102 protein-coding genes, 4 tRNA genes, 2 pseudogenes and 1 riboswitch (2 of these 109 running past the window's edge) are annotated in these 115,343 nt (G+C 59.6%); of the genes and pseudogenes, 72 read left to right on the forward strand and 36 right to left on the reverse strand.

Going from position 1 to position 115,343, the window contains the following annotated elements:
* The 4 genes in view from yihA to rpmH are tightly spaced (at most 36 nt apart) and all read right to left on the reverse strand, a layout consistent with a single transcriptional unit that may run on beyond the window.
* On the reverse strand, positions 1-359 hold the 5' portion of the coding sequence (gene yihA / locus PL599_RS06285; RefSeq protein WP_035263945.1) for a ribosome biogenesis GTP-binding protein YihA/YsxC. It extends 295 nt beyond the left edge of the window; 359 of the gene's 654 nt are visible here — the first part of the coding sequence; the start codon lies at positions 357-359; its stop codon lies beyond the left edge, outside the window.
* Positions 356-2,158, reverse strand: a complete 1,803-nt coding sequence (gene yidC / locus PL599_RS06290) for a membrane protein insertase YidC (protein ID WP_137409703.1) — start codon at positions 2,156-2,158, stop codon at positions 356-358. Before yidC ends, yihA begins: the two co-directional genes overlap by 4 nt.
* Complete coding sequence (gene rnpA / locus PL599_RS06295) at positions 2,158-2,541, reverse strand: ribonuclease P protein component (RefSeq protein ID WP_077984445.1); 384 nt, start codon at positions 2,539-2,541, stop codon at positions 2,158-2,160. The genes yidC and rnpA overlap by 1 nt, the downstream gene beginning before the upstream one ends.
* Positions 2,542-2,577: 36 nt before the next feature.
* Complete coding sequence (gene rpmH / locus PL599_RS06300; RefSeq protein WP_003493611.1) at positions 2,578-2,715, reverse strand: 50S ribosomal protein L34; 138 nt, start codon at positions 2,713-2,715, stop codon at positions 2,578-2,580.
* A 351-nt stretch (positions 2,716-3,066) separates the two neighbouring features.
* On the opposite strand from rpmH, the gene PL599_RS06305 reads away from it, so the two are divergent.
* From PL599_RS06305 to PL599_RS06380, 16 genes are all read left to right on the forward strand, one after another.
* Entirely contained in the window at positions 3,067-5,115 is a 2,049-nt protein-coding gene (locus PL599_RS06305) for a methyl-accepting chemotaxis protein (RefSeq protein ID WP_142912649.1), read from the forward strand.
* 250 nt (positions 5,116-5,365) lie between these two features.
* On the forward strand, positions 5,366-6,784 hold the full coding sequence (locus PL599_RS06310) for an ATP-binding protein (RefSeq protein ID WP_269823415.1): 1,419 nt from the start codon (positions 5,366-5,368) through the stop codon (positions 6,782-6,784).
* Between the two features lie 217 nt (positions 6,785-7,001).
* Positions 7,002-7,078 (forward strand) — tRNA-Arg (locus PL599_RS06315).
* Between the two features lie 466 nt (positions 7,079-7,544).
* Positions 7,545-8,690 (forward strand): ABC transporter ATP-binding protein, encoded by a 1,146-nt coding sequence (locus PL599_RS06320; RefSeq protein ID WP_165691291.1) that lies wholly within the window; start codon positions 7,545-7,547, stop codon positions 8,688-8,690.
* Complete coding sequence (locus PL599_RS06325) at positions 8,687-9,613, forward strand: carbohydrate ABC transporter permease (RefSeq protein ID WP_191217381.1); 927 nt, start codon at positions 8,687-8,689, stop codon at positions 9,611-9,613. The genes PL599_RS06320 and PL599_RS06325 overlap by 4 nt, the downstream gene beginning before the upstream one ends.
* Positions 9,613-10,434, forward strand: coding sequence for a carbohydrate ABC transporter permease (locus PL599_RS06330; RefSeq protein WP_077984448.1), 822 nt, complete (start codon positions 9,613-9,615; stop codon positions 10,432-10,434). The genes PL599_RS06325 and PL599_RS06330 overlap by 1 nt, the downstream gene beginning before the upstream one ends.
* Positions 10,435-10,476: 42 nt before the next feature.
* Complete coding sequence (locus PL599_RS06335; RefSeq protein ID WP_077984449.1) at positions 10,477-11,769, forward strand: ABC transporter substrate-binding protein; 1,293 nt, start codon at positions 10,477-10,479, stop codon at positions 11,767-11,769.
* Between the two features lie 66 nt (positions 11,770-11,835).
* A complete protein-coding gene (locus PL599_RS06340; RefSeq protein ID WP_269823414.1) occupies positions 11,836-12,636 on the forward strand; it encodes a phosphodiesterase in 801 nt (266 codons plus the stop codon).
* 290 nt (positions 12,637-12,926) lie between these two features.
* The gene (locus PL599_RS06345; RefSeq protein WP_269823413.1) at positions 12,927-14,423 is read left to right on the forward strand and encodes an acetyl-CoA hydrolase/transferase family protein; all 1,497 of its coding nucleotides are present in this window, start codon (positions 12,927-12,929) and stop codon (positions 14,421-14,423) included.
* Positions 14,424-14,606: 183 nt separating this feature from the next.
* Positions 14,607-15,929, forward strand: coding sequence for an alpha/beta hydrolase (locus PL599_RS06350; protein ID WP_137409708.1), 1,323 nt, complete (start codon positions 14,607-14,609; stop codon positions 15,927-15,929).
* A 127-nt stretch (positions 15,930-16,056) separates the two neighbouring features.
* Positions 16,057-17,094 (forward strand): 4-hydroxyproline epimerase, encoded by a 1,038-nt coding sequence (locus PL599_RS06355; protein WP_080855880.1) that lies wholly within the window; start codon positions 16,057-16,059, stop codon positions 17,092-17,094.
* A 113-nt stretch (positions 17,095-17,207) separates the two neighbouring features.
* The gene (gene pyrC, locus PL599_RS06360; protein ID WP_269823412.1) at positions 17,208-18,245 is read left to right on the forward strand and encodes a dihydroorotase; all 1,038 of its coding nucleotides are present in this window, start codon (positions 17,208-17,210) and stop codon (positions 18,243-18,245) included.
* A 146-nt stretch (positions 18,246-18,391) separates the two neighbouring features.
* Positions 18,392-19,090, forward strand: a complete 699-nt coding sequence (locus PL599_RS06365) for an orotate phosphoribosyltransferase (RefSeq protein ID WP_077984455.1) — start codon at positions 18,392-18,394, stop codon at positions 19,088-19,090.
* 99 nt (positions 19,091-19,189) lie between these two features.
* Complete coding sequence (locus PL599_RS06370) at positions 19,190-20,116, forward strand: carbohydrate kinase family protein (RefSeq protein WP_137409710.1); 927 nt, start codon at positions 19,190-19,192, stop codon at positions 20,114-20,116.
* 124 nt (positions 20,117-20,240) lie between these two features.
* Complete coding sequence (locus PL599_RS06375; RefSeq protein ID WP_077984479.1) at positions 20,241-21,206, forward strand: acetylxylan esterase; 966 nt, start codon at positions 20,241-20,243, stop codon at positions 21,204-21,206.
* Positions 21,203-21,931, forward strand: coding sequence for an esterase family protein (locus PL599_RS06380; RefSeq protein WP_077984457.1), 729 nt, complete (start codon positions 21,203-21,205; stop codon positions 21,929-21,931). Before PL599_RS06375 ends, PL599_RS06380 begins: the two co-directional genes overlap by 4 nt.
* A 62-nt stretch (positions 21,932-21,993) precedes the next feature.
* On the opposite strand, the gene pgi is transcribed toward PL599_RS06380, so the two are convergent.
* Positions 21,994-23,619 (reverse strand): glucose-6-phosphate isomerase, encoded by a 1,626-nt coding sequence (gene pgi / locus PL599_RS06385; RefSeq protein ID WP_269823411.1) that lies wholly within the window; start codon positions 23,617-23,619, stop codon positions 21,994-21,996.
* 139 nt (positions 23,620-23,758) lie between these two features.
* Entirely contained in the window at positions 23,759-25,471 is a 1,713-nt protein-coding gene (locus tag PL599_RS06390; RefSeq protein WP_191217385.1) for a long-chain fatty acid--CoA ligase, read from the reverse strand.
* A gap of 358 nt (positions 25,472-25,829) precedes the next feature.
* On the opposite strand from PL599_RS06390, the gene PL599_RS06395 reads away from it, so the two are divergent.
* The 6 genes from PL599_RS06395 (at position 25,830) to PL599_RS06420 (ending at position 33,679) form a co-directional block, all read left to right on the forward strand.
* Complete coding sequence (locus PL599_RS06395) at positions 25,830-26,885, forward strand: ABC transporter ATP-binding protein (RefSeq protein WP_269823410.1); 1,056 nt, start codon at positions 25,830-25,832, stop codon at positions 26,883-26,885.
* 148 nt (positions 26,886-27,033) lie between these two features.
* On the forward strand, positions 27,034-28,050 hold the full coding sequence (locus tag PL599_RS06400) for an extracellular solute-binding protein (RefSeq protein ID WP_269823409.1): 1,017 nt from the start codon (positions 27,034-27,036) through the stop codon (positions 28,048-28,050).
* A gap of 72 nt (positions 28,051-28,122) precedes the next feature.
* Positions 28,123-29,799 (forward strand): ABC transporter permease, encoded by a 1,677-nt coding sequence (locus tag PL599_RS06405; protein ID WP_269823422.1) that lies wholly within the window; start codon positions 28,123-28,125, stop codon positions 29,797-29,799.
* A gap of 178 nt (positions 29,800-29,977) precedes the next feature.
* On the forward strand, positions 29,978-32,167 hold the full coding sequence (locus PL599_RS06410; RefSeq protein ID WP_269823408.1) for a TonB-dependent siderophore receptor: 2,190 nt from the start codon (positions 29,978-29,980) through the stop codon (positions 32,165-32,167).
* A gap of 109 nt (positions 32,168-32,276) precedes the next feature.
* Positions 32,277-33,158: a helix-turn-helix transcriptional regulator gene (locus PL599_RS06415; protein ID WP_269823407.1), complete on the forward strand. Its 882-nt coding sequence runs from the start codon at positions 32,277-32,279 to the stop codon at positions 33,156-33,158.
* Between the two features lie 128 nt (positions 33,159-33,286).
* Positions 33,287-33,679, forward strand: coding sequence for a PRC-barrel domain-containing protein (locus PL599_RS06420; protein WP_162520449.1), 393 nt, complete (start codon positions 33,287-33,289; stop codon positions 33,677-33,679).
* 95 nt (positions 33,680-33,774) lie between these two features.
* Here PL599_RS06420 and PL599_RS06425 read toward each other — a convergent pair whose 3' ends face one another.
* From PL599_RS06425 to PL599_RS06440, 4 genes are all read right to left on the reverse strand, one after another.
* A complete protein-coding gene (locus tag PL599_RS06425) occupies positions 33,775-34,017 on the reverse strand; it encodes a DUF982 domain-containing protein (RefSeq protein ID WP_137409720.1) in 243 nt (80 codons plus the stop codon).
* A 317-nt stretch (positions 34,018-34,334) separates the two neighbouring features.
* Positions 34,335-34,493: a YqaE/Pmp3 family membrane protein gene (locus PL599_RS06430; RefSeq protein WP_271358943.1), complete on the reverse strand. Its 159-nt coding sequence runs from the start codon at positions 34,491-34,493 to the stop codon at positions 34,335-34,337.
* Between the two features lie 156 nt (positions 34,494-34,649).
* Positions 34,650-34,725, reverse strand: a tRNA-Thr gene (locus PL599_RS06435).
* A gap of 136 nt (positions 34,726-34,861) precedes the next feature.
* Positions 34,862-35,824, reverse strand: a complete 963-nt coding sequence (locus PL599_RS06440) for an NAD(P)H-dependent flavin oxidoreductase (RefSeq protein WP_269823406.1) — start codon at positions 35,822-35,824, stop codon at positions 34,862-34,864.
* Between the two features lie 254 nt (positions 35,825-36,078).
* Between PL599_RS06440 and PL599_RS06445 the strand changes: the two genes are divergently transcribed.
* Positions 36,079-37,224 (forward strand): hypothetical protein, encoded by a 1,146-nt coding sequence (locus PL599_RS06445; RefSeq protein WP_162520450.1) that lies wholly within the window; start codon positions 36,079-36,081, stop codon positions 37,222-37,224.
* 48 nt (positions 37,225-37,272) lie between these two features.
* Here PL599_RS06445 and ppk2 read toward each other — a convergent pair whose 3' ends face one another.
* Entirely contained in the window at positions 37,273-38,154 is an 882-nt protein-coding gene (gene ppk2, locus PL599_RS06450; RefSeq protein ID WP_269823405.1) for a polyphosphate kinase 2, read from the reverse strand.
* A 233-nt stretch (positions 38,155-38,387) separates the two neighbouring features.
* On the opposite strand from ppk2, the gene phoR reads away from it, so the two are divergent.
* The 7 genes from phoR to phoB all read left to right on the forward strand — a co-directional run bounded on the left by phoR (position 38,388) and on the right by phoB (position 46,322).
* The gene (gene phoR, locus PL599_RS06455) at positions 38,388-39,659 is read left to right on the forward strand and encodes a phosphate regulon sensor histidine kinase PhoR (RefSeq protein ID WP_142912663.1); all 1,272 of its coding nucleotides are present in this window, start codon (positions 38,388-38,390) and stop codon (positions 39,657-39,659) included.
* A 195-nt stretch (positions 39,660-39,854) separates the two neighbouring features.
* Positions 39,855-40,889: a substrate-binding domain-containing protein gene (locus PL599_RS06460; RefSeq protein ID WP_142912664.1), complete on the forward strand. Its 1,035-nt coding sequence runs from the start codon at positions 39,855-39,857 to the stop codon at positions 40,887-40,889.
* 263 nt (positions 40,890-41,152) lie between these two features.
* Positions 41,153-42,637: a phosphate ABC transporter permease subunit PstC gene (pstC, locus tag PL599_RS06465; protein WP_142912665.1), complete on the forward strand. Its 1,485-nt coding sequence runs from the start codon at positions 41,153-41,155 to the stop codon at positions 42,635-42,637.
* On the forward strand, positions 42,634-43,956 hold the full coding sequence (pstA, locus tag PL599_RS06470) for a phosphate ABC transporter permease PstA (protein ID WP_077985366.1): 1,323 nt from the start codon (positions 42,634-42,636) through the stop codon (positions 43,954-43,956). The genes pstC and pstA overlap by 4 nt, the downstream gene beginning before the upstream one ends.
* A gap of 14 nt (positions 43,957-43,970) precedes the next feature.
* Positions 43,971-44,786 (forward strand): phosphate ABC transporter ATP-binding protein PstB, encoded by an 816-nt coding sequence (pstB, locus tag PL599_RS06475; RefSeq protein ID WP_077985367.1) that lies wholly within the window; start codon positions 43,971-43,973, stop codon positions 44,784-44,786.
* Positions 44,787-44,882: 96 nt separating this feature from the next.
* Complete coding sequence (gene phoU, locus PL599_RS06480; protein ID WP_077985368.1) at positions 44,883-45,608, forward strand: phosphate signaling complex protein PhoU; 726 nt, start codon at positions 44,883-44,885, stop codon at positions 45,606-45,608.
* A 30-nt stretch (positions 45,609-45,638) separates the two neighbouring features.
* Positions 45,639-46,322: a phosphate regulon transcriptional regulator PhoB gene (phoB, locus tag PL599_RS06485; protein ID WP_003493692.1), complete on the forward strand. Its 684-nt coding sequence runs from the start codon at positions 45,639-45,641 to the stop codon at positions 46,320-46,322.
* Between the two features lie 379 nt (positions 46,323-46,701).
* On the opposite strand, the gene PL599_RS06490 is transcribed toward phoB, so the two are convergent.
* The gene (locus tag PL599_RS06490) at positions 46,702-47,235 is read right to left on the reverse strand and encodes a GcrA family cell cycle regulator (protein WP_077985369.1); all 534 of its coding nucleotides are present in this window, start codon (positions 47,233-47,235) and stop codon (positions 46,702-46,704) included.
* A 431-nt stretch (positions 47,236-47,666) separates the two neighbouring features.
* On the opposite strand from PL599_RS06490, the gene PL599_RS06495 reads away from it, so the two are divergent.
* From PL599_RS06495 to PL599_RS06505, 3 genes are all read left to right on the forward strand, one after another.
* The gene (locus tag PL599_RS06495; RefSeq protein WP_269823404.1) at positions 47,667-48,866 is read left to right on the forward strand and encodes an aspartate aminotransferase family protein; all 1,200 of its coding nucleotides are present in this window, start codon (positions 47,667-47,669) and stop codon (positions 48,864-48,866) included.
* Positions 48,867-48,923: 57 nt separating this feature from the next.
* Complete coding sequence (gene argF, locus PL599_RS06500) at positions 48,924-49,841, forward strand: ornithine carbamoyltransferase (protein WP_003519982.1); 918 nt, start codon at positions 48,924-48,926, stop codon at positions 49,839-49,841.
* 242 nt (positions 49,842-50,083) lie between these two features.
* Positions 50,084-51,073 carry an Hsp33 family molecular chaperone gene (locus PL599_RS06505; RefSeq protein ID WP_077985372.1) on the forward strand — a complete coding sequence of 330 codons (990 nt, stop codon included), beginning with the start codon at positions 50,084-50,086 and terminating at the stop codon, positions 51,071-51,073.
* A 54-nt stretch (positions 51,074-51,127) separates the two neighbouring features.
* On the opposite strand, the gene apaG is transcribed toward PL599_RS06505, so the two are convergent.
* Entirely contained in the window at positions 51,128-51,520 is a 393-nt protein-coding gene (gene apaG, locus PL599_RS06510) for a Co2+/Mg2+ efflux protein ApaG (RefSeq protein WP_003503545.1), read from the reverse strand.
* Between the two features lie 232 nt (positions 51,521-51,752).
* Complete coding sequence (locus PL599_RS06515) at positions 51,753-52,937, reverse strand: O-succinylhomoserine sulfhydrylase (protein WP_077985373.1); 1,185 nt, start codon at positions 52,935-52,937, stop codon at positions 51,753-51,755.
* A 43-nt stretch (positions 52,938-52,980) separates the two neighbouring features.
* A riboswitch (SAM riboswitch) is annotated at positions 52,981-53,059 on the reverse strand.
* 73 nt (positions 53,060-53,132) lie between these two features.
* Here PL599_RS06515 and PL599_RS06520 point away from each other — a divergent pair.
* The 4 genes from PL599_RS06520 (at position 53,133) to PL599_RS06535 (ending at position 55,561) form a co-directional block, all read left to right on the forward strand.
* Positions 53,133-54,230, forward strand: a complete 1,098-nt coding sequence (locus tag PL599_RS06520) for a 2'-deoxycytidine 5'-triphosphate deaminase (protein WP_077985424.1) — start codon at positions 53,133-53,135, stop codon at positions 54,228-54,230.
* 56 nt (positions 54,231-54,286) lie between these two features.
* A tRNA-Gly gene (locus PL599_RS06525) sits at positions 54,287-54,360 on the forward strand.
* 129 nt (positions 54,361-54,489) lie between these two features.
* Positions 54,490-55,215, forward strand: coding sequence for an aquaporin Z (gene aqpZ, locus PL599_RS06530; RefSeq protein ID WP_269823402.1), 726 nt, complete (start codon positions 54,490-54,492; stop codon positions 55,213-55,215).
* 52 nt (positions 55,216-55,267) lie between these two features.
* Positions 55,268-55,561, forward strand: coding sequence for a hypothetical protein (locus PL599_RS06535; protein ID WP_162520452.1), 294 nt, complete (start codon positions 55,268-55,270; stop codon positions 55,559-55,561).
* 206 nt (positions 55,562-55,767) lie between these two features.
* Here the strand turns inward: PL599_RS06535 and PL599_RS06540 are convergent, their stop codons facing one another.
* Positions 55,768-57,699, reverse strand: a complete 1,932-nt coding sequence (locus PL599_RS06540) for a glycosyltransferase family 2 protein (protein WP_269823401.1) — start codon at positions 57,697-57,699, stop codon at positions 55,768-55,770.
* Positions 57,700-57,869: 170 nt separating this feature from the next.
* Between PL599_RS06540 and PL599_RS06545 the strand changes: the two genes are divergently transcribed.
* Entirely contained in the window at positions 57,870-58,631 is a 762-nt protein-coding gene (locus tag PL599_RS06545; RefSeq protein WP_077985426.1) for a transporter substrate-binding domain-containing protein, read from the forward strand.
* A gap of 37 nt (positions 58,632-58,668) precedes the next feature.
* On the opposite strand, the gene uppX is transcribed toward PL599_RS06545, so the two are convergent.
* A complete protein-coding gene (gene uppX / locus PL599_RS06550; protein WP_165691358.1) occupies positions 58,669-59,961 on the reverse strand; it encodes a Wzx-type polysaccharide biosynthesis protein UppX in 1,293 nt (430 codons plus the stop codon).
* Positions 59,962-60,249: 288 nt separating this feature from the next.
* Between uppX and uppY the strand changes: the two genes are divergently transcribed.
* Together uppY and PL599_RS06560 are read left to right on the forward strand one after the other, a co-directional pair.
* Positions 60,250-61,545, forward strand: coding sequence for a Wzy-type polysaccharide biosynthesis protein UppY (uppY, locus tag PL599_RS06555; RefSeq protein WP_142912692.1), 1,296 nt, complete (start codon positions 60,250-60,252; stop codon positions 61,543-61,545).
* Between the two features lie 26 nt (positions 61,546-61,571).
* Positions 61,572-62,324 (forward strand): polysaccharide deacetylase family protein, encoded by a 753-nt coding sequence (locus PL599_RS06560; protein ID WP_269823400.1) that lies wholly within the window; start codon positions 61,572-61,574, stop codon positions 62,322-62,324.
* 25 nt (positions 62,325-62,349) lie between these two features.
* Here PL599_RS06560 and PL599_RS06565 read toward each other — a convergent pair whose 3' ends face one another.
* Both PL599_RS06565 and PL599_RS06570 read right to left on the reverse strand, forming a co-directional pair.
* Positions 62,350-63,000 (reverse strand): S24 family peptidase, encoded by a 651-nt coding sequence (locus PL599_RS06565; RefSeq protein ID WP_059759480.1) that lies wholly within the window; start codon positions 62,998-63,000, stop codon positions 62,350-62,352.
* A gap of 111 nt (positions 63,001-63,111) precedes the next feature.
* Positions 63,112-63,762 carry a response regulator gene (locus tag PL599_RS06570; protein WP_137409734.1) on the reverse strand — a complete coding sequence of 217 codons (651 nt, stop codon included), beginning with the start codon at positions 63,760-63,762 and terminating at the stop codon, positions 63,112-63,114.
* 242 nt (positions 63,763-64,004) lie between these two features.
* On the opposite strand from PL599_RS06570, the gene PL599_RS06575 reads away from it, so the two are divergent.
* Positions 64,005-64,358: a DUF952 domain-containing protein gene (locus PL599_RS06575; protein WP_269823399.1), complete on the forward strand. Its 354-nt coding sequence runs from the start codon at positions 64,005-64,007 to the stop codon at positions 64,356-64,358.
* On the forward strand, positions 64,358-65,449 hold the full coding sequence (locus PL599_RS06580) for a quinone-dependent dihydroorotate dehydrogenase (RefSeq protein ID WP_269823398.1): 1,092 nt from the start codon (positions 64,358-64,360) through the stop codon (positions 65,447-65,449). The genes PL599_RS06575 and PL599_RS06580 overlap by 1 nt, the downstream gene beginning before the upstream one ends.
* 124 nt (positions 65,450-65,573) lie before the next feature.
* Here PL599_RS06580 and PL599_RS06585 read toward each other — a convergent pair whose 3' ends face one another.
* Positions 65,574-66,071, reverse strand: coding sequence for a CAP domain-containing protein (locus PL599_RS06585; protein WP_077985380.1), 498 nt, complete (start codon positions 66,069-66,071; stop codon positions 65,574-65,576).
* A gap of 1 nt (position 66,072) precedes the next feature.
* Entirely contained in the window at positions 66,073-66,339 is a 267-nt protein-coding gene (locus tag PL599_RS06590) for a DUF6460 domain-containing protein (protein ID WP_003493739.1), read from the reverse strand.
* Between the two features lie 166 nt (positions 66,340-66,505).
* Here PL599_RS06590 and PL599_RS06595 point away from each other — a divergent pair, with 166 nt between their 5' ends.
* From PL599_RS06595 to PL599_RS06605, 3 genes are all read left to right on the forward strand, one after another.
* Positions 66,506-67,447: a class I SAM-dependent DNA methyltransferase gene (locus PL599_RS06595; protein ID WP_162520455.1), complete on the forward strand. Its 942-nt coding sequence runs from the start codon at positions 66,506-66,508 to the stop codon at positions 67,445-67,447.
* 134 nt (positions 67,448-67,581) lie between these two features.
* Positions 67,582-68,193 (forward strand): YitT family protein, encoded by a 612-nt coding sequence (locus PL599_RS06600; protein ID WP_035236585.1) that lies wholly within the window; start codon positions 67,582-67,584, stop codon positions 68,191-68,193.
* A 71-nt stretch (positions 68,194-68,264) separates the two neighbouring features.
* Positions 68,265-68,906 (forward strand): YitT family protein, encoded by a 642-nt coding sequence (locus PL599_RS06605; protein WP_077985381.1) that lies wholly within the window; start codon positions 68,265-68,267, stop codon positions 68,904-68,906.
* A gap of 26 nt (positions 68,907-68,932) precedes the next feature.
* Here the strand turns inward: PL599_RS06605 and PL599_RS06610 are convergent, their stop codons facing one another.
* Together PL599_RS06610 and PL599_RS06615 are read right to left on the reverse strand one after the other, a co-directional pair.
* A complete protein-coding gene (locus PL599_RS06610; RefSeq protein ID WP_077985382.1) occupies positions 68,933-69,394 on the reverse strand; it encodes a carboxymuconolactone decarboxylase family protein in 462 nt (153 codons plus the stop codon).
* 108 nt (positions 69,395-69,502) lie between these two features.
* Positions 69,503-70,006, reverse strand: a complete 504-nt coding sequence (locus tag PL599_RS06615) for an RrF2 family transcriptional regulator (RefSeq protein WP_077985383.1) — start codon at positions 70,004-70,006, stop codon at positions 69,503-69,505.
* Between the two features lie 44 nt (positions 70,007-70,050).
* On the opposite strand from PL599_RS06615, the gene PL599_RS06620 reads away from it, so the two are divergent.
* Both PL599_RS06620 and pdeM read left to right on the forward strand, forming a co-directional pair.
* The gene (locus PL599_RS06620; protein ID WP_269823397.1) at positions 70,051-72,642 is read left to right on the forward strand and encodes a ligase-associated DNA damage response DEXH box helicase; all 2,592 of its coding nucleotides are present in this window, start codon (positions 70,051-70,053) and stop codon (positions 72,640-72,642) included.
* A gap of 28 nt (positions 72,643-72,670) precedes the next feature.
* A complete protein-coding gene (gene pdeM, locus PL599_RS06625) occupies positions 72,671-73,399 on the forward strand; it encodes a ligase-associated DNA damage response endonuclease PdeM (protein WP_269823396.1) in 729 nt (242 codons plus the stop codon).
* Between the two features lie 46 nt (positions 73,400-73,445).
* On the opposite strand, the gene PL599_RS06630 is transcribed toward pdeM, so the two are convergent.
* The 4 genes from PL599_RS06630 to podJ all read right to left on the reverse strand — a co-directional run bounded on the left by PL599_RS06630 (position 73,446) and on the right by podJ (position 79,804).
* Entirely contained in the window at positions 73,446-73,883 is a 438-nt protein-coding gene (locus PL599_RS06630) for a universal stress protein (protein ID WP_077985385.1), read from the reverse strand.
* A 157-nt stretch (positions 73,884-74,040) separates the two neighbouring features.
* Positions 74,041-74,868 carry a TIGR02186 family protein gene (locus tag PL599_RS06635; protein WP_077985386.1) on the reverse strand — a complete coding sequence of 276 codons (828 nt, stop codon included), beginning with the start codon at positions 74,866-74,868 and terminating at the stop codon, positions 74,041-74,043.
* Positions 74,865-75,791, reverse strand: a complete 927-nt coding sequence (locus PL599_RS06640; protein WP_077985387.1) for a sulfite exporter TauE/SafE family protein — start codon at positions 75,789-75,791, stop codon at positions 74,865-74,867. Before PL599_RS06640 ends, PL599_RS06635 begins: the two co-directional genes overlap by 4 nt.
* Before the next feature lie 263 nt (positions 75,792-76,054).
* Positions 76,055-79,804, reverse strand: coding sequence for a cell division protein PodJ (podJ, locus tag PL599_RS06645; RefSeq protein WP_269823395.1), 3,750 nt, complete (start codon positions 79,802-79,804; stop codon positions 76,055-76,057).
* Between podJ and PL599_RS06650 the strand changes: the two genes are divergently transcribed.
* The 8 genes from PL599_RS06650 (at position 79,771) to PL599_RS06685 (ending at position 87,348) form a co-directional block, all read left to right on the forward strand.
* Positions 79,771-80,100, forward strand: coding sequence for a hypothetical protein (locus PL599_RS06650; protein WP_269823424.1), 330 nt, complete (start codon positions 79,771-79,773; stop codon positions 80,098-80,100). The two genes, podJ and PL599_RS06650, sit on opposite strands and share 34 nt — an antisense overlap.
* 80 nt (positions 80,101-80,180) lie before the next feature.
* The gene (locus tag PL599_RS06655) at positions 80,181-81,977 is read left to right on the forward strand and encodes an acyl-CoA dehydrogenase C-terminal domain-containing protein (RefSeq protein WP_269823394.1); all 1,797 of its coding nucleotides are present in this window, start codon (positions 80,181-80,183) and stop codon (positions 81,975-81,977) included.
* A 37-nt stretch (positions 81,978-82,014) separates the two neighbouring features.
* A complete protein-coding gene (locus PL599_RS06660; RefSeq protein WP_077985390.1) occupies positions 82,015-83,223 on the forward strand; it encodes an acetyl-CoA C-acetyltransferase in 1,209 nt (402 codons plus the stop codon).
* An 8-nt stretch (positions 83,224-83,231) separates the two neighbouring features.
* Positions 83,232-83,444: a hypothetical protein gene (locus tag PL599_RS06665; protein WP_269823393.1), complete on the forward strand. Its 213-nt coding sequence runs from the start codon at positions 83,232-83,234 to the stop codon at positions 83,442-83,444.
* Positions 83,445-83,477: 33 nt separating this feature from the next.
* Positions 83,478-85,694 (forward strand): 3-hydroxyacyl-CoA dehydrogenase NAD-binding domain-containing protein, encoded by a 2,217-nt coding sequence (locus tag PL599_RS06670; protein ID WP_269823392.1) that lies wholly within the window; start codon positions 83,478-83,480, stop codon positions 85,692-85,694.
* A gap of 155 nt (positions 85,695-85,849) precedes the next feature.
* A complete protein-coding gene (locus tag PL599_RS06675; protein WP_269823391.1) occupies positions 85,850-86,281 on the forward strand; it encodes a hypothetical protein in 432 nt (143 codons plus the stop codon).
* A gap of 239 nt (positions 86,282-86,520) precedes the next feature.
* Positions 86,521-86,596: transfer RNA gene (locus PL599_RS06680), tRNA-Phe, on the forward strand.
* A gap of 161 nt (positions 86,597-86,757) precedes the next feature.
* A complete protein-coding gene (locus PL599_RS06685) occupies positions 86,758-87,348 on the forward strand; it encodes an alpha-ketoglutarate-dependent dioxygenase AlkB (protein ID WP_269823358.1) in 591 nt (196 codons plus the stop codon).
* Here PL599_RS06685 and PL599_RS06690 read toward each other — a convergent pair whose 3' ends face one another.
* Positions 87,349-87,609 (reverse strand): helix-turn-helix domain-containing protein, encoded by a 261-nt coding sequence (locus PL599_RS06690; protein ID WP_142912707.1) that lies wholly within the window; start codon positions 87,607-87,609, stop codon positions 87,349-87,351.
* A gap of 102 nt (positions 87,610-87,711) precedes the next feature.
* Here PL599_RS06690 and PL599_RS06695 point away from each other — a divergent pair, with 102 nt between their 5' ends.
* A complete protein-coding gene (locus PL599_RS06695; protein ID WP_142912708.1) occupies positions 87,712-87,990 on the forward strand; it encodes a hypothetical protein in 279 nt (92 codons plus the stop codon).
* Between the two features lies 1 nt (position 87,991).
* Here PL599_RS06695 and mnhG read toward each other — a convergent pair whose 3' ends face one another.
* The 7 genes from mnhG to PL599_RS06730 form a co-directional block, all read right to left on the reverse strand.
* Entirely contained in the window at positions 87,992-88,336 is a 345-nt protein-coding gene (gene mnhG, locus PL599_RS06700; RefSeq protein WP_137409748.1) for a monovalent cation/H(+) antiporter subunit G, read from the reverse strand.
* The gene (locus tag PL599_RS06705) at positions 88,333-88,614 is read right to left on the reverse strand and encodes a K+/H+ antiporter subunit F (RefSeq protein WP_077985397.1); all 282 of its coding nucleotides are present in this window, start codon (positions 88,612-88,614) and stop codon (positions 88,333-88,335) included. Before PL599_RS06705 ends, mnhG begins: the two co-directional genes overlap by 4 nt.
* Entirely contained in the window at positions 88,611-89,099 is a 489-nt protein-coding gene (locus PL599_RS06710; protein WP_162520457.1) for a Na+/H+ antiporter subunit E, read from the reverse strand. The genes PL599_RS06705 and PL599_RS06710 overlap by 4 nt, the downstream gene beginning before the upstream one ends.
* On the reverse strand, positions 89,096-90,742 hold the full coding sequence (locus tag PL599_RS06715) for a monovalent cation/H+ antiporter subunit D (RefSeq protein WP_269823357.1): 1,647 nt from the start codon (positions 90,740-90,742) through the stop codon (positions 89,096-89,098). The genes PL599_RS06710 and PL599_RS06715 overlap by 4 nt, the downstream gene beginning before the upstream one ends.
* Positions 90,739-91,074, reverse strand: coding sequence for a Na+/H+ antiporter subunit C (locus PL599_RS06720; protein WP_020810384.1), 336 nt, complete (start codon positions 91,072-91,074; stop codon positions 90,739-90,741). Before PL599_RS06720 ends, PL599_RS06715 begins: the two co-directional genes overlap by 4 nt.
* The gene (locus PL599_RS06725) at positions 91,074-93,992 is read right to left on the reverse strand and encodes a monovalent cation/H+ antiporter subunit A (protein ID WP_077985400.1); all 2,919 of its coding nucleotides are present in this window, start codon (positions 93,990-93,992) and stop codon (positions 91,074-91,076) included. Before PL599_RS06725 ends, PL599_RS06720 begins: the two co-directional genes overlap by 1 nt.
* 106 nt (positions 93,993-94,098) lie before the next feature.
* Positions 94,099-94,476, reverse strand: coding sequence for a hypothetical protein (locus PL599_RS06730; protein WP_269823356.1), 378 nt, complete (start codon positions 94,474-94,476; stop codon positions 94,099-94,101).
* A gap of 516 nt (positions 94,477-94,992) precedes the next feature.
* On the opposite strand from PL599_RS06730, the gene PL599_RS06735 reads away from it, so the two are divergent.
* The 13 genes from PL599_RS06735 (at position 94,993) to PL599_RS06795 (ending at position 108,496) form a co-directional block, all read left to right on the forward strand.
* Entirely contained in the window at positions 94,993-96,588 is a 1,596-nt protein-coding gene (locus tag PL599_RS06735) for a globin-coupled sensor protein (RefSeq protein WP_244614243.1), read from the forward strand.
* Positions 96,588-96,887, forward strand: a complete 300-nt coding sequence (locus PL599_RS06740) for an STAS domain-containing protein (protein WP_077985403.1) — start codon at positions 96,588-96,590, stop codon at positions 96,885-96,887. The genes PL599_RS06735 and PL599_RS06740 overlap by 1 nt, the downstream gene beginning before the upstream one ends.
* The gene (gene cheY1 / locus PL599_RS06745; RefSeq protein ID WP_003493773.1) at positions 96,884-97,249 is read left to right on the forward strand and encodes a chemotaxis response regulator CheY1; all 366 of its coding nucleotides are present in this window, start codon (positions 96,884-96,886) and stop codon (positions 97,247-97,249) included. Before PL599_RS06740 ends, cheY1 begins: the two co-directional genes overlap by 4 nt.
* 16 nt (positions 97,250-97,265) lie before the next feature.
* Positions 97,266-99,533 (forward strand): chemotaxis protein CheA, encoded by a 2,268-nt coding sequence (locus tag PL599_RS06750; RefSeq protein WP_269823355.1) that lies wholly within the window; start codon positions 97,266-97,268, stop codon positions 99,531-99,533.
* A gap of 13 nt (positions 99,534-99,546) precedes the next feature.
* Complete coding sequence (gene cheR, locus PL599_RS06755) at positions 99,547-100,455, forward strand: protein-glutamate O-methyltransferase CheR (RefSeq protein ID WP_137409749.1); 909 nt, start codon at positions 99,547-99,549, stop codon at positions 100,453-100,455.
* Positions 100,452-101,507: a protein-glutamate O-methylesterase CheB gene (gene cheB, locus PL599_RS06760; RefSeq protein ID WP_269823354.1), complete on the forward strand. Its 1,056-nt coding sequence runs from the start codon at positions 100,452-100,454 to the stop codon at positions 101,505-101,507. The genes cheR and cheB overlap by 4 nt, the downstream gene beginning before the upstream one ends.
* The gene (gene cheY2 / locus PL599_RS06765) at positions 101,507-101,896 is read left to right on the forward strand and encodes a chemotaxis response regulator CheY2 (RefSeq protein WP_003503467.1); all 390 of its coding nucleotides are present in this window, start codon (positions 101,507-101,509) and stop codon (positions 101,894-101,896) included. Before cheB ends, cheY2 begins: the two co-directional genes overlap by 1 nt.
* On the forward strand, positions 101,893-102,438 hold the full coding sequence (gene cheD, locus PL599_RS06770; protein ID WP_077985407.1) for a chemoreceptor glutamine deamidase CheD: 546 nt from the start codon (positions 101,893-101,895) through the stop codon (positions 102,436-102,438). The genes cheY2 and cheD overlap by 4 nt, the downstream gene beginning before the upstream one ends.
* 14 nt (positions 102,439-102,452) lie before the next feature.
* A complete protein-coding gene (gene cheT / locus PL599_RS06775) occupies positions 102,453-102,836 on the forward strand; it encodes a chemotaxis protein CheT (RefSeq protein ID WP_077985408.1) in 384 nt (127 codons plus the stop codon).
* A gap of 128 nt (positions 102,837-102,964) precedes the next feature.
* Positions 102,965-104,644: a flagellar basal-body MS-ring/collar protein FliF gene (fliF, locus tag PL599_RS06780; protein WP_165691365.1), complete on the forward strand. Its 1,680-nt coding sequence runs from the start codon at positions 102,965-102,967 to the stop codon at positions 104,642-104,644.
* 368 nt (positions 104,645-105,012) lie between these two features.
* Positions 105,013-105,744, forward strand: coding sequence for a transcriptional regulator VisN (gene visN, locus PL599_RS06785; protein ID WP_162520460.1), 732 nt, complete (start codon positions 105,013-105,015; stop codon positions 105,742-105,744).
* 53 nt (positions 105,745-105,797) lie between these two features.
* Positions 105,798-106,499 carry a transcriptional regulator VisR gene (gene visR / locus PL599_RS06790; RefSeq protein WP_162520484.1) on the forward strand — a complete coding sequence of 234 codons (702 nt, stop codon included), beginning with the start codon at positions 105,798-105,800 and terminating at the stop codon, positions 106,497-106,499.
* 149 nt (positions 106,500-106,648) lie between these two features.
* Positions 106,649-108,496 carry a methyl-accepting chemotaxis protein gene (locus PL599_RS06795; protein ID WP_269823353.1) on the forward strand — a complete coding sequence of 616 codons (1,848 nt, stop codon included), beginning with the start codon at positions 106,649-106,651 and terminating at the stop codon, positions 108,494-108,496.
* 56 nt (positions 108,497-108,552) lie between these two features.
* Here the strand turns inward: PL599_RS06795 and PL599_RS22835 are convergent.
* Positions 108,553-108,936 (reverse strand): annotated as a pseudogene (locus PL599_RS22835) (response regulator); the annotation flags it as partial.
* A gap of 74 nt (positions 108,937-109,010) precedes the next feature.
* Positions 109,011-112,062: pseudogene (locus PL599_RS06800) on the reverse strand (sensor histidine kinase); the annotation flags it as partial.
* Positions 112,063-112,280: 218 nt separating this feature from the next.
* Here PL599_RS06800 and mscL point away from each other — a divergent pair.
* The 3 genes from mscL to galE all read left to right on the forward strand — a co-directional run.
* On the forward strand, positions 112,281-112,709 hold the full coding sequence (gene mscL, locus PL599_RS06805) for a large conductance mechanosensitive channel protein MscL (RefSeq protein WP_077985413.1): 429 nt from the start codon (positions 112,281-112,283) through the stop codon (positions 112,707-112,709).
* A 151-nt stretch (positions 112,710-112,860) separates the two neighbouring features.
* Positions 112,861-114,027 (forward strand): pyridoxal phosphate-dependent aminotransferase, encoded by a 1,167-nt coding sequence (locus PL599_RS06810; RefSeq protein WP_269823352.1) that lies wholly within the window; start codon positions 112,861-112,863, stop codon positions 114,025-114,027.
* 327 nt (positions 114,028-114,354) lie between these two features.
* Positions 114,355-115,343, forward strand: the 5' portion of a protein-coding gene (gene galE, locus PL599_RS06815; protein WP_142912717.1) for a UDP-glucose 4-epimerase GalE. It continues 43 nt past the right edge of the window; the window shows 989 of its 1,032 coding nt (coding positions 1-989); its start codon is at positions 114,355-114,357; the stop codon falls past the right edge of the window.

Consider the following 115,343-nt stretch of genomic DNA (forward strand, 5'->3'; position numbering starts at 1 on the left):
AGATAATCGAAGACGAGCTTCGTCCAGGCGTCGACTTGATCCTTGGGGGCCTGCGCATAACCGTAACCGGGCATGTCGACCAACGCCATCGGCGGCAGATCGCCCGCTTCGCCGGAATAACCATCCGGAACGAAATAGTTCAGTTCCTGCGTGCGTCCGGGCGTATTGGACGTGCGGGCAAGCCCCTTGTGGCCCACCAGCGCATTGATGAGCGAGGACTTGCCGACATTCGAACGACCGGCGAAGGCAATCTCCGGCGGCCCTTCGGGCGGCAGGAATTTCATTGCTGGAACGCCGCGAATGAAAATCCAGGGTCGCCCGAACAGGGGCTTTTCGGTTGCCGTGCCGGTCTCACTCATTTCGATTGCACCGGCTTTCGCTTGAACAGCCCCTTAATGTTATCGAACAGCTCGATCTTGGCGCCCTGGCGCTTCATGATGACGGCCTGCTGGGTGATAGAGAGCGTATTGTTCCATGCCCAGTAGATGACCAGACCGGCCGGGAAGGAGGCCAGCATGAAGGTGAAGATCAGCGGCATCCAGTTGAAGATCATCGCCTGCGTCGGATCGGGGGGCGTCGGGTTCATGCGCATCTGCAGGAACATGGTGATGCCCATGACAAGCGGCCAGACACCGATCATCAGGAAGTGCGGCACGTCGTAGGGCAGAAGGCCGAACAGGTTGAACAACGACGTCGGATCCGGCGCGGAAAGGTCGTGGATCCAGCCGAAGAACGGCGCATGCCGCATTTCGATGGTGACGTAGATGACCTTGTAGAGCGCGAAGAAGACCGGGATCTGCAAAAGCATCGGCCAGCAGCCGGCGACCGGATTGATCTTCTCTTCCTTGTAGAGCTGCATCATCGCCTGCTGCATGGCCATGCGGTCATCGCCATGCTTGGCTTTCAGCTCTTCCATCTTCGGCTGCACGCGCTTCATGTTCGCCATGGAGGCATATTGCTTGCTGGCGAGCGGGAAGAAGAGAGCCTTGACGACGATGGTGGTGAGCAGGATCGCCACGCCGAAATTGCCAAAATAACGGAAGAAGAAATCCATCAGTTTGAACATCGGCTTGGTGATGAAGTAGAACCAGCCCCAGTCGATCAGAAGGTCGAACTTCGGAATGGCGTAGGTCGTTTCGTAACGGTCGACCAGCGGCACTTCCTTGGCGCCGGCAAAGACGAGGCTCTTCAGCTCGATCGACTGGCCGGGCTCGACTGTCAGGGCATCGCTCTTGAAGTCTGCCTGGTAGCTCGGCTGATTGCCGGTGATGTGCGAGTAGCGCGTCTCGAACGGTGTCGTCTGCGGCGGAACGATGGCCGCGGCCCAATATTTGTCGGTGATGCCGAGCCAACCGCCGGTCGCCTTTGCAACTGTTACCGGCGCTTCTTCGACGTCCTTGTATTTTTCTTCCGTCAGGCTGCCATCCTTGCCGGAGACGCCGAGGAAACCTTCATGGATGACGAAGACCGGGGGAACCGCGGGCTTGTTGTTGCGCGTCACACGGCCATAGGTGGCGAAGGAGATCGCAGCCTGTCCCGGGTTTTCTACCTTGTCGGCCACCGAGATCATATAATGCTCGTCGATCGAAACCGTACGCGAGAAGATGACGCCCTTGGAATTGGTGTAGGTCAGCGTGACCGGAGTGGTTTCCGTCAGCTTGTCGCCGTTGGCAAGCGTCCAAACGGTGGTCGGGCCGGGCACGCCGCCGACGTCCTGTGCCGCAACGTAACCGAGTTCGGTGAAATAGCCCTCCTTGGTGTCGGAGGGCGAGAACAGCGTGATGATCGGGCTCGAGTCATCGACGGTCTCATGGTAGTCCTTGAGCCGAATGTCGTCGAAGCGGGCGCCGGTAAGGTTGATCGAGCCGGCGATGGCGCTGGTCTCGATGGCGACACGCTGGGTCTTTGCGATTGCCTCTTCGCGGGTCGCGGTGGCGGCGGCCTGCGGGGAGGATGCGGGCGGTGCGCCTTCAACGGCGGCCCCCGGTGCGGCGCCCGGCGCAGGCTGCTGTTGCTGCGTCGTTTGCTGCTGCGCCTGGCGGGCCTCTTCGGCGCGGCGCTGCTGCTCGATACGCGGATTCATATAAAGGAATTGCCAGGCGAGGACGATGACAACCGAAAGGGCTATCGCGATGAAGTAATTGCGGTTCTTTTCCATCATTCTTTCCTGGAGCGGGTCTCCTGGGACCGTTTCGGTTTCGCCGTTCCTTCAATTCGCTCGTTAAGGAGAGACTGAAGTTTCGGGAAGGCTGTATCAAGCACGTCCCTGCGGGCGACAATCACATAGTCATGACCGGGCTTCATTGCGACCCCGGCAGAAAGCCTGACGGCTTCCTTGAGACGGCGGCGCATGCGATTTCGCTCGACCGCGTTGCCTTGTCTTTTCGTTACGGTAAAACCGACGCGAGGCTCGGTTTCCGGGGCTTTCCGGTCAAGCACTTCCAGAAGAAAGCTGCCTCCCCGCCGTTTTTCTCCTGCCTGAACGGCAAGGAAATCCGACCGGTTTTTAAGCCGGCCGGGCAGTTTTCCTGTCTTACTCATGTGCCCGCGACTTTCACCGGGTCACAGAGACGGCAATTAAGCCGAAAGACGAGCGCGGCCGCGCGCACGGCGGGCTGCGAGAACCTTGCGGCCGCCGGCGGTAGCCATACGGGCGCGGAAGCCATGACGACGCTTGCGGACGAGCTTGGACGGTTGGTAAGTACGCTTCGACATTTATTTAATACCGCGGTGTGCGGCCCTTCTTGAATTTGCAATAATTTGCAAGAGCGTTTCGTTTTTTGCACGGCTAACCCCGCCTGGGCGAGCTTTCAATGGCCGAGCGTGCGCGGCTTATAAGGGCATAGGCCGAGCAAAGTCAATTGCCGAAGGGGTTTTCGCGCTTCACCTTTTGCGGAAAACGCATCGCCATCTTCTTCGCCGACAGCCGATAAAGGCCAATTCCAGCGCGTCATCGGTAAAATCCGAAATTCTTTCTTAACGCGGCATTGATAAATCTTGTGACGCGAAAAGTTATGCCAGCTTCCCATTTTCATCGCGCAGCTGGTTTTTGTTGGGGGAACGAAGTTGAGAATTCGCGGTCGTATCAATCTACTTGTCGGGCTGATGAGCCTTGTTGCCTGTACCATTGGCGGGCTGTCCATCTATGCGATCAACGAATTCTGGGTTCGTTCGCATCATTTCGAGAAAGCCGCCGAAAGGGCTTATAAGGGAGAGGCGCTCAACCGACTGGTGACGGCAGTCGTCATGGACGCGCGCGGTATCTATGCGGCCGCCGATGTGGCTGCGGCCACCCCCTTTGCTAACGGCATGGTGAAAAATCTCGACGCCATGGAAAAGCTGATCGCTACTTGGGCCCCGCTGGTGCCGGCCGAGCAAAAAGCGAGTTTCGACAAGCTTGTCAGCCGATCCAAGGAGTTTCGGTCCTTCCGCTTGGAGACGGTCCGTCTCGGTAAGGAAGTCGGGCCCCAGGCGGCCAACCAGCAGGGTAATAACGAGGCTAACCGCACCAACCGCAAGGCTTATCAGGCGGAGATCGACAGTGTCGTGAAAAACGACCTTGCCGAACTCGAAGTCGTGAAGGCGGGGGTCGATTCTTTCAGCACCGCCATATTCTGGGTGATTGTCGCGGTGACGGTTGCAGGTGTCGGCGCGGGAGCGGCCTTCGGCCTGTATATGGGAACGCGGCAACTCAGCGCACCCATCCGCAGGGTTTCGCAGGTGATGAATGCTGTGGCCGACGGAAATCTCGACGCCGCCGTCCCCTATCTCGGCCGCAACGATGAAATCGGCGAAATGGCCGCGGCCGTCGAGGTCTTCAAGAAAAACGGCAGCGAAGTGCGCCGCATGAATGCGCAGGAAGCCGCCATGCGCGCGAAAAGCGACGATCTGCAGGCCGGCATGGCCATCGTCGTCGACGCTGCGGCCCAGGGCGATTTCAGCCGCCGCATCAACAAGGATTATGGCGACGACAACCTCAATCGTTTTGCCGCGACGATCAATTCGCTCCTCATCGGGGTCCATAATGGCGTGTCCGAGACCAGCCGCGTCATTGAAGGCCTTGCGCGGGGCGATCTGACGGAGAGAATGGATGGCGAGTTCCGCGGCGTTTTCGCCGAACTTCAGGTGAACGTCAACCAGACGCTAACCAAGCTGCGCGAGACGATGCGCGAAGTGCGCGGCAGCACGGAAGGCATCAGCGGCAACGCGAACGAATTGCGCTCGGCGGCCGATGACCTGTCGAAGCGGACGGAACAGCAGGCGGCGGCGCTGGAGGAAACCTCAGCCGCTCTGGATGAGATTACCGCCGTTGTTCGCAATTCGACCGATCGTGCGCAGGAAGCCAGCGCCATGGTTGCCGAAACGAAGCAGAAGACGGAGGAGTCCGCCAATGTCGTGCGCGACGCCGTGTCCGCCATGGATCGTATCGAGCATGCCTCGCGCGAAATCAGCCAGATCATCAACGTCATCGACGAAATCGCCTTCCAGACGAACCTGCTGGCGCTGAATGCCGGTGTGGAAGCCGCCCGTGCAGGCGAGGCGGGCAAGGGCTTTGCCGTCGTCGCTCAGGAGGTGCGAGAACTTGCGCAACGATCCGCAACCGCTGCGAAGGACATCAAGGCGCTGATCACCAAATCGGGCCAGGAGGTCGGGCGCGGCGTATCGCTGGTGCAAAGAACTGGCGGCGCACTGAGCGAGATCGAGACCCGCGTTCTGGCAATCAACGAGCACATCCACTCGATCGCCACGGCCGCCAGGGAACAGTCCACCGGACTGCACGAGGTGAATACCGCCATCAACCAGATGGATCAGGTAACGCAGCGCAACGCCGCCATGGTGGAGGAGACCTCGGCCGCAACCCACAAGCTGAGCAGCGAGGCGGACCATCTCGTGACGCTCGTGGCGCGCTTTAACGTTGGCGTGGAGAATGTGCAGCGCAGCCCCCGCATTGAGCAGCCCGCGAGACCGACGGCGGTCTCCGCCGGTCCGGTGGCGGTCTCCGGCAGGACACCGGCAGTGGCGTCTCCGGCCCGTAAATTGATGAACAGCGTCAGCCGCGCGCTCAATGCCCAGCCTGCGGCGGCACCCGCGCATGGCGACTGGCAGGAGTTTTAGACGACAAGCGGTCCGCTTCAGACCGGCTCATTTTCGAACGCCGCCCCTGCCGGGCGGCGTTTGTTTTTCCGGCAATGAAAACCTTTATTTTGCAGTGCATTGGAAAAATATCCATTAGGTCCTATTATCATCACTGCATATAAACCGAGCCGTTCCACGCAAGCAGCGGCGCGCATACAGGATCATGGGCCCGGTGTTTTCTAAAGGCGTAGACAGCTTGGACCGCACGCAAGACGATCGGGTGCATTGCATGCCGGGATTGACCGCCGGTCTTTCGGGGCGGTTGCTGTTGCTCACAGTCATCTTCGTGATGATCGCCGAAGTGCTGATCTTCGTACCTTCCGTCGCCAATATGCGTCTTTCATGGTTGCGCGACCGTCTGAATACGGCTGCGGCCGCCGGGGCTGTCATCGACGGCCTGCAGGCTGAACTGCCGAGAAGCGTGCAGAACGACACGCTGATGGCAACCGGAGCGAAGCTTATCGCCCTGCGCAAGGACGGCACGTCGCGCTTGCTCGCCGTGGCGGAAACGCCGCCGGGCGTCGATGAGCAATATGATCTTTCCGACGTTTCGCAGGTGGCGGCGGTGCGGGACGCCTTTTCCACCCTGCTGTTCGGCGGCAACCGCATCATCCGCGTTTTCGACGTCGTCGGCGACAGCGACACGATCATCGAACTGGTGCTTGGCGAAAACAAGCTTAGGGCGGCAATGCTTGCTTATGCCCGCAACGTTTTCCTGATTTCCATCGTCCTGTCGCTGATCACCGCAGGCCTGATCTTCATCTCCATCAACCGCATCATGATCCGGCCCATACGCCGGCTGACGCTCGGCATGCAGAACTTCTCCGAGGACCCGGGCAATCCCGAGCGGATTTTCGTACCTGATGAGGGAACGGATGAACTATCGGTTGCCGGCCGCCACCTCGCCGATATGCAGACCGAACTGCAGAAGACCCTGCGGCAGCAGAAGAACCTCGTGGATCTCGGCCTCGCGGTCTCGAAGATCAACCACGACATGCGCAATATTCTCTCCTCCGCCCAGCTCATGTCAGACCGTCTGGTGGATGCCAAGGACCCGATGGTCAGGAGCTTCGCGCCGAAACTCTTGCGCACCATCGACCGCGCCGTGGCCTATACCGGCGAGGTTCTGGCCTATGGCCAGGCGACCGAAGGCGCGCCGAAACGCAAGATGGTGCAGTTGAGCCTTCTGGTGCGGGATGTGCGCGATATTCTGGCGGTCGATCCGGATAGTGGCATCGAGTTTCAGGACAGCGTTCCCTCCGATCTCACGGTGGATGCGGATTCCGAGCAGCTCTTCCGGGTCATCCACAATCTCTGTCGCAATGCCGTTCAGGCCTTGCAATCCGATACCGCGAATGCCGGGCTTCGACACCTCTCCATCTCGGCCCAGAGGGCTGGCAGCGTTGTCAGCATCGTCATCGATGACAATGGACCCGGAATGCCGCGCAAGGCGAAGGAGAACCTGTTTTCCGCTTTCAGGGGTTCGGCCCGCTCCGGCGGCACGGGCCTCGGGCTGGTCATTGCCCGCGAACTCGTGCTTGCCCATGGCGGCACGATCGCGCTCGTCGAAAAGCCCGGTCCCGGCACGCAGTTCCGCATCGAGATCGCCGACCGCGCCGCTTCCGTACAGGCGGCTAGAACCGCCTGAAAAACCTGCTCCGCAGCGGGTTCGCACAATCGTTCTCCACACCCAAACGGACATGGTATCTGGCCCGTGGAAAATGATCCTCATGGAATTTCAAATAAAATCAATTAGATACATGAATTGCTGCGGAAAAATGACAATTTCGAAGCGAAATCGCTTGCATTCGGAATGAGGACGTTTTAGAGGATCGCCACGCCACCGGAAACGACCGGAACGGCACGCACCCGTAGCTCAGCTGGATAGAGCACCAGACTACGAATCTGGGGGTCAGGAGTTCGAATCTCTTCGGGTGCGCCATTTCTCTTCCGATAAAATGAAGTCCTGAAACAATCGCTCTCACGCGCGATATCGCTGGTATTGGCAACTCCTTCAGACGGATGCTTCGAGGCTCCGTACGGCCGCGCGAATTCCGAACGTTCCGAATATGTACTAAAATCACCCCTTCATCAGCTGCCCCCGGGGTGAAAGCCGCGTTGGAAACGGACAAGGTGTTTGCGGATTCGATTCCGGAAAATTACGACCGCATGTGATTCTCGCCGCCGTTTAAAACGGCACTGCCGACCCGGTTCTCAGTCTATAAATGCTAGTGGGGAATATTTGAGCAATACCCCCTAAATATTAGTGGTTTTGGTTGAGGGCCTGTACCAAAGGGTTTTCCGATAGTCCGAGATTGTCGGGCTTTCGAGTGTCATCGAACCTTCCTCAAACCTTCGTCATATTGTCATACAATAAAAGCATATGCGCTCCAGAAAAGGAGCGCAGAATGACGCCACAATCACTTGAACTTTCAGGGATCGGCAAGGGCTTCGGGGCCGACGATGTTCTGAAAGAGATCGATCTTTCCATCCGCCCTGGAGAGTTTTTGTCTCTCGTCGGCATGTCGGGCTGCGGCAAGTCCACGCTTCTGCGTATCATTGCGGGGCTGGAAACGCCGGATCGCGGTTCGGTGTCCATCGGCGAACAGGATGTGACGGAGGTTGATCCGAGCGATCGCAATCTGGCGATGGTTTTCCAGTCCTACGCCCTTTATCCACATATGAGCGTGCGCCAGAACATTGCCACACCGCTCAGGATGCGGCGCCTGCCTTTTGCCGCGCGCCTGCCGCTGATCGGACGTTTTGCGGCCCCTGCGGAAACATTGAAGCAGATCGATGCCGCCGTCGAGCAGGCGGCCGAGACGCTGCAGATCGCGCATCTGCTGGATCGAAAGCCGGCGCAGCTTTCCGGCGGCCAGCGTCAGCGTGTGGCGCTCGCCCGGGCTCTCGTGCGTTCGCCCGCCGCCTTCCTGATGGATGAGCCGCTTTCCAACCTCGATGCGAAGCTTCGCGCCCATATGCGTGAGGAACTGGCGGGCCTGCACCGCCGGCTCGGCGCAACATTCATCTATGTCACCCATGACCAGATCGAAGCCATGACCATGTCCGACCGCATCGCGCTGATGTCGGAAGGCCGTATCGAGCAGCTTGGTACGCCGGACGAGCTTTACCGCAAGCCCGCGACGCTGACGGTCGCGCGTTTTATCGGCACGCCCTCGATCAACCTGCTGCCGGTCGAAATCGATGCGCAAGGCAAGATCGCCGCTTTTGGACGCGATCTCGGCATTGAAGGTGCTGGCCGTGATGCCGGCCCGGCGACGCTCGGCCTTCGCGCCGAGGATTTGCGTCCGGGCGAAGAAGGTTTTGCCGTGCGCGTGGTGCGCAGCGAAACCCATGGCGCCGACCGCTTTGTGAGCTGCCGCCTGCTGAGCGACGAGACGGTCGCCATCACCCTGCGTCAGGGCGCCGGCGATGCTGTGGGCGCGGATATGAATGGCGTGATGAATCTCGGCTTTGCGCCGGAACGCGCGCATCTTTTTGCGGCCGACGGTCTGCGCCGCAAGGTGACGGTGCGCGAGCGGGTGCCGGCATGACGGCGGTCGATTTTTCCACGGCCGCGCGCGCGAAGGCTCGCCCGCGGCTGTCAAAGGCGGACCGGCGGATGATCTGGCGCGGCCTGATGTTCGCTGCTCCCGCAAGCCTGCTGCTGCTGGCGATCTATATCGTTCCGATGTTCGTTCTGGCCGGTTTTGCCGTCACCGATTATCAGCTCGGTTCGCTTTCCACCCGCTTTGTCGGCCTTGGAAACTTCGTCAAGGCGTTTCAGGACCCGGTTTTCCTGCGCTCTCTGGCCAATACCGCCATCTATGCGCTCATCGTCATTCCCTTCGGTGTGTTTCTGGCGCTCGGCGTCGCTTTGCTCGTGTATAATCGCAAGCGCAGCCGCGCTTTCTGGGAGGTGGCCTATTTCCTTCCCGTCACCGCAACCCTCGTCGCCATGGCGACCGTGTGGCAGTTCCTGCTGCACCCTTCGCTTGGGCCAGTGAACGCGGCGATCAAATGGCTGGGTTTCGAGCCCGTCGCTTTTCTCTCCAATCCCGTGCTCCTCATTCCCACCATGGCGCTGATGGGCGTCTGGCAGATTCTGGGTTTCAACATGGTGCTGTTCCTTGCCGGCCTCACCGCCATTTCTAAGGATCTGCACGAGGCAGCGCGGCTGGATGGCGCCAAGAACCCGGTTGACCGGTTCCTGACAGTGACCTGGCCGATGCTCGGACCCACGACCATGTTCGTGGTGGTCACCACCTCCATTTCAGCCTTCAAGGTGTTCGAGACGGTGGCTGTGCTGACCAAGGGCCGCTTCGGCTCGGAAACCCTGCTGTTCGACCTCTATCTCGAAGGTTTCGAATATTCCAACACCGGTTACGCCGCCGCGCTGACGATTATCTTCCTTGTGATCGTGCTGGTCCTGTCTATCGGCCAGACGCTGCATATGGACCGGAAGGTGCATTACTGATGGCCGCACTCCGCAAATATTTCCCGCATCTCGTACTGGCTCTCGGCGCTTTCGTGATGCTCCTGCCATTCTACTGGATGGTGCTGACCTCTATCCGCTCGCCGGCAGAGATTTTCGATGTGTCGCTCTGGCCCATCCCGCAGAAATTTGACGCGGCCGACAATTATGCACGGGCGGCGGGTCAGGTGCCGATGGCGCGTTTCATGCTGAACGGCGTCATCGTCTGCGTCGGTATTCTCGTCGTACAGGTCCTGACATCGGTTCCGGCCGCCTATGCGTTGGCGAAGCTCAGGTTTCCGGGCCGCAAGCTGCTGCTGGGCCTTGTTATTGCCGCGCTCTGCGTTCCCATTCAGGCCCTGGCACTGCCGCTCTTTGTCGGTCTGGCCAAGACAGAGTTGCTGAATACCTATTTCGCGATGATGATGCCGTTCTTCCTGTCGGTCTTCGCCATCTTCCTGTTCAACCAGTCCTTCCGCAGCTATCCGAATGAAATCATCGAGGCCGCCCGCATGGACGGGTTCTCGGAAATGGAGATTTGCTGGGGGCTGGTCCTTCGCGGTTCTCTGCCTTCGCTTGCCGCTTTTTCGATCTTTTCGCTCGTTGCCCACTGGAACGACCTTTATTGGCCGATGATCGTGGTCTCCGACACCAATCTCGCCCCGCCGCCGCTTGGCATGATGCTTTTCGCGGATGTCGAATCCGGCGCCAATTACGGTGCGCTGATGGCGGGCGCAACACTGATTACCGCGCCGATGGTGCTGTGCTTCCTCCTCGCACGGCGGCATTTCATCGCCGGTATTACGATGACCGGCGTCAAGTGACGCCGTTCAGATTTCCTCCTCACAACCTTTCTGGAGACTGATATGAAACTCAACCGACGCGCTGTGATGGGCGGTCTGGCTCTTGGCATGGCTTTTGCTGGCCTCGCACAGCCGGTTCTGGCCAACGAAATCACGCTCAATGTTCTTTACAATCTGCCGGGATTCACCAAATTCCATCAGCCGCTGGCCGATGAATTCATGAAGAAGAACCCTGATGTGAAGATCAACTTCCTCGCTCCGGCCGCCGGTTACAATGAAGGCCAGCAGCAGGTTCTGCGCTCCGCCGTCACAGGCAATCTGCCGGATGTTTATTTCTCGGGTTACAACCTGACGGCTGAACTCGTTCACACGCTCGCACCGCGCAACCAGATCACCGATCTCGGCCCGTTCATTGAGGCTGAAGGCGGTCAGGCTTTCCTCGACAAGAACTACAGCCCCAAGATGGCCGCCCTCGGCCAGATCGACGGCAAGCAGTACGGCCTACCGGTCAATGCGTCCTCGCCGATCATCTACATCAACTCCGACCTTGTGACCAAGGCTGGCGGCGACCCGGACAAGATGCCGACGACCTTTGCTGAGCTCATTGCTCTCGCCAAGAAGATCAAGGCGCTCGACCCGAAGTTCGCCGGCATGAGCTACGACATCAACGGCTGGCCGGACGACTGGTTGTGGCAGGCGCTCATCGTCGAACAGGGCGGAAAGCTCGTTGACGAGAAGGCCAAGACCGTTGGCTTCGACAACGAGATCGGCCTCAACGCCCTGAAGATGACCCGTCAGTTCGTCACCGAAGGTGGTCAGAACCTGCTCGACTGGGACCAGTCCCGCCAGCAGTTCGGTGCAGGCCTCACCGGCTTTATCTTCTCGACGCCCGCCCACGTTCAGACCATCCAGGGTCTGGTTGGCGACCGCTTCAAGCTGAAGACGGCGACCTTCCCGCTCGACAACAAGGAAAAGGGCGGTGTTCCGACCGGCGGTAACTCGGCTGTTATTCTGACCCAGGAAAAGGCCAAGCAGGATGCTGCCTGGAAATACCTGAAGTGGATCACCGGTCCAGAAGCACAGAACACCATCGTTCGCATCACCGGTTACCTGCCGACCAACAAGCTGGCCACCGGCCCGGACTTCCTTGCTCCTTATTATGTCGAGAACCCGAATGTGAAGACCGCTTCGCTTCAGGCTGATCGTTCTCTGCCTTGGGCCGGTTATCCGGGTGGCGATTCCGTCCGCATCTGGCGCACCCAGCGCGACATCATCGGCACCGTCATGCGCGGTGAGGTGACGCCGGAAGACGGTCTCAAGCAGATCGTCGAGCAGACCAACGCCCTGCTGAAATAAGCAAAACCATTGAAAAGGCTGCGGGGAAATCCGTTCCCGCAGCTATTTTGCGCAGAAAGCCCTGTTATGAAGATCATCCAGATCACCGACACTCATCTCGTACCCCCCGGCATTGCTGTAAACGGCGTCGATCCGGAAAAGCAGCTGCGCGCGGCGGTGGCCGATATTGTCGAAAAACACGCCGACGCCGATCTTCTTGTGATGACGGGTGATCTCTGCAATTACGGCGAGCCGGAAGCCTATGAACTGCTGCGAGACATCCTCGCGCCGGTCTCCGTGCCTGTGCGGCTGATGCTCGGCAATCACGACCGTCGCCCGGAATTCGTGGCTGCCTTTCCCGAGCAGCCGCGTGACGACAACGGCTATATCCAGTCCTTCATCGACACGGAATTCGGTCGGCTGCTGTTTCTCGACAGCCACGAGGCCGATGTCATCGGCGGCATGTATGGCGCGGATCGTCTGGCATGGCTGGAGAATGCGCTGGAAAGCGCGGACGACCTGCCGGTGACGGTGTTCATTCATCACCCGCCGATGGATTGCGGCATCCGCCATTTCGAACATATCGGTATGCATGATGACGGTGCTGTCATGCGCCGGCTCGCCGCTCATCCGGCCGGAATACGTCACATCATTTTCGGCCATATACATGTGCCGATAGCAGGGACGACCGCCGAAGGCATCGCCTACAGTTCCGGTCAGGCCTGCGCGCATCGTTTCATCACCGATATCGATGTTGTCGATCCGCTGTGGACGGGCGGCAATCCCTGTTACCGGATCATAAGCCTTGGTGCATTCGGCCTGCGTGCCTATGACGCGGAAGTTGGGCAGCTCGTGCTCGGTCAGGCGCCTGTCTGCGAAGGTCCCTGACACCGGCCGTTTCCGTGGTATACGGGGATGACCTTCGCCTCGTGCCTGTTCCCGGTGTAGGGTGCGAGGTTCTTTGCCGATTACAGGGTTGCGGTGGTGAGAAGACCCCCGTTGCTTGTCGCGGGGATGCGCCACTTCTGGTTTGTTGAACGGGATGTGATACATCGGAACCATGGTTCCGTGCGCACCCTTGATCTATGTCAGTTTCATCGATGAAACGGCACGCCATAGTCGCCGAAAGGTGGCCGACCAATGCCGTGCCATCGTGATGACAGATCATGGAGAATTGCATGCTTGAAAAGCGTATCCGCAACGCGTCCCTCTTGAACAGGATCGTCAGCGCCGAAGAGGCCGCCAGTCTCATTCAGGATGGCATGACGGTGGGCATGAGCGGCTTTACGCGCGCCGGTGAAGCCAAGGCAGTGCCGCTGGCGCTGGCCGAGCGCGCCAAGACGAACCCCATGAAAATCACCCTGATGACCGGCGCCTCCCTCGGCAACGATCTCGACAAGACAATGGTCGAGGCCGGCATGCTGGCGCGCCGCATGCCGTTCCAGTCCGATCCGGCTTTGCGAAAAGCGATCAATGACGGCAAGGTGATGTTCATCGACCAGCATCTGTCCGAAACGGTGGAGCAATTGCGCGGCGGCCAGATCCACGGCGTCGATATCGCCATCGTAGAGGCGGTGGCGATTACGGCGGACGGCGGCATCGTGCCTACAACATCGGTCGGCAATTCCGCAAGCTTCGCCATTCTGGCCGATAAGGTCATCGTCGAGATCAACCTGTCGCAGCCCGAGGTGCTGGAGGGTTTGCATGATATCTTCATTCCCGCCAAACGCCCGACCCGTATGCCCATTCCCGTTGTCGCGACGGATAGCCGCGTCGGCCTGCCTTTCATTCCGGTGCCGCCGGAAAAGATCGCCGCCATCGTGCTGAGCGACAAAAGCGACAGTTTCTCCACGGTGCTGCCGCCGGATGACGAGACCAAGGCGATTGCCGGCCATCTCACCGACTTTCTGTTGAACGAGGTGCGTCATGGCCGCATGACCCACGAACTCCAGCCGCTTCAGGCCGGTATCGGCACCATTGCCAATGCTGTCATGCATGGTTTCATCGATACGCCGTTTCATGATCTGAAAATGTATTCGGAAGTCCTGCAGGATTCGACCTTCGAACTGTTCGACGCTGGCAAGCTGACCTTTGCTTCCGGTTCGTCGATCACGCTGTCTTCTGCCATGAACGAGCAGGTCATGCCGCGACTGGCCGATTACAAAAGCAGGCTGATCCTGCGTCCGCAGGAGGTGAGCAACCATCCGGAAGTCATCCGCCGCCTCGGTATCATCGGCATCAACACCGCGTTGGAATTCGATATCTACGGAAACGTCAATTCCACCCATGTCGGCGGGACGCATATGATGAACGGCATCGGCGGCTCGGGCGATTTCGCCCGCAACGCCTATATGTCGATCTTCGTTACCAAGTCGATCGCCAAGGGTGGCGCGATCTCAAGCGTCGTGCCGATGGTCAGCCATGTCGACCATACCGAACACGATGTCGATATCCTCGTCACCGAAATCGGGCTTGCCGATCTGCGCGGGCTGGCACCTCGCGAGCGTGCGGCTGTCATCATCGCCAATTGCGTCCATCCCGATTATCGCGATGCGCTGGCTGACTATTATCACCGGGCGACAGCGCGGGGCGGGCATACGCCGCATCTCATCGAAGAGGCGTTGTCCTGGCATCAGGCGTTGCGGGAAAAGGGCACGATGCGACCCCAGCAATAGGCGTTGAAACAGGTGGTCCTCTTGCCGGTTTTTCGACCGGCAATTGGGTCCGTTTGGACACACCGCTGGGGAAAGTGCCCGCCACTCCGCTTAGGTTGCTGGCGCGACTGTTCCGCCTCCGGTAGAAAATCTTCTCCACCCGGCCGCTATCGAGCTGCCTCAGGGTTGTAGGAGAGTGATGTGATGCCCCTTCGCTTCGTCGCCATGATCGCGATTGTCGCCCTGCTTGCAAGCTGCGGCGGGCGGCCCATCGGGGTCATGACACCGACGGGACAAACTGTGGCCGGTACGACGCCGGTCAATCTCCTCGTTGCGACAACGCGCGCCCCGTCCGAAAATCCCGCGGTTCTTTTCGGCGGCGAGCGGGGAACGGGGCTGAAGGTCGATGCGGTCACGGTCTCCATTCCGCCTGCTGCCAACCGCAAGGTTGGTCAGGTGCAATGGCCGAAAAAACTGCCACCCAATCCGCTGAAGGATTTCACCACGGTTGCGGTTGAGCCCATTCTCTCCGAAGCAGAAACCAGAAGTTGGATCAGTAAGCATATCGCAAAGGACCGCCGTGTGCTGGTCTTCGTGCATGGTTTCAACAATCGTTACGAGGAATCCGTCTATCGCTTCGCCCAGATCGTCCATGATTCCGGCACGGATGTCGTTCCAGTGGTCTTCACCTGGCCGTCGCGCGCGAGCATTTTCGACTATAATTACGATAAGGAAAGCACCAACTATTCCCGCGATTCGCTGGAGGAGATGCTGACGCGGCTGGCGAAAGATAAATCCATACGCGAAGTCACCGTCATGGCCCATTCCATGGGCACTTGGCTTGCGGTGGAGGCGCTGCGCCAGATGGCCATCCGCAACGGCCGCGTTGATCCCAAGATAAGCAATGTCATTCTGGCTGCTCCGGATCTCGATGTCGACGTGTTCAGCCGGCAATTCAGCAGCCTCGGTAAAACGCCGCCGAAATTCACCCTCTTCGTGTCGCAGGATGACCGCGCGCTCAGCCTGTCGCGTCGCATTTCCGGCAATGTCGATCGCCTCGGCCAGATCGATCCTTCCGTGGAGCCCTATCGCAGCCAGCTGGAAAAAGCTGGCATCACCGTTCTCGATCTCACCAAGCTGCAATCCGGTGATCGTCTGAATCACGGAAAATTTGCCGAGAGCCCCGAGGTCGTCCGCCTGATCGGCGACCGTCTTATTGCGGGCCAGACGGTGACGGATTCCGATGTCGGCCTGGGCGAAGCGTTGGGTGCCGTCAGTATCGGTGCTGCGCAAACCGTCGGAACGGCGGCGAGCGTGGTGGTCAGTGCGCCGATCGCGGTCTTCGATCCACGCACGCGGGAAAATTATGGCAGGCAGGTGGAGCGGCTTGGCCGCTCTGTGGAAAACACCGTCGGGTCGGTGGGCGATACAGCCGGTTCCGTGGTGGACGATCAGGCGCTTCAGTCGTCAAGGGTCAACTGCGATGCCGCCGCAAATCGAAACCGGGCGGAATGCCGTAGTCGCTAAGCCACGATACGACCGGGGGTGGCGGAAACGTCAGGCGTTTTTGTCACCACACTCCCGCAGATTTGTATACAGCTTGTATTTTTATCTGTATGGTCGGGCCAACAACCCAACTTCCGGAGTAGACCCCATGCGTTGGAAACGCACCCTCCAGCTTCTCGATGTTCATTGCGAAGGCGAAATCGGCCGTGTCGTCACTGGCGGCGCGCCGAAAATTCCCGGCAACACCGTGGCCGAACAGCTGCACTGGATGAACACCGATCCGCAAGGGGAAGCCTTGCGCCGCTTCCTGACGCTGGAGCCGCGCGGTACGCCCATGGGGTCGGTCAACCTGCTCCTGCCGCCGAAACATCCCGATGCGCACGCCGCCTTCGTCATTCTCCAGCCGGATCAGGCGCATGCCAGTTCGGGTTCGAATTCCATCTGCGCGACGACGGCGCTTCTGGAAAGCGGCATGGTGGAAATGCAGGAGCCGGAAACGGTCATCATCCTCGAAACGGCCGCTGGTCTCGTCAAAGCGACGGCCACCTGCCGCGACGGGCGCTGCGAAAAGGTCAAGCTGACCATGGTGCCATCATTCGTGCATGAGCTGGATATCAGCATCGACACGCCCGAATGGGGCAGGGTGACGATGGATATTTCCTACGGTGGCATTTTTTATGCGCTGGTGGATGTCCGCCAGATCGGGCTCACGATCGAAAAGGCCAATGCCGCCAAGCTGGTCTCGGCCGGCATGATCCTGAAGGACCTGGTCAACCGTGAAATGACCGTCGTGCATCCGGAAATCCCGGCAATATCAGGCGTCGCCTATGTGATGTTCCGGGACGTTGATGCCGATGGCTCGATCCGCACCTGCACCACCATGTGGCCAGGCCGCGCGGATCGCTCGCCCTGTGGCACCGGCAATTCCGCCAATCTCGCCACGCTTTATGCGCGCGGCAAGGTGAAGGTGGGAGATGAATATAAATCCCGCTCGATCATCGGTTCGGAATTCGATGTCGGCCTCTCCGCCGTCACCGAGGTGGCGGGCCGACCTGCCGTCATTCCGACCATTGCCGGACGCGGCTTCACCTTCGGTCTGCACCAGGTTGGCCTCGATCCCTTCGACCCGCTGGCCGATGGTTTTGCCATGACCGATGTCTGGGGTCCGGAAGCGGGCAACATCTGAGGCATGCTTTAAAAAAATGACATTTACAGCCGCCCGATGAACTTTGGCGGCTGTTTTCCCGCGGCAAAAGATGCTAAGCGGGCGCCAATTCCGTCATGCTCCGAGGTATCCCGATGAAGTCGCTCACCCTGCGCCGCCCTGATGACTGGCACCTGCATCTTCGCGATGGCGCCATGCTGGAAGGGGTGATCGGGGATACGAGCCGCCATTTCGCCCGCGCCATCATTATGCCAAACCTGGTGCCGCCGGTTGTTACCACGGCCGACGCTCGCGCCTATCGCGAACGCATCGTCAAGGCAATTCCGGCGGGTGACCGTTTCGAGCCGTTGATGACCCTCTATCTGACCGAGGACACGCAGGCCGACGATGTGGAAGAGGGCAAAAAAAGCGGCCTCATCACTGCCGTCAAGCTCTATCCGGCGGGTGCGACCACCAATTCCCACGGCGGGGTGCGCGATTTCAACAAGGCCATGCCGGTTCTGGAACGCATGGCGAAGATTGGTCTCCCGCTCTGCGTGCATGGTGAGGTGACGACGCCGGAAGTCGATATTTTCGACCGCGAGAAGGTCTTCATCGACACGGTGCTGGAGCCGCTGCGCCAGCGCCTGCCAGAGTTGAAGGTGACGATGGAACACATCACCACCCGCGATGGTGTCGACTATATCAAGTCTTCCAAGGCCAATCTCGCCGGCTCAATCACCACGCATCATCTCATCATCAACCGCAACGCCATTCTGGTTGGCGGCATCAAGCCGCACTATTATTGCCTGCCCGTCGCCAAGCGCGAGGAGCACAGGCTTGCGCTGCGGGCTGCCGCGACGTCGGGTGATGCCCGCTTCTTCCTCGGCACGGATTCCGCTCCGCATGTGGATCCGCTTAAGGAATGTGCCTGCGGCTGCGCCGGCATCTATACTTCCATCAACACCATGAGCTGCCTTGCCCATGTCTTCGAGGATGAGAATGCCCTCGACAAGCTGGAGGCCTTCGCCTCGCTCAACGGCCCGGCCTGGTATGGTCTTGCGCCGAATGAGGAGACGATCACCCTGGTCAAGCGCGCCGAGCCGGTATCATTCCCGGCCAAGATCGAGACGGGCGCGGGGCCGGTCACCGTATTTGACCCGATGTTCCCGCTCCATTGGGATGTAGACTGATTTTATAACCGCCGGCACTGCCGGCGGTTTTGTTATGGTCTGCCAGTACCTCGGCGGGCGACGGCATACCGAACAAAGACGCGTGCTTTCCGAACACCCATCCGGGTATTCGGAGCGAGAAACCAAGGCCTAAAAGGAGAACGCCTATGAACCACTTCACATTCACCGATCGCACCGTCGTTGCGGAACTGGTTGCGAAAATGTTGTGGGAAATCAAGGCTGTCCATTTCAATTCCGAAAGCCCTTATACCTTTGCCTCGGGCATGAAGAGCCCTGTCTATATCGACATGCGCAAGCTGATCTCTTTCCCGCGCATTCGCTCCGCAGCCATGGATTTTGCGGCGGCGGCGGTGATGCGCGAGGCGGGTTTCGAGAAGTTCGACTGTGTCGCCGGCGGTGAAACGGCAGGCATTCCCTTTGCCGCCTTCCTTGCCGAGCGCCTCGGCCTGCCGATGATCTATTGCCGCAAGAAGCCGAAAGGCCACGGCCGCAATGCCCAGATCGAAGGCCATATGCCGGAAGGCGCTCGCGTTCTGGTCATCGAGGATCTGACGACGGCCGGCGGGTCGATGTTCACCTTCATCGATGCTATCCGGGCGGCTGGCGGCATTGTCGATCACGGCATCGCGCTGTTCTATTACGGCATCTTCGAAGAGGCTGAAGCGCGCTTTTCCAACGGCAATGTCAAACTGCATTATCTGACGACCTGGCGCGATGTTCTGGCGGTCGCCCGCGCTGAAAAACTGTTCGACGAAAAGACCCTGTCAGAGGTTGAAGCCTTCCTCGACAACCCACTGCCATGGTCGGCAAAGCACGGCGGCGTCAGCGAATTGCCGCAATCGTGATTTCGGATGTGGCCAGCCCAGCTTGTGGCTGGCCTTCCGATCGATCTTCGTCTAAATCGATTTAAGTTCATTTGATTTGCTGTTTTGAGGAGGACCGTAATGATCCTGTGTTGTGGTGAAGCCCTGATCGACATGCTGCCCCGGCAGACGACGCTGGGCGAGGCGGGTTTTGCCCCCTATGCAGGCGGAGCGGTCTTCAACACGGCGATTGCGCTGGGGCGTCTCGGCGTTCCTTCCGCCTTCTTCACGGGTCTTTCCGATGACATGATGGGTGATATCCTGCGGGAAACCCTGCGCGCCAGCAATGTCGATTTCAGCTATTGCGCCACCCTTTCGCGCCCGACCACCATCGCCTTCGTGAAGCTGGTGGAAGGTCATGCGACCTATGCGTTCTACGACGAGAACACCGCTGGCCGGATGATTACCGAGAAGGAGCTTCCGGCACTGGGCGCGGATTGCGAGGCGCTGCATTTCGGCGCGATCAGCCTTATCCCGGAGCCCTGCGGCAGCACCTATGAGGCGCTGATGACACGCGAGCATGAAAGCCGTGTCATTTCGCTCGATCCCAATATCCGCCCCGGTTTCATCAAGGACAAGCAGTCGCATATGGCCCGCATCCGCCGCATGGCCGCCATGTCTGATATCGTCAAGTTCTCGGATGAGGACCTCGCCTGGTTCGGTCTTGAAGGGGATGAGGACACGCTTGCCCGCCATTGGCTGCATCACGGTGCAAAGCTGGTCGTCGTCACCCGTGGCGCCAAGGGCGCGGTGGGCTACACCTCCGGCTTGAAGGTTGAAGTCGCCTCTGAACGCGTCGAGGTCGTGGATACCGTTGGCGCTGGTGACACCTTCGATGCCGGCATTCTGGCTTCGCTGAAAATGCAGGGTCTTCTCACCAAGGCGCAGGTTGCCTCCCTGACGGAAGAGCAGATCAGAAAGGCGCTTGCGCTGGGGGCAAAGGCTGCGGCAGTCACCGTTTCGCGGGCCGGGGCAAATCCGCCCTTTGCGCATGAAATCGGTTTGTGATGGGCGCGGTTGAACCATTTTGAACGAGTGGTTCAACACTCTTCCCGGCGCTAAAGCCGTAAAAAACCGTTATTTCGATATTATGAAGCTTGTGTCCGCTGTTTTTTCACGAAACAAGCGTCGCATGAGCGTTCCCAAGTCCCATCCTTTTGATTTCGACCCGACCTATGGCATGCAGCGTGAACAACTGCTGGCCATCACCCCGCCCGAGGCGCCACCCGGCTTCGATGATTTCTGGAAAAAGCGCTATCGCCGCGCGCTCGCCACGGATCCCCGGCCGGTGCTGCGCAAGAGCAGGCTCAGCGACCCCCGCTGGCATGTCCTAGATTTGACCTACACATCCACCGACGGTTTTCGCATCGGCGGATGGCTGCTTTTGCCGCGCGAGGGACAGGTGCGTCGCGGCCTCGTTGTTGGCCATGGTTATGGCGGTCGCGAGGCTCCTGATTTTGACGTGCCCGTGGAAGAGACGGCCGTGTTGTTTCCCTGTTTTCGTGGGCTTTCGCTCAGCACCTGTCCGCCGATCTCGTCCGATCCGGCCCTACATGTCCTCTATAATATCGACAGGAAGGACGATTACGTCATCGGCGGCTGCGTTGACGATCTGTGGGTTGCCGTTTCCACGCTCATAAGCCTTTATCCCTGGCTGGACGGGCAGGTGGGTTACAGCGGCATCAGTTTCGGCGGCGGCATCGGTGCCCTGGCCATTCCTTTCGACAAGCGCATTGATCGTGGCCACCTTGTCGTGCCGACATTCGGCCACAGGCCGTTCTGGTTGACGTTACCGACCGTTGGCAGCGCGGATGCCGTCCAGGCCTACTCCAAGACCCACGCCCATGTGCTCGAAACGCTGCGCCTGTTCGATGCCGCCTGTGCTGCCGCCCGCATAAAAGTCCCGATGCTGGTCGCGCCTGCGCTTTTCGATCCGGCAGTGGCGCCACCTTGCCAGTTCGCCGTGGCCAATGCTTTGCCAGAATCGAAATTTAATGAAATCTTCATCCTCGACGCCGGACATTTCGATTACCCTGACAGCGCATCGCAAGATGCGGTCCATAAGGACAAGGTCAGACGGTTTTTCAAGGTGCCATGAAACGCGAATATTTCCGTTGGTATAGTCACAGGCTCCATCGTGACATGGAGCTCCTGATATTCGGTCATGCCGGTGCGAAGGTGCTGATGTTCCCGACTCGCGACGGGCGATTTTTCGAATATGAGGAACTGGGCCTTGTCGGCAGTCTCGCTGACAAGCTGGAGGCGGGCCACCTTCAGCTTTATTGCATAGAGGGGCTGGCCAGAGAGACCTTCTATGCGGCCTGGCATCATCCCGCCGATCGCATTCGCCGCCATGCCGCTTTCGAAGAGTATATTCTGAACGAAGTGCTGCCGCTGATGTCAGAGAAAAATCCTCACGGCAGCACCATTGTGCAGGGTTGCAGTCTCGGTGCATTTCAGGCCGCCAGCCTCGTCTTTCGCCACCCGCATCTTTTTCGCAAGCTCGTCGCCTTTTCCGGTCGGTATGATCTGACGATGAAGGTGGAATCCTTCGGCGATCTGTTAGACGGTTATTACGACGACGACGTCTATTTCCATACACCCAGCCACTTTCTTCCGGGCCTTGACTGCCCATGGCGGCTTGATCACCTGCGGCGTATCGACATGGTCTTCACCATCGGCGATGCCGACCCGTTTCTGGACAACAATCATCATCTGAGCCGTGTCCTGTCGGATAAGCAGGTGGGGCATCGGATGCACGTCTGGGACGGCCGCGCCCACCGTGCGGGTGCGTGGCGCAAGATGGCCGCGCTTTATATTTGAGCCGCCCCATTAAAAAAGCCGGAGGTGTCTCCAGCTTTTTTGGATCTTGGTCGTAACGAACCTCAGCCCGCCAGACCCGCTAGCGCCTTCACCAGTCCCTGCGTCGAGCTGTCATGGCCCGCCGCACTTTCCTTGCCTTCGACGACGGGAAGCAGGCCGGTTGCCAATTCCTTGCCAAGCTCCACGCCCCATTGGTCGAAGGAGTTGATACGGAACAGCACGCCTTCGACGAAAACGCGGTGTTCGTAAAGCGCGATGAGGCGGCCAAGCGCAAAAGGCGTCAGCTTGTCGTAGACGAAGGTGATGGACGGGCGGTTGCCGGTGAAGACGCGGTGCGGCGCGATGAAATCGGCTTGGCTGTCTTCCATGCCCTTGGAGGTGAGCTGGGCTTTCGCTTCTGCAAGCGTACGGCCCTTCATCAGCGCTTCCGATTGCGCCAGGCAATTGGCGATGAGAAGCTGGTGCTGGTGGCGCAGTTCTGGCTCAAAACCATTGGCGGCGATCATGAATTCCGCCGGAATGACGCTCGTGCCCTGATGGATGAGCTGGTAAAAGGCGTGCTGGCCGTTTGTGCCGGGCTCACCCCAGACGACCGGGCCGGACTGGCCTTCGACGGGCGTGCCGTCGATGGTCACACCCTTGCCGTTCGACTCCATGTCGAGCTGCTGCAGATAGGCGGGGAAACGCGACAGCCGCTGGTCATAGGGCAGGATTGCGCGTGTCGGATAATTCAGCACGTTACGGTTATAAAAACCGATGAGACCGAGCAGCATCGGCAGGTTTTCTCGGATCGGTGCCTCGCGGAAGTGCCTGTCCATGGCATGTGCACCATCCAGGAACTTGCCGAAATTATCCGGGCCGATGGCGATCATCAGCGGCAGGCCAATGGCCGACCAGATCGAATAACGTCCGCCCACCCAGTCCCAGAAACCGAAGATGCGGTCGCTTTCGATGCCGAAGGCGGCAACTTTTTCCAGCGCGGTGGAAACGGCGGCGAAGTGATGCTTGACGGCAGCCTCACCGAGCTTCTCGGCGATGAAGCGGCGCGCGGTGGCGGCGTTCGTCATCGTCTCGATGGTGGTGAAGGTCTTCGACGCCACGATGAAGAGCGAGGTCTCGGGGTCGATGAGCTTCAGCGTATCGGCAATATGCGCGCCATCGATGTTGGAAACGAAATGCGCGCGCGGGCCATCATGGAACGGTGCGAGCGCGAGCGTCGCCATGACCGGGCCGAGATCGGAGCCGCCGATGCCGATATTGATGACATCGGTGATCTTTTTGCCGGTCGCACCCTTGAGGGAGCCGGAACGGATCGAATCGGCAAACTTGCCCATGGCCGCCAGAACGGCGTTCACATCGGGCATCACGTCCTTGCCGTCCACGAGAACCGGCGTGTTGGAGCGATTGCGTAGCGCCGTATGCAGCACGGCGCGGTCTTCGGTGAAGTTGATCGCCTTGCCGGAGAACATTTCTTCGCGCTTGGCCTCGACGCCGCCTTCGCGCGCGAGCTGTTCGAGAAGTGTGACGATCTCCTCATTCACGGCGCATTTGGAGTAGTCCATCAACAGGTCATCGAATTTGGCGCTGAAACGGCTGAATCTCTTGTCGTCTGCCGCAAAGGCGGCGCGCAGATCGGTTGCGGCTGTGCTGCTCGCCGTTGCTTTCAGTTTTTCGATGGTGGCCTGCATCTTGTGCTCCTCGGCTTCCGTGGAAGGATGAGGAAACTATTCTTTTTCAGGCGGCCAAATCAAGGCGACTTTGATAAAAGAAAAGGGCCGGGACGAAAGAAAGAGCCGGTCGTCCGGCTCTCCCCATTGCGCGTGACAATCAGTTCAGATTGCGCAATTCGCGCCGCAAGATTTTGCCGACATTCGATTTCGGCAACTCGGTGCGGAACTCGATGATTTTCGGCCTTTTGTAGTTGGTCAGGCTCTTGGCGCAGAAGGCCTTGAGTTCCGCTTCCGTGAGCGACTGGTCCTTCTTGACGACGAAAAGCTTAACGGTTTCGCCGGAATGTTCATCCGGAACACCGATTGCAGCGCATTCCAGCACGCCCGGATGGCTGGCGGCCACTTCCTCTACTTCGTTCGGATAGACGTTGAAACCGGAAACGAGGATCATGTCCTTCTTGCGGTCGACGATCTTGGTGTAACCGCGCTCGTCCATGAAGCCCATGTCGCCGGAACGGAAGAAGCCGTCCGCCGTCATGGCTTTCGCGGTTTCATCCGGCCTCTGCCAATAGCCGGCCATGACCTGCGGGCCACGAATGCAGATCTCGCCGACTTCACCTGTTGGCAGGCTCTTGCCGTCCTCGTCGCGAATATCGATTTCCGTAGAGGAGATGGGCAGGCCGATGGTGCCGCTGAATTCCGTGGAATCGAGACGATTGACCGTTGCAACGGGTGATGTCTCGGAGAGGCCGTAACCCTCGGCAATCGGGCAGCCGACGATGGAAAGCCAGCGTTCCGCGACAGGCCTCTGCACGGCCATGCCGCCACCGAGAACCAGAATGAGCGATGACAGATCGAGTTTGCGGAAATCCTCATTGTTCATCAGCGCGTTGAAAAGCGTGTTGATGCCGGGGAAAATATGCGGCTGATAATGCGTCAGTTCCTTCACGAAGCCGGGAATGTCGCGTGGATTGGCGATCAGCAGATTGTGGCCGCCGAGCGCAATGCCCATCAGCGAATTCACCGTCAATGCGAAGATGTGACAGAGCGGCAGCGCGCAGATGAAGTTCAGAACATCAGGGCGGTCCTTTCGGCCGTTGAAGGCGGCGTCCAGCCACAGGCTGATCTGAAGCTTGTTGGCCAGAAGGTTGGCATGGGTGAGAACCGCACCCTTTGAGACGCCAGTCGTTCCACCGGTATATTGCAGGAAGGCGATGTCCTGTGCCGTGAGGCTAACCGGCTTCAAGGAAAATCCCTGGCCTTCCTTCAGCATGGCCTTGAAGCTGATCGAGCCGGGAATGGCGTAGGCGGGCACCAGCTTCTTGACCTTGCGAACCACCAGATTGACGATATGACCCTTGAGGCCGAGAAGATCGCCCATCGCGGCGACGACCACATGCCGCACCGCGGTTTTTGGTACCGCCTGCTGCGCCACATGGGCGAAGTTTTCCAGCACGAACAGGGCTTTCGCGCCGGAATCTTTCAGCTGGTGTTCCAGTTCGCGCGGGGTATAGAGCGGGTTGACATTGACCACGACCATGCCCGCCCGTAGAATTCCATAAACCGCGACGGGATTTTGCAGGATATTCGGCATCATCACGGCAACCCGGTCGCCTTTTTCCAACCCTCTGGACTGCAGCCAGGCAGCGACCGCGCGGGTCTCGGCGTCCAGTTCCCGATAGGTCAGGGACTTTCCCATGCTGGAAAAGGCCTTGCGATCGGCAAATTGCTTGCAGCTCTTTTCGAGAAGGTCGACGAGCGAGGCATTTGTCGAGGTGGGGATCTCTGAAGGCACGCCCGGCGGATAGGATGCCAGCCAGCGTTTGGTAACACCGACATTCTCCGGATGTCCCAGGGACAATTCACTCATGCTGCTCCTCCCAGAGTCTTTGTCGCGCCGCGCGTTCGATGAACCGCGAAGAGGCGCTTTGTGCTGCCTGACATTCACGAAGCGCCCGCATTCAGGCGGCCCAATCAGCCTGATTGAGGGAACCCCGTGTGGCGTCACCGGATCGACCGCTCCTCTCGCTCCCCGGTGACGAATGATAGACGCGTAATCCCTTAACGTCCATCTTGTCGGCAAAGCTTATTTAACTCTAACGTAAACGTCAATATTGCTGCCGCACATTGCGCCAATCCGTGAGGAGAAACGCATTTCGCCAGGCTTTTTTGACTTTAATCCTGATTTGAGCGATCAACATAATTCGCAAAGCAGGGCAGGATTGGAAATGGCAGGCAGAGTAGCGCTGGAACTGAAATCGGTCGGGAAGAGATTCGGCGATACGGATGTGCTGTCCGATATCGATCTTTCCGTCGAACGCGGCGAAATCATTTGCCTGGTGGGGCGCTCCGGCTGTGGAAAATCGACCTTGCTGCGCATCGTGGCGGGTGTGGAGACATCAGACCATGGCAGCGTTTCCCTGAACGGCGCTGTCGTTGCCGGTCCCGCTGTTTTCGTGGAGCCGGAAAAGCGCAATATCGGTTTCGTCTTTCAGGACTATGCGTTGTTCCCGCATCTGACCGTGGAACAGAATGTCATGTTCGGTCTACGGTCGCTGCCGAAGGCGGAGGCGCGTCGTCGTGCTGCGGAAATGATCGAACATGTTCACCTGCAGGAACTGGCGAAACGTTATCCGCATACGCTGTCGGGCGGGGAGCAGCAGCGTGTGGCTCTTGCCCGCGCGCTTGCCCCGCAGCCGGGCCTACTTCTGATGGACGAACCCTTTTCCAATCTGGACAGGGGGCTGCGAGACAGTGTGCGTGAGGAAACGCTCGGGCTCCTGCGGCAGCTGGGCACCACGGCGATCATGGTCACCCATGATCCTGAAGAAGCGCTTTCCGCAGGCGACCGTGTGGTTCTGATGCAGCAAGGTCGCATCGTGCAGAGCGGCACGGGTTACGAAATCCACGATCATCCCCAAACCCGTTATGCCGCCGATTTTTTCTGCGCCTTCAACAAGATCGAGGGCCGGATGAGACAGGGCCGCGTCGAAACGCCGCTCGGGCTTCTGGGCGATGCGTCCGATCTGCCTGACGGTCTCGCCGCCGTTGCCTATGTTCGCCCAAATGCGATTTCGATCATCGAGGACGGTGCGGCGAAAGAAGGAATTGCCGGCGAAATATCGAGCCGTGTCTTCCTCGGGGAGATCGAGCAGCTTGGCATAGCCGTGCCCGGACTTTCGGCAGATCTGCGTGTGAGGACGATGCAGCGCACACCCACCCGGACCAAGACGGTGCGCTTCGGTATCGATCCCAAGGGAGTGTTGATATTTACTGGAGGTTGAGTGAGCGGATTTGCATGCTTATTCTCGCTTCATTTTCAACTCTTGGTGATCGATTCCGCCTTGAAAACAGAGAAATAAAACTTGATTTGGCGCGTCATGTATGATGTCTGCTCCTCCATATTGCCGCTATCGCAGAGGGAGACAAAACATGACGAAATTTACGAGATTTGCCCTGCTTGCCAGCACGGTTGCCTTTGCGGCCGGAACGGCCAGCGCTGCTGAACTCAACATTTATACCACCCGCGAACCGGGCCTGATCCAGCCGCTGCTCGACTCTTTCACTGCCTCGAGCGGCGTCAAGGTCAATACCGTGTTCCTGAAGGATGGTCTTGCCGAGCGCGTTCTGAGCGAGGGCGCAAGCTCGCCTGCCGACGTTCTGATGACGGTGGATGCCGGTAATCTCGTTGATCTCGCCGAACAGGGTGTCACCCAGGCGGTCGAATCCGAGACCCTGACCAAGGCTGTTCCCGCTGAGCTTCGCGATGCCAAGGGTCACTGGTTCGCGCTGTCCATGCGCGCCCGTGTTCTCTACGCAGCGAAGGATCTCGATCTCGCCGCCTTCAACTATGAAGATCTGGCGGATGCGAAGTGGAAGGGCAAGGTCTGCATTCGCGCCGGCCAGCATCCCTATAACACGGCGCTGTTTGCCGACTACATTGCCCATTACGGCGCTGCGGACACCGAAAAGTGGCTTGCTGGCGTCAAGGAAAACCTGGCCCGCAAGGCCGGCGGCGGCGATCGTGACGTTGCCAAGGACATTCTCGGCGGCATTTGCGATATCGGCATTGCCAACTCCTATTATGTCGGCCTGATGCGCTCGGGCAAGGGCGGCGAGGAGCAGGTGAAGTGGGGCGATGCCATCAAGGTGGTTCTGCCGACCTTCAAAAATGGCGGCACGCAGGTCAATATCAGCGGCGCAGCCGTGGCCAAGAACGCTCCGAACAAGGCGGAAGCCGTCAAGCTTCTGGAATATCTCGTCTCCGACGAAGCCCAGAAGATTTATGCTGAAGCCAACTACGAATATCCGGTCAAGCAGGGCGCGGCTCTCAACGAGATCATCGCTTCCTTCGGCACGCTGAAGATCGACAACAAGACGCTCACGGAAATCGTCTCGCATCGCAAGCAGGCGAGCGAGCTGGTCGACAAGGTCGGTTTCGACAAGTAAGGCCAGTCGACGATAACAATGTGGAAGGCGTTCGCACCCGCGGACGCCTTTCCGCGTATTTTCCAGAAGCACATGAATCCAGACGCCATTCAGCCATCGACATCCCCGACGAGAGCCAGGTTTTCCTCCACCTCCTGGTGGCTGGGCCTTTCTTTGCTGGCGGTTTGTGGCGCCATGGTGCCGGTTCTGGCGCTTGTTTCGCAGGCGGTGCAGGGCTCAGACGGTCTGTGGGCGCATCTCGGCTCGACCGTGCTCTGGACGGCGCTTCCGGATACGGCGATCCTTCTCGCCGGGGTCGGGCTGCTGGCCGGTGTCGTCGGAACCTATGCCGCCTGGCTGGTCACCGCTTATGATTTTCCCGGCCGCAAAATATTGGAATGGGCGCTGCTGCTGCCGCTGGCCATGCCCACCTATATCGTCGCTTACGCCTATCTGGATATTCTGCATCCGATAGGACCGGTGCAGGGTGCGATCCGCTGGCTGCTCGGTTATTCCAGCCCGCGTGAGTTCCGTCTGCCGGACATAAGGTCCATGAAGGGCTGCATCGTCCTTCTCGGCTTCGTGCTGTTTCCCTATGTCTATATTCCCGTGCGCGCCATGTTCCTGACGCAGGCGGGAAACCTGCTGGAAGCGGCGCGAACGCTCGGCGTTTCCAGACGCGCGGCCTTCTTCAAGGTGGCAGTGCCGCTGGCGCGACCAGCGATTGCGGTCGGCATCAGTCTTGCGCTGATGGAAGCGCTGAATGATATAGGCGCTTCGGAGTTCCTTGGCGTCCGCACTCTCACCGTTTCCGTCTACACCACCTGGGTCACGAAATCGGACCTGCCGGGTGCGGCGCAGATCGCGCTATCCATGTTGTTCATCGTTGTTGCCCTCGTGGCGCTGGAGCGCTGGGCGCGGCGCAGGCAGCGTTATGCGGTTTCGGCGCAGAAAAACAGGGAACTGGAGCCGCTGCGGTTGACCGGCCTGAAGGGCTGGGCGGCCTTTGCGCTTGGCAGCCTGCCGGTCCTGATCGGCTTCGTGGCGCCGGCGAGCTATCTCGTCATCGAGGCATGGAAGCGGTTCCGCTTCAGCGGCCTGTCGGCGCGCTTTGCCGAGGAGGCCGCGAACACCATCCTCTTTGCCGGGCTGGCGACGACGATCACCCTTATCCTCGGGCTCGCGGTTGCTTACGCAATGCGGCTTGCACCGGGACGTCTCGCGCGCTGGTCCTATCGCCTTTCGACGGTTGGATATGCGGCCCCGGGCACGGTCATCGCCATCGGCGTGCTGATCGCGCTTGGCGGTTTCGACCGTTTTGTAGATCAGACCATGCGTGACTGGTTCGGCATTTCTACCGGCCTTATCTTCATCGGCAGTGGTGCGGCCCTCATCTATGCCTATTGCGCCCGTTTCCTTACCATTGCCGCTGGTGGTGTCGATGCGGGGCTCAGCCGCATCCCGCAATCCTTCGATCACGCCTCGCGCACGCTTGGGCGTTCCGCGACCCAGACCTTCCGCCAGATTCATCTGCCGCTTTCCAAGGCTTCGCTGGCGGCGGCGGCACTGCTGATCTTCGTCGATTGCGTCAAGGAACTTCCCGCCACGCTTCTCCTTCGCCCGCTCAATTTCGAAACCTTCGCCACCCATCTTTATGGTGAAGCGGCACGCGGCACCTATGAGGAGGCGTCTATCGCAGCTCTGGCGATTGTCGTCATCGGCATGCTCCCTGTGGTGCTGCTTGCGAGGATCGGCCGACGCAAGGGCTGATTCCATGTCCGCCCTCACAAATGGCGGGTCTGAAACTGTGTGAGAAGCCAATAAGCTTCAAATCAGCCCCGAAAACGACAAGCATCCCGCCTTAATCCTGATGTAAACACTCATCTTAATTGAGGCGCTGCGGCCCGTCGGATATGACACCGGCTGCGATCTGTTTCGGGGCATATCTTTGAAAAATTTGCATGGGATGTTTTTGAGCCGTCTGCTGTTGGGAACGGCTGCCGTTGTTCTGATGGGGCCCGTGATGGGCCACGCGCAGGAAACGACCGTTCTGCAGCAGATTACCGTTGACGGGCAGGGCGCGGAAAACGCGACTGGCCCGGTCCGGGGTTATGTCGCGACGAAAAGCGCCAGCGGTTCGAAAACCGAGACGGAAACCAAGGATATTCCGCAATCCGTATCGGTCGTCGGCCGCCAGGAAATGGATGACCGCGGCGCGGTGACGAAAATCGACGAGGTGCTGCGTTATACCCCCGGTGTGACGGCGGAGCCTTTCGGCGCCGACCCCGACACGGACTGGTTTTACATTCGTGGCTTCCAGGCCACCCAGACGGGCGTGTTTCTGGATGGTCTGAACCTGTTCAGCTACGGTTTCGGCGGTTTCCAGATGGATGCCTACGGTCTGGAGCGCGTGGAAGTTCTAAAGGGCCCCGCCTCTGTGCTTTACGGTGGCGCCAATCCCGGTGGTATCGTGCAGATGGTCCGTAAGCGCCCGCAGGATGAGCCGGTGCGCGAAACGGAAATCGGCATCAATAATTTCGGCAATGCCTTCTTCGGTTTCGATCTCGGCGACAAGGTCGATGGTGAAGGCGTGTGGAAATACCGCGTCACCGGCAAGGTCTCGGGCGGCGACAATTACACTGACTATTCCGAGGATCTGCGCGGTTTCATCATGCCGCAGATCACCTTCGAGCCGGACGCACAGACAAGCGCCACGCTCTACGGCTATTTCTCGGCGCTTGATCAGGTTCATATCGGCAACGGTTTCCTGCCCTATGTCGGCACCGTGGTCGACGCACCCTTCGGCAAGCTTGACCGCAAGGCCTTTTATGGCGAGCCGGATATCGATAATGGCCGCGTCTACCAGTCCATGGTGGGTTACGAGGTCAGCCATGAATTCGACAACGGCTGGAAGATCAGCCAGAACGCCCGCTATGGCCACCTCTACAAGCATGAGAAAGGGCCCTATCCGGGCGGCTGGGCCAATGCCGATGCCAACGGTCAGCCGATCCTCGATCCCACCACCAACGACTATATGCTGACCCGCTTCGGTTATGACGGTTTGTCGAAGGTCGACAGCTTCGGCATCGACAACCGCGTCGAAGGCCAGTTCGATACCGGCGCGGTCAGCCATTCGCTGCTGTTCGGCCTTGATTATAAATATTACCGGCTGGATCAGGTGCAGGCCTGCTGCGGATCGAATGCGATCGGCGCGCTGAAGCCAGTCTATGGCTCGACACAGGGAACGAACTTCGTTTATGCCGACAATATCGTCACCCAGCAGCAGATCGGCATTTATGCCCAGGATCAGTTGCGGTTTGGCGATGGCTGGCTGGTCACGCTGAATGGCCGTTATGATTACGTCGATACGGAACTGAACAACAGGCTGCCGGCGGGTGTTTCCCGCCGCTCCAATGACGACGCGCTGAGCGGCCGTGCCGGTCTCGCCTATGAATTCGATAATGGTCTGACCCCTTATATCTCGGCCGCCACCTTCTTCAATCCGCTGATCGATACGCTTGCCGACGGCACCCCGGCGTCCCCGGAGGAAGGGCATCAGTTCGAAGCCGGCATCAAATACGAGCCGAGCTTCTTCGACGGCAGCATCACGGCTTCCGTTTTCAAACTGGTCAAGGACAACGCCATCGTGTCCTATACCGCCGGCGGCATAACCACGAGCGGTCAGTTCGGGCAGGTGGAATCCACCGGCTTCGAGCTGGAGGCCAAAGCCAATCTCAGCGAGAACTGGAAGGCGCTCGCCTCCTATTCCTATACGGATCTGGAGATTACCCGCGATGCCAACCCGAACCTTATCGGCAAATCGCCCTGGATCGTGCCCACCCAAACCGCCTCGCTGTGGCTGGACTATACCTTCACCAATGATGCACTCGATGGGCTGAGCCTCGGCGGCGGCGTACGGTATCAGGGTAAATCCTGGGCGGATGAGGCAAATACGCTGCGTGTTCCAGACGCTGCGGTCTTTGATGCCGCGATCCGCTATGAGAAGAACGACTGGACGGCCTCAGTCAACGTCGCCAATGTCTTCGACAAGGAATATGTGAAAAGCTGCGCCGGCGTCTCCGTTTGCGGCTGGGGCGATAGCCGCACCGTCACCTTCAAGCTTTCCAAGAAGTGGTAATGCTTGGCCGAAGCCCGGCAGTTGCGGGGTAAGCAGTTTGCCACTATAAACATGAATAGATTTATCATGTTTATAGTGGCGCCATGGCGCCCTGCGGGATCGAGAGGCCATGGCTTTCCGCGTGCGGATGGAAAATGAGATCGAGGGTTTCGCTGTTATCGGCGGGCCGCGCTCAAGGGTGTGGAACGGCGTCGTCGCCGATCTCTGGGATGTGCGTTGTGCCCCGAAGGCGGGCGGCCGTTATGTCGGCAAGGATCCGCGTTTCGTTTTCCTGCTGGATATGGACGGGACGGATGACAGCCGTTTCATGATGAACCGCTGCCGCCGCGACACTTACGGCTCGTCCAGGGCGAACCGGATTTCCTTCGTGCCCGCCGATCTCGATGTGCACGCCGAACTCAGCAATGTCTCCTTCGTGCGCCATCTCGATCTGCATTTCGATGCGGGATTGCTGGGCGCCCGGTTGGCGCAGGGCTTCGATCCGCACAGCCTGCTCGACCCGCATCTGATGTTCGAGGATGAACGCCTGCTGGCGCTCGCCCGGCTGATCGCCGCCGAATGCGATAGTCCCGATCCGCTGCATGACCTCTACGGCGAAAGCCTCGTGCTGGCGCTCTTGACGGACTTCCTGAAGGTGAAAAGGGAGCCGGTCAGGAAACGCAGCAAGCTTGCCGCCTGGCAATTGCGGGCCGCGACCGATTATATCCGTGAACATTGCCTGCGGTCGATCCGGCTGGAGGAACTTGCGGAACTCACCAACCTGTCGCAATCCCATTTCAGCCACGCCTTCAAGGCTTCCACCGGTGTACCGCCGCACCAATGGCAGATGCAGGCACGCATCGATCGCGTCAAGGAACTGATGATGCGGCCGGACATGGCGCTGACCGATATCGCGATTGCCGCCGGTTTTTCGGATCAGGCGCATTTTTCCCGCGTCTTCCGCAAGATGGTCGGCGTTTCCCCTTCCGTCTGGCAGAAAATCCGCCAATAGGCGCCGTTTCGTTCCCTCCTCCTTCAAAAAAATCCGGTCACGAAGCCGGAAACTCTTCGGAACGATTTGCCGGGTGCCGGGGTTTACCAGGCGTGACACCAACGAAGAAATCGATGGAGGAAACTATCATGTTGCATCAGGAACCCCGCGTCGGACAGGACCCCTATGTCAAGGATACGCCGAGCCTGATCGCCAGCGACAAGGTGGAAGGCACCCGTGTCTATGGAGCCGACAGCAAGCATATCGGCTCGATACAGCGCATCATTCTCGAAAAGCGCGGCGGGCGCGTCGCCTATGCGGTGTTGAGCTTCGGCGGCTTCCTCGGCATCGGCGACGATTATTATCCGCTGCCGTGGGAAAAGCTGCATTACGACGAAGAACTCGACGGCTATCGTATCGACCTCACCAAGGAAAAGATCGAAAATGCGCCTCACTTCGCCAATCTCGATGATAACGAACTGCTAAACGCCAGGGACCGTAAGGTCTATGACTATTATGGCGTCGCACCATATTGGATGTAAGGTCCAAGGAGAATGCGCTTCCGACTGTTTAATCATCGAAAGCGTCGCAAACAAAAGAACGGTTCCTTTTCAGGAGCCGTTTTCTTTTGGATGCATCAATGCGGGTTTTTCTGCATCTCGGAAACCGCATCGGTGAAGCATTTGCGCGCTTCTTCGGGCGATTTTCGTCCGTCAAGGGCGGCACGGCAGGCGCTTCTGGCTTTCACGAAGCTCAATCCGCCAATCCTGGGCCAGCCTTCCGTCAACAATGTCAGCGCTTCGAAGGGGCCGGCGATGACACTCTTGCCCTTCGCCTCAAGGTTGACCTCGACAGGTTCTGTCCATCTCTCGTTCTTCATCGTGCACCTCCCAGAGCAACGCGATCCCGAAATACACCCGACAGCAAAGCAACCCATGAACGCAGCCGTGTGTCACTGTCACTTAGGATATGCGCAAGCAAGCGAATTGACAACGGGGATCAGCGGAAGCCGAAAAACGAAAGGATCGCCAGAACGATGACGACGAGGCCGACGATGTAGATGATCTGGTTCATGATTTTCTCCTTGGCTGGTGTCATCACCATAACGTGAAGGAGAAGACGAAGTTCCAACATCCAATAAGAATTTAATCACGTACTAAAATGTTGCGGACGTCCGATCGCCGATGAGCGCGGGTGTCATCTCCGCAGGATCACCCAGATCGCGTGGATGATGCCGGGAACATAACCGCAAAGCGTCAGAAGAATATTCAGCCAGAAATGCAGGCCGATCCCGACCTGAAGAAATACGCCGACGGGCGGGAGGAGGATGGCGATGAGAATACGAATGACGTCCACGAGGATTGGCTTTCCAGTTTGTGATCACTGGCCAGTCAACGTGTATAACCGCAATTTGGTTTCAAATCTCGCTCTGACCGGCAAGGTCGTTGCAATGCGAAGATCAATCGCATGGACGCGTTGATCGAGTAATGATCACAACTGGAGAGGAAGAAATGGTGCCGCTTACGTGACTCGAACACGTGACCCCGTCATTACGAATGACGTGCTCTACCAACTGAGCTAAAGCGGCCCGATTTTGACCCGCTTGTTGCGGATCAGCTTCATGGCGGGCTGATACAGGCAATGTTCACGGATTTCAAGCCTTGAATGTGCTGGTTTTGAAATTTCCGCAAAAAGCTTTGCCTGTCCATTGTTTGCCCGAGACTTCAGCCTTTCCCGCAGATGCGCTTTTTGGCCGTTTCATATTCATTTGCCAAGCGATCGACGAGCACCGCCACCGGTTCCACCGCCTTGACGGCGCCGATTCCTTGCCCCGCGCCCCAGATATCTTTCCAGGCCTTGGCGCCGCCGGAGACTGTTTCGAAGTTCATTTTCGAAGGATCGGCTTCGGGCAGATTGTCGGGGTCCATGCCCGAGGCGACGATCGAGCTTTTCAGGTAGTTGCCATGCACACCCGTGAAATAGTTCGAATAGACGATATCCTTGGCCTGCGCTTCCACAATCGCCTGCTTGTAGCCTTCGGATGCGCGCGCTTCCTCGGTGGCGATGAAAGGGGAGCCGATATAGGCCATATCCGCGCCCATGGCCTGCGCCGCGAGAATGGAGCCGCCATTGGCGATGGCGCCGGCCAGCAGCAGCGGGCCGTCGAACCATTCGCGGATTTCCTGAACGAGGGCGAAGGGTGAAAGCGTGCCCGCATGTCCGCCGGCACCCGTCGCCACCGCGATAAGCCCATCCGCACCCTTGCGAATGGCGGAGCGGGCATGGCGGTCGTTGATGACGTCATGGAGCACGATGCCGCCATAGGAATGCACGGCCGCATTGACCTCCGGCACCGCGCCAAGTGAGGAAATCACCACCGGCACCTTGTATTTCACGCAAAGGCTGAGGTCATGTTCCAGTCGCCGGTTGGACATGTGCACGATCTGGTTGACCGCGAAGGGTGCTGCCGGGCGCTCGGGATTGGCCCGGTTATGAGCCTCAAGCTCCTCGGTAATCATTGCCAGCCATTCGTCAAGCTGGCTTTCAGGCCGCGCATTGAGTGCCGGGAAAGCGCCGATGACGCCGGCCTTGCATTGCGCCAGCGTCAGTTGCGGATGTGAAATGATGAATAGCGGTGATGCTATGACCGGAAGACGCAGATTGTCTTTCAGCACGGACGGTAGCATGTCTCCTCCCATGAATTACGTTTACGCGCACGTAAGTAAATATCGCGTTCAGCAGCAGATTGAAAGCGAAAACAGCACGGCATTCGCCTCTCGAATCTGCGTTCGTAGCGCCACAATGGATCGATTTTCCTGAAATCAATCCGGTCTTTATCATAAACGAAGCTTGCGGAGGGGCGGTATAGCCGTTACCGAATCGTGAACCCATGGCGCAGCGCCGCATATTTTTGCAAAGCGCAATAGAACAAGGATCGGTCGTGAGCGGACTGGAAACGGCAATCAGAAATGCTCTGGAAAAATCGGACAGATCGAACGCCGAAGTTCGTGCGCGGATTTATCAATCTTCCCGCCAGGCGCTGGAAGCGGGCCTGCGCAAGCAGGGCATAGACGATCCGCAGCTTGTCGCCCAGCAGCGCCAGCGGCTTGAAGGGCTGATCCACCAGATCGAGAATGAAGAGCGCAACCGGCTTCTGGATATGGTGGAACAGCAATTGCGTCCGCCAGTAGCGGAAAGTCCGGCACAGGATGATCACGCGGTCGATCCCGTTTCGCAGACGCCTCACCACGGCGATTTGGGTGTTGAGCCGGAACTGCGTGGTGAAACGCGAGATGTTCGACCGGGTGCTGCCGTCGCTCCGGCGCCGTTGAATGCGGGACAGCGCAATGGAAAGCCGCCGAAGAGAGGCTCCCGCGCCAGCGATTCTTCGCTTGCCTTCCGCCCGGAAGGCGCGGTGGGCCGCCGCAAACGCCGGGGGCTTTTCGCCCGGCTTTTCATCTACGTGACGCTTCTGGCCTTCATCGGTTTCGGCGCCTGGTGGGTTTATTCCTCTGGCCTCCTGCTCTCGCCGGAGCAGCGCGATACCAGCGTGCCCAATCCGCCGGCGCAGGTGCAGGCGGAGGATTTCAACGGGACGGAGCCCGCGCCGCGCCTTTCCGCCGGCCGTGGTTTTTCCGATGACTGGGTGGAAATCTTCAACGCGGAGCGTGGCGGTTCCGGTGTTTCGGCCGGCCCGCGCGCCAATGTGGAAAACATCGCCACACCCGCCGGCAAGGCGATAAAGCTGACCTCGAGGAGTGTCTCTCAGGATGGCGCCGTCAGCGTCGAGGTTCCGGTGGAGGTGATGCGGGATATGGCGGGCAAGTCCTCGACCATTTCGATCACGCTGCAATCCTCCAGCGACCGGCAGACCCAGGTTTCCGTTGCCTGTGATTTCGCGACATTGGGTGATTGCTCCCGCCACCGCTTCACCGCCACGGCCGAGCGCGCGGACATGCTGCTAAATACGACATTCGAACGATCTCTCGCCCCCAATGCGCCGGGCAAGATCTTCATCAACAGCGATATCGATGGCAGCGGCCGCCCGGTTAATCTTTATTCCGTGCGCATTCTGCCGGGCCAGTAAGAGAAAAACAGGCGTCTCGAAAGGAGGCGCCTGTCAGCGTCTTGGATCCTATTTGATAAAATCCGGCCCCGATCCCACAATCTTGTCGTCGATTTCGCCGATCGCCTTTTTGTCCTTCCCCTCATAATCGAGCGCCAGAAGGATGTGGCGGATGAGGTTCACCCGTGCGCGGCGCTTGTCATTGGCGCGCACCATCGTCCAGGGGGCGTCGTCGGTGTGGGTATTTGCCAGCATTTCGTCGCGTTTTTGCGTGTAGTCGTCCCATTTCGTCAGCGCCGCTATATCCATATCCGAAAGCTTCCAGCATTTCAGCGGGCTGTGGCGGCGGTCATGAAAACGCTCGATCTGCGTTTCGCGGCCGATATCGAGCCAGAATTTGAACAGATGAACATCGTCGTGGACCAGCATCTTTTCCAGGCGCGGCGTTTCCTTGAGGAAGCGTTTGTGTTCCTCCGGCGTGCAGAACCCCATGACCGGCTCGACCCCGGCGCGGTTATACCAGGAGCGGTCAAAGAGAACGAATTCGCCGGCGGTCGGAAAATGCGAGATATAGCGCTGGAAATACCATTGGCCGCGTTCGGTTTCCGTCGGCTTGGTCAGCGCCACCACGCGCGCATAGCGGGGATTGAGATAGGCCCTCGCCGCGAAGATCGCGCCGCCCTTTCCCGCCGCATCACGGCCCTCGAAAACCGCCATCACCCTTTTGCCGGTGGTCTGCAGCCAGAACTGCACCTTGACAAGCTCCACCTGCAGCGCCTCGAGAGTGGTGTCGTAGTCCTCCCTCTTCATCTTCTTGTCGTAGGGAAAGTTGCCGGCGGAAAGTTTCTTTTCCTCAACCCAGTCAGGAAGAACGGGATCGTCGATGTCGAAGCTGCGCAGTTTGCCGTCTACGGTGATATCGACCGTCCGCTTCTTCGTTTCTTCGCCCATGGTTTCCTCCGGCCGTTGTTGTGTAAAGGCAACTCAACGCCAATGAGTTCACATCCGTTGCCAGAATTCAAGTGAAACAGAACCGCTTGACCGGCCCGCGGCGGCGAGGGCAATTGCGGCGTCGATTTCGCGCATATACGTTGTGGAAAATGCGCGGTGATGAATCTCTGTCATGAAGCTGGCCTATGAGATTTCGATGCGCTGTCAGATGAAAGTGGAAAGAGCAGGCTTAAATGGCAGTCATGGAAGGCGATGGTGGATTAAGGCGTTTGGGAAAGAAGCTCGGCCGGAACTGGTTGCCCCTTCTCATCGTCAGTATGCTCGCCATCGTGGCCGTTGCCGAGCTTAACACGCCCTATATGCCCGCCGCCCTGTGGCTTTGCGCCGTTATTGCCCTCCTCACCGGCCGGGAGGGCCCGGTGCCAGATTCCGCAAAGGACGGAAGTCCGGCTGCCGAGACGGATGAACAAGAAGTGCCCGGCGAAAACGTCATTTCCGGCGTAAGGGCGGGGCTCGCGGTTCTGGACACGCCCGTTTTCATGCTCGACAGGAACGCCAGCGTGCTGTTCCAGAACGGCGCGGCCGAGCGCGCCTTCGGCCAGTTGCCTGCCGGCGCGCATATTTCCGCCCGGTTGCGCTCTCCCGGCCTTTTGGATGTCATTCGCGAAACCATCACCACCGGCCAGCCCAATCAGGTCGAACATTCGGAGCGCTTCCCTTCCGAACGGGTCTTCATCGTCCGCATCGCCCGTGCGGATGTGGGTGAGGGAGTAGGCCCGCCATTTTACATCCTGTCCTTCCGCGACGTCTCGGAGCTTCGCCGCATCGACCGTATGCGCAGCGATTTCGTCGCCAATGCGAGCCATGAATTGCGCACGCCGCTTGCCTCTCTGCGCGGTTTTATCGAAACCATGCAGGGGCCGGCGCGCAACGACCCCAAGGCGCAGGAACGTTTCCTCGCCATCATGCTGGATCAGGCAACCCGCATGAGCCGGCTGGTGGACGATCTCATGTCCCTTTCGCGGCTGGAACTGCGTGCAAATATCGCGCCGGACCAGAGGGTCGATCTCGTTCCCGTCATCGGCCATGTGCGCGATACGTTGCTGCCGCTTGCCGACGAGCTTGAGGTGACCATCACGCTGCACCTGCCGGACCGGCCGGCGGAAGTGCAGGGAGATCGCGACGAACTGGTGCAGGTGTTCCAGAATCTCGTTGAAAATGCTTGCAAATACGGCCAGGAAGGCAAGGTCGTGGATGTCTGGTTGCGGGCCGAACCCGGCAAACCTGTGGAGGTGAGCGTCATCGACAAGGGGCCAGGCATTCCCGCCGAACACGTGCCCCGCCTGACAGAGCGTTTTTATCGTGTCAGCGTCGCCGACAGCCGGTCGAAAAAGGGCACGGGTCTCGGCCTTGCCATCGTCAAGCACATCCTCACCCGCCATCGCGCCCGCCTCATCATTAAATCGGAATTGGGCAGCGGCACGGACTTCACGGTCAGATTTTGACATAAAATATGCATCTGTTTTTGATGTGGTAAATATTTATAAATAAAATCAATAGTTTAAATTGTCACAAATCTTTCGTCAAAGTGACATAAAAGGAAGTGGCTACGGTGGTTAAGAAAAGGTCGCCGAGCGCAAGCTAAGAGCGAGTGTCGCTATCGGCTGCGTCCACAACAAAGCCCACGACGGGAGAGACAAATGAACATCGTTAAATTTTCCGCAGCAGCTCTGGTGGCTTCTGTCGCCTTCGCTGGCGCCGCCGCTGCTCGCGACCAGATCCAGGTTGCCGGTTCCTCCACGGTTCTGCCCTACGCCAAGATTGTTGCCGAGACCTTTGCCGAAACCTTCCCGAACTTCAAGGCTCCGGTTGTTGAGTCCGGCGGCACGGGCGGCGGTCTGAAGGCGTTCTGCTCCGGCGTCGGCGAAGGCACCATCGACATCGCAAACGCTTCGCGCAAGATCAAGGCCGACGAACTGGCCGCCTGTAAGGCTGCTGGTGTTACCGACGTTCAGGAAGTGAAGATCGGTTACGACGGTATCGTTTTTGCGATGGACGCTTCCAACAAGGACATCAAGCTGGAGCCGAAGGATCTTTACCTTGCGCTCGCCGCTGAAGTCGTCAAGGACGGCAAGCTCGTTGCCAACCCCTACAAGAAGTGGTCGGAAATCAACAAGGAACTGCCTGACGTCGCTATCGCCGCTTACATCCCGGGCTCCAAGCACGGCACGCGCGAAGTCTTCGAAGAGAAGATCATGGCTGACGGCTGCAAGGAAGCCGGCGCCACCGACGTCATCAAGACGCTCATCACCGACGCCAAGCAGGCCGCTGCAAAGTGCGTTGCAGTTCGCAAGGACGGCGCAGCTGTCGATATCGACGGCGACTACACCGAAACGCTCGCTCGTATCGACGCCAACAAGACCGGCCTCGGCGTTTTCGGCCTCGCTTTCTATGAAAACAACGCTGACCGTCTGAAGGTTGCGACCGTTTCGGGCGTCGTTCCGTCCACCGAAACCGTTGCCAGCGGCAAGTACCCGGTTTCGCGCCCGCTGTTCTTCTACGTGAAGAAGGCTCACCTGGGCGTTATCCCGGGTCTTAAGGAATATGTCGAGTTCTTCACGTCCGACGAGATGATCGGCCCGGATTCCCCGCTCGCCAACTACGGCCTGGTTGCCGCCCCCGACGCAGAGCGTGAAGAAATCCGCTCGAAGTTCTCGGCCGGCTCCACGATGTAATGAAGAAGGAGGGGCGCGGCTTTGCTGTGCCCCTCATTCAGCCTCGCTGGGGCCGTCGTCCGCGGTTGATAGTTCCCATTCATCGCCATCCACATGATTGTCGATGGATTTCAGATGGATAGGATGTATCAACCTTGACGCTTGCCAGACGATGATACAGTCAGGCGGCAGGCATCACGGCATGGTCCAGCGGTCTCGTTTTGATGACTTTTTGATTTGCCCGATATCGCACCGTGCCCTTGAGGCACGCCGAGGGAACTCTAATGAACACATCGATCCTTTTGCTGCTACTGGCGCTCATCGGCATCGGCAGCTATCTGCTCGGCAGCCGGCGCGCCGTCGCCCTGTCTGGCGGTCGCCCGTCCAACATGCATTCCCGTGCCGGTTATCACGGCTCTTACGCGGTCGTCTGGGCGGTGCTGCCCGCGGCGTTCATTCTCTGCGCCTGGCTCATTGTCAGCCCGTTGCTCGTCACTTCGGCGGTGCGCGGCGATTTTCCCGAGGATGTGCGCGCGCAGTCCGAAGCGCAGCAGAGCCTGACCTACGGCATGGTGACCTCCATCGCCCGTGGCCTGCAGCGGCTGACGCCGGAGGAAACCGCGCAGGTCGAGGCGGATACGGCCGCGGTCCGGCCGCTTCTGGCTTCCAAGGGTGTTGCAATCGCCGGTGATCCCGAGCGTTTCATGATCGATGCCGCCCACACGCTCAACAGCATGACCGCCACCAGCCGCATCGCGATGATCGCCATCGTCCTGCTGGCCGCATTCGGTGGCGCCGCCTATGCGCTGCGTGCGATCGCGCCGCGTTTCCGGGCGCGCAACAAGGTCGAGAAAGTCATTCTCGCGGCCCTGCTCGTCGCTTCGTCCATCGCCATTCTCACGACCATCGGCATCGTCTTTTCGATGCTGACCGAGGCGATCCAGTTCTTTACCATGGTGCCGGCGCACCAGTTCTTTTTTGGAACGGTCTGGGATCCGCGTTTTGCTGCGGCGGGTGCCACAGACTCCGCCGGCCAGTTCGGCCTAATCCCGCTGCTCGCCGGCACGCTTTATATCGGTTTCGTCGCCATGCTGGTTGCGGTTCCGGTCGGTCTCTTCTCGGCGATCTACATGGCGGAATATGCCTCGCCGCGTTTCCGCTCCATGGCAAAGCCGCTGCTTGAAGTGCTCGCCGGCATTCCCACCATCGTCTACGGTTTCTTCGCGCTGACGACGGTCGGTCCTTTCCTCAGAGACATCTCCACGCAGATCAATGGTCTGGCGACGGGCGACTACGCCAATTTCATCCAGGCGCAGAGCGTCATCACCGCCGGCTTCGTCATGGGTATCATGCTGATCCCGTATGTGTCGTCGCTGTCGGACGATATCATCACCGCCGTGCCGCGCTCGCTGCGTGACGGTTCGCTCGGTCTTGGCGCCACGCGTTCCGAAACGATCAAGAGGGTCATTATTCCGGCCGCTCTTCCCGGCATCGTCGGCGCCGTGCTGATGACGGCTTCGCGCGCCATCGGCGAAACCATGATCGTGGTTCTGGCCGCCGGCGTGGCGGCCCGTCTTCAGCTCAACCCCTTCGAGCCGATGACCACCGTCACCGTCAAGATTGTCAGCCAGCTCACCGGCGACCTCGAATTCACCTCGCCGCAGACGCTGGTCGCCTTCGCGCTCGGCATCACGCTTTTCGCCATCACGCTTTGCCTGAATATCTACGCGCTTTACATCGTGCGCAAATACCGGGAGCAATATGAATGACCGACATCGTTTCTCCCGCAGCCGGCGCGAGCGCCGTCAACAGGGCCACGCGCCGTGATATCGGCATCAAGCGCCGTTATGCCGCCGAACGCCGCTTCCGCGCCTACGGCATCGCGGCGATCTCCTTCGGCCTCATCTTCCTCTTCCTGCTGCTCTGGTCGGTTTTCTCCAAGGGTTACACCGCTTTCCAGCAGACGATGATCACCGTTCCGGTCGAGTTTTCCGAACAGATCATCGATCCGAAGAATGAACGCGCCACAAACCCGACAAAGCTGATGACGGCCAATTATCCCGTCGTCGCCCGCGATGCGGTCGCCAAGGTTCTTGGTGTTGCGCCGACGGACCGCGCCGGCCTACGCGCCGTCAGCCTGCTGATTTCCGACAGCGTGCGCACGCAGCTTCGCGACATCGTCGTTGCCGATCCCGCCGTTATCGGCACCACGCGCACCGTCACGCTTCTCGCTTCGGGGGATGTCGACAGCGCCTTCAAGGGCCAGGTCGATCTGACGGCGGATGAAGCCAATCGCCGCATCTCTAACCAGCAGCTCGGCTGGATGAACCAGCTCGCCGAAAGCGGCCAGCTCGGCAAACATTTCAATACCGGCATCTTCTTCAACGGCGCGTCGAGCCGTCCGGAAGCAGCGGGTGTGGGTGTGGCGCTGATCGGCTCCTTCTACATGATGCTGATCGTGCTGGTGCTGTCATTGCCGATCGGCGTCGCGGCCTCCATCTATCTCGAGGAATTCGCCCCGAAGAACCGTCTGACGGATCTTATCGAGGTGAATATCAACAATCTCGCGGCCGTTCCTTCGATTGTTTACGGTCTGCTCGGCCTCTCGGTCTTCATCAACTTCATGGGCTTTCCGCGCTCGGCCTCGCTGGTCGGCGGCCTCGTCCTGACGCTGATGACCCTGCCGACGATCATCATTGCGACGCGCGCTGCCCTGAAGGCCGTGCCGCCGTCTATCCGCGCCGCCGCCCTCGGCCTCGGCGCTTCCAAGATGCAGACGATCTTCCACCATGTGCTGCCGCTCGCCATGCCCGGCATCCTCACCGGCACCATCATCGGTCTCGCCCACGCGCTGGGCGAAACGGCGCCGCTGCTCCTGATCGGCATGGTGGCATTCGTCGCGAATTACCCGACAACGCCGATGGATCCGTCCACGGCCCTGCCGGTGCAGATTTACATGTGGGCGAACGAAGCCGAGCGTGCCTTTGTCGAAAGGACATCCGGCGCTATCATCATCCTGCTTTTGTTCCTCATTGTCATGAATGTTGGCGCAATCCTGTTGCGTCGCCGCTTCGAACGGCGCTGGTAGAGGGAGATTGAGCAATGAACATGTTGTCGGAAGCAGCAGTTGAAAAGGCGCTGGACAAGAAAATGAATGAAGTCTCATACAAGATGATCGGCAAGGACGTTTCGGTTTATTACGGCGAAAAGCGTGCGCTCTACGACGTGAACCTGAATGTTCGCGAAAATACGGTGACGGCGCTGATCGGCCCGTCTGGCTGCGGTAAATCCACCTTCCTGCGCACCCTGAACCGCATGAACGATACGATCGACGGTTGCCGGGTGACCGGAAAAATCACGCTCGACACCGACGATATCTACGATCAGGCAATCGATGTCGTGGAATTGCGCGCCCGCGTCGGCATGGTGTTCCAGAAGCCGAACCCTTTCCCGAAGTCGATCTACGAAAACATTTCCTACGGTCCGCGCATCCATGGTCTCGCCCGCAACAAGGCGGATATGGACCAGATCGTCGAGCAGAGCCTGCAGAAGGCCGGCCTCTGGAACGAAGTGAAGGATCGCCTGCAGGAATCCGGCACGGGTCTTTCCGGCGGTCAGCAACAGCGCCTGTGTATCGCCCGCGCGGTTGCCGTCAGCCCGGAAGTGATCCTGATGGACGAACCCTGCTCGGCGCTCGACCCTATCGCGACCGCAAAGGTCGAGGAACTGATCCACGAGCTGCGCACCAATTACACCATCGTCATCGTCACGCACTCCATGCAGCAGGCGGCGCGTGTTTCCCAGCGCACGGCCATGTTCCACCTTGGTCACCTTGTCGAGGAAAACGAAACCGACAAGATGTTCACCAATCCGGACGACCAGCGCACGCAGGATTACATCATGGGCCGCTTCGGCTGATCCCGGCCGGCGCTTTATCGAAACCGAACAAGACTGGTGCCTCTGCCGTGCCCGCTTCCGGGCACGCGCATGCAGGCCAAGCCGGAGGACTAGACCATGACACAGACAACGACCCATTCGCATATTCTGTCGGCATATGACGACGAACTGAAATTCCTGACGCGCCGTATCGCCGAAATGGGCGGTCTGGCGGAACAGATGTGCGCCGATGCCGTGCGTGCGCTCGTCAACTCCGACGCCGCACTCGCCCAGAAGGTCATTTCCGACGACGCGATCCTCGATCATTCCGAGCGTGAGATCGGCGACAAGGCCATCGTCACCATCGCCAGGCGCCAGCCGATGGCTGCAGACCTTCGCGAGATCATCGGCACGCTACGTATTGCAGCGGACCTCGAACGCGTTGGCGACCTCGGTAAGAATACTGCCAAGCGTGTCATCGCGGTTGCCGGCACCGGCGTGCCGCGCAAGCTCGCCCGTGGCATCGAACACCTCTCGGAACTGGCGCTGGTACAGCTCAAGGAAGTCCTCGACGTCTATTCGACACGTTCGGCGGAGAAGGCAAATGCCATCCGCGAGCGCGACGAGGAAATCGACGCCATGTACACGTCGCTCTTCCGTGAGCTTTTGACCTACATGATGGAAGATCCGCGCAACATCACTACCTGCACGCATCTTCTGTTCTGCGCCAAGAACATCGAGCGTATCGGCGACCACGCCACCAATATCGCCGAGACGATCTATTACATGACCACCGGCAGCCAGCCGGAAGGCGAGCGTCCTAAGGATGACAGTTCCAACACGCTCGGTTCGGTGACCGAGTAACAGACAGGCAGCGGCTTGCGGAGTTAGTATATGGTGCCCAAGATTGCAGTTGTGGAAGATGAGGAAGCGCTGAGCGTGCTGCTTCGTTACAATCTCGAGGCTGAGGGATATGACGTCGACACGATACCCCGTGGAGACGAGGCCGAAATTCGGCTGCAGGAACGTATTCCAGACCTTCTTATCCTGGATTGGATGCTTCCCGGCGTTTCCGGTATCGAACTGTGCCGTCGGCTCAGAATGCGGCCGGAAACCGAACGCCTGCCCATCATCATGCTGACGGCGCGCGGTGAGGAAAGCGAAAGGGTTCGCGGCCTCGCCACCGGCGCCGACGATTATGTCGTCAAGCCGTTCTCGACACCGGAACTCATGGCCCGGGTCAAGGCCATGCTGCGCCGGGCTCGCCCCGAGGTTCTGTCTTCGGTGCTGAAATGCGGCGATATCGAACTGGATCGCGAGACCCATCGCGTTCACCGCAAGAGCCGCGAAGTGCGCCTCGGCCCAACGGAGTTCCGCCTGCTGGAATTCCTGATGACCTCTCCCGGCCGGGTGTTTTCCCGCTCACAATTGCTGGATGGCGTCTGGGGTCACGATATCTATGTGGACGAACGCACCGTCGACGTGCATGTCGGACGTCTGCGCAAGGCGCTCAATTTTTCGCATATGCAAGATGTCATCCGCACCGTGCGCGGCGCCGGATATTCAATGGAAGCCTGAGGAAACCGAAACCGATGGTTTCACTCGGGAAAAATTCCCAAAATTCAGAAGGCCCGCAGCCGGGATGGTGGCGGGCCTTCTGAATTCGAACCTTCCCCAACGCGTGTCCTTGTTGTTTTTGAAGGCGACAGACGGTCTGCTGAGAGTCGGATTGCGCGGTGAAACCAGACAGGAGGGATGGCGCGGCACGTCGCCGACGAACTCAAAGTATTTGCCGCAAGGGCGTGTCGCGATTCTACATCCGCAGAAGGCGGAAGAAGAGGAATTGGGAGCGCCTCTCAAACAGCGTGCGCCCATTCCGGGACCGCCTTGAGTTTTGCCATAAAAAAACGGGCCCGAAGGCCCGTAGTTTTTGAGTGTCGAATGCGTGCCGCAACACTCAAGCTTTGCGACGTTCGCTTACCGGCTGGTAGGCGAGTTTCGCATGGAACTTGCAATAGGGTGAAGATTCCAGCGCTTCACAACCGCAGAAATGGAAATCGTCTTTCAAGGGATCGCCGACCGGCCATTTGCAGGTGCGCTCCGTCAGTTCCGTCAACGTCAGGCGACGGGAAATCGGGGTGACGACGTTTCTGGAAGGAACGTAATCGAGGACTTCCGCGGTCTCGATGCCGATCTCTTCCTGAAGAGCCGTTGCTGCGTTGGAACGGGTCAGAACCCGAGCAGGCGCTGTGCCGACACGGCCCGCGAAATTCGTCGCGCGCGGGGCAGGAGCGGCGGCGCGCTTGGGCGCGGAACGCGCCGAAGTGACCGGGCCGCCGGCCTTGACGCGACCCGGCAGGTTGAGACGGTGGACCTTGCCGATGACGGCATTACGGCTGACACCGCCCAGCTGCGCTGCTATCTGGCTGGCGCTAAGTCCCTCGGACCACAATTTCTTGAGTTTTTCGACCCGTTCGTCTGTCCAGTTCATGCCGCTTCTCCGCTCGTCGCGTATAATGTCGGCAGAATCCATCTCCGCCTCGCGGGCGTGCCGCGAGCGTGGTTTCTGCCTGATTTTCGGTGACTAGTTCCGCCGCAATGCAGTCTAGTAATTAGCGATTAACCTAGTGCCACGCAGACTCCGTGGCAAGAGTCGTGGGAATCATCTCGAATCGATTTTCCGGTTTTCCCCAACTTGCTGGCGAGTTGAGTCTGAAAGGCAACACCTTGGGCCTCATCCGCCGCCACCTACTAGGGCTTGAGAAGCCCGAGAAACGCGGACTTTTGTTGACATCGGCAGGCGAAGTGACAATAGTGCCCCTGCCGCCGCGAGGCGGCATTTTTGATTTTCAGGCGAGGGATAACCCCGAAAGCCTATTGACAACTGTCTGACAGCGCAACCGCGCAAGGAGTGATACAGCCATGGCCGAAGCCGCCGCGCCATTGTTCGATACGTTTGCAAGAGCCCCCCTGCGCTTCGAGCGAGGCGAGGGCGTCTGGCTGTTCACGGAAAGCGGCGAACGATATCTGGATTTTGCGGCCGGCGTTGCGGTCAATTCACTGGGTCACGCCCACCCGCACCTCGTGGAGGCGATCAAGACCCAGGCCGAGAAGGTCTGGCACGTCTCTAACCTTTATGAAGTGCCGGGCCAGGAAAAGCTTGCAAAGCGCCTGACGGAAGCGACATTCGCAGACAAGGTCTTCTTCACCAATTCCGGCGCGGAAGCGCTGGAATGCGCGATCAAGACGGCGCGCCGTTATCATTATTCCAAGGGGCATCCGGAAAAGTTCCGCATCGTCACCTTCGAAGGCGCCTTCCACGGCCGCACGCTCGCGACGATCGCCGCCGGCGGCCAGCAGAAATATCTCGAAGGTTTCGGTCCCAAGGTCGAGGGTTTCGACCAGGTGCCCTTCGGTGACGTTGATGCGCTGAAAGCCGCTATCACGGACGAGACGGCCGCGCTGCTGATCGAACCCATTCAGGGTGAGGGGGGTATTCGCGCACCAGCCAAGGAATTCCTGCAGCTGCTGCGGTCGCTCTGCGATGAGCATGGCATGCTGCTGATTTTCGACGAGGTCCAGACTGGTGTCGGCCGCACGGGCAAGCTCTTTGCCTATGAGCAGACAGGTGTTGCGCCGGATATTATGGCGGTTGCCAAGGGTATCGGCGGCGGCTTCCCGCTCGGCGCCTGCCTTGCGACGGCGGATGCCGCTTCCGGCATGACGGCAGGCGTGCATGGCACCACCTATGGCGGCAACCCGCTGGCCATGGCTGTTGGTAACGCCGTGCTCGATGTCGTCCTCTCCGAGGGCTTCCTGGAAAAGGTTCGTGATGTCGCGCTGGTTTTCCGTCAGGGCCTTGCTTCGCTGAAAGATCGTTATCCCGATGTCATCGAGGAGATTCGCGGCGAAGGCCTGCTTCTCGGCATCAAGGCGAAGGTTCCCTCGGGTGATCTGTTGCAGGCCATGCGCGCCGAGCATCTGCTGGGTGTGCCGGCGGGCGACAACGTCATCCGTCTTTTGCCGCCGCTCGTCACCACGGCGGAAGAGGCCCGCGAGGGCTTGGCGCGCGTGGAAGCGGCCGCCGCTTCACTGACAGTGAAACAGGCAAAGATCGCCTGAGGAAACAATAAATAGCGGGCCTCTTCCCCGAGGCTCGCGAGCATGGGACAGTTTGAAATGGCTTCACCTAAACATTTTCTCGACCTGTCGGCCGTCAGCTCGCAGGATCTGCGGGCAATTCTTGACGATGCCCGCGCACGCAAGGCCGCCACCAAGGCCGGAACGGCGGAAAAGCCGCTAGCTGGCAAGATGCTGGCAATGATCTTCGAAAAGCCGTCCACCCGCACGCGCGTCTCCTTCGATGTCGGTATGCGCCAGCTCGGCGGCGAGACGCTTTTCCTCTCTGGTACGGAAATGCAGCTCGGTCGCGCCGAAACGATCGGTGACACGGCCAAGGTGCTGTCGCGCTACGTCGACGCCATCATGATCCGCACGACGGATCATTCGCGCCTGCTGGAGCTTGCCGAACATGCGACGGTGCCGGTCATCAACGCCCTGACGGATGACACGCACCCCTGTCAGATCATGGCGGATATCATGACCTTCGAAGAACATCGCGGCCCGGTCAAAGGCAAGACCATTGCCTGGACAGGTGACGGCAACAACGTCCTACATTCCTTTGTGGAAGGCTCGGCCCGTTTTGGTTACCGCATGACGATGGCCGTACCGATGGGCTCCGAACCGCATGACAAGTTCCTGAACTGGGCGCGCAATAATGGCGGCGAGATCATGCTGTGCCACGACGCCGACAAGGCCGTTGCGGGTGCGGACTGTGTCGTCACCGATACCTGGGTGTCCATGAACCAGGAACACAAGGCGCGCGGCCACAACATTTTCCAGCCCTATCAAGTCAATGAAGCTCTGATGGCCAAGGCGGAAAAAGATGCGCTGTTCATGCATTGCCTGCCGGCCCATCGCGGAGAGGAAGTAACGGATGCCGTGATCGACGGTCCGCAATCCGTCGTCTTCGACGAGGCGGAAAACCGCCTCCACGCGCAGAAGTCCATCATCGCATGGTGCATGGGCGTCATTTGATGAGCAGTCGCCCGGCCTGACACGCGTCACGCCGGGTGCTTGAACTTGACCGTATAGATTACCATCTGTGGGACTTCGAAGAGGCTCGTCGGTTTTGCTGGCGGACCATCATCACGATTTGCACGTTTTTCCCCGGAAGCGGTTTCTCTTCCCGGGTCTCTGTGCGACAAGCGAAAAAAGCACATTTCGAAAGCCGGACTTTTGGACGGTAGCGGCGCCACGGCTGCGCCAAGGAGTATGACATGGCAGATGTAACGGTTGAACTGGACGATCTCGATTTTGCTGGCGACGATAAGGTAGTGCCCTTTCAGGTCGAAGGTCTGGATGTGCGCGGTCGCGCCGTGCAGGTGGGTCCGCTGTTGAACGCCATTCTCGAGCGGCATGACTATCCCCCGACGGTCGCCCGCCTGCTGGCGGAAGCGACCGTTCTGACGGCGCTGATCGGCACCTCGCTCAAATTTTCCGGCAAGCTCACGCTTCAGACCAAGGGCGATGGTCCGGTCGATCTTCTGGTCGCGGATTTCACCGCGCCGGAAAGCATGCGCGCTTATGCCCGTTTCGATGAGGAACGGCTGGCGGCGGCGGTTGCGGAAGGTGCAACCTCGCCGGAGCAATTGCTCGGCAACGGCATTCTGGCCTTCACGATCGATCAGGGTGCGGGCATGCAGCCCTATCAGGGCATTGTGCCGCTCGATGGCTCCTCGCTGGAAGACATTGCCGGCGTCTATTTCCGCCAGTCGGAACAGCTTCCCACCCGCGTGCGGCTGGGCGTTGCCGAGTTCTTCGACCGTGATGGCGAAGGCAAGCCGCGTCATGGCTGGCGTGCGGGCGGCGTTATCGCGCAGTTCCTGCCGCAGGCGCCCGAACGGCTGCGTATGCGTGACCTGCATGGCGGTGACGGCGATGAAAGCGGTCACGAGGTGCAGGAGGACGATGCCTGGACGGAAGCCGTCACGCTGTTGAACACGGTGGATACCGACGAACTGACCGATCCGCAGGTGCCGGTGGAACGCCTGCTTTTCAGGCTTTTCCATGAGAGCGGCGTGCGCATCTATGATCCGCAGGCGGTTTTCGACCGTTGCAGCTGCTCGCGGGACAAGATCAAGGGTGTGCTGTCAGGCTTCACTGCCGAGGAGATCAAGGCAAGCGAGGAAGACGGCGCTATCGCCGTGACCTGCGAGTTCTGCTCCACCACCTATCGCTACGATGTCAGCGAATTTGAAAATGCCTGAATAGAAAGCCGCGCCCTATAAAGAGTGCGGCTTTTTCATTTGCCGGGCGCGTGGTCAGTTCAGAACCCGCATCAGACCCGGTGAATCCAGCGAAAAGGCGGGTATGGTGACGTTGAACACCTCGCCATTTTCCGTTTCCATTTCATAATGGCCGAACATCAGGCCGGAAGGTGTATCCAGCGGGCAGCCGGAGGAATATTCGTAGCTGTCGCCCGGTTTCAGATGCGGCTTCTCACCCACGACGCCCGGTCCATAGACCTCATCCACCTGACCGTTCTGATCGGTGATGTGCCAGTAGCGATTGACGAGGGTGACCGGAATATCGGAATTGTTCGCGATCACGACTTTGTAGCCCCAGACGTAACGATCGTCATCCGGGTCGGATTGTTCCTCGAGATAATACGGATCGACCGTTACCTCGATATCCCTTGTCAGAGCACGATACATACGCGCCACACCTCGATATTATGCCTGCCGCCGTATCCTACACTATAGGCTCTGGCTATCGTCAAGAAAATGAATGACTTGACGGGCAGGAGGCGTCTCCTGATGCGCTTTTTTCCACCGTTAGGGATAACGGTAAAGGTAAATATTGGTTGCCTGATGCGGTCTTTCGGGCTGGACAGGCGAACCATGGCCCGACACGCGGTCAGGCCATGGCGACTTGCCGATTGAATTCTCAGGCCGAAACGGCCGCAAGACCCTTTGCCAGATCCTCCAGCAGATCGTCGGTATCCTCGATGCCGCAGGAAAGGCGCAGAGTGCCGCCGGAAATGCCGAGCTCGGCGCGCGCCTCGTCAGTGAGGTTCTTGTGCGTCGTCGTGCCGGGGTGGGTGATGAGGCTCTTGGCGTCGCCGAGATTGTTTGAAATCTTCACGATCTCAAGCGCGTTCTGCAGCTTGAAGGCCGCTTCCTTGCCGCCCTTCAGTTCGAAAGCCACAAGCGTCGAACCGCCCGACATCTGCCGGGCGATAATGTCCGCCTGCGGGTGATCGGCGCGGCCGGGATAGATGACCTTGGCGACCTTGTCGTTCTCCGCGAGAAAATCGGCGATTTTGCCGGCATTGGCCGTCTGCTGTTTGACGCGCAGCGGCAGCGTCTCGATACCTTTCAGAAGCGTCCAGGCATTGAAAGGCGACATGGCCGGGCCGGTATGGCGGAAATAATCCTGCAGTTCTTCCTCGATCCACTTTTTGTCGGAAAGGATCACGCCGCCAAGGCAGCGACCCTGACCGTCAATATGCTTGGTTGCCGAATACACGACGATATGCGCGCCGAGTTCGAGCGGCTTCTGGAAGAGCGGCGTCGCAAAGACGTTGTCGACCACCACTTTCGCGCCGATCTGGTTGGCGAGTTTCGCCACACCGGCAATATCAACCACTTCGAGCGTCGGGTTGGTTGGGCTTTCGAGGAAGAACAGCTTGGTGTTCGGCTGGATCGCCTTTTCCCAGTTGCCGAGATCGCGTCCGTCGATCAGTGTGCATTCGATGCCGTATTTCGGCGCAAGCGTCTCGACCACCCAGCGGCAGGAGCCGAAGAGGGCGCGTGCGGCAACGATGTGATCGCCGGCGCGTAGCTGGCACATGATGGCGGCGGTGACGGCGGCCATGCCCGAGGCAAGCGCGCGGGCGTCTTCAGCGCCTTCCAGCAGGCACATGCGCTTTTCGAACATGTCATTGGTGGGGCTCGCATAGCGGGCGTAAATGAAACCGTCTGTTTCGCCCTTGAAGCGCGCTTCGGCGGCCTCGGAGTTTTCGTAGACGAAACCCTGGGTCAGATAGATTGCTTCCGACGTTTCACCATACGGTGAGCGTAGCGTACCGCCGTGAACCAGCTGGGTTGCCGGGCGCCATTTATTGCTCATGTGATCCCCTTCAAAACAAAAAAACCGGCCGCACAAGCAGACCGGTTCCTAGCACCCGGTCTTTTTAGCCACTTGTTTAACGTGGCTGCAAGCCGACCGGCCAAATCACCACGGGATAAGCTTGCCATACTGCCGTTATCGGCTTGCGTCAATGCTTTCCTTTTGGTTTTGTCGCCGTAAAAAGGAATGACAACCATGACCAGAACCACGGGCATTTTGGCGGATGGCGCAATCCGGGCGCTGTTTGCGGGCGGCAAGCTGAAGAGCGAGGCCGATCTCGATGCTGATCAGGTCCAGCCCGCCAGCCTCGATCTCAGGCTCGGCTCGAAGGCCTATCGCGTGCGCGCCAGCTTCATGCCCGGTCCGGGAACCCAGGTGATCGACAAGCTCAATCGTCTGAGCCTGCACGAGATCGATCTCACCCAGGGCGCGGTGCTGGAAACCGGCTGCGTTTATATCGTCCCCTTGATGGAAAGCCTCGCGCTGCCGGCGGACATGTCGGCGTCGGCCAATCCGAAAAGCTCGACCGGCCGTCTCGATATCTTCACCCGCGTCATGACTGACGGCGCGCAGGAATTCGACAAGATACCGGCGGGTTATGCCGGCCCGCTCTATCTGGAAATCAGCCCGCGCACCTTCCCGATCGTCGTGCGACGCGGCTCGCGCCTGTCACAGATCCGCTTCCGCATCGGCCATTCGCTGCTCAACGAAAGTGAACTGCTGAAGCTGCACGAGACGGAAATGCTGGTCGCCAGCGACACGCCCAACGTGACCGGCGGCGGCATCGCGCTTTCGATCGACCTCAAGGGTTTCGGCGAAAACGGACTGATCGGTTATCGCGGCAAACATCACACGGCGGTGGTGGATGTCGACAAGAAGGCCCAGCATGACGTTCTCGATTTCTGGGAGCCGCTCTACGCGCGCGGCCGCGCCGAACTGATCCTCGACCCGGATGAATTCTATATCCTCGTCTCGCGCGAAGCTGTCCACGTTCCGCCGCTCTATGCGGCTGAAATGACGCCCTTCGACCCGCTGGTAGGCGAATTCCGTGTGCACTACGCCGGCTTCTTCGATCCGGGCTTCGGCCATGCGCAGGCGGGCGGCACCGGCAGCCGCGCCGTGCTCGAAGTGCGCAGCCACGAAGTGCCCTTCATCCTCGAACACGGGCAGATCGTCGGTCGGCTTGTTTACGAGCATATGCTGGAAAAACCGGAAGGCCTCTACGGAACCGGCCTCGGCTCCAACTATCAGGCCCAAGGACTGAAGCTCTCCAAGCATTTCCGCGCCGAATAACGAACCCGGCGGGTGCTTGACACCCGCTGCGAACTATCCGATGTCTTATGCGCGGCGCGGGTGTAGCTCAATGGTAGAGCAGCAGCTTCCCAAGCTGAATACGAGGGTTCGATTCCCTTCACCCGCTCCAATTCCACCCCAGCAAATAATAGGCCTCTTGCCGCCGTTACATTCGCGGACCGCGCGAATATGCGATTTAGCTTGACTACAATTAAATTGCACGTAATAGTTGATGTGGTCGTAACATAGGGGAAGTGTTATGAGTCGCAAACTTCTTTCGGAATTTCTGGGAACCTTTTGGCTCGTGTTCGGGGGATGCGGCAGTGCGGTTTTTGCCGCAGCCTTTCCAGAGCTCGGCATCGGCTTCCTTGGCGTCGCTTTCGCTTTCGGTCTGACGGTTCTGACCATGGCCTATGCGGTAGGCGGCATTTCGGGCGGTCACTTCAATCCGGCCGTTTCAGTCGGCCTCACCGTTGCGGGTAAATTCCCGGCGGCGAGCCTCTTGCCTTACATCGTGGTGCAGGTTCTGGGGGCGATCGTCGCAGCTGCGGCGCTTTATGTCATCTTCACCGGCAAGGCGGGGGCTGACATTGGCGGTTTTGCCGCCAATGGTTATGGCGAACACTCGCCGGGTGGATATTCTCTCGTATCGGCGCTGCTGATCGAAGTTATCCTGACGGCGTTTTTCGTGATCGTTATTTTGGGTTCGACACATGGCAGGGTTCCGGCCGGCTTCGCGCCGATCGCCATCGGTCTTGCCCTTACCCTTATTCATCTGATTTCCATTCCGGTCACCAACACATCTGTCAATCCGGCCCGCTCCACGGGACAGGCATTGTTCGTTGGCGGATGGGCGCTGCAGCAGCTCTGGCTGTTCTGGCTCGCTCCGATCCTCGGCGGCGCCATCGGAGCCGCGATCTGGAAAATCTTCGGCGAGGAAGAGAAGGCCGGCCATGCCGGTTCGGTTCAACCTGCCCAGACATGAATAAGAGGCTTTGTTTCCTCGAATGGTCGGGGAAACGACTGAGGAGGATGACATGGATCTTGCTTCGATATTGGCCCAGATCGTCGGCGGTGCGGTAGGTGGCACGGCGGGCGGAAAGATAGTGAAGGACTCCGATCTTGGTTCGCTCGGCAATCTGATTGCGGGCGCCATCGGCGGACTCGGCGGCGGAACTGTACTCGGTTCGCTGCTCGGCGCGGCGGGAGACGCGGCAGCCGGTGGCGTGGATATCGGCGCTCTCGCCGGCCAGCTGGTTGGCGGCGGTGTCGGCGGTCTGATCGTGCAGATCATCGTCGGCCTGATTAAGAACAAGCTCGTTGCCAAGTAGAGCGGTTCGGTCGCCTTCAAGATGAAATGAAGGACCTTGCCGAAGGAGGAGCTTTGTTCGGCAAGGAACCGGCTCGCGTTATCGGTGACGGCGGTAACCTAAGGCCTGAGGCGGCTTTGCTGGCAGCGGCAATGTGATAGGAGCCGTGAGCCGCCGTTACTCGAAACAAGTATCTCGATTGTTTTGGTTCTCTCGAAGATACCGGATCATGAGGTATTTTTGACGGCTGGCGCGTGTGGCGTCTTGTTCCATGCAAAGGGTTTGGTTTTGAGTTCCACCACGGCCCGCCAGGCCGCGATGGACAGCATCAGCCAATATGCGGGCATTGCCAGCCACCGCCTTCCGACATGCCGTCTTTCATAGACTATCATTCTGCTGCGGCCCATCAGGACGAAGATCGTGTAGCTTCCGACGATATTCAGCACATCGATAAAAAACAGAAGACCCTGCCAGGAGAGCAACAGGTCGGCGCCATTTTCCCGAAGAGCGATGGTCATGAATGCCAGCGAAACGAAGAGCAGGGGGTGCGCCAGCGACGACAGAAGCATGCCTCCGATCAGCAGTTGAAAGACCACATAGGCAAACCATCCCATGCCGCGCGCGGTCGCAAGGGGCGCACGGGTCATCACCAGCCAGCTTTGCAGCCAGCCCTTGTACCAGCGTGTTCGCTGGTTCAGCCACACGGATAGTGAGGTCGGCGCATCCTCCAGCGTCTGTCGCCGGATAACGCCGCAACGATAACCCAGCCGATGCAGCCGGAGGCCGAGATCGGCGTCTTCCGTTACATTATAGGGGTCCCAGGCGCCAGCCTTCCGCAGCACGGCGGTCCGGAAATGATTGGAGGTGCCGCCAAGCGGCAGCGGCAAGCCATGTGCGGCAAGGGCAGGTAAGATGCAGCGGAAGAGGGCGGAATATTCCAATGCGAAACACGCGCTGAGCCAGGAGAAAGAAGCATTACTGATGATAAGCGGGGCCTGCAGGCAGGCTAGCTCGTCGGGTTGGTTGCGGAAGGCACTATAGGCTTCGCGCAATTGCTGCGGATGGGGCCGGTCCTCGGCGTCATAGATGACAACGAATGCGCCGCGTGCGCCGGAAAGCGCATAAGTCAGGGCCTTTGGTTTGGTGCGCGGCAGGGAGGGCGGCACCCTTACAACCTCTATATGCGGCCCGAGATTCATCCGCTGGATCGCCTCAATTGTCGCACCGTCGTCTGCCTCGCAGACAAGCTTGATGTCCAGTCGGGATTTGGGCCAGTCCAGACGCTCCAATGCGCCGATGAGCTGCCCGACGACGTCCTCCTCCCGGTAAAGCGCCACCAGAACAGTATAGACAGGCAATTGGCTTTCCTGCCGAAGAGGCAAGGTGGCGTCCTTTTCCATGGATAGATGGAAGAGCGCGAACAGCCTGAAAAGCAGGGTCAAGAGGTAAAGCATCGTCAGGGTGGCATGCAGGTACGTAAATGCCGCTTCCGTATAAAACACCAGCGACAGAATAAGCAGGGTAAGGAGAACGCCGCTGCAAAAACCCTGCTCGCCGTGAAGCGTGATCCTGGCGGAATGGTGTGGCGCCGTGTTGAAAAGCAGCTGTTGGGTTTCCGCCAAGCGACGGGTCTCGCCCGCTTTCCAGATTGCGCCGCGCATGGCCTGCGGGGTTGTCACGGCAAAATCGTCGAGAAGACGCGGGCGCTGATCCAGCATGTTTTTCAGCGACGCCATCCGCGCCAGTTCCGGCACAATCAGCAGCGTTGGCGTGCCGTTCAGCGGTGTCAGCCGCAGGAACCTTGGTTCGGAGAGCTGAGTGTCCAGCCCGTTCAAGTCCGTCACGCGATCCGGGCCGATTTCCGGTAGAAACGGCAACCGCAGGAAGCTGGCGAAAGCGCCGAAATAGGCATCCGCCGTGACGAGACCGCTTGCCAGCAATTCGTCCTCCAAAGTTGAGCCATTTTCCAGAGCCCGCTGTTCGAATGCCTCGATATAGGGTCCGCCCAATCCCAGCGAAGAGAGAAAGCGGTCCTGTCCGGTCTGGTCCTGTTCGGAAGCGGTTGGGAGTGGATTTTCACTGGCGTGGGAAAATGCAATTTTTCGTGTCGCCGGCGTCATGCGAAACGAATCTCGTGTATATTGCCTAAAATAATCCATGCATCGCCGCCGCCGTCATGGTAACGCCCAACTTCCTGCCACGGATAGTATAGATGAGAATGACGAATGTAACGCGGAATATAAGTTTCGGATTTACTTTAGCTTTCGCTTTACAATTTACTGGTTTTTTTAGCGATGTGCGTGCAGAAGGCCTGTCGGACGGGAACCGGATGCCGGTGCTTTTCGATGCGCAGGAGCGGTTTCCGGGCGGCGATCTTTCTTCCGTTCCCCGCATCAGATTTCTGATGTCGGTCGATTTCCCGCCCTTCAATTTTACCGATCAGGAAGGCCGGCTTGCGGGTTTCCATGTCGATCTGGTGCGTGAAATCTGCGCTCAGTTGAAGGTCGAAAGCAAATGCCAGGTGCAGGCGCTGCCATTTGACGAGCTGGAGGCGGCTTTGGAATTGGGCGAGGGCGAAGCTGTGATTTCCGGCCTCGCCACTACCGCCGACCTGCGCAAGAGTTTTACCTTCTCGCGGCCCTATCTCCTGATGCCCGCCCGTCTTGCGGTGAACAAGGCGGCGAAATTCACCGGCTCCGGTGCCGATGCGCTTTCGGGAAAGAAGGTGGGTGTGGTTGCTGGCTCGCGGCACGAACAGATGCTGAAGGCTTTCTTTCCAAAGGCCGCGGCTGAGGGCTTCGACGGCTACGAACCGATGTATGACGCGGTGAAGAAAGGCAAGGTAGACGCCATTTTCGCCGACGGTCTGCGTCTGCCTTTCTGGGTTTCCGGAAGCGCGTCCGAAGGCTGCTGCGCACTCTACGGCGGTCCCTACATGTCCGACAGGTTTCTCGGTGAAGGCCTATCCATCATGACCGTCGATCCCGACAACGTGCTTGTTCCGGCTTTCGATCAAGCGCTGGCGGCCCTTTCCCGTAACGGCAGGCTGGAAGAAATCTACCGGCGTTATTTCCCTTATGGGCTCTATTAGGGAGAGCCGGCCACCAGATAGGCTCCTATGCCAGCTCTTATTTGGCTGGCGCGAAAACCTCTTCATTGCGGCGCAGGCGCAGAAGCGCGATCCACACGGCGGCGGCGATGGCGGTTTCCACCATGAAATAGCTGCCGATCGTTCCCGAAATGCTGAAGGACCATGTGAAGAAGGCGACGACGACGGAGCCGATGAGGTTGCCGCTGTTCCAGATCTTCGCGCGAATATCCTGCCGTCCGGATGCGCCGAGCGCCTCGAGCGCGGTGGCGGCAACAGCCATGGGCAGAACCGCCCAGCAAAGCACGCGGGTGATGATGGGCAGCGAAACATATTCATCGCCGAACAAAAGCGGCAGGAATGGCGCGATGATGAAAATGACGAACGCGCTGCCGGTCGCGATGAAAAGCGCGGCCTTCAGCACGTTATAGGCGCGCTCTATGGTCTTGCTGATGCCCTGCAGGGCGGCGGAAGCCGAGCCGGGATAGATCAGCCGGTTGAGGGCCTCGACGGAGAGATAGGAACTGTCGAGAATGCGCCGGGCGATGGAATAGCTGCCCAGCACCTCGGCGCTGGCAATGGCGCCGAGAACGAGAATATCGGCATTGCCGCGCACGGCCTTGAACAGGAACTGGGTGGAAAACAGGATGCCGATGCGGATTTCCTCGCGCACGATGCGGAACACCGGGCTGCCGAGTCTCGCTATTGCCTTGACCGAGATCATGGCCGCAATGGTGTGGGCCGCAAGGTTCCACAGCGCCCAGGCTTCTACGGTCTCTACCTTGAAGATGAGGCAGGCGACCACCGCGGCAATGGTTCGGGCGACGGCAAACATCACTTCCAGCTTGTTGGCGGAGGCGAAGTCGGAATGGGCGATGAAGCTCTGCGTGGAAAGCGAGATGACTTTCAGGAGGACGAGGTTCGTGAACAGAATCAGGAAGGTGGTGATCAGCGTGTGCAGCAATGTTTCCGAGGTCGGGAAAAATACCGGGATCGTCACCATGCCGACGATCGTCAGCACGACGCCTGTCGCGGCGCTCAAGAGATAGCTGTGGCCGAGCATGACAGGAAACATGCTGCGATCCTGCGCGACGCGGCGGATCAGCGATTCCTGCGAGCCGATGCCGCAGATCTGGACGCCGAGATTGGTGACGGCCGTGATGGAGGCGTAAAGCGCGAATTGTTCGACGCCGAGATGGCGGGCAAGCAGCGCGAAGGTCAGAAGCTGGGCGGCGCTGGACATGAGGAGCGCCCCGCCGGACGCCATGTAGGTCAATCCCAGTCTGACTAGATGGCCGAGCCGCGGCGTATTGAACGACACCTCATTCTCCATGTTTTCCGGCATTGCCGGACGAATTCAAAAATGGCTGTGCTGCTTTTTTAGAATTCAGCGAACTGAAAAAGCCGCAACTGGCCAATAATGTGAAAGTCCGCGATCCGTATGAATGGCAGTTTATCCTGTCTTATCCCTCTTGAGGTAAGAGAGGGTTAAAGCAATTGCATAATAATGACGATAATGACTGTTTATGGTTATTTGGACATGGCCCTGTATCAGAAGGGTTTCGTTCTTCGTCACAAGGCAGGCCAATGATCCGACGATCCATTTCCGATGCAGGCGACCATGCCGCGTTTGGCTGATCCGCAGCCCGTCTCTGCGCAAGGCGGCGCCATATCCTTTACCGGCAGCCGGCGCGACGCGTTTTTTTTCGTCGCCACCATGCTCTATATCTGGATTTCCGTCGCGCCTTTCGAAAATCTAGCAGTACCGCCCGTGCCGCACGCCGCCGCAAACCAGCTGACCGGCCTCGTGATTGCATTGATCCTCGGCGTTTTTGCGCTGCGCCACCGGCTGACAGGGCTTCTGCTGCGGCCGCGGCTGCCCATTCTGCTGTTGTTCTTCTGGCTGGCCATATGCTCGGTGGTTGGAACCCAGCCCGGCACGTCGCTGCAACGCCTGATCTTCACGGCGCTCCTATGCTTCATCACCAGCGTCCTTGTCGTCATGCCGCGCGACCGGCGGCAGTTCGACCGGATGATGGCCATCTTCGCCATCATTCTCTTGGCGCTGTGTTATCTGGGTGTGATCTTCCTCAGCTCGCGCTCGATCCATCAGCCCTATGATCTCGATGAAAAAGCGTTGGCGGGTGACTGGCGCGGTATCTTCAATCACAAGAATGCCGCCGCTCCGGCCATGATCATTCTCTTCATGATCGGGCTTTACCTGCGCAACGCCTGGTCGACGCTGGGCGGCCTGGCCATCACGCTGCTTTCAGGGTTCTTCCTCTGGAAGACCAACGGAAAAACCGCGGCCATGCTGCTGCCCGTCACCGTGGCGCTGATCTGGATCATGGAAAGACATGCCCACCGCACTCTTCTGATGATTGGCGGTCTTCTGGCCTTCATCAACATATCCGCGGTCGGCTCCACCTATTTCCCGAGCATACAAAATTTTGTCGAAAGTCTGGGCATCGATTCCACCTTCACCGGGCGGACAGACATCTGGCGGCTATCCTTCGACACTTTCGCGCAATCGCCGATCTTCGGTCAGGGGTTTCAGGCCTTCTGGATGAGTGACCGGCTCCTGTCGCAGGCCGATATCGCCGGCACCTGGGCGGTCTCAGCCTTCCATGCCCATAATGGTTATGTCGAAAGCTTGCTGAACGGCGGCTTGCCTGCCTTCATTCTCACCGTCATCTGGCTGGTCATTATACCGGCGAATGATTTCCGCACGGCGGTGGACAAGGGCGCGGATTCGGGCCTGACCCGACTTTTTGCGAGAATTTGGGTGTATGCGCTACTTTCTTCGTGTCTAGAGAGTAATTTCTTTACCGGAACCGGGCCTATCTGGTCTTCTCTTCTGATTGCAATCTATTGTTTGAGGCATCAGGCTTACGACATACTCGAAGAGGGACAGTAATTTGCAGACAGGCCGGGGGGCTTTGTATGACGCAAAAAATCGGGACTTTTGCAGACCGGATCAATAACCGGCTGGTGCGCTATTTCCCCGGACCGGCGGTGCGGATCGAAACGTCCGAACCGATCGTGTCCTTCACATTCGACGATGTGCCGGCGAGCGCTTGGAAAAAGGGCGCCCGTATTCTGGAAGACGAGGGTGCTCGCGGGACGTTTTACATCGCGGGCACTTTCATCGACAGGTACGACGAACAGCAGGAGATGATTTCCACAAAAGGCTGTTTGGAACTGGCGGCGGCCGGTCACGAGCTTGCCTGTCACACCTTTTCCCATCGCAAACTGTCGAGTTTTTCACGGCGCGGGCTTGAAGAGGATTTCGACCGCAACGAAAGGGTGCTCGGATCGTTCGATGGAAGCCGTCACGGGCGGAATTTCTCAATTCCTTTCGGCATGGCCTCGCCGTTCATGCAGCCCCTGTTGCGTCGACGGTTCAAGACCGCCCGCGGCATTATGCCGGGGATCAATCGCGGCAGCGTCGATCCGCATAATCTCGCCGCCGTTGAATTGCGGCCGGACCCGCATTATCTGGATGCTGCCGACAGATGGCTCGAAGATGTTCTGGAAAAGGGTGGCTGGCTCGTCATCTTCACCCATGATGTTTCACTGAAACCGACTTTTTACGGTTGCCCGGAAGACAGGCTTCAGGCTCTCATCCGCAGGGCATCTTCCGGTGGTGCGAAGATCATGACTGTCGAAGCAGCGGTCAGAACGCTCGGCCTGTAGACCGATATCGCCGGCAATTGCCGGCCTATTGGCTGGCCCAGATGATGCGGGCGATCCATTCCACGTCCGCCATGTCGAAGCTGCGGTTGGGATGTTCCGGGTTGAGCGAAAGAAGCTCGATGTTTTTGGGGCTTTGCCGCGCCAGCACCTTGGCCATCACTTCGCCGTCGCGGCTTTTCAGCACCACGCGGTCACCGCGCCGCACCTGTGCGCCGGGTTCCACGATGAGGATGTCGCCGTCGCGGTAGAGCGGCATCATGCTCTCGCCCTGCACCTCCAGCGCATAGACGCCCTGCTTGCGCTCGGGAGAGGAGGGGAACTCCACCACATCCCAGCCCTGACCCGCCGGAAAACCGCCATCGTCGAAAAAACCGCCGGAGCCTGCCTGCGCAAAACCGAGCAGGGGAATGGCATTGTCGGCACCGGAAGGCTGCATGGCCTGCGCCCTGCCGAAAGCATAACCGAAAAACTGGTCGACACTTGCCCCGGTCGCTTCCAGCACCTTGGAGACGGATTCCGTCGAAGGCCAGCGTTTGCGGCCATCCGGCCCGAAGCGTTTCGATTTATTGAACGAGGTGGGATCGAGGCCGGCGCGCTTCGCCAATGCCGAAGGCGTTAGCTGGTGGCGTTCGGCAAGCGTATCGATGGCGCTCCAGATCGTCTCGTGTGACAGCATGATAGAAAGCCCGCAAGTGGAGCCGATAGCGGAAAGCTCCTGTCCTTTACTGACCGGAATCTAGACCATATCCGGTCAGGAGTAAAGCAAGGAAAGGAATAAAATCCTTTTCTACGCCACCATGGCCGATGTATTTATCTTGGCGAGCTGGATCACCGCCTGGGTGCGGCTGTCGACCTTGAGCTTCAGCAGGATGGCGGAGACATGCGCCTTGATGGTGGCTTCGGAAACATTGAGCTCGTAGGCGATCTGCTTGTTCAGCAACCCTTCGGCCAGCATGCCCAGAACCCGGCTTTGCTGTGGCGTCAGCGTTCTGAGCCGGCCGATCAGATCGGCCACGTCAGGATCCTGTTCCTTGTCGCCCTGATGGCCCGACGGTATCCAGACATCGCCTTCCAGAACCGCGCGGATGCCGTCCCTGATATCGTCGATACCCGAGGATTTGGAAATGAAGCCGGAAGCACCGAGTTCGATGGAGCGGCGCACGGTGGTCGCATCGTCCGTTGCCGAAACGATGACGATCGGCAGGCTGGAGAATTCCGCCCGGAGCGCCATCAGGCCTGAAAATCCGCTGACCCCCGGCATGGCGAGGTCGAGAAGCATGAGGTCGGCGTCGTTGCGCGCTGCGGCTGCACTGCGGGCGGCCTCGAAATCCCCGGCTTCAATAATGCTCTGTTGCCCGTCGAGGCCGGATACGGCCTGTTTCAGGGCACCGCGAAAAAGCGGGTGGTCATCTGCTATGATAATGACAAGTTCCGACATTCTGGCCCCCTCCCAAGGGCGTTATGCGGTTCTTTTTCTGATACTGGCTCACTCCCGTTTGCCGATGGTCGAAACACATCCGGCTCCTCCGCCAAAGGTTGCGCCAATCGGTCCCGCATTACAAGGAAAAGCTTGTGGACAGGCGGTCTTTCAGGCTCTCCGCAATAAAATGCCGTGGAAACTGTGGACAATCTTCGAGCTTTGCGGCAAATCCCGCTGAGTGGAAAGCCTTGGAGAGCCCTATGCAGGAAATGTCCGCGATCATCTATAAAATCGTGCCGGAGACATTATGGAGCGCGGCCAAGGCGAAGGGCGTCTTCGAAGGTGCGGCCATCGACCTGACTGACGGCTTCATTCATTTTTCAACGGCGAAACAGGCGGCAGAGACCGCCGCGCGGCATTTTTCCGGCCAGGTCGATCTGCTTCTGATCGCCGTCGACGGCGCGGCCCTCGGCGACAAGCTGGTCTATGAACCCTCCAGAGGCGGCGATCTTTTCCCGCATCTTTATGCGCCTCTTCCCTTGACCGCCGTGCTTTGGGAAACGCCGCTTTCGCTCGGTCACGACGGCCAGCACCAGTTTCCGGAGATTTTGTGATGGGCGGATTATTTTCCTCGGTCGGCCGCAAGGGCCTGTTTCTGGTCGATCCGGAAAAGGCCCATGGCCTGTCCGTTGCGGCGCTGAAAAGCGGCTTCCTGCCCACCTGCATGGTGCCGCACGATCCGCGTCTGCAGCAGACGGTAGCTGGCCTCGTCTTCCCCAATCCGCTCGGCATGGCGGCGGGTTACGACAAGAATGCGGAAGTGCCGGGGCCGCTCCTCAAGCTCGGTTTCGGCTTTACCGAAATCGGCACCGTCACGCCCAAGGCGCAATCCGGCAATCCCAGGCCGCGCATCTTCCGTCTGGTCGAGGACGAAGGTGTCATCAATCGCCTCGGCTTCAACAATGAAGGCCACGCCGCTGCGCTGGAGCGCCTGAAGCAGGCAAAGCTGCGCGGCATCGTCGGTGTCAATATCGGCGCCAACAAGGATAGCGAAGACCGCATCGCCGATTATGTGCAGGGCATCGAAGCGTTTTATTCGGTGGCATCCTATTTCACCGTCAATATTTCCTCGCCCAACACGCCCGGCCTGCGCGATCTTCAGGCCCGCGAAAGCCTTGCCGCGCTTCTCGCCGCCGTGCTGGAACGCCGAAAAGTGGAAGCCGAACGCTTCGGCAAACGCATCCCGGTCTTCCTCAAGATCGCGCCGGATCTCACCGAAGAGGGGCTGGACGATGTCGCCGAAGAGGCGCTCGCTCATGATCTCGATGGCTTGATCGTTTCGAACACCACGCTTTCCCGAGAAGGCCTGAGGCCGGGCCCGCACAAGGGCGAGGCAGGCGGTCTCTCGGGCAAGCCGCTCTTCGAGCTTTCGACCACGGTTCTCGCCAAGATGCGCCGTCGCGTCGGCGGCAACCTGCCGATCATCGGCGTCGGCGGTGTGTCATCGGCGGAGACCGCTTTGGAAAAGGTGAGGGCAGGGGCCGATCTCGTGCAGCTCTATTCCTGCATGGTCTATGAAGGCCCCGGCCTGCCCTCGGCCATCGTCAAGGGCTTGTCGAAGCTGGTCGCCCGCGAGGGCGTACAGTCCATTCGCGACTTGCGTGATAGCGCGGTGGACCGCTGGGCGGATCGCAAGCTCGGTTGAGAGCGGATCTGGACGGTTGAGGTAGCGCTTCCTCAGGAGGTTCTCCTTCCTCATCCCTGTGACATCCTCGGGCTTGTTCCGGGGAACAGGAATGAGGGAAGATGGTGGTTCCCGCCGCTTTGCTTCAGGCGCAGAGCACCATCGCCCAATAGGGCCGGTTGCGGCTGGCCGTATCATAGGCGACCGCGACGCCGAGGCCGTTATAAGGCCCAAGCATGTTTTCAAGGTGATGTTGTGAGCCGATCCAGGCCTTGACCACCCGCTCGACGCTGTCCTGCCCGGCGGCCACGTTCTCCGCTGCCGGAAGCGGCACATTGCCTTCCTTCATGCGAACCAGGAAACTGTCGGTCAGGCCGATAAGATGCGCCATTTTCTGCGCCTTGACCATGCGGCCGGCCTGATAGGCGGCGGCACCGCTTGCCGCGCCATTGATGGCAAGCGGCGAAAGCCCCTTGGATCGGCGCAGATCGTTGACCATGGGAAGCGCCGCGGCCGTCTCGTCACGGGTGCCGGAGGGGATGCCCTTGTTGGTGGGCATGGACACGCAGGCGGAAAGAACGGAGCCGGCGGAAAGCAGCACGAAACCGCGCCGGGTAAGCGTGTGAAGCGAAGTATCGGTCATGTCAGCGGCGATAGCTCAGGAGGCGCAGGATGATGAAAACCGGAATGACGATCGTTGCCCCGAGGATCAGATAGTCGCCGATTGCGCCCAGCGCATGGAAACCGCTGCGCCACAGGTCGACAACGAAATCGCGCGCGCCGTAAATGATGTTCCATGGCGTCAATCCGAAGATAGCCATCAGAAAGCCGACGAGCAATGAAACCACCAGCAGTTTCACCACGGTACGGGCCACCGTGTCACCCAGCATTTTGTTGACCTCACCGGCCATCAGCACGTCTCCTATTTTATCCTGACATATAAAGCACGACGCTTCGATGCAAGTTTCGGCGACTATATCGCGTCATATTCGTCAATTCCACGCAGGCCCATGAAATAGGACTTGAGTTTTTTTGTGGCTTGATAAATGACAGCCGACATCTTCTCAGGAATCTTGAATGGCCCCAAACCAGTTTTCTTCCGGTGACGTCATTGCCGACCGCCGGGCTGACTATGCTCGCATGCTGGCGGAGAGCGGTGACTATCCCGCCGCCGCCGAACTCATGGAGCAGGCGCTTGAACTTGCGCCACAGTGGACGGCGGGCTGGTTTCGCTTCGGGGAATATCACGAAAAAGCAGGCGAAACTGAAAAAGCCGTGGCGGCTTACGGGAAAGTCGCTGAACTGGACGCCGAAGGACTGTTTGCAGCCGAGTTGAAGCTCGCGGTTCTCGGCGCCGCCGAAACGCCGGAGCAACCGCCCAGCCGCTATGTGGAAGGGCTGTTCGACGATTACGCCGACCGTTTCGAAACCTCGCTCGTGGAAAAGCTGGATTACAGCGTGCCGCAAAAGCTGGCGAAACTGATCGGCAAGGCGGCGAAAGGCGGCGTCTTCGATACCATTGTCGATATTGGCTGCGGCACCGGTCTCCTTGGCGTTGAAATCCGCACTTTCGCAAACCGGCTGGAAGGTTTCGATATTTCCCAGAACATGCTTGGCAAGGCGGAGGAAAAGGGGCTTTACGATCATCTCGACCAGGCCGATCTTTCGCTGGAGCCGGAGACCTCGGGGCTCTTCACATCCACGCTCGCGCGGCATCGTGCCGACCTCGTCGCCGCCGCCGATGTGATGATGTATCTCGGCAGTCTCGAGGCTGTCATGCCGCTCGTTTCCGCCCTGCTTGCGCCTTCAGGCTTTTTCGCCTTTTCGGTGGAGGATGCGGGGGAGGAAGACGGTTTCGTGCTTCGGGAATCCCTTCGTTACGCCCATTCTAAAAGCTACGTGACCGACCTTCTTGAGCGGGCCGGCTTTTCCCTCATCGAAATCCGTAAAACCACCATTCGCAAGGATGCCGGAAAACCCCTTTCCGGCATTCTTTTTCTTGCCCGTGCCAAAGCCTGAACATTTCGTTTCTTGCCATTTTTGCGATAGGTCAGGCTTCCTTACATATCCATCTTGCTCAGATGTTTTTTGCAGTGCAAAATATGCCTGAAGCTGAGGAAAAAAGCGTGAGCAGAACGAGAAGCGTTTACGGCATGTGGAGTTCCGATCCGGCCAAACATGCGCCGGTGGAGGACGTGCAGGGCATCGTCACCGGCGCCATCGTCTCGGCGCTCGGCTTTTATCTTCTGAACAAGGTCGGCCTTCTGACCGGCGGCACCGCCGGCGTCGCCTTTCTCCTGCATTATGCTTTCGGCATCAGCTTCGGCCTCCTGTTCTTCCTCGTCAATCTGCCGTTTTATTACCTGTCGTTCCGCCGCCTCGGTCTTGCCTTTTCCTTCAAGACCTTCATCGCCATCGGCCTTGTTTCTGTGCTGACGGAAGTGGAAGCCCGCTGGATGGTGATCGATAGCATCAATCCGCTCTGGGCGGCGCTGCTCGGCGGCCTGCTGCTAGGTTATGGATTGCTGGCGCTCTATCGCCACCGCGCCAGCCTTGGCGGTATCGGCATTCTCGCCATCTATATTCAGGATCGCTTCGGCATTCGCGCCGGTCTCATCCAGCTCGCCTTCGATGCCTTCGTGATGCTCTGCGCCTTCCTCGTCATCGATCCGGCGACCGTCGTTTATTCGATTGTCGGCGCGTTTGTCCTCAACATGTTTCTGGCCATCAATCACCGCTCGGATAGATACATCGTCGTGCGTTGAGCAAAGGTGGTTGAAATCCGGAGCACTTCAGCGCAATAGCTCGGTAGAGACCAAAATTCGGGGAAAAGTGCATGGATGATACGAGCGCACGCAGGCGACTGAACCTTTGGGCCTCCGCGCCGGATCGTCATTCATTGCTGGAGGACGCTCAGGGCGTTCTCGCGGGCAGCATGCTGGTTTCGCTCGGCGTCACGCTGTTTTCCGCTGCCGGCCTTTTGACGGGCGGCACGGTCGGTCTGGCGTTTCTCGTGCATTACGGCGCAGATCTCAGCTTCGGTACGGTCTTCTTCCTCGTCAATCTGCCGTTTTATTATCTCGCCTTCCGTCGCCTCGGCCTTGCATTCACGGTCAAGACCTTCTGCGCCATCGCCATGACGGCGCTGCTTTCCGAATATATGCCGGGCTTCTTTGCCTTTGAGAGCATCAACCCGATTGCCGCGGCACTGTTCGGCGGGTTGACGGTGGCGGCCGGCATGCTGGCGCTGTTCCGGCACCGCACCAGCCTCGGCGGCTTCGGCATCCTGGCGCTCTATCTTCAGGATCGCTTCGGCTGGCGCGCCGGCCTCGTGCAGCTCGCCTTTGACGGCATGGTTCTCGCCTGCTCCTTCTTCGTTGCGACGCCTTTCGTTATCCTTTGTTCCATTCTAGGCGCGCTGGTCATGAACCTCACGCTCGCCGTCAACCACAGAAACGACCGCTACATCGCGATGTAGCGGTCGTTCGATGCGGTCGTGGTGGCTCAGGCCGCCTTCGCAGCCGCGTCGATCGGATGCTGCGAGCGGAAGCCGACCGCGATGCGGTTCCAGGTGTTGATTGCGCCGATCGCAACCGTGATTTTCACGATGTCCTCATCGGAAAAATGCGCTTTCAACGTCTCGAAGGCATCATCCGGAGCGCCGGTTTCGGCAATCTTCGTCACCGCATCCACCCAGCCAAGCAGAGCCCGTTCCTGTTCGGTATAAACGGGGGATTCGCGCCAGACGCTCATCAGGTTGATCCATTGTTCGGAAAGCCCGTCATGGCGGCTTTCCTTCACATGCATGTCCACGCAGAAGGCGCAGCCGTTGATGATCGAGGCACGCAGCTTGATGAGGTGGATGAAGCGGCGCTCAAGACCGCTGGTCTGAACATAATTTTCAAAAGCCATCATGGCCTTGAAAGCTTCGGGGGATGCTTTGGCATAGTTGACGCGAGTTTTCATGTGTTTCTCCGTTGGTTGGGTTGGTTTAAGGCGTGTGTCATCGGTCCGGGAAGCGGCAATGCCATCCGGGAACGTGATTGGTGGTTATTCCGGGTCTCGTTTTCGGGTTCAGCGCATCGTCGTCTTGCGCTCATTCATGTCCAGAAAGGCGCAGCCACGCGCGGCAATCCCGCCATCATCATTGGCAGCAAGATCACCCAGAATATCGGCGATGGTGGTTTTGGCGAGTTCGGCCCGGTAGACTTTCTCTGCTTTCAACATCGCGGCATTGATTCCGCAGGGCTTGGTGAAATAACGGCCGGGCAGCGGGTTCGGCCCGCGCTGGCGGATTTCCGCGCAACGAAACGCCGGCTGCGGTCCTTCGACCGCCAGAACGATGTCAAGCAGGGTGATCTTGTCGGTCGGTCGCGCCAGACGATATCCGCCCTTAGGCCCCGGCACCGTGGCGACAATGCCCGCGCTGGACAATGATTGCAGGTGCTTCAGAAGATAGCTCGTGGAAACGCCGTGAAATTCCGCCAGCGCCGCTGCCGATAACACGCCGCCTTCGGAAAGTCCCGCCAGCATGCCCACGCTGTGAATGGCCTGTTCAACGCCGTCGCCGAGTTTCATTGGTTCCTCACGTCTTGTTGCTGTATCGTGGACATTATTTATCTATGATTCTGATTTCCTGTCAAGCGTCGCTGGAGCGCTCTTCTTTTTCTCAGGTTTTTCACTACCTTGAAGGGGTGAAACATACCGAGTCTCCCACGTCCGGCACGCATGTCGGCACCTTGCCCCTTCCATTCCAGAAATGGTTTGCCGAAAAAGGGTGGTCTGCGCGCGCCCATCAGCTGGAGCTGATGGCACGGGCGAGGGGCGGGGAAAACATGCTCCTGATCGCACCAACAGGCGCAGGCAAAACGCTGGGTGGCTTCCTGGCCTCGCTCACCACTCTCACAGAGCGCGGCAAGGTTCCGCCCGGCTCCGGCTTTGTCGGCGTGCACACCCTCTACATCTCGCCGCTGAAGGCGCTTGCAGTCGATATCGAGCGAAATCTCACCAAACCCGTTTCCGAAATGGGTCTGCCGATTGTCATCGAAACCCGCACCGGCGATACGCCCCAGGCGAAACGCCAGCGCCAGAAGGTGAGGCCGCCGGATATCCTGCTGACGACACCGGAGCAGGTCTCACTGCTGCTTGCCAATAAGGAGGCGGAGCGCTTTTTCCGCGACCTGAAATATGTGGTGCTTGATGAGTTGCACTCGCTCGTCACATCCAAACGCGGCCATCTGCTGTCGCTGGCGCTCGCGCGGGTGCGCAGGCACGCGCCGGATGTGCGTTTTATCGGCCTGTCGGCCACGGTCGCCGATCCGATGGATTTGCGCCGTTACCTTGCGCCGCAGGGACAGGGCGAGCCGCCGGCCGGCCTCATCACGGTCGAAGGGGGCGCTAAGCCGGATATCTCCATTCTGCAAACGGAAGAGCGCATTCCGTGGTCCGGCCATTCCGCGCGTTATGCCGGCAAGGACTTGTACGAGGCGTTGAAGCGGCATCAGACCACGCTGGTCTTTGTGAATACGCGCTCACAGGCGGAAAGGGTCTTCCAGGAACTCTGGACCGTCAATGACGACAACCTGCCGATTGCACTGCATCACGGTTCGCTGGATGCCGGCCAGCGCCGCAGGGTGGAGGCGGCGATGGCGGAAAACAAGCTGCGCGCTGTTGTCGCGACCTCTACGCTCGATCTCGGCATAGACTGGGGTGATGTGGACTTGGTGGTGCATGTCGGCGCGCCAAAAGGCGCAAGCCGTCTTGCCCAGCGTATCGGGCGCGCCAATCACCGTATGGACGAGCCTTCAAAGGCGATCCTCGTTCCCGCCAACCGCTTCGAGGTGATGGAGTGCCGGGCCGCGCTGGATGCCAATTACATCGGCGCGCAGGATACCCCGCCCATTGCCGAAGGCGCGCTCGATGTTCTCGCCCAGCATGTGCTCGGCATGGCCTGCGCCGAACCCTTCGATGCGGATGAGCTCTATCGAGAAGTGACCAGCGCCTCGCCCTATGCCGATTTGCCGCGCCCCACCTTCGACCGGGTGGTGGATTTTACCGCCACCGGTGGTTATGCGCTTCGCACCTATGAACGTTATGCTCGCATCCGTCAGATGAAGGATGGGCGCTGGCGCGTTTCCAATCCAGCCGTTGCCCAGCAATATCGCCTTAACCTTGGCACCATCGTCGAGGCAGCAGAACTCAATGTCCGCATGGTCAAGCGCAACGCCAAGGGCACGGTCGGGCGCGGCGGCATGTCACTCGGCAAGGTCGAGGAATATTTTCTCGAACAGCTGGTGCAGGGGGACACATTCCTGTTTGCCGGAAAGGTGCTGCGTTTTGAAGGTATCCGCGAGAACGAATGTCTGGTTTCGCAGGCTTTCTCCCTCGATCCGAAGATTCCTTCCTATGCAGGCGGCAAGTTTCCGCTCTCGACCTACCTGGCGGATCAGGTGCGCTCCATGCTTGCCGATCCGGCCCGCTGGCAGGCATTGCCGGATCAGGTCCGTGACTGGCTTGAAATCCAGAAGGAAAAGTCGATCATCCCAAAGCGCGACGAGCTGCTGGTGGAAACCTTTCCCTTCCGCAAGCGCTTTTTCATGGTCATGTATCCCTTCGAGGGGCGTTTGGCGCACCAGACGCTCGGCATGCTTGTGACGAGGCGGCTGGAGCGGGCTGGCGCCAAGCCGATGGGTTTCGTCGCCACCGATTATTCACTCGCCATCTGGGCCATGGAAGATATCGGCATGCGGCTGAAATCCCGCCGCCTGTCGCTTGCAGACCTGCTCGACGAGGACATGCTGGGCGACGATCTGGAAGCATGGCTGGACGAATCCTTCATGCTGAAGCGCACCTTCCGCAACTGCGCCATCATCTCGGGCCTCATCGAACGCCGCCACCCCGGCAAGGAAAAGACCGGCAGGCAGGTGACCGTGTCGGCCGATCTTATTTATGACGTTCTTCGCAGCCATGAGCCGGATCATATCCTGCTGGAAGCCACGCGGCGCGATGCCGCGGCAGGACTTTTGGACATTGGCCGTCTTGGAGATATGCTGAAGCGAATCAAGGGACACACCACGCATCGCGCGCTGGAGCATGTCTCACCTCTTGCCGTTCCGGTCATGCTGGAAATCGGCCGGGAGACGGTGGCGGGCGAAGCGATGGACGATGTGCTGGCGGAAGCCGCCGATGAGCTGATCGCCGAGGCGATGTCCTGAAAGACCCATTGAAGGAACGACGACAACATTGCTGAGCCGGCTGACATTGAGCGACAGATTTTCCAATGGCTTCGAATGCCTTGGCAGCGACACCGTCATCAATGGCGTTGCCGCCTGGTGCGACCCGCTGGGCGGGCTGTATCTGCCTGACCTCTCGCTGCTGGTCGTCTCCGATCTGCATCTGGAAAAGGGCGCGGCCTTTGCCCGGCGCGGCTCCATGCTGCCGCCCTACGACACCATCGCCACGCTTAAAATCCTGTCCTCGCTGATCAGCCGCTACGATCCGAGGATCGTCGTCAGCCTCGGTGACAATTTCCATGATCGCGTCGGCTCGCAGCATCTGCCGCTGCCGCTGCGCGAACTCATTCGCGAGATGGCGCGTGGCCGCGAATGGATATGGATAAACGGCAACCATGATCCCGATGGTACGGTCGATCTGCCGGGCTCTTCGGTGGACGAGATGTTTTACGGCGCTCTCGTCTTCCGCCACGAGCCGAAACCGGGTGATGCCGCCGGCGAAATCGCCGGGCACCTGCATCCCTCCGCCACGGTCCGCCGCCGTGAAAAGACGGTGCGACGGCCCTGTTTCGCCACAGACGGTTCGCGTCTGTTGATGCCGGCTTTCGGGGTGATGAGCGGCGGGCTGGATTTGCGCCATAAGGCGATGCGCGGCCTCTTCGATCACGCCGCGCTCGTCGCGCATCTGATGGGGCGGGACCGCATCTATTCTGTGCGATTTTCAAATCTCATCGGCTGAGCGTATTTTCCGAACGTAAGACCGCTACGAAGTTACCGGAAATGCTCTATTGCCGGTAGACCAGCACCGGTATCTTAGAATTCTTGAGCACCTTGGCCGTGACGCTGCCGAGCAGCAACTCCACGAAGCGCCTGTGTCGGTGCGAGGCCATGGCGATGAGATCGCAGCCGCTCTTGTCGGCGATTTCGATAATCGCTTCGTCCGGCCGCCCCGCGCGCGCAAGCAGGGCCTCGCAATCGAGCCCCATGGCGGCGGCGTGCGCCTGCGTATCCCTCAGCAGATGTTCCGCTTCCTCGCAGCGGTGAAATTCCTCTTCTGCAATGGCGGCAATGTCCTCGACATCGCTGGCAATCACGTGAAAGGGTTCCGATACCGTCACCACGGTCACCTTTGCGCCTGCCTCTCTGGCGAGAGCGAACCCTTGGTCGATTGCGATCTGCGCCAGCGGCGAGCCATCGGTGGGAATGAGAATGTGCTTGAACATGACATTTCTCCTTTTCATCCCCGTCACAACCGCACATACCGCCATAACCTGGGTGCGGGGTTGTAACGCCTTGAATTTTACCGCAAACCGTTGGCGGAAGCGAATGCTATCTTCGCCGGCTGGGACGGCAGACACTCTCTTTTTCGGGAAAAAAGGATCAGTCCTTGCGGAAGATGATGCTGGCGCCCCAGCCGGTCACGACTGCCAGCAGAACGCAGAGCGCGCCATAGGCAAGCGGCGTCTGATGCGCGGCATCGGTGATCGCCTGTTCCATGCCCGTCTTGACGACGCGCAGTTTCAGTTCGCGCTGGGCGATGAATTTGCCGCTCTTGAAGAGATAGGCGCGGGCGGTATGCACGCCATTCGGCACGTTGGCCGGCAGGCGCAAAGTCGCCCAGAACAGGCCGGTGCGTTCCAGCCGCACCCCGGTTGTGTCGTTGCGATAGATGCCGCTGGAAAGCTTCAGACGCCGATAAGCCTCCTGAAAGTCGAAAACATTGTCCGGCACGCCGGAGAAGACCGCGCTTTTCAGTGACAGATGGTCAACGCCGAGCCCCATGGCGCGGAGCGTTCCGGGAGAGGCGATGTCGGCGGTATTGCGCGTGCTGGCCATGGAATAGGATTCCGGCAGCGGCGTGAAGGTGATGGCACTGGTATTGATCCATATGCCCGCCACGCGCTGTTTCTTGCGCACGGTCATATAGTCGCTCGGCCCTTCCAGCGTTACGACAATGTCATATTGTCCGATGGCCAGCAGCAGCTGGTCGGTATTGTTGAGTGCGCCGAAGAGGGTGAAATCCGCGCCGCGAAAATCCGAAGCGATGGGAATTTCGGTGGTCGATGCGCCGATTTCGATGTTTTCCTGCAGCGGCGGCTGCTGCGGACCGGGCGGCAGGGCAAGCGGCGGCGTCTGGGCCGAAGCCGGTTGTCCGAGGGAAAGACATGAGGCCAGCGCAAGGGCGGCAAGCAGCAAATGGCGGATCAATAACCTAACCCCCCAACGGCGACTGAAAACAGGTCTTCCGGGCGCACCACCAGCGACACGGCAAGGCGAAGCGCAACAGCGAGGACGAGAAGCGCCAGCAGGGCGCGCAGCTGTTCGCCGCGCAGTTTTTGGCCGACGCGCACGCCATATTGCGCGCCAATGACGCCCGCCACCATCAGGATGAAGGCCAGCACCACATCGACGGAATAGTTGGTCGCTGCCTGAACGACGGTCGTATAGGCGGTCACGAAAATGATCTGGAACAGCGAGGTGCCGACGACCACATTGGTCGGAATACGCAGAAGATAGATCAGTGCCGGCACCATGATGAAGCCGCCGCCGACACCCATGACGGAGGTGAGGATGCCGATGGCGAAACCCAGCGTGACGACGGGAATGATGCTAAGATAGATCTTCGATTTCTTGAACCGCATTTTCAGCGGCAGGCGGTGCACCCAATTATGATGGCCCGGCCGGCGCAACGTCACGGCTTCGTTGCGTGCAGCGCGGCGGAGCGCCGAAATGCTTTCCTTCAGCATCAGGCCGCCGACGGCGCCGAGCAGGATGACATAGAGGAGCGAAACGATGAGATCGAGCTGGCCGATGCTGCGCAGGAAGGAGAATATCCAGACGCCGACCGTCGCGCCCACAAGACCGCCGACGAGCAGGACGGTGCCGAGCTTGACATCGAGCGTGCCGCGCCGGAAATGCGTGATCGCGCCGGAAACGGAGGAAGCCACCACCTGGTTCGCGCCCGTCGCCACGGCCACCACAGGCGGAATATTGTAGAAAATCAGAAGCGGGGTAATCAAAAAGCCGCCGCCCACGCCAAACATGCCGGACAGAAAACCGACGGCCGCGCCCATGCCGAGAATGATGAAAATATTCACCGACAGTTCTGCGATCGGCAGATAGACAGTCACGGCTCGGACCTCGGGCAAATGGTTCCGGGCGGCATGGCTTGTCCGGGTGAGGGGGCCGCGCCGCGATTTACACTTTCTGTCTGAAAAGACCGGGCATGCCCGATCTTCATCCGTCATGCCCACGAGGGCCTGACCTGTCAACATTCAACGGCAAATACGTTGATAATTTGGAAAGATAGCGGCCGTGTGTCGGCAGCGGGCCACATTCCTGCGCCGGGCTGAGCGAAAGCGGCCAAAGGGCCGCTTCGCCGGTTCTTGAATGTTTATTTGTTGCGGGCGAGAAGCGCGGTGACCAGTTCGTTGGTAATGCGCCCGTCCGGGGTCTGGCCCACGGATTTCTGGAAGTCCTTGATGGCCGTCACGGTGTTCTTGCCGAGCTTGCCGTCAGGTTGGCCGGCATCGAAACCGTTCTTGTTCAGGATCGCCTGAATGTTGCGGATCGCCTTTTCCATGTCCACGGAGGCGGTCTTCACGCCCTCCTTGCCAGCCCATTCCTCAGGCGGGTTGACGCTATTGGCGTCTTCCGAAAGCGGCTTGACCTTCCAGGCGTCCACCTTGGCCTTTGCGCTCTGAAGCTGCTGCGGGTTCAAGGCCCCCGCCACTTCGTCGCGCTTCTGGGCGGCGTCGGCGTCACCATCCTTGGCTGCGATGGCGAACCACTTGTAGGATTCCTCGATGTCCTGCTTCACGCCGCTGCCGCGTGCATAAAGAATAGCGAGATTGAACTGGCTGTCACGAACGCCGAGGTCGGAGGCTTTGATGAACCATTGCGCGGCGGCGGCGAAATCCGGCTGACCGGCCGCATCGGAAGCGAGCAGGACGGCGAGATTATGCATGGCGCCCGCATTGCCCTGTTCCGCGGCCAGCGTGTAATAGCGCTTGGCTTCGGGAAGGTTACGTTCGACGCCGTTCGCCTTCTCGTAAAGATTGGCGAGGCGATATTGCGCGGGTGCGAGGCCGCGATCTGCGGCGAGTTTGTACCACTTTGCCGCCTCGGTGCGGTCGGCGGCAACGCCGCGGCCATCGGTGTAACGGGCTGCGATCTCGAACAGCGCCTGCGTGTCCCCCTTGGCGGCCGCTTCGGCAAGCGAAGCGGGTTCGATGCCGGCGGGAACGGTGATGGCGTCCTGGACCGGAACAGTCGTGGCGGCAACCTGTGCCGGAGCCGAGGGTTCGTTCTGCGCGACGGTGCCGGAATTTGCCGCATCCACGGCGGGAACGTCGGCAACCGGCGGCTCGTCAGGCAGCGGCGCGCCGCCGATGGTGCGTGGATCGATGATATTTTCCGCCGGTGCGGTGTTTTCGATGCTGTCGGCGGATGCGGCCTGTTCCGGATCGATGGCGAGATCGGATGGAATGGTCACGGCCTTCTCACCCGTTTCGGGAAGCGCGGAAACCGGGCCCTGGTCCGTCTTCTGCTCGATGATCGGCGCCGGAGCTTCCGCGCCGCCGATCAGTGTCTTGACGAGCGGCATGGCCATCATTGCCAGAAGAATGGCGCCGATGCCGAGCAGCAACGGGCGACGATAGCGCGAAAGCGTGGAGGTGTCGGTCTTGCGGCTCTTCTTGCTTGTGTCCAGCTTCTCCGGCGATGTTTCCATGGCGGCGGCCTGCGCTGCACGACGGGCGGCGGCAATGAAATCCGTCCGTCCTTCAGCGTCTGCGGCCTTGCCGCTGGCGGCCACCTGGCTGGCGCGAACGCGCTCGAGGATTTTCTTGATATCGGGCGCGCCCGAACCAGGCTCCAGAAGTTCGTTCTCCTGACCGGCAGGCAGAACGTCGATCGGATCGAGCGACGGGGCGGGCTCAACCTGCGTGCGGGAGGAGGAGGAGGCCGATATCGGTTCTTTTTCGGCTTTGACGGTCTTTGCAGTACCCGTTTTGAAACGCTTCGTCAGGCCGGCGAGCAGGCTCTTTTTTTCCACCTTCGCGGGTTTCGCTGCAGCAGGAGGCTCGATGGCGTCCGCATCCTTCTCGTCGGCGTCGAGAATGGCCTGTTCTTCGGCAATATAACCCTCTTCCGGGAAAACGGCGGCCGGCATGGACACATGTTCGCGCGCGGGGACCGCCCCAGGTTGCGCAACGCTGCGCTGCGCGGCCTGTTCGCGGTAGACGGGAGCATTGTCGAGGTTGTCCAGCCGGCCGGCAATCTGCACCAGCGTCTCATGCAGCGCTTCGAATGTGCGGTGCGTACGTTCTTCGGTATTGCGGCTCAAGGCTTCGAGACTGCGCAGATCGGTCGCAAGATCGGTCAGCATGCTCATGTCGGCAAGGTTTGCGCCGGCCGAGAGATTGTTGCGGGTATAGGCGTCCAGAACGGCCTCGGCCGCCTGCCGGGCTGCCTCGATGATATATTCGTCGTTGGACGCCATGTAGTCTTCGATGGCCGCCATGCGGGCGTCGAGTTCAGGCGGCATGGCCGCGGCCTGCATCTGCACCGGCTGGCTGATCAGCGTCGAGAGATGGGCGATCTGGTTTTCGAGGCTTGCGAGCGCATGGCTGTCGGCGGGCGCGGCATGGGCGGTCTCGTCGAGGCGGGCGGCAATGTTGCCGAGCCGCTCTTCCAGACGCGAGAAAGCGCTTTCGCTGAGGTCCGATGCCGGCTGCGGCTGGCTGTAACGATAATCGAGGTCCTCGATCCGCCGGGAGAGCAGGTCGAGCCGCTCAGCCAAGCCGTCATTGACGGCGCCGTGATCCAGCGCGTCGATCTTGCGGGAAATATCGCTGAGGAAAGAGGTCAGTTCCGCCTGTTGCGAGGGGCGCTGCGACCGTTCCAGAAGCAGCGACAGCTGGTCCAGCCGCTCATGCAACTGCGCGGCGTCGCGGGCGGTGCTGAGTTCGTCGATCTTGCCGGCCAGCGCTTCAAGGCGGGCGGTGAGGTCCGGCGCCGGTTCAGGTTTTGCGGCGGCAAGGCGGTTGATGTCGCCAAGCTGTTCGGCAAGGCCGTTCAGCCGGTTCTCCAGACGCTGCGCCAGCGCATTGTCCGTTGCCTGCGCATTGGCGCGCGTGCCGGATGCGGCAATGGCGCGGCTGATTTCATCCAGCCGCTGGTCGAGACCGGAAAACTGTTCGGTAAAGGCCGCTTCGTTCGGCTGAATGTGCTTGCCGAGCTGCTCCACGGCACTGGCAATCGCAATCAGCTTGTCTTCGAGCACGCGCACGGCCGGATTGTTGCTCATGCCGCCAAGCTGCGTCTTGATGTCATCGAGACGATAAGCGAGCGAAACGATCTCATCCTGCAACGCGCCGGCGTCGAAACCGCGCAGCGTGTCTTCCACATTGTTCCAGCGGCTTTCGATCCGGTGTACGCTGTCTTCGCGTGCCAGCTGGTCGATGGTGGCGCGCAGGTCCTCGAATTCGTTGCGCAGGCCATAAGCGTCAGGGGACGCCAGATTGCCGAGCTGGTCGATGCTGCCGGCCAACCGCGCGATGTCGTCGCGCAGGTCGCCGATGAATTGCTGGTCTTCCGCCACCGCGCGGATATTGCGGATTTCGGCACGCAGTCCCTGCGCTTCGCGGGCAACGCCCTCGGCAATATCGTGCTTCAGCTCGTGTCGCAGATTGACCAGCGCCTGGGCGATCTCCTGCAGGGCTGCGTCATCGCGCTGCGGTTCCTGATGGGGCGGCATGGCACGGGCGCGCGGCGCGGGAGCGGCCGTCTGCTGGGTTTCCCTCGAGCCATATGCCGGCGCGAGCGGCCGGGTAATCGTCCGTTCCGGGCGGACGGCGGGTTCCTGCGGGCGCTGGAAGCTTGCCTCGAGAAGACGCTGGCGCTGGCGGATTTCGTTGACGGGATCAAGCTGCGGTGGCGTAACGGCAGCGCGGGGCTCACGCGACGCGGCATAGGGCTCGGTCTTGGACTCCGCCTGAGCGCTCGCGGATCGCGGATCGCGCGGGAACTTCTGGCTCATCAGCCCCTCGATGCGGGCTTCAAGGCCTTCAATGGTGCGATTGAGAGCATCAAGAGACGACCTGTCGCTTGGCTGTTGGTTTTTCGATCGCAATCCGTTCATCTTTTCGCTCGCTTCGCTTCCGCCCGCTGTGCCCGGTTATATGTCGCGACGTTGCCTGCCTGAACACGCCGTCGCCGCAACATGCAGCAATTCCAGAGCCGGTATTTGCCCCCTTTGAGGAAAATGCGCCGAGTACGAAGCAGTTACCTCTGTCGGGAGAATTCACGAAACGTGGTAAAGAAGTGGTTAACTATGGTCGGAATTTTTTAACTTTTACGGCGCATGGCCGCCTGACGCCGGGCCGGATATACGTTGCGCGAAAAAGGAGAAGGAATATTCCGCCGAAATTTATTTGACGTTTACGCGCACGTCAAATATTGTCATCCCATATCGGCCGGATTATCGTCGGCGCCCACGATGCGGAGGAACATCGGTAATGCCTGTTTACAAGGCCCCAGTTAAAGACACGCTTTTTATCCTGAACGACGTTCTTGGCCTCGAGCGGTATAACAACCTGCCCGGCTTCGAGGACGCAACCCCCGATATGATCGAGGCCATTACCGGTGAAGCCGCAAAGCTTGCCGAAGAGCGGCTTTTCCCGCTCAACCTTTCCGGTGATCAACAGGGCTGCAAGCGCGCCGATGACGGTTCGGTTTCGGTGCCGGATGGTTTCAAGGATGCCTATGACGCCTATTGCGAGGGCGGCTGGATCGGTCTTGCCGTGCCGCCGGAATTTGGCGGACAGGGCTTGCCCTACACGCTGCATGCCGCCATTGGCGAATATATGTCGTCCGCCAACCTTTCCTTGATGATGTATCCCGGCCTGACGCAGGGCGCCATCGCTGCCGTCCTCGTCCATGGCACGCAGGAGCAGAAAGAAACCTATCTGCCGAAGATGGTCGAGGGAACGTGGTCCGGCACCATGAACCTCACCGAACCCCATTGCGGCACCGATCTCGGTCTTCTGCGCACCAAGGCGGTGCCGCAAGGCGATGGTAGCTACAAGATTTCCGGTCAGAAGATCTTCATCTCCGCCGGCGAACATTCCATGACTGACAATATCGTTCATCTGGTGATCGCCCGCATCGAAGGTGCGCCAGAAGGCACCAAGGGCATTTCGCTGTTTATCGTGCCGAAGTTCCTGGTCAAGGAAGACGGCACGCTCGGCGAGCGCAACGGCGTCACCTGCGGCGCCATCGAACACAAGATGGGCATTCACGGCAACGCCACCTGCGTCATGAACTATGATGGTGCGACGGGGTATCTCCTGGGTGCGGAGAACAAGGGCCTGTCGGCCATGTTCGTGATGATGAACGAGGCCCGCCTTGGCGTCGGCCTGCAGGGTCTTTCCGTCGGTGAGATCGCCTATCAGAACGCTGTCGAATATGCCCGAGAGCGCATTCAGGGCCGCTCGCTTTCCGGCGCGAAATTCCCGGACAAGAAGGCCGATCCGATCATCGTGCATCCGGATATCCGCCGCACGCTGATGACCATCAAGGCCTATAACGAGGCGGGCCGCGCCTTCCTGCTGTGGACGGCGCTGCAATCCGACATCGCCCATCGCTCAACCGATGAGAAGGAGCGCCAGACAGCGGATGACCTGCTCGGCCTCGTCACGCCGATCCTCAAGGGTGTGCTTACTGACAAGGGCTTCGACCACGCCGTGATGGCGCAGCAGGTCTTCGGCGGCCATGGCTACATCGAGGAACATGGCATGAGCCAATATGTCCGCGATGCGCGTATCACCATGATCTACGAAGGTGCCAACGGCATTCAGGCGCTCGATCTGGTCGGTCGCAAGCTCGGCATGAATGGCGGCCGCGCCGTCATGGCACTGTTCAAGGAAATCGGCGATTTCTGTGAGGAAAACCGCGCTGATGAAAAGCTCAGCCTTTACACCAAGGGCCTGAAGAAGGGCTTGAACGACCTGCAGGCCGCAACCATGTGGTTCATGCAGAACGCCATGGCCAAGCCCGACAATGCCGGGGCCGGTTCGACCGATTATATGCATCTCTTCGGCATCGTGGTGCTGGGCTACATGCAGGCGCGCATGGCGAAGGCCGCCAGCGAAGCGCTTGCGTCAGGCAGCACTTCGGATGAGGATTTCCTCAAGACCAAGCTTGTCACGGCGAAGTTTTACATGGAGCGCATCATGCCGGAAACGGCGCTGCGCAAGGCCCGCATCGAAACCGGCGCGGACACCATGATGGAACTGGCTGCGGAAGCATTCTGAGAAGGTTGGCGGTAAACACGCCGCAGGGAGAGAGTTTATGACCGACGTATTTATCTACGACCATGTCCGCACCCCACGCGGACGCGGCAAGAAGGATGGCAGCCTGCATGAGGTGCCCTCCGTTCGCCTGGCCGCCAAGACGCTGGAAGCCATCCGCGATCGCAACGGGCTCGACACCTCTGCTGTCGATGACATCATCATGGGCTGCGTCGATCCTGTTATGGATGCCGGCGCGGTGATCCCGAAAGCCGCCGCCTTCGAAGCCGGTTACTCCAACAAGGCGCCGGGTATGCAGATCTCGCGCTTCTGCGCCTCGGGTCTCGATGCCATCAACTTCGCAGCCGGCAAGGTCAAGGCCGGCTCGGACGATATCGTCATCGCCGGCGGCGTCGAAAGCATGTCGCGCGTCGGCATGGGCATGTCTGGTGGCGCCTGGTACATGGACCCCTCGGTCAACTTCCCGGCCTTCTTCATGCCGCAGGGCGTCTCGGCCGATCTCATCGCCACCAAATACGGCTTCTCCCGTGACGATGTCGATGCTTATGCCGTCGAGAGCCAGAAGCGCGCGGCGCATGCCTGGGAAAAGGGCTATTTCAACAAGTCGGTCATTCCGGTGAAGGACCAGAACGGTCTGACGATCCTTGATCGCGACGAGCACATGCGCCCCGGTACCGATATGCAGGCGCTTGCCTCCCTCAATCCTTCCTTCCAGATGCCCGGTGAAATGGGTGGCTTTGAAGCCGTCGGCATCATGGCCCACCCGGAGGTGGAGCGGATCAACTACGTGCACCACGCCGGCAACTCTTCCGGCATTGTCGATGGTGCCGCCGCCGTGCTGGTCGGCTCCAAGGCGGGCGGCGAGGCGATGGGTGTGAAACCCCGCGCCCGCATCAGGGCTTTCGCCAATATCGGTTCCGATCCGGCGCTGATGCTGACCGGCCCGGTGGACGTCACCGAAAAGCTTCTGAAAAAGACCGGCATGTCGCTTGCCGATATCGATCTTTTCGAACTCAACGAAGCCTTCGCCGCCGTCGTCCTGCGTTACATGCAGGCTTTCGACATCAGCCATGATCGGATGAACGTCAATGGCGGCGCCATCGCCATGGGCCATCCGCTCGGCGCAACCGGCGCGATGATCCTCGGTACTGTCCTGGATGAGCTGGAGCGGCGCGATCTGAACACCGCGCTCGTCACACTCTGCATCGGCGCGGGCATGGGCACGGCGACGGTTATCGAGCGGGTTTGAGGCAGGCCATGAGGCGCGAGGTTTACGAGCGGCCCAAGAATGAGATCGAACAGCAACTGGCGCGGCACAATCTGGAAAAGGATATGGCACAGGATCATAGGGCGTCCATCCGCCCTGTTTCCGCTGTCCACATCCGACGGCTCCGGGCAGAGCGTTGGGGCTTGATCGTGTTTCTCGTTCTTGTGGTCAGTTGTATCGGCCTTGCAATCGGACTGTCGTAACCGCAGGGAAATTTGAGGGAAGAGGAATCCCAAATGAGCACTTACACCAATTTCACCATCGAGACGGACGCAGACGGCATTGCCCTCGTCACCTGGGACATGCCGGAAAAATCCATGAATGTCTTCACGTCAGAGGTTCTTGAGGAACTGAACGCCATTGTCGATGCCACCGTTGCCGATGGCGCGGTCAAGGGCGTCGTCTTCACTTCGGGCAAAAGCAGCTTTTCCGGCGGTGCCGATCTGTCGATGCTGAAGTCCATGTTCGCCCTTTATAATGACGAAAAGGCGAAAAGCCCCGACGCTGCCGCGGCGAAGCTGTTCGAACTCGTCGGTCGCATGACCGGCCTGTTCCGCAAGATCGAGACCAATGGCAAGCCGTGGGTCTCGGCCATCAATGGCACCTGCATGGGTGGCGCGTTTGAGCTTTCGCTTGCCTGCCATGGCCGCGTGGCCTCCAGTGCCAAGAGCCTCAAGATCGCTCTGCCGGAAGTCAAGGTCGGCATCTTCCCCGGTGCCGGCGGAACCCAGCGCGTCTCGCGCCTGACGGACGCGCAATCCGCCTTGCAGATGATGACGACCGGCCAGTCGCTGACCGGCGCGCGCGCCAAGGCCATGGGGCTGGTTCATCAGGTGGTGGAGCCGGATCAGCTGGTCGCAACCGCAAAGCAGATGATCAAGGACGGCCTGAAGCCGGTCGCACCTTGGGATGAAAAGGGCTTCAAGGCCCCCGGCGGCGGCATCTGGACGCCGGCCGCAGCCCAGCTCTGGCCGGCCGCACCGGCCATCCTGCGCCGCGAAAGCGCCGGTAACTATCCGGCCGCCCTCGCCATCCTGAAATGCGTGTATGAAGGCCTGCAATTGCCCTTCGATACGGCACTGAAGGTCGAGCAGCGTTATTTCACCGAAATCCTTCGCTCGAAGGAAGCCTTCGGCATGATCCGCTCGCTGTTCATTTCCATGCAGGAACTGGGCAAGGGCGCGCGCCGCCCGGCCGGCCAGCCGAAGACTGAATTCAAGAAGGTCGGCGTCGTCGGCGCGGGCTTCATGGGTGCTGCCGTGGCCTATGTCACCGCCGCAGCCGGTATCCCCGTCACGCTGGTGGATCGCGATCAGGAAGCCGCCGACAAGGGCAAGGGCCATTGCGAGGAAAGCGTCAAGGCCGCCATAACCAAGGGCAGGCTGACGCAGGATGAAGGCAAGGCCCTGCTCGACCTCGTTACCCCGACAGCGGATTACGCCGCGCTCTCCGACGCCGATCTCGTCATCGAAGCCGTGTTCGAGGACCGCGACGTGAAGAAGGCCGTCATCGAGGCCGTGGAAGCCGTGTTGCCTGAAGGAGCGATCTTCGCTTCCAACACCTCTACCTTGCCAATCACTGGTCTTGCGAAGAACTCCAAGCGCCCGGTGGATTTCATCGGCATCCACTTCTTCTCGCCTGTCGAGAAGATGATGCTGACGGAAGTCATCCTTGGCAAGGAAACGGGCGACAAGGCGCTCGCCGTCGCGCTGGATTACGTGGCGAAAATCAAAAAGACGCCGATCGTCGTCAACGATACACGCGGCTTCTTCGTCAATCGCTGCGTGCTGCGCTATATGGCGGAAAGTTACGACATGCTGATCGAAGGCGTTCCGCCCGCCATGATCGAAAATGCCGCTAAATTCGCCGGCATGCCGGTCGGCCCGCTGGCGCTGAACGACGAGGTGGCGATCGATCTTTCCTACAAGATCCTGAAAGCCACCGTCGCCGATCTCGGCGAAAAGGCGGTTGATCCGCGCCATATGGAACTCGTGAAGAAGCTGGTGGAAGGCGAGGGCCGGTTCGGCCGCAAGAACGCCAAAGGCTTTTACGACTACCCGCAAAAGCCCGCCAAGAAGTCCCTCTGGCCCGGCCTGAAGGATCTCTATCCGCAGCAGAAGCCCGAGGACGTGGATATGGAGGTGCTGAAACAGCGCTTCCTCGTCACCGTGGCGCTGGAAGCCGCCCGCACGGTGGAAGAAGGCATCGTCACCGATCCGCGTGAGGCAGATGTCGGCTCCATCCTCGGTTTCGGCTTTGCACCCTATACCGGCGGCGCGCTGTCCTACATCGATGGCATGGGCGTCAAGACCTTCGTGGCACTCGCCGAAAAGCTCAGCGAGACCTATGGCCCACGCTTCAAGCCGACGCCGCTGCTGAAGGAGATGGCCGCCAAGGGCGAGACCTTCTACGGTCGCTTCGATCCTTATGCCAGCGCCGCCAAGGCGGCCTGAGGCTTCACGCGAGACATTGAACAGGCCCTTCGGGGCCTGTTTTATTATGCCTGCCTCCCCGCTTTCCGTGCATCCTTTGCTCAGTTGAGACGTTGAAGGGGCTGACCGGGCAAAACTGCCCGCCGCAGCAATTCAGCATGCGTCAGGAGACAACGATGAAAGCACCACTGCGATCCCACGGTTTCGACAAGCCATCCGACCTGGACGACGAATTGGCCGAACTGGAGGAAGAGGCCGAAGCTGTAGCTGCCGAAGCAAAGGCGGAAAAGCCCGCAGCCAGGAGAACGCGGACCGCAAATACCATCGACCCGTCGCTGCGCGCCGAATTGGACGAGCTTCGCAAACAGGTCGACAAGATCTGCCGCGATGTCGAACGGCTGGAGGCTGCCCAGCATTCCCGCCACGCGCCCGCACGGCCCCACCACGCGCGCGACGGCGAGAATTCCCGCCTGATGACGGTGGTGCGCTCCGTGGCCGTCACCTCGCTTGCCAGCCGCATCTTCGCTTCCTCGCCCGTCATGGCGGCGCTGGTGGCCGTTGTGCCTTTCGCGCTTGGCCTTGCCGCACGACGCAATGAGGGGGCGTAAGTCGCTACCTGCCGCGCCGGCACCCGCTGGCCCGGCGGATGCCCAGGAGCGGGTTTTCCGCCGCAATCCGGCCTTCGCCGGGCGGACTTTTCAGCCATCCACAGGCGCCGTGAAAAAACTGTCAAAAAACTTCGCGATGGCGCTTGCCATGTCCGAACAAGATGTTATAACCCCGCTCACTTTCGGGGCACCAAACAGCCCCGCCCGCCAAAAGCGGAGGTTCTTCAAGGACCTGAAGTGCCCGGATAGCTCAGTTGGTAGAGCAGCGGATTGAAAATCCGCGTGTCGGTGGTTCAAATCCGCCTCCGGGCACCATTTATCTCCAATTGCATTGTTGATGGATTGTGCGCATGGACGGCTTGTCCATTTGCAGGCAAATTTCGATGAGTAGCTACCGCCATCATATGCTTTTGATAGGCCCGGTGTAACCATAGGCCAACCCTTTTTGTTGCAGGCAGTTGGAGAGCAGCCCGCAAATGGATCGTGTCACAAGCCCACCTCTTCTACCTCCCGTCATTGTCTATTTTGACGGCTTTCTCTCTCCAGAGGAGGAGATCGCCGTCGCTGACAAACTGGATGCGGGTGTGTGGAGCACGGAGTTGAAACGCCGCGTGCAGCATTTCGGTTATCGGTACGACTATAAAGCGCGCGCTGTTACCGCGGATGCGTATATCGGGCCGTTGCCGCCATGGCTTGGCGTGTTCGCGGAGCGGTTGGTTACCACAGGTTATTGCCGGGATTTGCCCGATCAGGTTATCGCGAACGAATATCTTCCCGGGCAGGGCATCAGCGCGCATGTCGATTGTGTGCCCTGTTTTAACGATGGGATCGTATCGCTAAGCCTTCTATCTGCCTGCGAGATGGTTTTCCGCGAATTGCGTGGGCCAGCCATATGCGGCGTCTTGCTTCAACCTCGCTCCGGCATCTTGCTGAGAGACGTTGGCCGCTACGGGTGGACCCATGAAATTCCGGCTCGAAAATCGGATATCGTGAATGGAGTTAGGACAGCCCGAAGCAGACGAATTTCCCTCACTTTTCGCAAAGTTATTGCTTCGAAACAGTCTTGATCAGAGAGGAACGCCTCGTTCCTCCATTCTTGTGAGTAACAGCTGAAGAAGCGCGGTCGGGTCTTCGCCCATTGCGGCCGACAATTTTGCAAATTCAACGACGTCTATTCGTCTTTCAGAGCCTTCGGCCTTTGCGACATATGACTGTGGCTTGCCCAACCGATCTGCGACCTGCTGTTGTGTCAGGCCCGCTTTTCGCCGCGTATCGGTCAGTATTTCAACAAGAAGCTGGTACTCGGGTGTATGTGTAGACTTCGTCACGAGCTCCAGAACCCTGAAATTTTAGGAGCTCACGGATTAATCCTGATTTGGAATTATCCCATTATGGGATAACGTCTTGCGGAATAGCCATGGAGTGCAGTCATGGAACTATCCGTATCGAGCTGGTTTTCAATCGTGGTGATTGGAGCGTGTGGATTTTCCGCTTTTATGTATGTCATTTGGCAGCAAGCTGTGCGGCCCATGCTTATCCCGCGCGCCGAGATAACGCGCCTCGCCGATGTCTTAAGCAAGACATATGGGAATGCTGCCGAGGAATTCGCGGTTATCGAGGAAGATCGCGCTTGGCGATATTCCCAAAATTTCGAACAAGGCAAATGGCGACGAGTGCGCGCAGAACTTCGCCGCCGAAAAGAGCTTTAGCCTAAAGATGCTCCCGATTATCCGAATTCTGTTCTGCCCGGTCGCGATAAAGCGCAGCGCGCCCCAGCAGCATCAGGGAAACCGGGGTCGTCACCGTCATAAAAATGCCGATGAAGATTTCGTGGAAGGCGAAGCGGTCGCCGGAGACGGAGAAATAGATGATCGAGGCCATGACAATGCCGCCGGTGCCCCAGCTGGTGCCGAGCGTGGGCGCATGCAGACGCTCATAGAAGCTGTTCAGTCTGGCAAAGCCGATGGTGCCGATCAGCGTCAGCGAGGCGCCGAGCAGCACGAAGAAGGCCACGGCAATGGCCGCCCAGAGCGGGAATTCGTGTGCCTCGCTCATTCGATCACCTCGCCGCGCATCAGGAATTTGGAAAGGGCGACGGTTGAGACGAAGCCGAGGATGGCGATCAGCAGCGATGCCTCGAAGTAGATGTCATTGCCGGTGCGCAGGCCGAATGTCAGGAGAAGCAGCATGGCGTTGACATAGAGCGTATCCATGCCCAGCACGCGGTCCTGCGCGCGCGGGCCGATGGCGATACGATAGACGGAGATCGCCATGGCGATGGCGAGCATCAGCTGCGCCAGCGAAAAGGACCAGAAAAGAATAATCGAACTCATTCGAATATCTCCATCAGCAGTTTTTCATATCGGTTCTTGATAAGGCTTATCCAGGCCGCCTCATCCACATCGTCGAGAACGTGAAGCAGAAGCGTGCCTTGGCTGGAATTATATTCGAGCCATGCGCTTCCGGGCGTCGAGGTGAGGATCGTCGCCAGAACGGCCAGCGCCATCGGGTCGCGAATATCGAGCGGCACCGCCAGGAAGCCGGATTTGCGGTCCCTTTCGCGCTTGAACAGGATGATCTTCACGACCGAGATATTGGACCTGATGATATCGTAAAGCACGATCAGGATCAGCATCGCGAGCTTGTGCCAGTTGCGGATGCGCGGCTTGGCGGGCCTGAGCGACGCCATCGCCCAGGAGGCGATGAGCGCGACACCGGTGCCAAGCAGCAAATGCCCCGGCGAAAAGCTGTTGATCGTCAGCCAGAAGAAGATCAGCGAGATCGTCAGCAGCGGGTAGGGCAGGAGACGGCTCATCATGGTTCGGCCTCCGGATTGGTACCCGCTCGCGGTGCGGAAATCACGCCCTGAATATAACTCGCCGGCAGGTCGAGAATACGCGCCGTCTCCTGCATGTAGCGCATCACCGGACCCGCCTGCACGGTCATGGCAAGTGTCAGCCCGAGCAGCAGCATGATGGGCGCGATTTCGATGACGAGCACGCGCGGCACGGTGCCTTCAATGGAAGCCCAGAAGGTGCGGATGCCGGCACGGGTCATCGAGATCAGCGAAGCGAAACCGGCAAAGACGATCAGGAAAACCAGCCACCAGGAGAGCGTGGAAACGCTGTCATTGGCGCCAAGCCCGGAAGGGTTGAGAATGGCGGTCAGCATCGAGAATTTGGCGATGAAGCCCGAAAGCGGCGGCAGGCCGGCGAGAAGAATGCCGCAGGCCGCAAAACAGGCGCCGAGCACCGCTATGGTGGCGGGCATGGTCACCCCGACTTCTTCTTCCTCCTCTTCTTCCTCGCCCTCGCCATAGGCCTCCATGGTCACGGCAAGAACGTTTGCGCCCGCATCCTGTCCGCGCTCCACGAGTTCGATCAGCATGAAGAAGGCACTGATGGTGAGGGTGGAGCTGACCATGTAATAAAGCGCGCCGGCCGCAACCGTCGGATTGCCGGTGCCCATGGCGGCGAGAAGCGTTCCTGACGAGACGAGAACCGAAAAACCGGCAAGCCTCCCCAGCGCCTGCGACGCCAGAACGCCGATAGCCCCGAAAATGATGGTGGCGATGCCGCCGACAAGCAGGGCATCATGGCCGAAGCCGGCAGATTCTCCCGCCGTCTGCCCGAAGAGCAGAAAGGACAGGCGGGCGATGACATAAATCCCGACCTTGCTCATGATGGCGAAGAGCCCGCCCACCGGGGCCGACGCCGCACCATAGGCGGAGGGCAGCCAGAAATTCAACGGCCACATGCCGGCCTTGACCAGAAAGGCGATGCCGAGGACGGCAGAGCCGGTTTCCAAGAGCATACGCTGATCGGGGTTGAGGCCCTCGATACGATGGGCGAGGTCGCCCATGTTCAGTGTGCCTGTCACGCCATAGATGAGGCTGACGCCGATCAGGAAGAACAGCGCGGCGACAAGGTTGATGGCGATGTAATGCAGCCCTGCCTTCACGCGCTGCTGGCCGGAACCATGCAGCAGCAGGCCATAGGAAGCCGCCAGCATCACTTCGAAGAACACGAAGAGATTGAACAGGTCCCCGGTCAGGAACGCGCCGTTGACACCCATCAGCATCATCTGGAACAGCGAATGGAAATGCGCGCCCGACCTGTGCCACTTCGCCATCGAATAGACCAAGGAGGGAATGGCAAGCAGCGCCGTCAGCAGCACCATCAGGCCTGAAAGACGGTCGGCGACGAGCACGATGCCGAAGGGCGCCGGCCAGTTGCCGAGCAGATAGACGCCGCTCGAAACCACGGCGGCGATCTCTGTATTGACCGTCGAGTTCACCTCGCGGAACAGCAATATGGCGACCACCAGCAACAGCACGGTAGAGGTGAGGCTGATGGCGGCCTTCGCCACGCGCTGGCGCTCGTCGAAGAACAGCAGAAGGGCCGCGGTAATCAGCGGCAGCAGGATAGGCGCTATGACGATGTGGAAGGGGAAAGACATCATTTCGTCTCCCTCCCGTCCACATGGTCGGTGCCTGTGAGGCCGCGGGCGGCAAGCAGCACGACGAGGAACAATGCGGTGGTGGCGAAACCGATGACGATGGCCGTCAGCACCAGAGCCTGCGGCACGGGGTCGGCCAGCGTGGAGCTGTCGACACCGTTGACCAGCACCGGCGGCGCGTTGGTCTTGATGCCGCCGACGCCGAAGATGAAGAGATTGACAGCGTAAGACAGCAGCGAAAGCCCGACGATGACCTGATAGGTGCGCGGGCGCAGCACCAGCCAAACGCCGGAGCCGGTCATGATGCCGATGCCGATGGCGAGAATGAGTTCCATTACACGTCCTCCGCTCTTGCGGCTTCAGGCGTGCGAACGCGGTAGTTGCGCAACGATTGGTGTGCCAGTGCTATCAGGATAAGAACAACGGAGCCGACGACCAGCGAGAACACGCCGAGATCGAACAGCAGGGCGGAAGCGGTCGGCATTTTGCCGATATAGGGTATCTCCGTGTACTGGAAATAGGAGGTCAGGAACGGGTAGCCGAAATACCATGAGCCGATACCCGTCGCCGCCGCCATCAAAAGGCCGAAACCCATCCAGCGCAGCGGCAGGATGCGGATGCGGTCCTCCGCCCAGCGTGCGCCGCCGGCGAGATATTGCAGCAGGAAGCCGATGGCCATGGTGATGCCGGCCGCAAAGCCGCCGCCCGGCAGGTCGTGCCCGCGCATGAAAAGGAAGATCGAGAAGGTGATGATGACCGGGAACATCCACTGCATCACGATGGACGGCACATAGAGATAGTCGCGGACCGTATCGCCCTTGCTGCGGTCCGGCCGTTCGGCATCGAAGGCGTTCTGCATCTGCTGCTGTTCCGGCACTCCGACACTTTCATGGGCGGGGCGGAAACGGCGAAGCAGCGCAAAGACGGTGAGCGCGACGATGGCCAGAACCGCAATTTCACCGAAGGTATCGAAGCCGCGGAAATCGACCAGAATGACATTGACGACATTGGTGCCGCCGCCTTCGGTATAGGCGCGTTCGAGGAAATAGGTCGCAATCGCGTTCGGCACGGGCAACGTCATCACGGCATAGGCGATGACGGACATGCCGATGCCGCTTGCGGCCGCCAGCAGGAAGTCACGGGCGCGGCGAAGCTGCGCAGGGAACTCGTTGCTGCTGTCGACTTTCTCGAAGCGTTTCGGCAGCCATCTGAGACCGAGCAGGATGAGAACCGTGGTGACGATTTCCACCAGAAGCTGGGTGATGGCGAGATCCGGCGCGGAAAGCCACACGAAGGTGAGGCAAGTGACAAGTCCCGAGACGCCCAGCATGACAAGCGCGGCGAGGCGATGATATTTCGCCTGCCAGGCCGCACCCATGGCCGCGATCATGCCGATCAGCCAGAGAATGGCGAAGATCGGATCGAAGGTCGTGACGCGTGGCAGCGAGAGGGAGAATTCCGAAAGGAAGAGCGGCGAGAAACCGGCAAGAAGCGCCACGAGGATGAGAAGCCTCAGCTGCGGCTGCAGACGCCGCGTGCCGAGCGTGCTTTCCAGCCACCTCGCCCATTTCCAGGATACGGTGACGAGAATGCGCTCGAAGATGCGCTGTCCCCGCAAATGCCGGAAGACCGGCGGGCCGTCGTCGCAGCGCGAGAAATAACCGCCGAGCAGGGCATAGATCGTAACCCCGCCGATCAGCGCCGCGATACTCATGATCAGCGGCAGGTTGAAACCGTGCCAGATCGACAGGCTGTAGACCGGCGTTTGCGCGCCGAGAACGGAAAGCACGGCCGAATGCAGGAACGGGCCGATGGAGAGGCTCGGAACGATGCCGACGATCAGGCAGGCAAAGACGAGGAATTCAATGGGGAAGCGCATCCAGCGCGGCGGCTCGTGCGGATGCGGGTTCGGCAGATCGACGGGCTTGGGGCCGAAGAAGACCGTGTGGATGAAGCGCAGCGAATAGGCGACGGCGAATGCGCCCGACAGCGTCGCGACATAGGGCAGCGCCCGATCCAGGAGCGAGTCGGCATGGGTTTCGACGGCTTCGGCAAAGAACATTTCCTTGGAAAGGAAGCCGTTGAACAGCGGCACGCCAGCCATGGCCGCGCTCGCCGCCATGGCGAGCGTCGCGGTCGCCGGCATATAGGTGTAAAGCCCGCTTAAGCGCCGCATGTCGCGGGTGCCGGTTTCATGGTCGATGATGCCGGCCGCCATGAAGAGCGAGGCCTTGAAGGTGGCGTGGTTGACCATGTGGAAGATGGCCGCAACCGCCGCAAGCGGGCTGCCGAGGCTGAGCAGCGTGGTGATGAGGCCGAGATGGCTGATGGTGGAATAGGCCAGCAGCCCCTTCAGATCCTGCTGGAACATGGCAAAATAGGCGCCGAGCAGCAGGGTTATGATGCCGGCCGCACCCACCAGCCAGAACCATTCCGGCGTGCCCGCCAGCACCGGCCAGAACCGCGCCAGCAGGAAAACTCCGGCCTTCACCATGGTGGCCGAATGCAGATAGGCGGAAACGGGTGTGGGCGCCGCCATGGCGTTGGGCAGCCAGAAATGGAACGGAAACTGTGCGCTCTTGGTCAGCGCACCGCCGAGGATAAGGATGAGCGCCGGTAGATAGAGAGAATGGGCGCGGATGGTGGCCCCTGCCTCGATGATCTTGTCGAGGTCATAGCTTCCCGCCATGTGCCCGAGGATCAGCAAACCGGCCAGCAGGCTGAAGCCGCCGATCCCGGTCACGGTCAGCGCCATGCGCGCGCCGTCGCGTGCGCCGGCGTTCTGATGCCAGTATCCGATCAGCAGGAACGAAAAGATGCTGGTCATTTCCCAGAAGATCGACAGCAGGATGACGTTGCCGGAGAGCACCACGCCAATCATCGAACCCATGAAGGCGAGCAGGAAGGCAAAGAAGCGCGGGATCGGGTCTTCGGCCGACATGTAATAGCGGGCGTAGAGCACCACCAGCAGGCCGATGCCGGTAATCAGCATCGTGAAAATCCAGGCAAATCCGTCCAGCCGCAGGGTAAAGTTCAGGCCGAGCTGGGGCAGCCATTCCACATCATATTTAAGGACCGCGCCACCGCTGACGCTTGTATAAAGAAAGATGCTGCTGACAAGGCCGAAAAGGGCGACTGCGCCCGCGACGGCGGCGGGACCGGCGGCCGCACCCTCACGCGGCATGAAAGCCGTCAGGAGCGCGCCGACGAAGGGCAATGCGACAATGAATGGAAGAATGGTTGCAAGTGTCATATGCGGCGGCGGTTTTCTCTCTGGAATGGGAGCCTACGGCGGGTTTCCGACGCCTCCGATCCCTCAAGGTTCGCGATGAACCTGATGATGCTGACCGCCGGAATGACTAGTACATAATATGCGGAGGCGCGCGTGGAACCACACTGGCAAAGTCTCGGGAAGTTTGTGGCACGATGGCAACAGCAGCGAGCGAGACTTCGGCGTCATCCCTGAGGTTCGGGGCGAATGAAGCGAATTCGCTATAACGAAAGTCCGAACCGGTGTCGCGGGTCCTGCAGCCGAAATCGTTGCCGCTATCGCAAGCTTTTTCGCGAAGAGAAACCGAACGGCCCGGATCGACGCTCTGCAATCGCTCAAGGCGGCTGGTTTTGGAAAGGGTCTTGACGCCAGCCTGGGCTTGAAAGCCGATCATGACGAGCAGGCTCGCGACCACGATACCGATCAGCACTTGCGGATGGCGCCTTGAACTGCGGCCTTTCTCCATCCATGGCAAGTTGGCATCTCCTTGATCGTAAAGGTCTCTTTAAGCGTCACCGTTGAGCGAATATCGTGTTGATTTGTTTTAGGGGAAGCCTGACATGCTTGTCCAGCGCGCGTGCGGGAAAAAGCGCCGACCGTGTTCGATTCATTTTTGTTTTTGTGCGTTTGCGGCAAAGTGAGGGCGCCATTGGCTAAAAGCTTTTACAAATTTTACCGTTTGACGCCGTCGCCTTTGTTTCTTAACTTTCAAGCAAGGAATTAACCATAAAGATTGATGGTATTTCGACGGCGGAATGGGGTTCTCTCCCCTTCCAGGCATGACGCCGCACTGCCGTACCGGTGCCGATCCGGTATTTTCGTTTCTTGGTTCAAGAAGGTCTGGCAAGCGTCGATGCCGCATCGTCCGCGATGGGTATGTTCGTTCAAAAATCCCCTTAGGGTGCTGGCATTCTGAACCTTGGCAAAATTGGCCGGGTTTCGCCGGCCGTCATGTTGTTGGGGATGTCGGTTGGGGCAGGACTTGCCATCAGATCAAGCGCGCAGATCGGCAGGCGGAAGCCTGGCGGGACGGTTGCGTTTTGCCGGCCTCGACGAGACGCAGTCCGATTTCCTGCGCAGCTATCGCAGCATGCTGGAGCCTTACGTCAAGGCCGGGTTGCGGGACGTGATGACCCGTTTCCAGTCCATGCCGGACTGTTCCCCGTCTTTCGAAAGTGAAAACCAGCTCGAGCGCTTGCACGATCTGCAATCCTCGCACTGGAGCGTTCTGACCGATGCGCGTTTCGATGCGCTCTATGCAGAGCGCGTGAAGGTTCTTTCCGACAATGCCAGCCGCATGGGGCTCGATCCGCGCTGGCAGATCGCCAGCCATGCGGTGGTTCTGGAACATCTCGTCGGCGGGCTGGTGGCCGAACACGCACCGCGCTCCATCCTGCCCGGAAACCGCAAAAAGAGCCGCGAACTGGCGGAAGCGGTCAAGAATGTCGTCCGTCTGGTCATGGTCGATACCGAAATCGCCGTCTCGCTGCGCTTTAACGAATTGCGCCTGCGCCACGGCCGCGAACTGGCGCAACAGCGCGACAATGACCGCTCGGAAGCGGCGAGGTTGCTGGGCACGGCGCTGACGGCCTTTGCCGCGGGCGATTTGCAGGCCCGTATCGGCCGCGATGTGCCGGAAGCCTATCGCGATGTTGCGGCGTCCTTCAATGCGGCTCTGGAAACGATTGGCGCATCGCTGATCGAGGCACAGAGCAGCATCGGCGAGGCTGAGGCGCTGGGCGCGCGGTTTGCCGATATGGGCCGCTCGATTGCCGAGCGTTCCCGCCAACAGGCCGAAGCCCTTGTTGAAACCTCCCGCGCCATTCAGACGATGATCGAAAACGTCGCTGAAAACGGCGCGCGCATATCGGCCACGGAAACGGCCGTTTCCCGCGCCCGTGAGGCGGCGGTCGAAAGCGGCCGGGCGATCGGCGAGGCCATTGACGCCATGTCGGACATCGAACAATCCGCCGAACAGATCGGCAGGATCATCGGTACGATTGACGAGATTGCTTTTCAGACCAACCTTCTCGCCCTCAATGCCGGCATCGAGGCGGCGCGGGCGGGTGAAAGCGGACGTGGTTTCGCGGTCGTCGCGCAGGAGGTCCGGGCGCTCGCCCAGCGTTCCGCCGACGCTGCAAGGGAGATCAAGAGTCTCGTCGGCACCACGAAGACGCAAGTCGAGGACGGCGTGCGAATGGTCAACCGCACGCAGGACGCAATCGGCGGCGTCGTCCGGCAGGTCTCGGGCATTAACGACATGATCGCGGAAGTCTCCCGGCATACGGCCGAGCAGGCCGGCGAACTGCAATCGGTTGCCGCCGATATCGGCGAGCAGCAAAGGCAGGCAGGCCGGAACGCCGTCGATATCAGCGCGAGCGCCTCCGAGGCCGACGCGCTTCAAACCGTCATTCTCGAACTCGGCCGCACCGTCCGCGAATTCCGCATCGCCCGTCAGGGGCAGGCGAGAGCGGCGTCCGGCGCGGACCGGCAGGACGCTTCATTCATGGCCCGTGCGGATAACCGCCCGGATTACGGCCAGGATTACCAACAATTCAGACGTCAGGGAGTCATGTAATGGCAGCCAGAAAAGCAGCTGAGGCGACGCTGAAACTGTCACCGGTGCTGGATCTCAACGAAGCATCGGCCCTGCACGGCAAGCTGATGACGCTGAGGGGAGCACCTTTGTCGGTAGACGCGTCCGAGGTGGAGCGTATCGGTGCGCTTTGCGTCCAGGTCCTCATGGCCGGCGCGAAGTCCTGGGAAGAGGACGGCAAGCCCTTCGGTTTTGCCAGGGTGTCCGATGCATTCGACAAGACGATGAAACTGATAGGCGTCGATATTGACCATTTGCTCCCCAAGGAGATGCAAAAGTGAAGAAAAAAGTTCTTACCGTGGATGATTCCCGGACGATCAGGAACATGCTCCTGGTCACGCTCAACAATGCCGGTTTCGAAACCATTCAGGCCGAAGACGGCATTGAGGGTCTCGAAGTGCTCGAGCAGAGCAACCCCGATGTTATCGTGACGGACATCAACATGCCCCGTCTGGATGGTTTCGGCTTCATCGAGGGTGTGCGTCGCAACGAAAAGTATCGTGCGATCCCGATCCTCGTCCTGACGACCGAAAGCGACGCTGAGAAGAAGAACCGCGCCCGTCAGGCCGGTGCGACGGGCTGGATCGTCAAGCCGTTCGATCCCGCGAAACTCATCGATGCCATTGAACGCGTAACCGCCTGATACGGGACATTTCACGATGGATATGAACGAAATCAAGGAAATCTTTTTCCAGGAATGCGAGGAGCAACTCGCCGAACTGGAATCGGGGCTTCTTAAATTGAATGACGGCGACCGCGATCCGGAAACCGTCAACGCTGTTTTCCGTGCCGTTCATTCCATCAAGGGCGGGGCGGGTGCCTTCGGTCTCGATGATCTCGTGGCCTTCGCCCACGTTTTCGAAACGACCCTCGACTGTGTTCGCTCCAACAAGCTGGAACCGACACAGGATGTTCTGAAAGTCATGCTGCGCTCCGCCGACGTGCTGGCGGACCTGACCAATGCGGCAAGAGACGGCGGCAGCGTCGATGAAACCCGCACACGCGGCCTCGTCAAGGAACTGGAAGCGCTGGCGAACGGCGAGACCGTGCAGGTTTCCGCACCTGTGGCAGCGCCGGCTGCCGTCAAGGCGCCGCAACCCGTCGCACCCAAGCCGACGGATGAGAGCGGCTTCGAGCCGATCCCGTTTTCCTTCACCGACTTTGCCGACGAAACCACGCCGCTGATGGAGGCGCCGTCCTTCCAGATCACCTTCAAGCCGCATGCAGCGCTTTATTCGAAGGGCAACGAGGCAGCACTTCTCCTGCGCGATCTTTCGCGCATCGGCGAGATGAGCATCAATTGCGACCTGTCGGAACTGCCTTCTCTCGACAAGCTCGATCCTGAAACATCCTATCTCTCCTGGACGGTTTCGATCACGACCGACAAGGGCGAAGAGGGCATCCGCAGCGTCTTCGAATTCGCCGAATGGGATTGCGATCTGGAAATCGTGCCGGTTGTTTCGGACGTCGCAGACGATGCGGAAGAGCTTCCGATGATCCCGGTGCCGTTCGATCTTTCGGCCCTCGATAGCGGACCGGAAGAGCAGCCCGTTGTTGAAATCGCCAAGGCGGAAGCGCCTTATGTTGCCGCAGCCGTTGAAACGGCTGTCGCGACGACGCAGATCGCCCAGAGCGTCAATGCCGCCATCGAAAAGCGCGAAGCGGCGGCAGCGCCTGCCGCAGCCCAGGCGAACGCCAATGCTGCGGCCAATGCCAGCGCCGGCCAGACCATCCGCGTCGACCTCGACCGTGTCGACCGCCTGATCAACCTCGTCGGCGAGCTCGTCATCAATCAGGCGATGCTGTCGCAGAGCGTCATCGAAAACGATGCGAGCGGCACCTCCGCCGTCAATATGGGCCTCGACGAGCTGCAGCAGCTGACGCGCGAAATCCAGGACAGCGTCATGGCGATCCGCGCGCAACCGGTGAAGCCCGTGTTCCAGCGCATGTCGCGTATCGTCCGCGAAGTCGCCGACATGATCGGCAAGCAGATCCGCCTCGTCACCGAAGGTGAGAACACCGAAGTCGACAAGACGGTCATCGACAAGCTGGCCGAACCCCTGACGCATATGATCCGCAACGCCGTTGACCACGGCATCGAAACGCCGGAAAAACGCGAAGCAGCGGGCAAGAACCCGGAAGGCACCATCAAGCTTTCGGCCAAGCACCGTTCTGGCCGTATTCTCATCGAACTTCAGGATGATGGCGCCGGCATCAATCGCGAACGCGTTCGCCAGAAAGCGATCGACAACGACCTCATTGCTGCCGATGCGAACCTGACCGATGAGGAGATCGACAATCTGATCTTCGCGCCGGGCTTCTCCACGGCGGACAAGATTTCCGATATTTCCGGCCGCGGCGTGGGCATGGATGTCGTCAAGCGTTCCATTCAGGCGCTTGGCGGCCGCATTAACATCTCATCGCGCCCCGGCTTAGGCTCGACCTTCACCATGAGCCTGCCGCTGACGCTCGCGGTTCTCGACGGCATGGTGGTGACCGTCGCCGGCCAGACGCTGGTGGTGCCGCTGACGGCAATCGTGGAAACGCTGCAGCCGGAAGCGAAAAACATTCACTCCTTCGGTTCCAACCAGCGGCTGATCTCCATCCGCAACTCCTTCTGCCCGCTGGTCGATGTCGGCCGCGTTCTGAACTTCCGCCCGACCCAGGCCGATCCGGTCGAGGGCGTCGCCCTTCTGGTTGAATCGGAAGGCGGCGGCCAGCGCGCCCTGATGGTCGACGCGATCCAGGGTCAGCGTCAGGTTGTCATCAAGTCGTTGGAAGCCAACTATACCCATGTTCCGGGCATTGCCGCCGCCACCATTCTCGGTGACGGACGCGTTGCGCTCATCCTGGATGTCGATGCCATCGTCAGCGCCTCGCGCGGACAGCCCCTGAAGCAGGAAATGTCGCTTGCGGCGACAGGTTGAAAGCGGATCGTTCATGGCAGCACTTAATTTCAGCGATCAGCGCCAGTCTCCCGACGAGGTTCTTGCCAGCGGCGAATACCCGCTGACGAGACGCGACTTGTCGGAAATCGCGGCGATGATCTATGCCGATGCAGGCATTTATCTCAACGACACCAAGGCGTCGCTGGTCTATTCCCGCCTGTCGAAGCATATCCGCAATCTCGGCCTGTCGGGTTTCCGCGAATATTGCGCACTGGTGTCCTCGCCGGATGGCGCGCAGGCGCGGCGCGAAATGCTGTCGCATCTCACGACCAATTTCACCCGCTTCTTCCGCGAGAACCATCATTTCGAACATCTGCGTGACGAGGTCCTGCCGGGTCTCATCGCGCGGGCGAAGAGCGGCGGACGTGTCCGCATCTGGTCGGCGGCCTGCTCGGACGGGCAGGAGCCCTATTCCATCGCGCTTACCGTGCTCGCCATGTTTCCGAATGCGGCGGATTACGATTTCAAGATCCTCGCAACGGATATCGACCCGAAGATTTTGGCGCAGGCCCGGGCAGGGGTCTATGACGACAATGCGCTCGAAACCGTGTCTCCCGCCATGCGCAAGCAATGGTTCACGGAGGTCGATGCCGGCGGTCGCCGCAAGTTCCGCATCGATGACAAGGTCAAGCGCCTCATCACCTTCAACGAATTGAACCTGATGACGCAATGGCCCTTCAAGGGCAATTTCGACGTGATCTTCTGCCGCAACGTCGTAATCTATTTCGACGAGCCGACGCAGATGCGCATATGGTCGCGTTTCGCCGGGCTGCTTCCGGAAGGCGGTCATCTTTATATCGGGCATTCCGAACGCGTCTCCGGTGACGCCAAGAACCTGTTCGACAATACCGGCATCACCACCTACCGCTTCACTGGCAACGCTTCGGGGAGGAAGGCATGAGCGCACTCGCACGGGTACTCGTCGTCGATGATTCCCCCACCATGCGCGGCCTGATTTCGGCTGTCCTCAAGGCCGATCCGGAGGTTGAGGTGGTTGGGCAGGCCGGCAACGCCATGGAAGCGCGCGCCGCCATCAAGCAGCTCAATCCCGATGTCGTGACGCTCGATATCGAGATGCCCGAAATGAACGGGCTGGAATTTCTCGAAAAGATCATGCGCCTGCGGCCCATGCCGGTCATCATGGTCTCGTCGCTGACCCATCGCGGCGCGGATGCGTCGCTCGCCGCGCTTGAAATCGGCGCCTTCGACTGTGTCGGCAAGCCGGCGCCGGGCGATGCACGCCCTTTCGGCGATCTGGCCGACAAGGTGAAGGCCGCCGCCCGCTCGCAACACGCCGCCTACCGCGCGACGCGCCCGGACGCCGCCGCAGCGCCGCAGCCAACCCCGGTCAGTGAATATCGCGCAGGGCGCAAGGTCGTGGCCATCGGTTCCTCCACGGGCGGTGTCGAAGCGTTGATCGCCGTGCTGCAGAAGTTCCCGGCCAATTGCCCGCCGACCGTCATCACCCAGCACATGCCGCCGACCTTCACCAAGAGTTTCGCCGAACGGCTGAACCGCATCTGCGCGCCCGTGGTGGAAGAGGCAACGGACGGTGCGCGTCTGCAGACCGGCAAGATCTATCTTGCGCCAGGCGGCGAGCGCCATTTGCAGATCGCCAACCGGTCCGCACCCTGCTGCCGGCTTGTTGAGCGCGATCCCGTCAACGGCCACCGTCCTTCAGTCGACGTGTTGTTCGATTCGGTGGCTGAGCTTGCCGGTCGCAACGCCGTCGGCGTCATTCTCACAGGCATGGGCCGCGATGGCGCTGCCGGACTGTTGAAGATGCGTCATGCCGGCGCACGCACGGTCGGCCAGAACGAAAAAACATGTGTCGTCTACGGCATGCCCCGCGTGGCCTATGAACTTGGCGCCGTGGAACAGCAACTCCCGCTGGCCTCCATCGGCGAAGAAATCCTGAAACTAACCACTGCCCGCAAAGAAGGTGCTGACTAATGTCTCTCGCAGAAAAGATCAAAGTTCTGATCGTTGACGATCAGGTGACCAGCCGGCTGCTCCTCAGCGATGCGCTGACACAGCTCGGCTTCAAGCAGATCACCGCCGCCGGTGACGGCGAGCAGGGAATGAAGATCATGGAGCAGCAGCCCCATCATCTCGTCATTTCCGATTTCAACATGCCGAAGATGGACGGTCTCGGTTTCCTGCACGCCGTCAGGGCCAACCCGACCACCAAGAAAGCCGCCTTCATCATCCTCACCGCGCAGGGCGACCGCGCGCTGGTGCAGAAGGCGGCCCAGCTCGGCGCCAACAACGTGCTGGCCAAGCCCTTCACGATCGACAAGATGCGCGCCGCGATCGAGGCGGTTTTCGGATCGCTGAAATGATTGAAGCTGCGGCCAAGCGCGTACATATCATTCAGGGCGAGTACAAGGTCGTCAGCGATCCCGATGTGGTGATGACGACGATACTCGGCTCGTGCGTGGCCGCCTGTCTGAGAGATCCCGTTGCCGGCGTGGGAGGCATGAACCACTTCCTGCTGCCGGGAACGGGGAGCGTGACCGGCGGAGATGCGACGCGTTATGGCGTGCATCTCATGGAGCTTCTCATCAACGGGCTGCTGAAGAAGGGTGCGCGGCGCGACCGGCTGGAAGCCAAGGTTTTCGGCGGCGCCAAGACGATTGCCAGCTTCTCCAATGTCGGTGAGCAGAACGCCATCTTCGCCATGCAGTTTCTGAAGGACGAAGGCATTCCGGTCATAAGCTCCTCCACGGGGGGCGATCATGGTCGCAAGATCGAATTCTGGCCGGTCTCCGGTCGCGCCCGTCAACATCCGCTCAGCGGCGCGGAAACCCAGAAGACGGTTGCTCTGGAAACGCGTCCGGCGCCGGCCCCCAAGCCAGTCGCCAACGACATCGAATTTTTTTAGTCACGGAGTTTCCAATGCAGCTTGCAGAACCCACCGCCGCAACTCCGTTCGAAGAAGCCCTGCCGGATGTGCTGATGCGGGTGGTATCGGAACTGCACGATGTCGCCTATCTCATCGAGCGCATCGAACCGCAATTGCTTGATGTGACCAGCGGTCAATTGTCCGCCGACGGCGTAAAGCTTCTGCAGGGTATCGACCTGGCCGTGCAGAAGACCCGTGGCCTTGCCGAATTCATCGATACCATCACAGGCTCCATATCCAGTGAATGGATCGTGGATGTCAGCACCGCGCTCAGCCTGGTGAAGCTGGCCGAGATGCAAAAAGCCCTTGGCGCTGCCTACCGCCACGGCCACTCGCAGCCCCTGGACAAGGCCTCGGGCGACTTCGACTTGTTCTAGAGCAGATCTGCGTTTCCTGCCTTCCCGCGCGGAATGCGGAGAAAGGCAACGCTCGCGCAAGCTTCGCACCCTATTGTCATTACGGGGCCAAAAGGTCTCGGACTCTATGAATGACGGTGCGGAACAGAATGAATCTGTTAAATCAAATCCCTCAGGTCTTGAAGAATGTCGCGGCGCTGGGGCAGACGCGGCTGCTGATGTTGGGCGGCGTGGGCGTTGTATCCATGGCCATTATCCTCGCGGCGGCTCTTTATGTGAACCGTCCCGCTTACGAGACCCTCTATGTGGGGCTTGAAAAGAGCGACCTCAACAAGATTAGCATTGCGCTCGCCGAGTCGGGTCTCGACTTTCAGGTGGGAACCGATGGCTCCAGTCTTCAGGTCCCCGTCGGGCTCACGTCCAAGGCGCGGCTGCTTCTGGCAGAACGCGGCCTGCCTGACAGCGCCAATGCCGGTTACGAGCTTTTCGACAATGTCGGCTCCCTCGGTCTGACCTCCTTCATGCAGGAAGTGACACGCGTTCGCGCCCTTGAGGGCGAGATCGGCCGCTCCATCCAGCAGATCGACGGCATCGCGGCTGCACGCGTCCATATCGTCATGCCTGACGTCGGCAATTTCCGCCGAGGCGAACAGAAGCCCACCGCATCGGTGATGATTCGCGCCAGTGCCTCGGCCGGCCGCAAGGCGTCCGCATCCATCCGTCACCTTGTCGCCTCGGCGGTTCCCGGCCTTGAAGTCGATGATGTGACCCTGCTTGATTCGACAGGTCAGCTTCTGGCTTCCGGCGACGATGTCACCAATGCCGCCATGAACCGTTCGCTGACGCTAGCGCAGAATGTGCAGCAGGAAATCGAAACCAATATCGACAAGGCGCTGGCGCCTTTCCTCGGCATGGACAATTTCCGCTCCAGCGTCACGGCCCAGCTCAATACCGACAGCCGCCAGATCCAGGAAACCGTCTACGATCCGGAATCGCGCGTCGAGCGCTCCGTGCGCACGGTAAAGGAAGACCAGAAGTCCCAGGAAACGCAGCCGGACACGGCCGCGACCGTGGAACAGAACGTACCGCAGGCTGCACCCCAGGGCGGCGGCGGCGGCCCGCAGTCCTCCGACCAATCGGCCAAGAAGGAAGAACAGACCAATTACGAGATCAATTCCAAGACGGTAGCCACGGTCAAGAACGGCTACACCGTCGAAAAGATTTCGGTCGCAGTCGTCGTCAACAAGGGCCGGATCGCCAAGATGGTCGGCGAGCCAGCCGATCAGGCGAAGATCGACGCCTATCTTGCCGAAATGCAGAAGATCGTCACCTCGGCAGCCGGCATTTCTTCCGATCGTGGCGACATGGTCACCCTGACGGCAATGGACTTCCTCGAAACGCAATTGCTGGACGAGGCCGCAACCGGACCCGGCGTCATGGAAGTGCTGAGCCGCAATTCCGCAGGTATCATCAACTCGCTCGCCTTTGTCGCCGTCGCCTTCCTTGTCGTCTGGCTCGGTGTGCGCCCCCTGGTCCGCACGGTGACCGGCAACGCCGCCGCCGGTCAGCTCAGCCAGGAGGCCGCCGGTCTCGAACTACCGGATTTCTCTCCCGGCATGGATGCGGGCGCAGGCGGTCTCATGGAAGGTTTCGGGGCGGATTTCGGCTTCGACAGCACCGACGACCTTCTGGCAGGAAACGATGGCGAGGGCACATTCAACCGCCGGGTGCGCGAAGGGCCGGAACGCAGGCTCTCCCGCATGGTGGAAATCAGCGAGGAAAGAGCCGCCAAGATCCTGCGCAAATGGGCGGTGGAAAAAGCAGCATAATATCGAAAAGGCCGGTTTTACCCGGCCTTTTTCCGTTTTTGGGCTTTTTGCTATGCTTGGCGGGCGAGCCGTGGCAATCTCGTTTCGGGGCAGTGTTTACAAAAAATTCAGCAACGATACAGTTTGCTGGGAATTGGCTGAGAATGCCGTTTATGGATTGAACAGCTTTTCAGTATGTTTTTTTAGTAATAGACGAGCAGGGAAATACGTGGAAAGGCTGTTGTCAGCTAATGGCAAATCCCAGTCCGTTCCATAAAATGAAGTGATTCGGTCTCCGGGGGCTTGCCGTCCCATTTTGGTAAGTTCTCGAATGGAATGATTCCATCCCGAGGTATAATCTCCCACTGGGAGCAAGAGGGCGTAGGCGATTGAAAGTCGATGTTGATATCCGCAGGCTGTCTGCCAAGCCTATGGAGGGCATGGGTAAGCCCTTGCCGCGCGATCAGCTTGCTAAAAACGTCGCAGCCACGGCTGCTGCCGGTAACGTTGCAGGCGCACTGGATCTGCTCGTAACCTACGCTGGCGCCTCGCACTATCTGCTGGCGCGCGATGATCTTCTCGAAGAAACCGGACTGAAATTCATCGTCACGTCCGACTGGCCTTTCGATCTGGTCCGCAGGCTGGGTATTGAACTCACCAACAGCCAGAACCGGTCTAGCGAAATGGAGAAATGCCTTTCGCTGCTTCAGCCACGATTGCTTCTCCTGCCCGACGACGTTCTGGTTCCCTATGGCATAGACAGGCAATATTCGGCACTGTCCTTCTGCGTGGGCCGCATCCGCCTTTCCCTTCTGCTGTTGTTTCCGGAAGAAGCGGTTCCGTCACCGGAGCGTCTTAGGGAAATCGCCCTGTTGACGGGCTATTGCGTCAGTTTCGGCATTGCCAGCGAAGCAAAGACCGTTCGCGATATCGATCTCACGGAGCGCGAGCTCGAATGCCTGTTCTGGATCGCGGAAGGCAAGACGAGCGATGAAATTGCGATGATCCTTGGCATTTCGCGCAATACGATCAATAATTACATTACAAGCGTGATGCGGAAAACCGCGACGAAAACCCGCTCGGAGGCAATTGCCTACGCCGTGCGCAACAACCTCGTATAATGGTCGGACGGATGGTACAGACGAAAGACACTGAGGGTACAGGTCAAATGGGCATGTTTTACCGCAGCCCTGTCGTGACGAGCCGGTCGGATCTTTTTCCGAAGCTTGTCGCCATGCAGAAGCTGGTTGGCGCGCGCAACTTCGTGGTCACGAAGGCTGCCGCTTCCGGTTTCCCCAACAAGAAGAAGATGACCTGCGAGCTGGAAAACTGGGGCATGAATGCCGCAGAGCAGAGCGCGCAGTTCATCCGCGCCGTCGGCGACATTCTTCTCGATCATATCGAGACATCGCTCCTGCCGGTCATCTGGCGCAACAAGAACGCCGGCGGTTTTGCCGACCTTCCCGATGTGCCTGCACTGCTGCGCCGCATCGAGAACGACATATTGCCCTATGCGGGGCTTGCGCTTCCGGTTCGACTCGGCACCATTGGCAATGGTTACATCGTTTTCTGCGGCACCAACCTCGTTCTCGACAATGAGGTCGTCATCGAACAGCACATCAAATGCTGTGAAATCATGGTGGACATGCTGGCGCTGGACGAGCGCAAGGCGGCGCCTTCCGAGGCGCTGAGCGAGAGGGAAATCGCCTGCCTGCAACTGGCGGGGGACGGCCGTATCAGCGAAGAGATCGCGGTCAAGCTCGGGCTTTCCGTGCACACCGTCAACGCCTATCTCGGCTCGGCGACGATCAAGCTCGATAGCGTCAACCGCATCCAGGCGATCGCCAAAGCCATCCGGCTCGGTTATATCCACTGATGGTGAACGGGTTTCCCGTGCCGTAAACCAGTCGTTTCGGGCCGCTCCATTGCCGTATATGGGCCGGGGACCGGCGGTTTCCTGTATTTCGCGTTTTTTAACAGTTGCCAGCTAAAACTGTCGCAGGTTTGGCTTTGGGGAACTGTTTCATGCATAACCGCCTCTTTAAGTCCGTTGCTGGAAAGGTCGTCGCACTGACGATCGGCATGATCGCGCTCAGTGTGGCGGCAGTTGGGTTTTCGACCTACATTCGCTTGAAGGACAACATTATCACCACCGCCTTGCGCGACACGCGCGGCGCGATGCGCAGCATGGCTATCCTCTACGAGATGAAAGTCGGCGGCGTCGCTCTTGAACTGGTCGAAGCGGAGTTGAAGAGTGTCGGCCGCGCCAGTATCGGGACATTGCGCGACAACGATCTCGTCGATCGCACGGCCGCAGCAAACGGAGGCATCGCCACCGTCTTTGAAACCAGGGCCGGGGATTACGTCCGTCTAACCACCAATCTGAAAAATGAAAAGGGCGAACGGGCAACCGGCACGAAACTCGCCGCCGATCACCCTGCTTTCGCGAAAGTCTCGAAAGGCGAATCCTATTTCGGTCCCGCCACACTTTTCGGCACCAACTACATGACGGGTTACATGCCCGTTTTGAACAAGACAGGCGCAACCGTTGGCATCCTGTTCGTGGGTGTTCCCATGGAAGTTTACAATGCGCAGATATACAGCCTGCGTGACCTGATGCTGATCTGTGGCGCGCTCGCCATGCTTGGCGTCGGATTGCTCGCCTATTTCGTCATCAAGCGCACACTTCAGCCGCTTGGCAAGTTGACCGATGCGGTGAAATCGCTTTCGGACGGTAATCTCGACACACAGATTCCCTACGCCGCCAACACCAATGAGTTCGGTAATATCGCCCGCGCGCTGGTAATTTTTCGCGAGAACGCGATCGAGAAACTGGCGATTGAGGGCAAGAGCGCCGAGGAACGCTCCGCAGCCGAGTCCGAACGTTCTCGCAACGATGCCGAGAAGCAGGAAATGGATAGCCAGATCGAATTTGCCGTCAGCGAGATTGCTTCCGGTCTCGGCAGGCTTTCGCGTGGCGATCTGAGCCGCACGATCGAGACGCCTTTTGCGGGCCGCCTTGACCGCCTGCGCACGGACTTCAACGAATCCCTCGTGAACCTGCGCGATGCGCTGGGGCAGATCCGCGAGCGCACGCTTATCATCCAGCATAGCGGCTTTGAAATCGAGCAGTCGTCGGTCGATCTGTCGAAGCGTACCGAAAATCAGGCCGCTTCGCTGGAAGAGACCGCCGCCGCCGTAGATGAAATCACGGTTACCGTCAGATCATCGGCCGAGCGGGCGCGGGAGGCGAATGAGGCCGTCCTCGTCACCAAGCGGAGCGCCGACAGTTCCGGTTCGGTCGTCAGCAACGCCGTGGACGCCATGGGCCGCATCGAAGACGCCTCGCGCAAGATCGAGCAGATCATCGAGGTTATCGACGACATCGCCTTCCAGACCAATCTTCTCGCGCTCAATGCCGGCATCGAGGCCGCGCGTGCGGGCGAGGCGGGCAAGGGTTTTGCTGTTGTAGCCCAGGAAGTGCGCGAGCTTGCCCAGCGCTCCGCCGACGCGGCCCGCGAGATCAAGCAGCTCATCAACCAGTCGACGCATGAGGTCAGCTCCGGTTCGAAGCTGGTGCAGGAGGCGGGGACGGTTCTTTCCGCCATCAGCCAGCAGATCGTGACCGTCAGCCAGCATGTCGAAACCATCGCAACGGCAACGCAGGACCAGTCTTCCGCGCTTCACAACGTCAACAGCTCCGTCAACCAGATGGACCAGATGACGCAGCAGAATGCGGCGCTTGCCGAACAGTCGAGTGCGGCCAGCCGGGTACTGTCCGGTGAGGTGGAAGCGCTGCTCGATCTGGTGCAGCGGTTCCAAATGGAGCAGGGGGCAGTGGCCGGCAAGGATCGCTACAATCAGGCGGCCTGATACCTCTGTTTTTTTGAAGGCCAATACCGCTCCCGGATCGCAAGGTCCGGGAGTTTTTATTCGGCCGCCGCCCGCGCCGTGCTGGAAATCTGGTTGATATAGGCTCGGAGCGCCGCCGGCTTGACCGGTTTGTGCTGAACCGAAATCCCGTATTTCTCGGCATCGCTGCGCACTTCCGGGCTGCGGTCCGCCGTCACAAGCAGGGCGGGGATCGGCTTGCCGTAAAATGTCCGGATGAGACGGATAGCGCTGATGCCGTCGCCATCGTCCAGATGGTAATCGGCAACGATGACGTCGGGTGCTGCGGCCAAAGCGAGGAAGGGTTCCTCCAGCGTCGCCACGGAACCAGCGGGTAAAACCTCGCAACCCCATCCCGTCAAGAGCAGAGTCATGCCCTCGAGGATTTTCGGCTCGTTGTCGATGCAAAGGACGCGGACGCCCTGAAGGCGGTCGCTGGCTGCGGGACCGATTGTCCCGCCATCGGTTTTGGCCGGTTCGAGGCGGTCCGCTTCGCGCGGCAGGTGAATGCGGAAGGTCGTGCCTTTCCCGGGGGTGGAAATCAGCTGTACCGGATGGTGCAGCATGCGCGACAGCCGGTCGACGATGGAGAGACCGAGCCCGAGGCCGGATGCCGTTTTGGCGCCTTCGTCCAATCGGGCGAATTCCTTGAAGACGGTGCGAAATTTGGATGAGGGGATGCCGATACCGGAGTCCGTCACCTGAATGACCACTTCGCCGCCCCGGCGGCGCGCACCGACGATCACCTTGCCCCTCAACGTATATTTGATGGCATTGGAAACCAGATTTTGGATCAGACGCCGCAGCAGATTGGGATCGGAGCGGACCGTGAGCGAGGTCGGCATGACGACAAGGTCGAGGTTCTTCTCCTGCGCCATCGGTGCGAAATCGGTTTCGATGCGTTTCAGCAATTCATTCAGCGGCACCGATGTCATGCGGGCCTTCATCGAGCCGGTGTCGAGGCGGGAAATATCGAGAACCGCACCGAGAATGGTTTCGACCGATTCCAGCGCCGAATCGATATTGTGGACGAGATCGCTTTCTCCCGATGCGCCAAGCCGCTCGACCAGAGAGGAAGAATAGAGGCGGGCGGCATTCAGCGGCTGGAGAATATCGTGGCCGGCGGCGGCGAAAAACCGTGTCTTGCCGATATTCGCCTCGTCGGCGGATGCCCTCGCTTCCGCCAGTTCGCGGTTGACCCGGGTAAGCTCCACGGTTCGCTCCGCCACGCGCTGCTCCAGCGTCTCGTTTGCCTGTTTCAGCGCCTGATCGCTCGCCACACGCTGGGTAATATCGGTGAAGGTGGCGACGATGCCCTTGTCCGGCATGGTGTTGGAGCGCACTTCGATGATGCGTTCGCCGCCCGCCAGCACCAGCGAGAACGGCAGGTCCATGGTCAGGAAGCTGGTAATCAGCTCATTCGTATCGCCGTCAGGCATGTCGCCGCGTTCCTGCAGCATCGAAACGATATCCGTGAGCGGTACGCCCACCTGCCCGAATTGCTCGGGCAAATCCAGAAGGGTGCGGAAGCGCCGGTTCCAGATGGTCAGCTGCTGCGAACTGTCGAAAACCGCAATGCCCTGATCCATCTGGGCCAGCGCCGTCTGCAGCATGTCCTGATTATATTGCAGGGCCTCGCTTGCCTGGTCGAGCAGCCATGCCGTGTCGGCGCTGGTGTCTTCCGCCTTCTGAAGAATGATCGAGAGCACAAGGCGGGCGGAAGAGGAGCCGATGGCGCTGCCCAGCAGCTGTTCGGAGAAATGGATCAGCGCCATATCCGCCGGCTGGTCGTCATTCAGTTTCCTGCCCGCCGTCTTTTCATAGGTGGCGAGTGACCGCAGCATGCGCTCCTCGCCGAGATAACGGGCGACCGCGCTTTTGAGATCGCCGACGCTGACACGGGTTTTCCAGCCGCGCGTGGCGAATTGCGATTTGGAGTGGCGCTTGACGAAGATGCCGGACTGGATGCGCTCCACCGGCCTCGGATTGCGCGAAAGCGAGCCGAGCACAAAGGCAAGGCTGTTGACGAGCAGGCTGAGAATGACCGCATTCACGAATGGATCGGCTTCAGGCCCGTTGAACACCGTGCTGCCGGAAAACAGGAAGCCGAGAATATTTGCGGCGACTTCGGAATTATCCGGTCCGCCGAAGCTTGGCAGGAACAGCAGATAGGCCCAGACGAAAAAACCGGAAGTCAGCCCGGCGATTGCGCCGCGCGCATTGGCGCGCCGCCAGAACAGCCCGCCGAACAAAGCAGGGGCCATCTGGGCAATGGCGGCGAATGCGAGAAGGCCGATGGAGGCGAGGCCCGTGGCGCTGTCGGCGGCGCGATAATAGCCATAGCCCAGAAGCAGCACCGCAAAGATTGCCGTCCTGCGGATGTTGAGCAGCGTCTTGGCGAAGTCGTCCCGGTGCGGCGAACGGTTCAGCAGCTTCTGCCGCAGGAAGATCGGCATGACGATATCGTTGGAAATCATGATCGATAGGGCCACCGAAGCGACGATCACCATCGCAGTCGCCGCCGAAAATCCACCGATGAAGGTGATCAGCGACACCACCGGCATCTGATGATTGAGCGGCAATTGCAGCACGTAGAGGTCGGCGTCGCCATTGGCGCCGAGCGTCAGAATGCCGGCCAGCGCAATCGGCAACACGAAGATATTGATCGCGACAAGGTAGAGCGGCAGCAGGAACCCCGCCATGCGCAGCTCTTGCGGCGTGCGGTTTTCAACCACGGTAACGTGGAACTGGCGCGGCAGCAGGATGATGGCGAAGCAGGAAAGCAGCGTCATCACGACCCAGCGGCTGACGGGCGTGTGATGGGATATGGCCCGCATGGCCTGTTCGTTGTCGGAGGCCAGCTGCCACAGATGCACGGGGCCGTCGAAAAGCACGAAGAGCACATAAAAGCCGACGGTGCACATGGCGACAAGCTTGATCAGCGATTCCATCGAAATCGCCAGAATGAGCCCGTCCTGATGTTCGGTGGCATCGGTGTGGCGTGTCCCGAACATCACGGCAAAACCCGCCATGACAATGGTGACGACCAGCGGCAGATCGAGGAAATAAAGATTGCCGCTGCCAATGCCGTAATCGCCGGGATCGACCATCGTCGCGACCGAGCTGGAAACGGCTTTCAGCTGCAGCGCGATATAGGGAATGGCGCCGACGAGAGCGATGATGGCGACGATCATCGCCACGGTGGAGTTCTTGCCGTAACGGGCGGCAATGAAATCCGCAACGGACGTCAGCTTTTCCGTTTTCGCCAGTTCGACGATGCGGCGGATGATCGGCATGCCGATGGTGAAGGCAAGGATCGGACCGGTATAGATGCCAAGAAATTCCAGCCCCCTGTCTGCCGCGAGCCCCACACCGCCGAAATAGGTCCAGGAGGTGCAATAGATCGCCAGGCTGAGCGCATAGACGAACGGGCGCCCCTTGTTCGGAGCGTTTCTCTTACGGCTCTTCCTGTCCCCATAGCTTGCAACCGCAAACAGCAGCAGGACGTAAGCGAAGGCCGAACCGAATATGATCCACCCAGGAAGCACGCATCCTCCCCATGCAGGAATTCCTTGATATGAGCATAGGCGAATTCTTCGCCGTTGAGAATGAGCGCGGTCTGAGCATAAAGTTCAAGGTGAGCGTGCAGAAAAGCTAATAAATGCAATCCCGCGGATTCCAAATGATGCCCGGACCTTATATGGTTCCATCCGTAGGGACAGTCACATAGCTTCAGCTCGCGAAGCAGGAGAGAGGGACAATCTGAATGCTTAACGAATTTAAAACCTTCATTGCCCGCGGCAATGTCATGGATCTGGCCGTGGGTGTTATTATCGGTGCGGCTTTCAGCAAGATCGTCGACTCCGTCGTCAACGATCTCATTATGCCGATTGTTGGCGCGATCTTTGGCGGTTTCGATTTTTCGAACTACTTTCTGCCGCTGAGTTCCAATGTCAACGCCACGTCGCTCGCCGCCGCCCGCGATCAGGGCGCCGTCTTCGCCTACGGCAACTTTCTGACGGTTCTCATCAACTTTCTTATTCTTGCCTGGATCATTTTCCTGATGGTCAAGGGCGTCAACAAGCTTCGTGATTCCGTTGAACGCAAGAAGGTAGAGGAAAAGCCGGCAGCTGCCCCGCCGCCGGAAGACGTCAGGCTCCTGACCGAAATCCGCGATCTTTTGAAGACGCGCTGATCCGGTTACGCCCGCCTTTATCCGCCGGCCTGTAGTGGCCGGCGGTTTCCCGTTAGCGCCGATCCATAAAGAAAATCCATGATCGCCTCACGGAATATCATGCACATGGCTGGTTCGATGCGATAAGAAGGCACCAAACGGAGTGTCTTTAATGTCCATTTTGAACAGTCTGAGTGCGCGCTCTCTGGCGGCTCCCGAGAGCGGCATCGTTGAAGTCGTGAATTATGCCCGGGCGCGGGACAATCTCCTGCCGTTGTGGGTCGGCGAGGGCGATCTGCCGAGCCCGGATTTCATCAATCAGGCCGCCATCGATGGGCTGAACAATGGCGAAACCTTCTACACTTGGCAGCGCGGCATTCCCGAGTTGCGCCAGGCGCTGAGCCGTTATTACGAGCGGCATTTCGCAGCGTCGCTGCCGCCGGAGCATTTTTACGCGACCGGTTCCGGCATGCAGGCTATCGTGCTTGCCGTGCAGGCGCTGACCTCGCCCGGTGACGAAATGGTCTATCTGTCTCCGACATGGCCGAATATCGTCGCCGCCATTGGCGTGGCGGGTGCGAAGGCCGTTCCGGTCGGTATCGATTTCCGCGACGGCCGCTGGGATCTCGATATCAACAGGCTGGAAAGCGCGATCACGGATAAGACGAAGGCGCTTTTCATCAATACCCCTTCCAATCCCACCGGCTGGACGGCGACCCTCGACAATCTTCGTGATGTTCTGGCGCTTGCCCGCAAACACGATCTGTGGATCGTCGCCGACGAGATTTATGCGCTTTATCACTATTCCGGCAGCCGTGCGCCGTCCTTCCTTGATGTCATGGAGCCGGACGACAAGATCGTCTTCGCCAATTCCTTCTCGAAGAACTGGTCCATGACCGGCTGGCGCGTCGGCTGGCTTGTCGCCCCGCCTGCCATTGGCCAGGTGATCGAGAATCTCATTCAATATTCCACCTCAGGCGTGGCGCAATTCATGCAGCGCGGCGCGGTCGCCGCCCTCGATCACGGCGATGGTTTCGTCCGCGAGAATTACCAACGCGCTTTGACCTCCCGCGACATTCTCTGCGATGCGCTCATCGCGACGAACCGTGTGGAAACCCTGAAGCCCGACGGCGCTCTCTATGCCTTTCTCAAGATAGACGGCGTGACGGACAGCCGGGCCACCGCGCTCGATATCGTCGACAAGACCGGGGTCGGTCTTGCGCCCGGCACGGCCTTTGGCCCGGGAGGGGAGCTTTTTCTCCGCGCCTGCTTCCTGCGCAACCCCAGGCAGATGGAAGACGCGGCCGATCGGCTGGCATCCTATATCCTCGGCAGGTAAGCGTCGGCTTTCCGTGCCAGGGTTTTCCCTGCCGTGCCGGGATCGCGCTGCGGTAGGGAAATCGACAACAAAATCACAGCGAAGGCCTAAAACTGCAACCCCACGGCGCAACCATCGACGTGGGGCGTTTTCTGTGATATGCGCTCCTTGTTCCATTTATGAGAACATTTTCACTAATAAATAAAAAGCACTTCATTGCGCTAACCAATCGTAAGCCACCTTTTTAATGGGGCGGTGGATTGGCCGCGTATTCGCTGTGCAAGTAATCAATGATGAAGAATTAACGGCTTTGATGAGCTCAAGAAAAGCAAACAGGGAAGTAGTGTCATGGCTGTTCTGGTCACGGGTGGGGCCGGTTATATAGGAAGCCACATGGTGTGGGCTTTGCTCGACGCCGGGGAAGAGGTCGTTGTTGTCGACCGGCTTTCAACGGGGTCGCGCTGGGCTGTTGCGCCTGCGGCGCGTTTTTACCTGGGCGATGCGGCGGACCGCGCCCTGCTCGACCAGATTTTCGAAGAAAACCGGATCGAAACCATTTTCCATTTCGCAGGCTCTGTCAGCGTTCCTGAATCCATCAGCCAGCCGCTCGAATATTACGAAAACAATACGGGCACGACCCGCGCCCTCGTCGCTGCGGCGGTGAGCCATGGCATTTGCAATTTCATCTTCTCCTCGACAGCCGCCGTTTATGGAAACCAGCCCTTTGATGGTCCCGTTCCTGAAACCGCGATCCTCAGCCCGGAAAATCCTTACGGCCTGTCGAAGCTGGCGTCCGAAATCATGCTGCGCGATGTCGTGCAGGCGCATGATTTCAACTATGTGGCGCTGCGTTATTTCAATGTCGCCGGAGCCGACCCGCAGGGCCGCGCCGGGCCTTCGCCCACGGGCGTTGCGAACCTCATCAAAGTCGCCTGCGAAACGGCAAACGGTCGTCGCGACCGGGTGGAAGTTTACGGAACGGATTACCCGACCGCCGATGGCACCGGTGTTCGCGACTATATTCACGTCAGCGACCTGATCGATGCACATATGCTGGCCATGGCGCATCTGCGTGCCGGTGGCGGCACCCGCACACTCAATTGCGGTTATGGCGTCGGTTATTCGGTTCTGGAGGTCCTGCAGGCTGTGCAGCGGGAATCGGGACGCGATTTCCCGATTATCCATTGTCCGCGCCGCCCGGGTGATATTGCGGCCATGGTGGCGGATTCGTCGCGTATCCAGTCGGAACTGGGCTGGCGTCCCCGCTTCAACGATCTGGCGACAATCGTTCGCACGGCGCTTCAGTGGGAGGCCAAACGCCAGACCCTGCAAAGCGA

It is taken from the genome of Agrobacterium sp. ST15.16.055 (assembly GCF_027956555.1).
GTDB lineage: Bacteria > Pseudomonadota > Alphaproteobacteria > Rhizobiales > Rhizobiaceae > Agrobacterium > Agrobacterium salinitolerans.

What these genes read in the sequence shown, in the direction of transcription:
- yidC (WP_137409703.1), bottom strand. Translation starts at nt 2,158, where the DNA reads ATGGAAAAGAACCGCAATTACTTCATCGCGATAGCCCTTTCGGTTGTC.
- rnpA (WP_077984445.1), bottom strand. Translation starts at nt 2,541, where the DNA reads ATGAGTAAGACAGGAAAACTGCCCGGCCGGCTTAAAAACCGGTCGGAT.
- rpmH (WP_003493611.1), bottom strand. Translation starts at nt 2,715, where the DNA reads ATGTCGAAGCGTACTTACCAACCGTCCAAGCTCGTCCGCAAGCGTCGT.
- PL599_RS06310 (WP_269823415.1), top strand. Translation starts at nt 5,366, where the DNA reads ATGCCGGGATTGACCGCCGGTCTTTCGGGGCGGTTGCTGTTGCTCACA.
- PL599_RS06320 (WP_165691291.1), top strand. Translation starts at nt 7,545, where the DNA reads ATGACGCCACAATCACTTGAACTTTCAGGGATCGGCAAGGGCTTCGGG.
- PL599_RS06325 (WP_191217381.1), top strand. Translation starts at nt 8,687, where the DNA reads ATGACGGCGGTCGATTTTTCCACGGCCGCGCGCGCGAAGGCTCGCCCG.
- PL599_RS06330 (WP_077984448.1), top strand. Translation starts at nt 9,613, where the DNA reads ATGGCCGCACTCCGCAAATATTTCCCGCATCTCGTACTGGCTCTCGGC.
- PL599_RS06335 (WP_077984449.1), top strand. Translation starts at nt 10,477, where the DNA reads ATGAAACTCAACCGACGCGCTGTGATGGGCGGTCTGGCTCTTGGCATG.
- PL599_RS06340 (WP_269823414.1), top strand. Translation starts at nt 11,836, where the DNA reads ATGAAGATCATCCAGATCACCGACACTCATCTCGTACCCCCCGGCATT.
- PL599_RS06345 (WP_269823413.1), top strand. Translation starts at nt 12,927, where the DNA reads ATGCTTGAAAAGCGTATCCGCAACGCGTCCCTCTTGAACAGGATCGTC.
- PL599_RS06350 (WP_137409708.1), top strand. Translation starts at nt 14,607, where the DNA reads ATGCCCCTTCGCTTCGTCGCCATGATCGCGATTGTCGCCCTGCTTGCA.
- PL599_RS06355 (WP_080855880.1), top strand. Translation starts at nt 16,057, where the DNA reads ATGCGTTGGAAACGCACCCTCCAGCTTCTCGATGTTCATTGCGAAGGC.
- pyrC (WP_269823412.1), top strand. Translation starts at nt 17,208, where the DNA reads ATGAAGTCGCTCACCCTGCGCCGCCCTGATGACTGGCACCTGCATCTT.
- PL599_RS06365 (WP_077984455.1), top strand. Translation starts at nt 18,392, where the DNA reads ATGAACCACTTCACATTCACCGATCGCACCGTCGTTGCGGAACTGGTT.
- PL599_RS06370 (WP_137409710.1), top strand. Translation starts at nt 19,190, where the DNA reads ATGATCCTGTGTTGTGGTGAAGCCCTGATCGACATGCTGCCCCGGCAG.
- PL599_RS06375 (WP_077984479.1), top strand. Translation starts at nt 20,241, where the DNA reads ATGAGCGTTCCCAAGTCCCATCCTTTTGATTTCGACCCGACCTATGGC.
- PL599_RS06380 (WP_077984457.1), top strand. Translation starts at nt 21,203, where the DNA reads ATGAAACGCGAATATTTCCGTTGGTATAGTCACAGGCTCCATCGTGAC.
- pgi (WP_269823411.1), bottom strand. Translation starts at nt 23,619, where the DNA reads ATGCAGGCCACCATCGAAAAACTGAAAGCAACGGCGAGCAGCACAGCC.
- PL599_RS06390 (WP_191217385.1), bottom strand. Translation starts at nt 25,471, where the DNA reads ATGAGTGAATTGTCCCTGGGACATCCGGAGAATGTCGGTGTTACCAAA.
- PL599_RS06395 (WP_269823410.1), top strand. Translation starts at nt 25,830, where the DNA reads ATGGCAGGCAGAGTAGCGCTGGAACTGAAATCGGTCGGGAAGAGATTC.
- PL599_RS06400 (WP_269823409.1), top strand. Translation starts at nt 27,034, where the DNA reads ATGACGAAATTTACGAGATTTGCCCTGCTTGCCAGCACGGTTGCCTTT.
- PL599_RS06405 (WP_269823422.1), top strand. Translation starts at nt 28,123, where the DNA reads ATGAATCCAGACGCCATTCAGCCATCGACATCCCCGACGAGAGCCAGG.
- PL599_RS06415 (WP_269823407.1), top strand. Translation starts at nt 32,277, where the DNA reads ATGGCTTTCCGCGTGCGGATGGAAAATGAGATCGAGGGTTTCGCTGTT.
- PL599_RS06420 (WP_162520449.1), top strand. Translation starts at nt 33,287, where the DNA reads ATGTTGCATCAGGAACCCCGCGTCGGACAGGACCCCTATGTCAAGGAT.
- PL599_RS06425 (WP_137409720.1), bottom strand. Translation starts at nt 34,017, where the DNA reads ATGAAGAACGAGAGATGGACAGAACCTGTCGAGGTCAACCTTGAGGCG.
- PL599_RS06440 (WP_269823406.1), bottom strand. Translation starts at nt 35,824, where the DNA reads ATGCTACCGTCCGTGCTGAAAGACAATCTGCGTCTTCCGGTCATAGCA.
- ppk2 (WP_269823405.1), bottom strand. Translation starts at nt 38,154, where the DNA reads ATGGGCGAAGAAACGAAGAAGCGGACGGTCGATATCACCGTAGACGGC.
- phoR (WP_142912663.1), top strand. Translation starts at nt 38,388, where the DNA reads ATGGCAGTCATGGAAGGCGATGGTGGATTAAGGCGTTTGGGAAAGAAG.
- PL599_RS06460 (WP_142912664.1), top strand. Translation starts at nt 39,855, where the DNA reads ATGAACATCGTTAAATTTTCCGCAGCAGCTCTGGTGGCTTCTGTCGCC.
- pstC (WP_142912665.1), top strand. Translation starts at nt 41,153, where the DNA reads ATGAACACATCGATCCTTTTGCTGCTACTGGCGCTCATCGGCATCGGC.
- pstA (WP_077985366.1), top strand. Translation starts at nt 42,634, where the DNA reads ATGACCGACATCGTTTCTCCCGCAGCCGGCGCGAGCGCCGTCAACAGG.
- pstB (WP_077985367.1), top strand. Translation starts at nt 43,971, where the DNA reads ATGAACATGTTGTCGGAAGCAGCAGTTGAAAAGGCGCTGGACAAGAAA.
- phoU (WP_077985368.1), top strand. Translation starts at nt 44,883, where the DNA reads ATGACACAGACAACGACCCATTCGCATATTCTGTCGGCATATGACGAC.
- phoB (WP_003493692.1), top strand. Translation starts at nt 45,639, where the DNA reads ATGGTGCCCAAGATTGCAGTTGTGGAAGATGAGGAAGCGCTGAGCGTG.
- PL599_RS06490 (WP_077985369.1), bottom strand. Translation starts at nt 47,235, where the DNA reads ATGAACTGGACAGACGAACGGGTCGAAAAACTCAAGAAATTGTGGTCC.
- PL599_RS06495 (WP_269823404.1), top strand. Translation starts at nt 47,667, where the DNA reads ATGGCCGAAGCCGCCGCGCCATTGTTCGATACGTTTGCAAGAGCCCCC.
- argF (WP_003519982.1), top strand. Translation starts at nt 48,924, where the DNA reads ATGGCTTCACCTAAACATTTTCTCGACCTGTCGGCCGTCAGCTCGCAG.
- PL599_RS06505 (WP_077985372.1), top strand. Translation starts at nt 50,084, where the DNA reads ATGGCAGATGTAACGGTTGAACTGGACGATCTCGATTTTGCTGGCGAC.
- apaG (WP_003503545.1), bottom strand. Translation starts at nt 51,520, where the DNA reads ATGTATCGTGCTCTGACAAGGGATATCGAGGTAACGGTCGATCCGTAT.
- PL599_RS06515 (WP_077985373.1), bottom strand. Translation starts at nt 52,937, where the DNA reads ATGAGCAATAAATGGCGCCCGGCAACCCAGCTGGTTCACGGCGGTACG.
- PL599_RS06520 (WP_077985424.1), top strand. Translation starts at nt 53,133, where the DNA reads ATGACCAGAACCACGGGCATTTTGGCGGATGGCGCAATCCGGGCGCTG.
- aqpZ (WP_269823402.1), top strand. Translation starts at nt 54,490, where the DNA reads ATGAGTCGCAAACTTCTTTCGGAATTTCTGGGAACCTTTTGGCTCGTG.
- PL599_RS06535 (WP_162520452.1), top strand. Translation starts at nt 55,268, where the DNA reads ATGGATCTTGCTTCGATATTGGCCCAGATCGTCGGCGGTGCGGTAGGT.
- PL599_RS06540 (WP_269823401.1), bottom strand. Translation starts at nt 57,699, where the DNA reads ATGGATTATTTTAGGCAATATACACGAGATTCGTTTCGCATGACGCCG.
- PL599_RS06545 (WP_077985426.1), top strand. Translation starts at nt 57,870, where the DNA reads ATGCCGGTGCTTTTCGATGCGCAGGAGCGGTTTCCGGGCGGCGATCTT.
- uppX (WP_165691358.1), bottom strand. Translation starts at nt 59,961, where the DNA reads ATGGAGAATGAGGTGTCGTTCAATACGCCGCGGCTCGGCCATCTAGTC.
- uppY (WP_142912692.1), top strand. Translation starts at nt 60,250, where the DNA reads ATGCCGCGTTTGGCTGATCCGCAGCCCGTCTCTGCGCAAGGCGGCGCC.
- PL599_RS06560 (WP_269823400.1), top strand. Translation starts at nt 61,572, where the DNA reads ATGACGCAAAAAATCGGGACTTTTGCAGACCGGATCAATAACCGGCTG.
- PL599_RS06565 (WP_059759480.1), bottom strand. Translation starts at nt 63,000, where the DNA reads ATGCTGTCACACGAGACGATCTGGAGCGCCATCGATACGCTTGCCGAA.
- PL599_RS06570 (WP_137409734.1), bottom strand. Translation starts at nt 63,762, where the DNA reads ATGTCGGAACTTGTCATTATCATAGCAGATGACCACCCGCTTTTTCGC.
- PL599_RS06575 (WP_269823399.1), top strand. Translation starts at nt 64,005, where the DNA reads ATGCAGGAAATGTCCGCGATCATCTATAAAATCGTGCCGGAGACATTA.
- PL599_RS06580 (WP_269823398.1), top strand. Translation starts at nt 64,358, where the DNA reads ATGGGCGGATTATTTTCCTCGGTCGGCCGCAAGGGCCTGTTTCTGGTC.
- PL599_RS06585 (WP_077985380.1), bottom strand. Translation starts at nt 66,071, where the DNA reads ATGACCGATACTTCGCTTCACACGCTTACCCGGCGCGGTTTCGTGCTG.
- PL599_RS06590 (WP_003493739.1), bottom strand. Translation starts at nt 66,339, where the DNA reads ATGGCCGGTGAGGTCAACAAAATGCTGGGTGACACGGTGGCCCGTACC.
- PL599_RS06595 (WP_162520455.1), top strand. Translation starts at nt 66,506, where the DNA reads ATGGCCCCAAACCAGTTTTCTTCCGGTGACGTCATTGCCGACCGCCGG.
- PL599_RS06600 (WP_035236585.1), top strand. Translation starts at nt 67,582, where the DNA reads ATGTGGAGTTCCGATCCGGCCAAACATGCGCCGGTGGAGGACGTGCAG.
- PL599_RS06605 (WP_077985381.1), top strand. Translation starts at nt 68,265, where the DNA reads ATGGATGATACGAGCGCACGCAGGCGACTGAACCTTTGGGCCTCCGCG.
- PL599_RS06610 (WP_077985382.1), bottom strand. Translation starts at nt 69,394, where the DNA reads ATGAAAACTCGCGTCAACTATGCCAAAGCATCCCCCGAAGCTTTCAAG.
- PL599_RS06615 (WP_077985383.1), bottom strand. Translation starts at nt 70,006, where the DNA reads ATGAAACTCGGCGACGGCGTTGAACAGGCCATTCACAGCGTGGGCATG.
- PL599_RS06620 (WP_269823397.1), top strand. Translation starts at nt 70,051, where the DNA reads ATGATTCTGATTTCCTGTCAAGCGTCGCTGGAGCGCTCTTCTTTTTCT.
- PL599_RS06630 (WP_077985385.1), bottom strand. Translation starts at nt 73,883, where the DNA reads ATGTTCAAGCACATTCTCATTCCCACCGATGGCTCGCCGCTGGCGCAG.
- podJ (WP_269823395.1), bottom strand. Translation starts at nt 79,804, where the DNA reads ATGAACGGATTGCGATCGAAAAACCAACAGCCAAGCGACAGGTCGTCT.
- PL599_RS06655 (WP_269823394.1), top strand. Translation starts at nt 80,181, where the DNA reads ATGCCTGTTTACAAGGCCCCAGTTAAAGACACGCTTTTTATCCTGAAC.
- PL599_RS06660 (WP_077985390.1), top strand. Translation starts at nt 82,015, where the DNA reads ATGACCGACGTATTTATCTACGACCATGTCCGCACCCCACGCGGACGC.
- PL599_RS06665 (WP_269823393.1), top strand. Translation starts at nt 83,232, where the DNA reads ATGAGGCGCGAGGTTTACGAGCGGCCCAAGAATGAGATCGAACAGCAA.
- PL599_RS06670 (WP_269823392.1), top strand. Translation starts at nt 83,478, where the DNA reads ATGAGCACTTACACCAATTTCACCATCGAGACGGACGCAGACGGCATT.
- PL599_RS06675 (WP_269823391.1), top strand. Translation starts at nt 85,850, where the DNA reads ATGAAAGCACCACTGCGATCCCACGGTTTCGACAAGCCATCCGACCTG.
- PL599_RS06685 (WP_269823358.1), top strand. Translation starts at nt 86,758, where the DNA reads ATGGATCGTGTCACAAGCCCACCTCTTCTACCTCCCGTCATTGTCTAT.
- PL599_RS06695 (WP_142912708.1), top strand. Translation starts at nt 87,712, where the DNA reads ATGGAACTATCCGTATCGAGCTGGTTTTCAATCGTGGTGATTGGAGCG.
- mnhG (WP_137409748.1), bottom strand. Translation starts at nt 88,336, where the DNA reads ATGAGCGAGGCACACGAATTCCCGCTCTGGGCGGCCATTGCCGTGGCC.
- PL599_RS06705 (WP_077985397.1), bottom strand. Translation starts at nt 88,614, where the DNA reads ATGAGTTCGATTATTCTTTTCTGGTCCTTTTCGCTGGCGCAGCTGATG.
- PL599_RS06710 (WP_162520457.1), bottom strand. Translation starts at nt 89,099, where the DNA reads ATGATGAGCCGTCTCCTGCCCTACCCGCTGCTGACGATCTCGCTGATC.
- PL599_RS06715 (WP_269823357.1), bottom strand. Translation starts at nt 90,742, where the DNA reads ATGATGTCTTTCCCCTTCCACATCGTCATAGCGCCTATCCTGCTGCCG.
- PL599_RS06720 (WP_020810384.1), bottom strand. Translation starts at nt 91,074, where the DNA reads ATGGAACTCATTCTCGCCATCGGCATCGGCATCATGACCGGCTCCGGC.
- PL599_RS06725 (WP_077985400.1), bottom strand. Translation starts at nt 93,992, where the DNA reads ATGACACTTGCAACCATTCTTCCATTCATTGTCGCATTGCCCTTCGTC.
- PL599_RS06730 (WP_269823356.1), bottom strand. Translation starts at nt 94,476, where the DNA reads ATGGAGAAAGGCCGCAGTTCAAGGCGCCATCCGCAAGTGCTGATCGGT.
- PL599_RS06740 (WP_077985403.1), top strand. Translation starts at nt 96,588, where the DNA reads ATGGCAGCCAGAAAAGCAGCTGAGGCGACGCTGAAACTGTCACCGGTG.
- PL599_RS06750 (WP_269823355.1), top strand. Translation starts at nt 97,266, where the DNA reads ATGGATATGAACGAAATCAAGGAAATCTTTTTCCAGGAATGCGAGGAG.
- cheR (WP_137409749.1), top strand. Translation starts at nt 99,547, where the DNA reads ATGGCAGCACTTAATTTCAGCGATCAGCGCCAGTCTCCCGACGAGGTT.
- cheB (WP_269823354.1), top strand. Translation starts at nt 100,452, where the DNA reads ATGAGCGCACTCGCACGGGTACTCGTCGTCGATGATTCCCCCACCATG.
- cheY2 (WP_003503467.1), top strand. Translation starts at nt 101,507, where the DNA reads ATGTCTCTCGCAGAAAAGATCAAAGTTCTGATCGTTGACGATCAGGTG.
- cheD (WP_077985407.1), top strand. Translation starts at nt 101,893, where the DNA reads ATGATTGAAGCTGCGGCCAAGCGCGTACATATCATTCAGGGCGAGTAC.
- cheT (WP_077985408.1), top strand. Translation starts at nt 102,453, where the DNA reads ATGCAGCTTGCAGAACCCACCGCCGCAACTCCGTTCGAAGAAGCCCTG.
- fliF (WP_165691365.1), top strand. Translation starts at nt 102,965, where the DNA reads ATGAATCTGTTAAATCAAATCCCTCAGGTCTTGAAGAATGTCGCGGCG.
- visR (WP_162520484.1), top strand. Translation starts at nt 105,798, where the DNA reads ATGTTTTACCGCAGCCCTGTCGTGACGAGCCGGTCGGATCTTTTTCCG.
- PL599_RS06795 (WP_269823353.1), top strand. Translation starts at nt 106,649, where the DNA reads ATGCATAACCGCCTCTTTAAGTCCGTTGCTGGAAAGGTCGTCGCACTG.
- mscL (WP_077985413.1), top strand. Translation starts at nt 112,281, where the DNA reads ATGCTTAACGAATTTAAAACCTTCATTGCCCGCGGCAATGTCATGGAT.
- PL599_RS06810 (WP_269823352.1), top strand. Translation starts at nt 112,861, where the DNA reads ATGTCCATTTTGAACAGTCTGAGTGCGCGCTCTCTGGCGGCTCCCGAG.